This is a genomic window from Anaerobiospirillum thomasii, from assembly GCF_900445255.1.
GTDB classification, from domain to species: Bacteria; Pseudomonadota; Gammaproteobacteria; order Enterobacterales; family Succinivibrionaceae; genus Anaerobiospirillum_A; species Anaerobiospirillum_A thomasii.
Map to the genome: position 1 here is coordinate 135,001 of NZ_UAPU01000005.1, position 115,343 is coordinate 250,343.

At 40.1% G+C, this 115,343-nt stretch carries 87 protein-coding genes, 1 tRNA gene and 2 rRNA genes (1 of these 90 running past the window's edge); 47 read left to right on the forward strand and 43 right to left on the reverse strand.

The window, feature by feature from the left end; all coding sequences use genetic code 11:
• From DRZ93_RS01005 to DRZ93_RS01020, 4 genes are all read left to right on the forward strand, one after another.
• Positions 1 to 1,373, forward strand: a 23S ribosomal RNA gene (locus DRZ93_RS01005); it begins 1,508 nt to the left of the window's first position.
• An 84-nt stretch (positions 1,374 to 1,457) separates the two neighbouring features.
• Positions 1,458 to 1,573, forward strand: a 5S ribosomal RNA gene (gene rrf / locus DRZ93_RS01010).
• 143 nt (positions 1,574 to 1,716) lie between these two features.
• The gene (locus tag DRZ93_RS01015) at positions 1,717 to 2,775 is read left to right on the forward strand and encodes an ATP-binding protein (RefSeq protein ID WP_113745546.1); all 1,059 of its coding nucleotides are present in this window, start codon (positions 1,717 to 1,719) and stop codon (positions 2,773 to 2,775) included.
• The gene (locus tag DRZ93_RS01020) at positions 2,768 to 5,035 is read left to right on the forward strand and encodes a S8 family peptidase (RefSeq protein ID WP_113745547.1); all 2,268 of its coding nucleotides are present in this window, start codon (positions 2,768 to 2,770) and stop codon (positions 5,033 to 5,035) included. Before DRZ93_RS01015 ends, DRZ93_RS01020 begins: the two co-directional genes overlap by 8 nt.
• A gap of 266 nt (positions 5,036 to 5,301) precedes the next feature.
• Here the strand turns inward: DRZ93_RS01020 and DRZ93_RS01025 are convergent, their stop codons facing one another.
• The gene (locus tag DRZ93_RS01025) at positions 5,302 to 6,810 is read right to left on the reverse strand and encodes an ISAs1 family transposase (RefSeq protein ID WP_113745529.1); all 1,509 of its coding nucleotides are present in this window, start codon (positions 6,808 to 6,810) and stop codon (positions 5,302 to 5,304) included.
• Between the two features lie 698 nt (positions 6,811 to 7,508).
• On the opposite strand from DRZ93_RS01025, the gene DRZ93_RS01030 reads away from it, so the two are divergent.
• From DRZ93_RS01030 to DRZ93_RS01055, 6 genes are all read left to right on the forward strand, one after another.
• Complete coding sequence (locus DRZ93_RS01030; RefSeq protein ID WP_113745548.1) at positions 7,509 to 7,847, forward strand: hypothetical protein; 339 nt, start codon at positions 7,509 to 7,511, stop codon at positions 7,845 to 7,847.
• 191 nt (positions 7,848 to 8,038) lie between these two features.
• Positions 8,039 to 10,012: a DUF4268 domain-containing protein gene (locus DRZ93_RS01035; protein ID WP_113745549.1), complete on the forward strand. Its 1,974-nt coding sequence runs from the start codon at positions 8,039 to 8,041 to the stop codon at positions 10,010 to 10,012.
• A 442-nt stretch (positions 10,013 to 10,454) separates the two neighbouring features.
• The gene (gene rlmKL, locus DRZ93_RS01040; RefSeq protein WP_113745550.1) at positions 10,455 to 12,923 is read left to right on the forward strand and encodes a bifunctional 23S rRNA (guanine(2069)-N(7))-methyltransferase RlmK/23S rRNA (guanine(2445)-N(2))-methyltransferase RlmL; all 2,469 of its coding nucleotides are present in this window, start codon (positions 10,455 to 10,457) and stop codon (positions 12,921 to 12,923) included.
• 9 nt (positions 12,924 to 12,932) lie between these two features.
• Positions 12,933 to 14,813, forward strand: a complete 1,881-nt coding sequence (locus DRZ93_RS01045; protein WP_113745551.1) for an ATP-binding cassette domain-containing protein — start codon at positions 12,933 to 12,935, stop codon at positions 14,811 to 14,813.
• 8 nt (positions 14,814 to 14,821) lie between these two features.
• The gene (locus DRZ93_RS01050) at positions 14,822 to 15,673 is read left to right on the forward strand and encodes a PHP domain-containing protein (protein ID WP_113744307.1); all 852 of its coding nucleotides are present in this window, start codon (positions 14,822 to 14,824) and stop codon (positions 15,671 to 15,673) included.
• A gap of 18 nt (positions 15,674 to 15,691) precedes the next feature.
• Positions 15,692 to 16,462, forward strand: a complete 771-nt coding sequence (locus DRZ93_RS01055; RefSeq protein ID WP_113745552.1) for an SDR family NAD(P)-dependent oxidoreductase — start codon at positions 15,692 to 15,694, stop codon at positions 16,460 to 16,462.
• Between the two features lie 50 nt (positions 16,463 to 16,512).
• Here DRZ93_RS01055 and DRZ93_RS01060 read toward each other — a convergent pair whose 3' ends face one another.
• From DRZ93_RS01060 to DRZ93_RS01075, 4 genes are all read right to left on the reverse strand, one after another.
• Positions 16,513 to 17,139, reverse strand: coding sequence for an L-threonylcarbamoyladenylate synthase (locus tag DRZ93_RS01060; RefSeq protein WP_113744309.1), 627 nt, complete (start codon positions 17,137 to 17,139; stop codon positions 16,513 to 16,515).
• 96 nt (positions 17,140 to 17,235) lie between these two features.
• The gene (locus DRZ93_RS01065; RefSeq protein WP_218564232.1) at positions 17,236 to 18,489 is read right to left on the reverse strand and encodes a U32 family peptidase C-terminal domain-containing protein; all 1,254 of its coding nucleotides are present in this window, start codon (positions 18,487 to 18,489) and stop codon (positions 17,236 to 17,238) included.
• Entirely contained in the window at positions 18,476 to 19,399 is a 924-nt protein-coding gene (locus DRZ93_RS01070) for a recombination-associated protein RdgC (protein ID WP_113744311.1), read from the reverse strand. The genes DRZ93_RS01065 and DRZ93_RS01070 overlap by 14 nt, the downstream gene beginning before the upstream one ends.
• A gap of 229 nt (positions 19,400 to 19,628) precedes the next feature.
• Positions 19,629 to 20,792: a sugar transporter gene (locus DRZ93_RS01075; RefSeq protein ID WP_113745554.1), complete on the reverse strand. Its 1,164-nt coding sequence runs from the start codon at positions 20,790 to 20,792 to the stop codon at positions 19,629 to 19,631.
• A 541-nt stretch (positions 20,793 to 21,333) separates the two neighbouring features.
• Here DRZ93_RS01075 and gyrA point away from each other — a divergent pair.
• From gyrA to DRZ93_RS01095, 4 genes are read left to right on the forward strand one after another with little or no spacing between them, the layout of a single operon-like run.
• On the forward strand, positions 21,334 to 24,402 hold the full coding sequence (gene gyrA, locus DRZ93_RS01080; protein WP_113744313.1) for a DNA gyrase subunit A: 3,069 nt from the start codon (positions 21,334 to 21,336) through the stop codon (positions 24,400 to 24,402).
• A gap of 16 nt (positions 24,403 to 24,418) precedes the next feature.
• A complete protein-coding gene (gene serC / locus DRZ93_RS01085; protein ID WP_113744314.1) occupies positions 24,419 to 25,507 on the forward strand; it encodes a 3-phosphoserine/phosphohydroxythreonine transaminase in 1,089 nt (362 codons plus the stop codon).
• Positions 25,508 to 25,516: 9 nt separating this feature from the next.
• Positions 25,517 to 27,214, forward strand: a complete 1,698-nt coding sequence (locus DRZ93_RS01090) for an AMP-binding protein (protein WP_113744315.1) — start codon at positions 25,517 to 25,519, stop codon at positions 27,212 to 27,214.
• A complete protein-coding gene (locus DRZ93_RS01095) occupies positions 27,198 to 28,337 on the forward strand; it encodes a ribonuclease D (protein WP_113745555.1) in 1,140 nt (379 codons plus the stop codon). The genes DRZ93_RS01090 and DRZ93_RS01095 overlap by 17 nt, the downstream gene beginning before the upstream one ends.
• Before the next feature lie 63 nt (positions 28,338 to 28,400).
• On the opposite strand, the gene DRZ93_RS01100 is transcribed toward DRZ93_RS01095, so the two are convergent.
• The 4 genes from DRZ93_RS01100 to DRZ93_RS01115 all read right to left on the reverse strand — a co-directional run bounded on the left by DRZ93_RS01100 (position 28,401) and on the right by DRZ93_RS01115 (position 36,304).
• Entirely contained in the window at positions 28,401 to 30,221 is a 1,821-nt protein-coding gene (locus tag DRZ93_RS01100) for an AAA family ATPase (RefSeq protein ID WP_113745556.1), read from the reverse strand.
• Between the two features lie 208 nt (positions 30,222 to 30,429).
• Positions 30,430 to 32,259 (reverse strand): AAA family ATPase, encoded by a 1,830-nt coding sequence (locus DRZ93_RS01105; protein ID WP_172457981.1) that lies wholly within the window; start codon positions 32,257 to 32,259, stop codon positions 30,430 to 30,432.
• A gap of 288 nt (positions 32,260 to 32,547) precedes the next feature.
• The gene (locus DRZ93_RS01110; RefSeq protein ID WP_113745558.1) at positions 32,548 to 34,170 is read right to left on the reverse strand and encodes a sodium/sugar symporter; all 1,623 of its coding nucleotides are present in this window, start codon (positions 34,168 to 34,170) and stop codon (positions 32,548 to 32,550) included.
• A gap of 346 nt (positions 34,171 to 34,516) precedes the next feature.
• Positions 34,517 to 36,304 (reverse strand): IS1634 family transposase, encoded by a 1,788-nt coding sequence (locus DRZ93_RS01115; protein WP_113745559.1) that lies wholly within the window; start codon positions 36,302 to 36,304, stop codon positions 34,517 to 34,519.
• A gap of 309 nt (positions 36,305 to 36,613) precedes the next feature.
• Here DRZ93_RS01115 and DRZ93_RS01120 point away from each other — a divergent pair, with 309 nt between their 5' ends.
• Complete coding sequence (locus tag DRZ93_RS01120; protein ID WP_113745560.1) at positions 36,614 to 37,597, forward strand: HNH endonuclease; 984 nt, start codon at positions 36,614 to 36,616, stop codon at positions 37,595 to 37,597.
• On the opposite strand, the gene DRZ93_RS01125 is transcribed toward DRZ93_RS01120, so the two are convergent.
• Positions 37,539 to 37,820 (reverse strand): DNA glycosylase family protein, encoded by a 282-nt coding sequence (locus DRZ93_RS01125; protein ID WP_146741077.1) that lies wholly within the window; start codon positions 37,818 to 37,820, stop codon positions 37,539 to 37,541. The genes DRZ93_RS01120 and DRZ93_RS01125 overlap by 59 nt on opposite strands.
• Positions 37,821 to 38,184: 364 nt before the next feature.
• On the opposite strand from DRZ93_RS01125, the gene DRZ93_RS01130 reads away from it, so the two are divergent.
• From DRZ93_RS01130 to DRZ93_RS01140, 3 genes are read left to right on the forward strand one after another with little or no spacing between them, the layout of a single operon-like run.
• Positions 38,185 to 38,979: a hypothetical protein gene (locus DRZ93_RS01130; protein WP_113742927.1), complete on the forward strand. Its 795-nt coding sequence runs from the start codon at positions 38,185 to 38,187 to the stop codon at positions 38,977 to 38,979.
• A gap of 27 nt (positions 38,980 to 39,006) precedes the next feature.
• On the forward strand, positions 39,007 to 40,560 hold the full coding sequence (locus DRZ93_RS01135) for a DDE-type integrase/transposase/recombinase (RefSeq protein ID WP_113745562.1): 1,554 nt from the start codon (positions 39,007 to 39,009) through the stop codon (positions 40,558 to 40,560).
• Positions 40,561 to 40,562: 2 nt separating this feature from the next.
• Complete coding sequence (locus DRZ93_RS01140; RefSeq protein ID WP_113742925.1) at positions 40,563 to 41,417, forward strand: ExeA family protein; 855 nt, start codon at positions 40,563 to 40,565, stop codon at positions 41,415 to 41,417.
• Between the two features lie 429 nt (positions 41,418 to 41,846).
• Here DRZ93_RS01140 and DRZ93_RS01145 read toward each other — a convergent pair whose 3' ends face one another.
• A complete protein-coding gene (locus tag DRZ93_RS01145; protein ID WP_113745563.1) occupies positions 41,847 to 42,212 on the reverse strand; it encodes a hypothetical protein in 366 nt (121 codons plus the stop codon).
• A 312-nt stretch (positions 42,213 to 42,524) separates the two neighbouring features.
• Here DRZ93_RS01145 and DRZ93_RS01150 point away from each other — a divergent pair, with 312 nt between their 5' ends.
• Complete coding sequence (locus DRZ93_RS01150) at positions 42,525 to 43,160, forward strand: Rossmann-fold NAD(P)-binding domain-containing protein (RefSeq protein WP_113744322.1); 636 nt, start codon at positions 42,525 to 42,527, stop codon at positions 43,158 to 43,160.
• Positions 43,161 to 43,209: 49 nt separating this feature from the next.
• Here the strand turns inward: DRZ93_RS01150 and DRZ93_RS01155 are convergent, their stop codons facing one another.
• The 6 genes from DRZ93_RS01155 to DRZ93_RS01180 form a co-directional block, all read right to left on the reverse strand.
• Positions 43,210 to 44,760 (reverse strand): Na+/H+ antiporter NhaC family protein, encoded by a 1,551-nt coding sequence (locus DRZ93_RS01155; RefSeq protein WP_113744323.1) that lies wholly within the window; start codon positions 44,758 to 44,760, stop codon positions 43,210 to 43,212.
• Between the two features lie 149 nt (positions 44,761 to 44,909).
• Positions 44,910 to 45,785, reverse strand: a complete 876-nt coding sequence (locus DRZ93_RS01160; RefSeq protein ID WP_113745564.1) for a putative metalloprotease CJM1_0395 family protein — start codon at positions 45,783 to 45,785, stop codon at positions 44,910 to 44,912.
• A gap of 385 nt (positions 45,786 to 46,170) precedes the next feature.
• Positions 46,171 to 47,043 carry an ABC transporter permease subunit gene (locus DRZ93_RS01165; protein WP_172457982.1) on the reverse strand — a complete coding sequence of 291 codons (873 nt, stop codon included), beginning with the start codon at positions 47,041 to 47,043 and terminating at the stop codon, positions 46,171 to 46,173.
• Positions 47,033 to 48,010: an ABC transporter permease subunit gene (locus DRZ93_RS01170; RefSeq protein WP_342767045.1), complete on the reverse strand. Its 978-nt coding sequence runs from the start codon at positions 48,008 to 48,010 to the stop codon at positions 47,033 to 47,035. Before DRZ93_RS01170 ends, DRZ93_RS01165 begins: the two co-directional genes overlap by 11 nt.
• Positions 48,011 to 48,019: 9 nt before the next feature.
• On the reverse strand, positions 48,020 to 49,219 hold the full coding sequence (potA, locus tag DRZ93_RS01175) for a polyamine ABC transporter ATP-binding protein (protein ID WP_245933758.1): 1,200 nt from the start codon (positions 49,217 to 49,219) through the stop codon (positions 48,020 to 48,022).
• Positions 49,220 to 49,579: 360 nt separating this feature from the next.
• A complete protein-coding gene (locus tag DRZ93_RS01180; RefSeq protein ID WP_113745565.1) occupies positions 49,580 to 50,218 on the reverse strand; it encodes a DUF805 domain-containing protein in 639 nt (212 codons plus the stop codon).
• Positions 50,219 to 50,494: 276 nt separating this feature from the next.
• On the opposite strand from DRZ93_RS01180, the gene DRZ93_RS01185 reads away from it, so the two are divergent.
• Positions 50,495 to 50,830 (forward strand): hypothetical protein, encoded by a 336-nt coding sequence (locus tag DRZ93_RS01185; protein WP_172457983.1) that lies wholly within the window; start codon positions 50,495 to 50,497, stop codon positions 50,828 to 50,830.
• A gap of 285 nt (positions 50,831 to 51,115) precedes the next feature.
• Here DRZ93_RS01185 and DRZ93_RS01190 read toward each other — a convergent pair whose 3' ends face one another.
• A complete protein-coding gene (locus DRZ93_RS01190) occupies positions 51,116 to 51,676 on the reverse strand; it encodes a DUF805 domain-containing protein (RefSeq protein ID WP_113745567.1) in 561 nt (186 codons plus the stop codon).
• A gap of 32 nt (positions 51,677 to 51,708) precedes the next feature.
• Positions 51,709 to 52,146 carry a DUF805 domain-containing protein gene (locus DRZ93_RS01195; protein ID WP_113745568.1) on the reverse strand — a complete coding sequence of 146 codons (438 nt, stop codon included), beginning with the start codon at positions 52,144 to 52,146 and terminating at the stop codon, positions 51,709 to 51,711.
• Positions 52,147 to 52,263: 117 nt separating this feature from the next.
• On the opposite strand from DRZ93_RS01195, the gene DRZ93_RS01200 reads away from it, so the two are divergent.
• Positions 52,264 to 53,454, forward strand: coding sequence for an iron-containing alcohol dehydrogenase (locus DRZ93_RS01200; protein ID WP_113745569.1), 1,191 nt, complete (start codon positions 52,264 to 52,266; stop codon positions 53,452 to 53,454).
• A 55-nt stretch (positions 53,455 to 53,509) separates the two neighbouring features.
• Here the strand turns inward: DRZ93_RS01200 and DRZ93_RS01205 are convergent, their stop codons facing one another.
• The 3 genes from DRZ93_RS01205 to DRZ93_RS01215 form a co-directional block, all read right to left on the reverse strand.
• Positions 53,510 to 55,849 (reverse strand): hypothetical protein, encoded by a 2,340-nt coding sequence (locus tag DRZ93_RS01205; RefSeq protein ID WP_113745570.1) that lies wholly within the window; start codon positions 55,847 to 55,849, stop codon positions 53,510 to 53,512.
• Between the two features lie 14 nt (positions 55,850 to 55,863).
• Positions 55,864 to 57,558: a peptidoglycan DD-metalloendopeptidase family protein gene (locus tag DRZ93_RS01210; protein WP_113745571.1), complete on the reverse strand. Its 1,695-nt coding sequence runs from the start codon at positions 57,556 to 57,558 to the stop codon at positions 55,864 to 55,866.
• 362 nt (positions 57,559 to 57,920) lie between these two features.
• Positions 57,921 to 59,753: an AAA family ATPase gene (locus DRZ93_RS01215; RefSeq protein WP_113745572.1), complete on the reverse strand. Its 1,833-nt coding sequence runs from the start codon at positions 59,751 to 59,753 to the stop codon at positions 57,921 to 57,923.
• Between the two features lie 788 nt (positions 59,754 to 60,541).
• Between DRZ93_RS01215 and DRZ93_RS01220 the strand changes: the two genes are divergently transcribed.
• On the forward strand, positions 60,542 to 60,871 hold the full coding sequence (locus DRZ93_RS01220; protein ID WP_113744335.1) for a hypothetical protein: 330 nt from the start codon (positions 60,542 to 60,544) through the stop codon (positions 60,869 to 60,871).
• Positions 60,872 to 60,890: 19 nt separating this feature from the next.
• On the forward strand, positions 60,891 to 61,652 hold the full coding sequence (locus DRZ93_RS01225) for a Fic family protein (protein WP_113745573.1): 762 nt from the start codon (positions 60,891 to 60,893) through the stop codon (positions 61,650 to 61,652).
• Between the two features lie 82 nt (positions 61,653 to 61,734).
• Here the strand turns inward: DRZ93_RS01225 and DRZ93_RS01230 are convergent, their stop codons facing one another.
• On the reverse strand, positions 61,735 to 61,998 hold the full coding sequence (locus tag DRZ93_RS01230; RefSeq protein ID WP_113745574.1) for a hypothetical protein: 264 nt from the start codon (positions 61,996 to 61,998) through the stop codon (positions 61,735 to 61,737).
• Between the two features lie 169 nt (positions 61,999 to 62,167).
• Between DRZ93_RS01230 and DRZ93_RS01235 the strand changes: the two genes are divergently transcribed.
• From DRZ93_RS01235 to DRZ93_RS01250, 4 genes are all read left to right on the forward strand, one after another.
• A complete protein-coding gene (locus tag DRZ93_RS01235; protein WP_113744338.1) occupies positions 62,168 to 63,436 on the forward strand; it encodes an SLC13 family permease in 1,269 nt (422 codons plus the stop codon).
• A 195-nt stretch (positions 63,437 to 63,631) separates the two neighbouring features.
• Positions 63,632 to 64,963: a hypothetical protein gene (locus tag DRZ93_RS01240; protein WP_113744339.1), complete on the forward strand. Its 1,332-nt coding sequence runs from the start codon at positions 63,632 to 63,634 to the stop codon at positions 64,961 to 64,963.
• Positions 64,964 to 64,968: 5 nt separating this feature from the next.
• Entirely contained in the window at positions 64,969 to 65,955 is a 987-nt protein-coding gene (gene dusA, locus DRZ93_RS01245) for a tRNA dihydrouridine(20/20a) synthase DusA (RefSeq protein ID WP_113745575.1), read from the forward strand.
• Positions 65,956 to 65,979: 24 nt separating this feature from the next.
• The gene (locus tag DRZ93_RS01250; protein ID WP_113744341.1) at positions 65,980 to 66,849 is read left to right on the forward strand and encodes an aldo/keto reductase; all 870 of its coding nucleotides are present in this window, start codon (positions 65,980 to 65,982) and stop codon (positions 66,847 to 66,849) included.
• Between the two features lie 121 nt (positions 66,850 to 66,970).
• Here the strand turns inward: DRZ93_RS01250 and DRZ93_RS01255 are convergent, their stop codons facing one another.
• Positions 66,971 to 67,597, reverse strand: a complete 627-nt coding sequence (locus DRZ93_RS01255) for an HAD family hydrolase (protein ID WP_113745576.1) — start codon at positions 67,595 to 67,597, stop codon at positions 66,971 to 66,973.
• Between the two features lie 19 nt (positions 67,598 to 67,616).
• Positions 67,617 to 68,135 (reverse strand): deoxycytidylate deaminase, encoded by a 519-nt coding sequence (locus tag DRZ93_RS01260; RefSeq protein ID WP_113745577.1) that lies wholly within the window; start codon positions 68,133 to 68,135, stop codon positions 67,617 to 67,619.
• A 339-nt stretch (positions 68,136 to 68,474) separates the two neighbouring features.
• Here DRZ93_RS01260 and rplY point away from each other — a divergent pair, with 339 nt between their 5' ends.
• The 8 genes from rplY to dcd all read left to right on the forward strand — a co-directional run bounded on the left by rplY (position 68,475) and on the right by dcd (position 78,244).
• Positions 68,475 to 68,762, forward strand: coding sequence for a 50S ribosomal protein L25 (gene rplY, locus DRZ93_RS01265; protein WP_113745578.1), 288 nt, complete (start codon positions 68,475 to 68,477; stop codon positions 68,760 to 68,762).
• 193 nt (positions 68,763 to 68,955) lie between these two features.
• Positions 68,956 to 70,086: a transposase gene (locus tag DRZ93_RS01270; RefSeq protein WP_113745579.1), complete on the forward strand. Its 1,131-nt coding sequence runs from the start codon at positions 68,956 to 68,958 to the stop codon at positions 70,084 to 70,086.
• Between the two features lie 536 nt (positions 70,087 to 70,622).
• Positions 70,623 to 71,741, forward strand: coding sequence for a DUF6402 family protein (locus DRZ93_RS01275; RefSeq protein ID WP_113745580.1), 1,119 nt, complete (start codon positions 70,623 to 70,625; stop codon positions 71,739 to 71,741).
• A gap of 422 nt (positions 71,742 to 72,163) precedes the next feature.
• Positions 72,164 to 72,409: a hypothetical protein gene (locus tag DRZ93_RS01285; RefSeq protein ID WP_113745582.1), complete on the forward strand. Its 246-nt coding sequence runs from the start codon at positions 72,164 to 72,166 to the stop codon at positions 72,407 to 72,409.
• 520 nt (positions 72,410 to 72,929) lie between these two features.
• Positions 72,930 to 73,811, forward strand: a complete 882-nt coding sequence (locus DRZ93_RS01290; RefSeq protein WP_113745583.1) for a CvfB family protein — start codon at positions 72,930 to 72,932, stop codon at positions 73,809 to 73,811.
• 19 nt (positions 73,812 to 73,830) lie between these two features.
• Entirely contained in the window at positions 73,831 to 74,982 is a 1,152-nt protein-coding gene (sohB, locus tag DRZ93_RS01295) for a protease SohB (RefSeq protein ID WP_113745584.1), read from the forward strand.
• A 20-nt stretch (positions 74,983 to 75,002) separates the two neighbouring features.
• Positions 75,003 to 77,645 carry a type I DNA topoisomerase gene (topA, locus tag DRZ93_RS01300; RefSeq protein WP_113744347.1) on the forward strand — a complete coding sequence of 881 codons (2,643 nt, stop codon included), beginning with the start codon at positions 75,003 to 75,005 and terminating at the stop codon, positions 77,643 to 77,645.
• 5 nt (positions 77,646 to 77,650) lie between these two features.
• Positions 77,651 to 78,244: a dCTP deaminase gene (dcd, locus tag DRZ93_RS01305; protein ID WP_113744348.1), complete on the forward strand. Its 594-nt coding sequence runs from the start codon at positions 77,651 to 77,653 to the stop codon at positions 78,242 to 78,244.
• Between the two features lie 146 nt (positions 78,245 to 78,390).
• On the opposite strand, the gene DRZ93_RS01310 is transcribed toward dcd, so the two are convergent.
• Genes DRZ93_RS01310 through kdpA form a run of 5 tightly spaced genes read right to left on the reverse strand, consistent with a single transcriptional unit; the run spans position 78,391 to position 86,223 of the window.
• Positions 78,391 to 79,080, reverse strand: coding sequence for a response regulator (locus DRZ93_RS01310; RefSeq protein WP_172457984.1), 690 nt, complete (start codon positions 79,078 to 79,080; stop codon positions 78,391 to 78,393).
• Positions 79,081 to 79,087: 7 nt separating this feature from the next.
• On the reverse strand, positions 79,088 to 81,715 hold the full coding sequence (locus DRZ93_RS01315) for a sensor histidine kinase (protein WP_113745586.1): 2,628 nt from the start codon (positions 81,713 to 81,715) through the stop codon (positions 79,088 to 79,090).
• 46 nt (positions 81,716 to 81,761) lie between these two features.
• Positions 81,762 to 82,388 (reverse strand): potassium-transporting ATPase subunit C, encoded by a 627-nt coding sequence (locus DRZ93_RS01320; protein WP_113745587.1) that lies wholly within the window; start codon positions 82,386 to 82,388, stop codon positions 81,762 to 81,764.
• A 23-nt stretch (positions 82,389 to 82,411) separates the two neighbouring features.
• Positions 82,412 to 84,487, reverse strand: coding sequence for a potassium-transporting ATPase subunit KdpB (gene kdpB, locus DRZ93_RS01325; protein WP_113744352.1), 2,076 nt, complete (start codon positions 84,485 to 84,487; stop codon positions 82,412 to 82,414).
• A gap of 50 nt (positions 84,488 to 84,537) precedes the next feature.
• Positions 84,538 to 86,223: a potassium-transporting ATPase subunit KdpA gene (gene kdpA / locus DRZ93_RS01330; protein WP_218564233.1), complete on the reverse strand. Its 1,686-nt coding sequence runs from the start codon at positions 86,221 to 86,223 to the stop codon at positions 84,538 to 84,540.
• Positions 86,224 to 86,833: 610 nt separating this feature from the next.
• On the opposite strand from kdpA, the gene DRZ93_RS01340 reads away from it, so the two are divergent.
• From DRZ93_RS01340 to DRZ93_RS01360, 5 genes are all read left to right on the forward strand, one after another.
• Positions 86,834 to 88,219, forward strand: a complete 1,386-nt coding sequence (locus DRZ93_RS01340; protein WP_172457985.1) for an IS1634 family transposase — start codon at positions 86,834 to 86,836, stop codon at positions 88,217 to 88,219.
• Positions 88,220 to 88,222: 3 nt separating this feature from the next.
• Positions 88,223 to 88,561: a hypothetical protein gene (locus tag DRZ93_RS01345; protein WP_113745591.1), complete on the forward strand. Its 339-nt coding sequence runs from the start codon at positions 88,223 to 88,225 to the stop codon at positions 88,559 to 88,561.
• Between the two features lie 274 nt (positions 88,562 to 88,835).
• Positions 88,836 to 90,599 carry an AAA family ATPase gene (locus tag DRZ93_RS01350; protein WP_113745592.1) on the forward strand — a complete coding sequence of 588 codons (1,764 nt, stop codon included), beginning with the start codon at positions 88,836 to 88,838 and terminating at the stop codon, positions 90,597 to 90,599.
• A 108-nt stretch (positions 90,600 to 90,707) separates the two neighbouring features.
• Positions 90,708 to 92,480 (forward strand): AAA family ATPase, encoded by a 1,773-nt coding sequence (locus DRZ93_RS01355; protein ID WP_113745593.1) that lies wholly within the window; start codon positions 90,708 to 90,710, stop codon positions 92,478 to 92,480.
• 107 nt (positions 92,481 to 92,587) lie between these two features.
• Positions 92,588 to 94,360, forward strand: a complete 1,773-nt coding sequence (locus DRZ93_RS01360; protein ID WP_172457986.1) for an AAA family ATPase — start codon at positions 92,588 to 92,590, stop codon at positions 94,358 to 94,360.
• A gap of 74 nt (positions 94,361 to 94,434) precedes the next feature.
• Here DRZ93_RS01360 and DRZ93_RS01365 read toward each other — a convergent pair whose 3' ends face one another.
• The 3 genes from DRZ93_RS01365 to purT are packed head-to-tail and all read right to left on the reverse strand — an operon-like array spanning position 94,435 to position 97,062.
• A complete protein-coding gene (locus tag DRZ93_RS01365; protein ID WP_113745595.1) occupies positions 94,435 to 95,673 on the reverse strand; it encodes a hypothetical protein in 1,239 nt (412 codons plus the stop codon).
• Positions 95,673 to 95,867 carry a DUF4250 domain-containing protein gene (locus DRZ93_RS01370; protein ID WP_113744361.1) on the reverse strand — a complete coding sequence of 65 codons (195 nt, stop codon included), beginning with the start codon at positions 95,865 to 95,867 and terminating at the stop codon, positions 95,673 to 95,675. Before DRZ93_RS01370 ends, DRZ93_RS01365 begins: the two co-directional genes overlap by 1 nt.
• Position 95,868: 1 nt before the next feature.
• Positions 95,869 to 97,062 (reverse strand): formate-dependent phosphoribosylglycinamide formyltransferase, encoded by a 1,194-nt coding sequence (purT, locus tag DRZ93_RS01375; RefSeq protein WP_113745596.1) that lies wholly within the window; start codon positions 97,060 to 97,062, stop codon positions 95,869 to 95,871.
• 139 nt (positions 97,063 to 97,201) lie between these two features.
• Between purT and DRZ93_RS01380 the strand changes: the two genes are divergently transcribed.
• From DRZ93_RS01380 to aroA, 3 genes are all read left to right on the forward strand, one after another.
• Positions 97,202 to 98,335: a 4-phosphoerythronate dehydrogenase gene (locus DRZ93_RS01380; protein WP_113744363.1), complete on the forward strand. Its 1,134-nt coding sequence runs from the start codon at positions 97,202 to 97,204 to the stop codon at positions 98,333 to 98,335.
• A gap of 125 nt (positions 98,336 to 98,460) precedes the next feature.
• The gene (gene hisC, locus DRZ93_RS01385) at positions 98,461 to 99,561 is read left to right on the forward strand and encodes a histidinol-phosphate transaminase (protein WP_172457987.1); all 1,101 of its coding nucleotides are present in this window, start codon (positions 98,461 to 98,463) and stop codon (positions 99,559 to 99,561) included.
• Positions 99,558 to 100,826, forward strand: a complete 1,269-nt coding sequence (aroA, locus tag DRZ93_RS01390; protein ID WP_113745597.1) for a 3-phosphoshikimate 1-carboxyvinyltransferase — start codon at positions 99,558 to 99,560, stop codon at positions 100,824 to 100,826. Before hisC ends, aroA begins: the two co-directional genes overlap by 4 nt.
• A 152-nt stretch (positions 100,827 to 100,978) precedes the next feature.
• Here aroA and DRZ93_RS01395 read toward each other — a convergent pair whose 3' ends face one another.
• From DRZ93_RS01395 to DRZ93_RS01430, 8 genes are all read right to left on the reverse strand, one after another.
• Entirely contained in the window at positions 100,979 to 102,418 is a 1,440-nt protein-coding gene (locus DRZ93_RS01395; RefSeq protein ID WP_113745598.1) for an MFS transporter, read from the reverse strand.
• A gap of 270 nt (positions 102,419 to 102,688) precedes the next feature.
• Positions 102,689 to 104,176, reverse strand: coding sequence for a sodium/pantothenate symporter (panF, locus tag DRZ93_RS01400; RefSeq protein ID WP_113745599.1), 1,488 nt, complete (start codon positions 104,174 to 104,176; stop codon positions 102,689 to 102,691).
• Positions 104,169 to 104,435 (reverse strand): DUF997 family protein, encoded by a 267-nt coding sequence (locus DRZ93_RS01405; protein ID WP_113744368.1) that lies wholly within the window; start codon positions 104,433 to 104,435, stop codon positions 104,169 to 104,171. Before DRZ93_RS01405 ends, panF begins: the two co-directional genes overlap by 8 nt.
• 57 nt (positions 104,436 to 104,492) lie before the next feature.
• On the reverse strand, positions 104,493 to 105,401 hold the full coding sequence (gene galU, locus DRZ93_RS01410; RefSeq protein WP_113745600.1) for a UTP--glucose-1-phosphate uridylyltransferase GalU: 909 nt from the start codon (positions 105,399 to 105,401) through the stop codon (positions 104,493 to 104,495).
• A 12-nt stretch (positions 105,402 to 105,413) separates the two neighbouring features.
• Complete coding sequence (locus DRZ93_RS01415; RefSeq protein WP_113745601.1) at positions 105,414 to 106,010, reverse strand: septation protein IspZ; 597 nt, start codon at positions 106,008 to 106,010, stop codon at positions 105,414 to 105,416.
• Positions 106,011 to 106,090: 80 nt separating this feature from the next.
• Complete coding sequence (locus DRZ93_RS01420) at positions 106,091 to 106,297, reverse strand: SlyX family protein (RefSeq protein ID WP_113745602.1); 207 nt, start codon at positions 106,295 to 106,297, stop codon at positions 106,091 to 106,093.
• 1 nt (position 106,298) lies between these two features.
• Positions 106,299 to 106,973, reverse strand: coding sequence for a hypothetical protein (locus tag DRZ93_RS01425; RefSeq protein WP_113744372.1), 675 nt, complete (start codon positions 106,971 to 106,973; stop codon positions 106,299 to 106,301).
• Between the two features lie 329 nt (positions 106,974 to 107,302).
• Positions 107,303 to 108,208 (reverse strand): DMT family transporter, encoded by a 906-nt coding sequence (locus DRZ93_RS01430; protein ID WP_113744373.1) that lies wholly within the window; start codon positions 108,206 to 108,208, stop codon positions 107,303 to 107,305.
• 388 nt (positions 108,209 to 108,596) lie between these two features.
• Here DRZ93_RS01430 and DRZ93_RS01435 point away from each other — a divergent pair, with 388 nt between their 5' ends.
• Positions 108,597 to 110,666, forward strand: a complete 2,070-nt coding sequence (locus DRZ93_RS01435; protein WP_113745603.1) for an IS1634 family transposase — start codon at positions 108,597 to 108,599, stop codon at positions 110,664 to 110,666.
• Positions 110,667 to 110,829: 163 nt separating this feature from the next.
• On the opposite strand, the gene DRZ93_RS01440 is transcribed toward DRZ93_RS01435, so the two are convergent.
• Positions 110,830 to 110,906 (reverse strand) — tRNA-Pro (locus DRZ93_RS01440).
• Between the two features lie 455 nt (positions 110,907 to 111,361).
• On the opposite strand from DRZ93_RS01440, the gene rbr reads away from it, so the two are divergent.
• Positions 111,362 to 111,937: a rubrerythrin gene (gene rbr, locus DRZ93_RS01445; protein WP_113745604.1), complete on the forward strand. Its 576-nt coding sequence runs from the start codon at positions 111,362 to 111,364 to the stop codon at positions 111,935 to 111,937.
• Positions 111,938 to 112,186: 249 nt separating this feature from the next.
• Here rbr and DRZ93_RS01450 read toward each other — a convergent pair whose 3' ends face one another.
• On the reverse strand, positions 112,187 to 112,504 hold the full coding sequence (locus DRZ93_RS01450; RefSeq protein ID WP_218564234.1) for a DUF6429 family protein: 318 nt from the start codon (positions 112,502 to 112,504) through the stop codon (positions 112,187 to 112,189).
• 357 nt (positions 112,505 to 112,861) lie between these two features.
• On the opposite strand from DRZ93_RS01450, the gene DRZ93_RS01455 reads away from it, so the two are divergent.
• Positions 112,862 to 113,638 (forward strand): BON domain-containing protein, encoded by a 777-nt coding sequence (locus DRZ93_RS01455; protein ID WP_113744379.1) that lies wholly within the window; start codon positions 112,862 to 112,864, stop codon positions 113,636 to 113,638.
• A gap of 14 nt (positions 113,639 to 113,652) precedes the next feature.
• Entirely contained in the window at positions 113,653 to 115,248 is a 1,596-nt protein-coding gene (locus DRZ93_RS01460; protein ID WP_113744380.1) for a hypothetical protein, read from the forward strand.
• Positions 115,249 to 115,343: the final 95 nt, after the last annotated feature.

The window sequence follows — 115,343 nt, forward strand, 5'->3', positions numbered from 1 at the left end:
CGAAGTATCTACGGATATGAAGCAACTGATACCAGGCTTCCAGGAAAAGCCTCTAAGCTTCAGGTTATATGTGGCCGTACCCCAAACCGACACAGGTGGTCGGGTAGAGGATACCAAGGCGCTTGGGAGAACCCGGGTGAAGGAACTAGGCAAAAATGTACCGTAACTTCGGGAGAAGGTACGCTGTGAGCGGTGCAATCTGCACAGATGAAGCTGCACACAGCCGCAGATAAATGGTGGCTGGGACTGTTTAACAAAAACACAGCACTCTGCGAACCTGAAAGGGGAAGTATAGGGTGTGACACCTGCCCGGTGCCGGAAGGTTAAATGATGGGGTCAGACGCAAGTTGAAGCCCTTGAGTGAAGCCCCGGTAAACGGCGGCCGTAACTATAACGGTCCTAAGGTAGCGAAATTCCTTGTCGGGCAAGTTCCGACCTGCACGAATGGTGTAACCATGGCCACGCTGTCTCCACCCGGGACCCAGTGAAACCGAAATCGCTGTGAAGATGCAGTGTACCCGCGGCTAGACGGAAAGACCCCGTGAACCTTTACTGCAGCTTGACACTGAACCTTGAACCTGTTTGTGCAGGATAGGCGGGAGACATTGAAGTAGAAGCGCCAGCTTTTATGGAGTCAACCTTGAAATACCGCCCTGACATGTTTGAGGTTCTAACTAAGTACAACACATACGAGGACAGTGTCTGGTAGGCAGTTTGACTGGGGCGGTCTCCTCCCAAAGGGTAACGGAGGAGCACGAAGGTCAGCTGATCACGGTCGGACATCGTGAGGTCAGTGCAATGGCATAAGCTGGCTTGACTGCGAGAGGCACATCTCGAGCAGGTGCGAAAGCAGGTCATAGTGATCCGGTGGTTCCACATGGACGGGCCATCGCTCAACGGATAAAAGGTACTCTGGGGATAACAGGCTGATACCGCCCAAGAGTTCATATCGACGGCGGTGTTTGGCACCTCGATGTCGGCTCATCACATCCTGGGGCTGAAGTTGGTCCCAAGGGTATGGCTGTTCGCCATTTAAAGTGGTACGCGAGCTGGGTTCAAAACGTCGTGAGACAGTTTGGTCCCTATCTACCGCGGGCGTTGGATGATTGAGGGGGATTGCTCCTAGTACGAGAGGACCGGAGTGAACGCGCCTCTGGTTTACGGGTTGTCATGCCAATGGCACGGCCCGGCAGCCAAGCGCGGAACTGATAACCGCTGAAAGCATCTAAGCGGGAAGCAGGCCCCAAGATGAGTCATCCCTGAGCTTTTAGCTCCTAAAGGTTCGTTGCAGACTACGACGTTGATAGGCTGGATGTGGAAGCGCAGTGATGTGTGAAGCTTGCCAGTACTAATTAACCGTGAGGCTTGGCCATACAACCCCGGAGGGCATGGACATTTAAAGACCTCTTTATACTCAAGAGTTAAATCAGTTTGTTATAAGTTTTTTACAGAATTTGTCTGGCGACCATAGTGCTGTAGAACCACCTGTTCCCTTTCCGAACACAGAAGTGAAATGCAGTTACGCCGATGGTAGTGCAACGTACGATTGTGCGAGAGTAGGTCATCGCCAGGCTAACCTTTTAAAAGAAGCCATCTCATCTGAGGTGGCTTTTTTGTTTTCTGCAACATTACTTTTTAAAGTATTAATTTTTAATTTTGTCCCATTATTGATTTTTATGTCCCAATAATTTATTATCTGATAAAAGAGGGGATATCATGAAAAAGCAGTCTATCTTAAATCTCATTCGTTATTACAGTGATAATAATGACATAGGTTTTAAAAAACAAGCTTATGCAATTGCAGATGAGTTTTCAAAAAATGGTGATGTAGAACTTGCCCAATATATCATGACATTACTCTCTACAACAGGTGTTTTAGTACCTCAATCAACCGATGAGGAGATTGTATTATCATCTTTTTTTGAAAAGATTAAACCATCATCTGACTCTCTTTTTTTTCCAGATAGCTTAATTCAGGATTTACTGGGAGTTGTAAATGCTGTTAAAAGAAATATTGGCATACATAAGTTTCTTTTTCACGGAGCCCCTGGTACAGGTAAGACTCAAGGTGTCCAACATTTAGCAAAACTCTTGCGGCGTGAAACTTACACTATAAATTTCACTAATATTTTAGATTGTAAACTAGGGCAGACTCAAAAAAATATTCAAACTGTATTTAAAGAGATCAATTGCTTCCCTCAACCTAATAAAATAGTTGTTCTTTTTGATGAAATTGATGCCCTTGCTATGGATAGAATAAATGCAAATGATTTACGTGAAATGGGTAGGGTTACCTCCACTTTATTAAAAAATTTTGATACTTTAAATGAGGACATTGTATTAATCGCAACAACTAATTTATTTTCTAATCTAGATAAAGCTTTGATTCGTCGTTTCGACTCTACAATTGATTTTAATAGTTACACAAAAGAAGACTTAATAGAAATTGCACAGAGGTTTTTAGATTTTTATTTATCAAAAATAAAGGTATCTAATAAGAATATTAGAGTCTTTCGAAAAATTTTGAACTTGTATAGCAAGATACCATATCCAGGTGAGTTAAAAAATGTTATTAAAACAGCAATTGCATTTAGTGATCCTGATGATGGATATGACTACCTTCGTCGTCTTTATTATGCGGTATGTAATGAAAAGCCAGATAATATAAAAAAATTACAGGAACAATGTTTTACTGTAAGAGAAATTGAAATTCTAAGCACCAAATCAAAAAGTTCAGTTTCTAGAGAATTAAGGAGTATGCTAGCAAATGCATAATATATTGCAGTTAAAAGGTGATCTATCAGCAAAGCCAAACGCATCAAAGCCAGGACCTTTGACCATGAAAAAAGGTCAAACTGTATGTGCTTCGCATTTAGACAAGCTCTCAGCTGACATTGCTGGCGTTATATCTTATTGGAACACCAAGCAGTCTGTGCTACGAGACGTGTTCATAACTGCTTACCACAACCGAATTGTTCCTAAAAGTAGTAGATTAAGATGTCTTTTCTCTAGTAATTCAGCGGACAACCCATCTAATTATATGTGTGGAGCCAAGTTTAAGAAGATTGGGGATAAAATGTGTCACGTTTTTACATATTATGTTCCTATAAATATTCTAACCAAGGCTCAGAACCTACTTCTTAGAGTAGCACAGATTATAAGAGAAAATTTTGATAGTGGAGTTATAACTTCTGATGAGTTTAACTCTATAAGTAATAATAGTTTAAAAATTGATATGCAGGATATCTCAAAAAGTACATTTTTAAAAGTACTGCTTGATGTAACCTGTATAGATATTTTTACAGTAGAAGAAGGCTCTATGCTTACTGCTGAGGATGTACTAGTTACCATTTATAAAACAGAAGTAGGAATTAAAGAACTTCTATCCAATTTAAAAATAAATATTTTAGATGATAAAATTTTTAACGATACAACTTGTAAGTTATCTCAGAGAGAATACTCCAAACTTGTAGAAAGTGCACCATATTTAATTGCAATGAGTATATCTGATTTCGTCAGATTGACAGATGACTATCTGGCAGATCAATCAAATGAAGATCAGATTCAACAAATCCCGTCACCGACAAATGAGCCTATAATAGGAGTGATTGATACACAATTTAATAAAGAAGTATATTTTAGTGAATGGGTAGAGTATATAAACTTGCTTGATCCAAATGTAGCATTATCCGAGAAAGATTATATTCACGGTACAGCAGTCTCTTCTATAATTGTAGATGGTCCAAAAGGAAATAAAGACTATGAAGATAATTGCGGTAGGTTTAGAGTAAAGCACTTTGGTGTTGCGGTTTCAAATGGATTTAGTTCCTTTTCTGTGTTAAAGCATATTCGCAAGATAGTAGAAGAAAATAGTCATATTAAGGTTTGGAATTTGTCATTAGGATCAGTTGATGAAATACATGAAAATTATATTTCTCCAGAGGGGGCAGAGTTAGATAAAATACAAAATGAATTTGATGTTATTTTCATTGTAGCTGGAACAAATCAAACAGATGCTATGCAAAAGAGAATTGGAGCTCCAGCTGATTCTTTAAACTCTATAGTTGTCAATTCTGTAAACTCTAAGGGACAGTGTGCATCATACACAAGGACAGGACCTGTTCTTTCTTTTTTTTATAAGCCTGATGTAAGTTATTATGGAGGAGAAAGTGTTTCAGAACGAAAACCAATGGTTGTTTGCTACAATAATTTGGGAGCTGTAACAAGAGTTGGAACTTCATTTGCTGCACCATGGATAGCAAGAAAAGTAGCATTCTTGATTTATAAAATGGGTTTATCTCGCGAGTTAGCTAAAGCACTTATTATTGATTCTGCTGCACAATGGAGCAGGAAAGATGATATAAGCTTTAGTAAAGGCTATGGAGTTGTTCCTAAAAAAATTGAAGAAATTGTTCAAACAAGAAACGATGAGATACGATTTCTTATTTCAGGAAGAGCTGAGGAGTATACAACATATAACTATAATTTGCCTGTACCTTTTGAAGGAAATGGTCACCCATTTTATTCAAGATTAACATTAGTATATTTTCCTGAGTGTAATAGAAATCAAGGAGTAGACTATACCACTACAGAACTTGATATTAATTTTGGAAGGGTAAAGCATAATGTTTATAATGGTTCAATGAAAGTCGATATTGTATCAATAAATGGAAATCCTCAAAATGGTGATGGGGCTGAAAAATTATATGAAGAGGAAGCTAGAACTCTTTATAGAAAATGGGATAATGTAAAATTTATCTGTGAAGAGATAAAAAAAATAAAAAAACCAAAGAAAAAATATACTGAACATGGATCTTGGGGTATTAAAATCACATCTAAAGAGCGAAATTCTAGCAAGGAAAAGCATCCATTAAATTTTGGGCTTGTTATAACTTTAAGAGAAATGAATGGTAAGGACAGATATCATGATTTTATTCAGCTCTGTCAGTCACGAGGATGGCTTGTTAATGAACTCAACATTGATAATCAACTTAATATTTACGCTCAATCTCAAATTGAAATTGACTTGGAATAGATTTGTCTTTTTACAAGTTTTTCATGGTTAAATTAAATGATACACTGATATCAATTATGGCGAAATTATAAGAATGTGTCACATCACATTTAATTTCAGCCGATTATTAAAAATATGAGTCTACCTCATATGTAGTTCTTTAAAAATTTATCAAACCACTATTTTTTGTCCAATAGATGTCCAAAAGCCGACTTTATTGGTGATTGGGATATATTTAGGGATATGGCTTTACCACTGAGCAGCAGTGGTTGATGTTGTGTATGGACTTATTCAGAGTGTCCAAAGAACTCAATCAGACGATGCAGAGTATAATCAAGAGGTCTGCTTCTGAATTTTTCAGCAATACTCTTAAAGGTAGGTGGGCGTCCTGAGTTATCGGTATTAGCGCTATTCCTTATAAAGGAGTGGATGTTGTGCACTATTTTATTTATGCCCACATGGTTGGCAATTAAATTATCGTTGCATGACTGTAGGTCGTCCTGGGCTAAAGAGCCACAGTCAAGGTGTCCATGATGGTAAGTCTCAATTGCCCAGTACTCATCAATACTCCGCGCAATCTGATGTAGTGTTGATTCTTCACCATACTGCAGAGAGCTTATATAGTATCGGGTGTTAGATGTGCTGCTAACCTCTTTACCATTAATGATTTTTGATGTCGCCTTGGTATACATCACGATAGTGTTGATATTAGCGTATAAGCCTCTGACCTCATCGCTAAGAAGAGAGCCGTCCAATATGGATATCTCAATCTTTTCTTTGCGAGAGTGCCCTGTTTCTTGCCTACTTACAGTTAAAGCATCCTTAGCCAGCGATGAGGAAAATATCTCAGATAACGCCGCATTTAGCTTTTTCCTGATATTCTTTTTGATTGGCAGAAGATAATCGCAACCTTTCTGAGTTATAAGCTTTGCAATATATGGCGTGCTGTTAAGAGCATCAGCCATAATTACCGCATCTTTTATTTCAGTGGTCGAGAACATCTGAATAAAGGCAAGGCCTTCGTTATTTTTCTTGTTCGTCAGATAGTAGTCTAAGGCCAGCTTTTCAGTGCAGTTATATAGAGTAACAGCAATCTTCTTTTTCCTGCGACTCTGCTCTCCTTTAACAAACGTGCTTATCAGCTCCTGTCCATCAAAGGCTAGAGTATTTTTTATTGGAAGTACAATTCTTTCACTGTTTTTAGCCTCTTCTGGCGTATTCATGGCTTTTGTTACAGCGCGAGGTATTACACCAAAGAACTCAGTAAAAAACTTACTCATTTGCTCCTGATCAACCATACGTAAAACTCTGTTTACACTGGCAGGAGACAAAGAATGTTCAGGATCAGGCATACCATCGATTAGTGCGTGTAGCTGAAGATAATTTTGATTATAAAATTCAGCAATCTCATTTGCATCGGTTCGCCCCTGCAATTTTGCAAACAGTATGACACACAACACAACGTCCAAGGTATAGACCAGAGAGTTTTCACTTCGTGTATCTATAAAGAGCCTTCTGATTTTTTGCTGAAAATTAAGAATTTGATCGAGCTTTGATGATTTAAGTCTCTTAAGCATTTTTTGCAAGGACAAAAATTCAATCTCAATGTCATCTTCAAGCTTCTCTATTTCATAATCAATATCAAATTGATTTTTAGAGAATTTATTAAGAGTCTGATTAATACGCCTATTTCTGTATTTTTCTTCAAAGGACAATGATGCCTTAGGTATAGCAGATCTGGAACGCGATCTCGCTACAACATCTTGTAATCCCTGTGAAACCTGAAATACAGTCATAAAAACCAAAACGAAAGTTAAACTTTCATTATTTGATCAGAATCACGAAAATAGCACAAGCTATTTTATTGAAGTTTGATCCTTAGCTCACAAAAATATTTAAAATGAGATTTATAGCAAAAAACCAATAGTGGTTAGATAGATTTTTAAAGAGCTACATAATCAGGGTAGACCTGATTAAATTTTAACTATGGCCTTATTATAAAATGTGATGTGACACATTCCCGTAATTTCGCCATAGATATCAGTTTCACTGGATATTTAGTCGTATTTATATCATCGCAAGTTTTTTGTGTTATAAACATAAAGATATTATTTAGTAAAGCAACGCTTATAAATGTATTTTTGAACTACATTAAGTTAAATATATTATTACAACTGACAATACTAAAGGCTTTATACACCTTTATTATGACTCTCTTAAGTATCCTGAAGCACTTGCCACCTTGCAACTGGCTGTAAAACATGAAAAAGAACTGATAGATAAGGCCAAAACTAGTGGCATACATCTTAGTAAGGCGCAGGTTGCTAAAATGACAAAGTTTCATGATGCTCAAATAGATGCACAGAAGGCTATAGGCTAGACATTTACCTATAATCCTGATAAGTTTTCAAGGGCTAAAAGTCTTATAGGCTGGTTTGTTCTGTTTACTTGTAATGAAGATATAGATAGCGAGCAGGCATTGAAGATATATAGCATGAAGGACTCTGTAGAAAAGATATTTGATGCTTTAAAACATGATCTTGACTGTAAGCGACTTAAGACCCATAGATCAGACACATCTAACGGTAAGCTCTTTGTTATATTTATAGCTCTTATTTTGCACACATGTGCAAGTAAGGCATTGAGAGCTCTTAAAAATGATGAACCTAATCGCTTTAGAAAATTGACTTACAAAGGTCTTATAGATGAACTTGATGATATTACCATTGAGAAAAAAGGTGATAAGTTTACCCTGTCCAAGGCTTTAACTTTTACACAAAAAGAGATCCTGAAGGCTTTAGACGTTGATCTGTCACAATTTGAATTGGTATAGGGCTGTATACAGCACTATATATTGAATTTAGGTTAAAAGCCAGATACATTAATCAATTTCTATCACACAATCAGAATAATTTCCTTACCTATTTTAAAGTATAAGCCTATGATAATGAAGATTGGAGTGATCCACTCAGGCCGTTGTTTCGTATTTTTAATCATAAGAATAAAAAATAGTTAAGGAGATATATGTCAGATCACAACTCAAATCTCATCGATCGTCCAAAATCTGGCGATGAGGCAGATCTATTAGGTGTTAATCGCTATATAAAAGCACTTTCCAATTTTTTAAGTCATGCCAGCATGCCTACTACTATAGCCATTCAAGGTGAATGGGGCAGTGGTAAGACCTCAGTAATTAATTCTCTTCTCTACGAACTTTGTGATACTGCAAAAGCTCCGGATAAAAACAAGGTATTTCATGGAATATTCCTTAATATGTGGGAGTATTCACTACTGCGCACCCCTGAGGAGTCAATTGAGTCAATTATTCGCGGTTTGCTAAAACAGGTATCGCTTTTTATCGAGTTACACGATCGCTCCAATCCTGCCGTTGATGCCCTTAAGAAAATCTCCAAGTCACGTCTGTTTAAAGCTGCTCTGACCGGTGGTAAGGTAGCAACCTCACTAGCAGGGGCTAGTGCTGTTAATTTTGCAGTCGATAAGATAGGTGAAATGTTAAATGGAGAAAGTGAGGAAGAAGAATTTAATCCGGCCGAATTTCGTGAGCAGGTTGCAAGATCTATAGATGAGTGTCTGCGTTTAGATCGCGAGGATGGAGATCAAAATAAGCGTGGTTTTATGATCTTTGTTGATGATCTTGATCGCATCAATCCAGAGTCAGCAGTTCAGATCCTTGAGATGCTTAAGAACTTCTTTGAGGTTAACTGCTGTATTTTTGTTCTGGCCATTGACTATAATGTTGTTGTTAAGGGACTTAAGGCAAAGCTTGGTAATAAAGATGAAAATGATGAGCGTGCATATCGTTCATTCTTTGACAAGATTATTCAGATGCCTTTTACAATGCCTACAGAGCGCTACAAAGTTGGCGATTACATTGGTGCATCACTCAAAAAGATTGGCTATTGCTCTGAGGAAGATCTGCATGTTAAGGTAATTGACAAGGAAGGTGAGGAAAATGATCGCACCTACATACAGGCAGTAGCTGAAATTACAGCTAATAGTACAGGTAGTAATCCTCGCTCAATCAAACGCCTGCTTAATACTCTTTCCTTGCTGCAATATATGTATGAGCAGGATAGTGCTGACAGTGAAAATTTCAATTCATCAGCCAAGACTTATGTAGAGCAAGTCATCAATTATGCATTTGTCTGCATACAGATTGCATATCCAGAGGTATACAGACTTCTTGCTAAAGAGCCAGTTTATACAAGATGGGATCGCGATACGGCTGATGAATTTAAGATAAATAGCTTTGATACTTTCTACACATCCTGGTGCAAGAGTAATGATCATGAAGAAGATGCTCCAAATGAAAAGCTCTATCAGGCCATTATAACTGCCTATTGCAGGCAGGGCTCTACCTGGCTGCAAAATAGAGTAAGCTCCATCATTAATATCCTAGTTATGATAGAGGAACTCTGTTCTCTAAATAAAAAAGATTTTGATCTAATCATTCCTGCAATTATTGATATGTCATCTGTTACAGCTGTCAACACAGAGGATGATAAGAAGGTTAAAGTCACACTTACCAAGGGTCGTCAGACCTTGCTAGACTTCTGGGTCAAGTTCCAGGATACTGCGTTTGAAAATGAAGAGTTTGCTCAGCTGTTTAGAAGACGTAAGCCACCAACCGATTACTGGCTGAACTTCTTTACAGGTAATGGCAGCTGTAAGATCAGCGTGTCTAACTCACTGCAAAAGGGTGAGGTATGTATATACGTAAGTATTTCAAGCCGTGAGATTTTCAATCTTACCTTAGAGCACAAGGATGAGATTCTAGCTCAGGTTGGCGAGCCATTTCAGTGGGTATCATTTGATGATGTTTCAGCCTCTGGCGGAAAGGGAAAGACTGCCTTTATTCGCATTTATGTGAAAAAAGATCTTAATAATCGTGATGCCTGGTATGAGGCCTCACAATGGATTGCAGCCACCATGGTTTCAATGCGCAAGGCTCTTTCTCCATACATTGACAAGAAATAGTTAAGAAAATAAAGCTGCACATCTACAAATTGGCAGCTAATTGACTGCTATTTACACTGACAAAATGCAGGGCCTGGCTCTGCATTTTTCAACTGCGCCTGTCAGTTTTCTTTTATATTAGGTAAAACTGCTATACATCAAAGTTAAAGTCTTTAGAGAGCTTATTGTGTCAGCACTATATCAAGTATGTACAAGGCACAAGGTAAAACCTGCACACAAAAACTGCTTGCAGTGATGATATTTATGATCCTTTACATTTAAACAACTATTTTTAGATACATCAATTTTCTCATGTCTTAATAAATACAGATTTTTCATGAGTTTTCAAAGCTGTATACAGAGTGATAAAGATTGATGCTATCTGTCATCTGCTTGCATATTTATCACTATCAGAGGCTGTAGCTTTGCTATAATAGGTGCAGTTATTATCAGAGGTTTTAAGATGTTAAAGTTTTTTGCGTCATGTCCTTTAGGCCTTGAGGGGCTGTTATTTAATGAAATTGTAAGTCTTAATATAGCCAAGGCCAAAGAGACAACAGCAGGTGTCTCATTTGAAGGCACTATGGAAGATGGCATGAGATTATGCCTGTACTCCCATTTTGCCTCACGTATTTTACTTACCTTATCCACCTTTAACTGTGAGGATGATACCGATCTGTATCTTGGCGCCAACGGTATTGCCTGGGAAAATTACTTTACATCAGATAAAACTATCTCTGTTGAGTTTTCAGGTACCAATGACAAACTGCGCAATACACAGTACTCAGCTTTAAAGATTAAAGATGCCATCTGTGACAGACTGGTCAAAGCCTATGGCAGCCGTCCTGATGTAGATAAGCACAACTCTGATGTACGTATTTATGCCCACCTTCTAAAATACGGTGAGGCCACCATTACTTTAGATTTAAGCGGCTCTCCTTTACATCAAAGAGAGTATCACCGCGGTACAGGTATTGCTCCTTTAAAGGAAAATCTGGCAGCTGCCATGGTGGTAAGAGCAGGTTATGACAATTTTAACTTTATAGATCCAATGTGCGGCTCAGGTACACTGCTTTTAGAGGCCGCTCTGTATGCTACAGATACAGCCCCGGGCCTTAAACGCAGTCGCTTTGGCTTTTTACATCTTAAAGATTTTGATGAGAACAAATGGCAGGAAATGCTCTTTGAGGCCAAGGTCAGATCAAACAGAGGCCTTAAAAGCGCTCTTGAGAAAAATATCTGCATACATGGCTTTGATGCTGACTCAAATATGGTATCAATTGCGCAGCAGAATGCTAAAAAGGCAGGCTTTGGTGATCTTATAAAAGTTTCAGCCTGCTCAGTTGCAAAGATGTACAATCCTTTTGACAATGATCTGCATGTCACCTTAGTTACCAATCCGCCATATGGTCAGAGAATGGGTAACTTCAATGAGCTTATTGCTCTTTACAGCGATCTTGGTCTTAAGATCAAGCAGAATTTCAAAGGCTCAAGAGCTGCCATTATCTCAACCTCAACAGACTTGCTCTCATGTCTGCGTCTGTCATATGACAAGAGCTACAAGCTCTATAACGGCTCGCTTTTATGTCAGTTAAGAGTATTTGAAATTGATGACAGCCGCGATATGGCAGGATCAGAGGGTTCAGCAAAAGATGAAATTGCTGTAGATTTTGCCAACCGTCTTGTCAAAAATCTAAAGACACTGAACAAGTGGGCTGAGGGTGTCAATACTGATGCCTATCGTGTCTATGATGCCGATCTGCCAGATTATCAGGCCTGTATTGATAAATACGGTCCATACTATGTAATTCAGGAGTATGCAGCTCCATCATCTGTCTCTGCCAATATTGCAAGACGCCGTGTGCTTGATATGATTGCCGCCACCATAAGAGTGACAGGCTCTGATGGTGAACATGTGGTGCTAAAAGAGCGTGAAAGACAAAGAGGTAGCAGTCAGTATGAAAAATCTCAACAGCAAAAGCATGACTTTTTTAGTGTGCATGAGGGCAGCATCAACTACAGAGTCAATGTACATGACTACCTTGATACAGGACTGTTTTTAGATGCAAGGCCTATACGTGAAAAAATCAAGGCCTTAGCCTCTGGCAAGGATTTTTTAAATCTCTTTGCCTATACAGCATCTGCCTCTGTGGCTGCCGCCATGGGCGGTGCTTTGAGCACTGTATCTGTTGATATGAGCCGCACCTATCTTGAGTGGGGTATGGAGAACTTCAGGCAGAACAATATTGATCTTGCCTCCCATGATTTTGTGCAGGCTGACTGTCTTGCCTATATTTCAAATCCTACAGATAAGAAGTACGATTTAATCTATATAGATCCGCCAACCTTCTCAAACTCCAAGCGTATGGAGTCAACCTTTGAGGTGCAGCGTGATCATGTGGCTCTTTTATCCAACCTTACAGGTCATCTAAAAGATGGCGGCAGTATTATTTTCTGCACCAACAAGCGCAATTTCAATATTGACGGTAAGAAGCTTGCCCTCTATGGCCTTGAGTTTGAGGATATTTCAAAGGCTACCATTCCACGAGATTTTATGCGCAGACAGCAGATTCACTCCTGCTATATTCTTGCCTTTGATGAGTCTAAAAAGCAGCTTGATCCTGTGCCTATTGTTGAGCAGAAGGCTGTTCCTAAGTGGTCTGGATCTGTTAAAAAGAGCAGTTATAGCAGCTCATCTTTTGACAGAAACTCAGATAGAGGCTCTGACCGAGGCTTTAACAGAGATAACAAAGATAGAGACTTTAACTCACGCAGCAGCGCCTATGGCGGCAGACAGAACAGATCAAAGGGCTTTAAGGTAGGCTCCATGACCTTTAATAAAGATGGCAGAATCAATTCTGATTCACGCTCTGACAGATCTGAGCGTCGTCCTGCCCGCAAGGCACGCGTCTGGGGCCCTGTTGACAGTTAGGATAGACAGATGGCTTTAATTACTTTAAATGAGGCAAGCCTGGCCTTTGGCGATGAGGCCTTGCTTGACAAGGCTGATTTTGCCCTTGAGGAAAATGAGCGCGTCTGCCTTGTAGGACGCAATGGTACAGGCAAATCATCACTTTTAAAACTCTTATGCGGCATCAATACCTTAGATGACGGGCGCATGATTGTAAGACAGGGGCTTAATATTGCCCGTCTTGAGCAGGATCCGCCTGATCTAAAGCAGGGCTGTGCCTACAATATGGTAGCCATGGCCTTAGGTGAGTGCGGAGAGCATTTAAATAATGTCTTTAACGGCACAGATACAAACGGTGAGTCAGCAGCCTATCTTGAAAAGCATGATATGTGGTACAAGGATGGAGTTATAAGAAAGGTTTTAAATAAACTCTCCATAGATGTTGCCACACCACTTGAGTCCTTATCCGGCGGCTGGATGAGAAAGGCGGCTTTAGCCCGTGCCTTGTCATTGGAGCCTGAGGTTTTGCTTTTAGATGAGCCTACCAACCATCTTGATATTGAGACTATTGCCTTTTTGGAGCAGTATTTAAAAGGCTTTAACGGAGCTATTGTCTTTATCTCCCATGACCGAGCCTTTACGGACTCTCTTGCCACACGCATTGTCGAGCTTGACCGAGGCAAGCTTTATTCATACCCAGGCCGCTTTGATAAATATATTGAGCTTAGGGATGAAAGACTGCGCAAAGAGGAGCTCTATCGCAAGGAGTTTGACCGTGTGCTTGCTGAGGAGGAGGCCTGGATCAGACGAGGCGTTAAAGCCCGTCTTGCGCGCAATGAAGGTCGTGTGCGCGATTTAAAGCAGCTGCGTGAGGAGCGTGCCGCCCGTCGTGACAGACAAGGTCGCGTCAAGATGCAGGTAAGTGAGGCTGAAAAGTCTGGCAATATAGTCTTTGAGCTTAGCGGCATCAGTGTTGACTATGAAGGCACAAGAATTATTGATAATTTTGCAGCTACTGTCATGCGCTCTGACAGAATTGGTATTGTAGGTCCAAATGGTGCTGGCAAAACCACATTGATTAAGGTGCTTTTAGGGCAGCTAAAGCCTGATGAGGGCAAGGTTAAAGTAGGCTCAAATGTTATCTATCAGTATTTTGATCAGTATCATGAGACACTAGAGCTTGATAAGAGTGTAGCTGACAATGTGGCCGAGGGCCGTCAGGATATTACCCTTGGTAACAAGACTTTACATGTTATATCCTATCTTAAGGACTTTTTATTTACAGCCCGCCGTGCGCTCTCTCCTGCCTCTGTTCTCTCAGGCGGTGAGAAAAACCGTCTGATGCTGGCGCGCATGTTCTGCAGACCATGCAATGTGCTTATTTTAGATGAGCCTACCAACGATCTTGATCTTGAGACTTTAGAGCTTTTAGAGGATCTTATTGCCTCATTTAAAGGCACAGTTATAGTCATAAGTCATGACAGACGCTTTATTGACAAGGTGGCCACCGAGACCTGGGTCTTTGATGGTAAAGGGCATATTGAAACTATTGTTGGCGGCTGGTCTGATGTGCTTGCCTACTACAGACGTGTCGAGCTTGAAAATGCCTCAAAAAATACTGCTGTAACTAAAACTTCTGTCAAAGAGGGTAAAGAGGGCAAACGTGCAGCTCCTGCTGTAAATGATAAAAAAGGCTTATCTTTTACACAAAAACATGAATTAGAGCAGCTTCCTGATAAAATTGATGAGCTTGAGCAGGCTCTTTCGCAGCTTGATGAGAAGATTGCCGATCCTGCCTTGTATCAGGATGGCAGCGACAAGGTTAAGGAAGTTATGCAAAAGCGTGATGAGCTGCAGTCTGCGCTTGATGATCTGTATAGTAAATGGGAGGAGCTTAGTGCTCTTGAGTAGAGATAAATATGCGCGAGAAAATTGATCTGCATTGTCATACCAATATATCAGATGGTGCTCTAAGTCCTGAGCAGATAGTCTCAAGAGCCATAGGTTATGGTTTAAGTCATCTGGCTATAACCGATCATGATACAGTAGGAGCCTATGACAGAGCCTGCGTGCAGGCACAGGGCAGCGACCTTACTGTAATACCTGGTATTGAGATTTCAACAACTTTTAACAGCGTGCAGATTCATATTGTAGGTCTGTTTTTAGATACAAAAAATCAAAAGCTTTTAGATCTAATTAAAAGGCAGCGTGTACAGCGTGAAGAGAGGGCTGCGCTTATAGGGCACAAGCTTGAGAAGCTGGGCTTTAAGGATGCTCTTTTAAAAACTCAGGCCATGGCCGGAGATAACGCTGTTATCACCCGTGGCAATTATGCAAGATATCTCTTTTCAACTGGACTTTTTGCTACGCAGGATGAGGCTTTTAACAAATACCTTAAAAAGGGTGGCAGAGCCTATGTCAACACACAGTGGATAAGTGTGGAGGAGGCCTGCTCAATTATTGTTCACTCAGGCGGTGTGGCTGTGCTTGCCCATCCTAAGCGCTATACTATGACTAACAGCAAACTGCGTCTTTTAATTGAGCATTTTAAAGAGGCAGGAGGTATGGCCCTTGAAGTGTCATCCTCACAGCAAAGTCCTGCTGACAGAGACTATTTGGCCTCATTGTGTGAGCGCTATGAGATGTATGGCAGCGTAGGCTCTGACTTTCACAGTGAAGGGCCATGGCGCGATCTTGGACTTAATTTAAAACTGCCTGAGAAGGTAAAGCCCGTATGGACACTGCCACAGGCACAGGCCTTTGGCTTTTAAAATATAAAAGAGGTTTTTATGTTATATTCAACAGCTTTGGTAACAGGAGCATCTGCAGGTTTTGGCAGAGCTATATGTAAGTCACTTGTCAAAGATGGTTTAAAGGTCATAGCCTGTGCCCGTCGCGAGGATAAACTGCAGTCCCTGCGCGATGAGCTTGGTGAGGCTCTTTTACCTGTGGTGCTTGATGTAACAGATAATGAGGCCATTGACAGGGTACTGTCCTCACTGCCTGATGGCTTTAAAGATATTGATGTGCTTGTCAACAATGCTGGTCTGGCTCTTGGTCTTAACAAGATACAGGATAGCACCATGTCTGATATGCAGATTATGCTTGATACCAATATCAAGGGTCTGGTGGCTATGACAGCTGCTGTAAGTAAATCAATGATGGCAAGAAACAAGGGCTTTATTATCAATCTGGGCTCCATTGCAGGAGACTGGCCATATACAGGCGGCAATATCTATGGTGCCAGCAAGGCCTTTGTAGCTCAGTTTAGCCGCAATCTAAGAACAGATTTTCACGGCAGCGCCATAAAGGTCTGCTGCATCAAGCCAGGTCTGTGCTCTGATACTGAATTTTCCTATGTTCGCTTTGCAGGTGATGAGGGTAGAGTCAAGGCTACCTATGACAATGTTGAGGCTATAACTCCTGAGGATATTGCCTCATTAGTCTCCTACCTTGTGTCACTGCCACGTCATGTCAATATCAATGATATTGAGATGATGCCTGTAGCTCAGTGCTATGCAGGACCTGCTGTAGTCAAGGGCGATATATTTACTAAATAAAGGATAGTTATAAAGACTCAAGGCCACTTAAGTGGCCTTGAGAGTAAGAGCTATTCTTCAAATGGGGCAGGATCACCACCACCTACACGACGGATAAGAGGCACACCATCCTCAAAGCGTATAACAGTGGTAGGCTCTGTGGTAAGCACTCCGCCATCGACAATGACATCAACAAGCGATCCTATCTTGTCATTGATCTCCACAGGATCATTCTCAGCCTCTTCACAGTCTGGCATAATAAGAGAGCAGCTCATCAAAGGCTCTCCAACCTCCTCCATTAAAGCCTCAATAATGGCACCTCTAGGTACGCGTATACCAATAGTTTTTCTTTTTTCATTCATTAAACGGCGCGGTACTTCCTTGGTGGCCGGCAGAATAAAGGTATAGGCACCTGGTGTATTGTGCTTTAACAGACGAAATTCATTGTTGCCGATTTTTGCAAATGTTGATAATTCAGACAGATCGCGGCAAAGCAGGGTAAAGTTGTGATTTTTTGAAATCTTTCTTATGGCAATAATACGCTCCATGGCGCTTTTATCGCCTAGTGTGCAGCACAGAGCATAGGCTGAATCTGTTGGAATCACAGCTACACCGCCGTTTAGAATAATCTCGCTGGCCTGTTTTATAAAACGGCTCTGCGGATTGTCAGGATGTATACTGATAAATTTAGCACTCATATAAATTCCATGTTTTAAAAGTATGCCAGCATCTAGCTATGGCACATAAAAATAGAGCCGGAATTACAGCTTCCGGCCCTTTATTATAGTATAAACTTACTGTTTGTGCTCGTATTCTCTGTCAACACGCAGCAGTGTGCAAGTCTGCAGATTTAGCTTTTTATCACACTCAAGACTTACATAATAGCCATCACCAGGAGCCACCTCCATTGGATTGCCATTCTTGTCGCACAAGGTAGCTGCATTGACATCAATTCTGCCCTGTGGAGTATAGATTATAAGTTTTGATTTTGACTCAAAACGGTTTTTAACCTTGATAAAGATCCTGCCGTTCTCCTGTTTGTCAACCTCACCTACAATCTGCCAGGCACCAGGATTTGGAGAGTTGGTCTCATACTCCTGGGTCTCATCAGGACGATGCGGCTCTAAAAGACCTGTGGTGTAGGAGCGGGCAGGGATTGAGTTTACAATCTCATAAGACTCATGAGGGATCTCACCGCCATCTGCAATTGAGTCAATGGCAATTCTGTAGGCACGTGACATGGCGCCTGCGTAAAATGGCGATCTGGAGCGGCCCTCAATCTTTAGAGAGTCAACACCTATTTCCATAAGGCGTTTGATAAGAGGCAGGGCGCACAGATCCTTTGAGTTTAAAAGATATGAGCCATGCTCATCCTCCTCAATTGGCATCCACTCGCCTTTTCTTTGTGAAGTCTCTTCAATCTCGGCAGTTATGGAGCGTACATTAAAGCCCCAGCGGCAGGCATTGTTGCAGGTGCCGACATTGGCATCGCGGCGCGAGAGCATGCCAGAGATTAAACAGCGTCCTGATACGGCTATACATAAGGCGCCGTGCACAAAGACCTCAAGCTCCATGTCAGGACACTCATTGCGTATCATCTCAATTTCATTTAAAGACAGCTCACGGGCTAAAATTACACGCTCAACACCGATTTTCTGCCAGAATTTGACAGTGCCTGAGTTTACGCAGTTGGCCTGTACTGACAGGTGCACAGGAATTTCAGGATGTCTTTCACGGGCCTCCATTATAAGACCAGGATCGGCCATAATAAAGGCATCAGGCTTTAGTGTCGCCACCTTGTCAAGATCAGGGGTAAAGGCCTTGGTTCTGCGTACATGAGGAATAACATTAAGAACAGCAAAGAATTTCTTGCCATGCTCATGGACAAGATTAATGCCTCTTTGAAAATCCTCTCTTTCAAAACCGTTGCCGCGTACGCGCAGTGACCAGCGGGGAATACCGGCATAGATGGCATCAGCACCATAGGCAAGTGCCATCTGTAGATGTTTGTAGCTACCTGCCGGTGCTAATAGTTCAGGCTTTTTCACAATCAAAAATCTCTACAATTGAATCAATAAGTGAAGTTAAAATGTCAGATTGCAGAATAAGGTGCGACTGCATGTCAGCAATGGCATCCTCACTCTTTTCAGGCAGATTCTTTTCAAGATACTGATCTTCAGGGCGCATACGCTTGAATGAAAGATCGGATCCTAAAACAAAACTGATGCTGTCCTCAAAGGTCAGCTGAATATCGGTTATAACCTTGCCAGCTTCAATATGATTTAATACCTCATCAGAGGTTAAAAGCTCACGGCTGACTTTAACCACGCCGCCTTCATCATCACCGCTCTTTAAGGTGGCATCGCCGCCTAAAACAAAGATCTGAGGCAGAGCTGCATCCTTGACCCAGGATGTCATTCTGTCTTCAATTACACAGCGTGGCTGAAAGGAGCGGGCCGGGAAGGTTCCAGCAAAGGCCTCGCGCAGCATGGCTATGGCCTTTTCACTTCTTTTTGCTGATGAGGCTGCTACTGCCACATAGCCTTTATCTGAGTTGACATAGACTAAAAGATCGCGTCTTGTGGCAAAGGCTACAGCTAAAAGTCTATTGACAAGAGCTGTCTTAATAGTTGAAATTTCATTTTTTCTAAGTTCACGACCAAGGCTTGCCTCTTTCTCCTCAATCTCATTTTCAAGCTCATTTTTAATCACAGAGCTTGGCAGCAGTTTGCTCTCTTCTGTAATATTAAAGAAATGGTGATTGCCATAGGAGTAGGTATAGACATCAGCATAGCGGCCGAAAATAGGAGAAAAGCCTAGGGTGGCAAGCTCCTGTGCCTGACATGGCTTGAAGGCCTTTTGTGCAATGGTCTGTTCTAAAAGCTCATCGTTTCTTAAAATCTTTTTATGTTCATCACTTAGCTCAACGGTGTAAATACGAGCATTTTTAAACCACATAATCTCACCTAATCATTTAAAAATAAACGCGTGTATTTTATCAAATATTCTAAGATCTTAATGTTTATGATTAAGAATAATTATTAATGCAGGCACAATCTTTTAAAAAAGGGCATGACCACAGAGCAAAAAGGGTGGCTGCTTTTATAAAAAAAGATAATAAAGATCTGTTATTAAAGATAAAAGGTGTCAAAGACAATATCATGCCTGACATGAGGCATGATATGGCTCAGATAATTCTGCCAAGTTTCAGGGCAGCGTAGAGTGTGGCTGCAAGGGCAATGATACCGCCTACATAGCCTATATAGTCAATGGCCATATAGGTACTTACAGCACCGCCAAATAATGTGCCGCAGCCAATACCTAAATTGAAGATGCCAGAGAACACTGACATGGCAATAGCTGTGCTCTCCTGTGAGGACTGTTTTATAATCTCAGCCTGCAGTGCCACATTAAAGGCTGTAGCACTCATACCCCATATGGCAGCTATGACAATAACACCTGCAAAGCTTATGGTGGAGGCATGTAATAAGATAAGTGATATGGCAATAAGTGCTGTTGAGCCTGTAATAAAAGCCTGAGGCTTTTTATCATACAGGCGCGTGAAGAGCATACTGCCGACAATACCAAAGACACCAAAGATAATAAGACTTGAGGTTACAGCATCATCAGATAATAAAGCCACCTGCTTTAAATAAGGCTCAATATAGCTGTAGCTTGTAAAGTATGAGGTCGATACAGCCAGAGTTAAGATATAAATGCCAATAAGAGCTCTGCTCTTTAAAAGCTCTGGCAGTTTCTTTAAAGAGAAGGTACTTCTGTTCTCAAGCTTTGGAAAGACAAAGGACAGATAGACAATAATAAGAAAAGACAGTATTCCCACGCAGATAAAGGTCATTCTCCAGCCAAGTGACAGACCAATGATACGACCTAAAGGCAGACCGAAAATCACGGCCACACTTGAGCCTGTAACTATCATACTAAGGGCAAAGGCCTTGTGTTCAGGGGCTATGGCGCGCACAGCCATAGGGGCTGCAATGGACCAGAAGATGGCATGCGAGCAGGCTACACCTATACGCGAGAGCAAAAGCACCATAAATGATGGGGCCATGGCTGAGGCAATCTGACTTGCACAAAAAACGCCTATGACTATAAGCAGGAGCTTTTTAAACTCCATTTTGCACACAAGCAACATCAGTGGCAGTGACATAAGTGTCACCACCCAGGCATAGATAGAGATCATACTGCCGGCTAATGCCTCTGACATGGTAAAGTCTCTGGCAATATCTGTCAAAAGGGCTACAGGCATGAACTCTGAGGTATTGAAGATAAAGGCAGAGCAGGTCATGCCAAGTACTGGCAGCCATTCTTTTAAGGTTATTTTTGCACTCATTTTTGTTTTCTAGCTGTAATTGATTGCTAAAGTGGTGTACAGGATCTGTTGTGGCCAAGGTTAGCTGTGTCTGTGTTTTCAAGGCTTACAGGCTGCATCATAGCCTCCGTACAGCGCCCGTGAATTTTATCAATAAATGTTGATCTGTATCATAAAAAGCAGATTAACAAAATTTAAGATGTTGATATTAAGAGTAAAAAATTTTTTCATGTAATGTGCACAAAAATTGTTCTGTAATGTGCACAAAAACAGATCTGAGTGTGCAAAAAATCAAAGGTAGTTTTTGGAGCTTTAAATCATACCTTGAGCTTGGAGCTTTTAATACAGGGTATAAACCATGCTGTGCAGATACAACATTGTCGTACAGTCTCAAGGTCCTAGGCCTCTTTTGGAAGAATTTTTAAACCAAGAGGCTCAATAATGGTAAAACTTTAAAAAAAGGGCCTTAAATGATATAATTATACAATTGTGTCAGGTATTTATAGCATTAGGTTCTGACGCCTTTTTTATAACGAATAATATTGTTACAAGGTAGATTTTAATGGTTGACAAGACCAATGATGATTCTTTAGACAACAAGGATCTTAATACAGCTTCAACACAAGAGAGCATTGATAATAAAAACGCCGAAGATAGCATGGCATCTGATACTGAGGTTGTGGCAGAGGTACTGACAGATGGTGATGATACCATTGCAGATCAAAACAGCTCTGTTAACAGCAAGATGCCTACAGTAAAGCTTGAAGATGAGATAAAAAAATCGTTTATTGATTACGCCATGAGCGTAATTGTCGACAGAGCTCTGCCAGATGTACGTGACGGTTTGAAACCTGTACACCGCCGTGTGCTTTATGATATGTACGATCTTAAGATCTGGTACAGCGGTCAGACTAAAAAATCAGCCCGTGTTGTAGGTGACGTAATAGGTAGATTCCACCCGCACGGTGATGCTGCCGTATATGAAACCATTGTGCGTATGACACAGTGGTTCTCCATGCGCGCTCCTTTGATTTTCGGTCAGGGTAATTTTGGCAATATCGATGGTGACGGTGCCGCCGCCATGCGTTATACCGAAATCAAGATGACCAAGATTGCAGAGATGATGCTGCAGGATATTGACAAGGAAACTGTTGATTCATATCCAAACTATGACGGCAATGAACAGATACCAGAAGTGCTGCCGACCCGTTTTCCAAATCTTTTAGTCAACGGCGCCTCAGGTATTGCCGTGGGTATGGCCACCAATATTCCTCCGCACAATCTGTCCGAGGTTATTGACGGCTCTATTGCGCTTTTGGACAATCCTGATTTAAGCCTTGATGAGATCATGCGCTATATTCCAGGCCCTGATTTCCCAACAGGCGGCTTTATTGTCGGCAATTCAGGCATTAAAGAGGCCTATGCCACAGGCCGTGGCCGCTGCATTATGCGTGCCCGCACTCATGTGGAGGAGGACAAGTCAGGTCGCAAGACCATCTACGTCGATGAAATTCCATTTGTGGTCAACAAGAGCGCCATTGTCAAGCAGATAGCCGATCTGGTACATGAAAAGAAGATTGAAGGTATTGCCGAGGTCAATGATCTCTCTGACAAGGACAATCTTGTAAGAATAGCCATAGATCTAAAACGTGATGCCTATGCCGAGGCTGTGCTTAACAATCTTTTTGACAAGACACAGCTGCAGACTTCATTTGCCATGAATATGATTGCACTTGTGGGCAATCATCCAAAGCTTCTGTCATTAAAGGAAATTTTATCTGAATTTGTCTCCTTCAGACGCGAGGTGGTAACACGCAGAACTGTGTACATGCTCCGTCAGGACAGACGCAAGGCCTTTTTAAATGAGGGTCTTATCGTTGCCAAGGCCAATATCAACAAGATTGTGGATATGATTACATCATCAGCCAACGCTGAGGATGCAAGACACAAACTTATGTCAGAGCCATGGGATGGTGCCCTGATAGGTTCATTGATAGTAAGAGCAGCCGATGGTTCAAATATCTGTATGCCATCTGGTATTGAGGTCACAGCAGGACTGCATGATGGCAAATACTATCTGTCAGAAGAGCAGGCCCGTGCTATTTTAGCCATGCAGCTGCAAAGACTTACCCATCTGGCATCTGATGAAATTCAGGCTGATTACAAGGCTTTAATTGAAAATATCAAGGGCTATCTTGAGATTTTAAATAATCCTGTACGCATGAATGAAGTTATACGCGATGAGCTTATTGAGGTTAAGAATACCTATGGCGACAAGCGCCGCTCTGACTTTATTGAAGATTATGGCAAGAGATCAAAGGGCGATTTTATTGCCAAGCAGGATGTGGTGATTACACTCTCAGGCGAGGGTTATATCAAATATCAGGATATCTCATCCTATGAGGCGGCAAGAAACAGAGGTGGCAAGGGCCGTGCTGCAGCCAAGCTCAAAGATGAGGATTACATCAGCAATATTGTAGTTGCCAATACCCATGATCATTTAATCTGCTTCACCTCTCACGGCAGAGCCTTCTCCACACTGGTCTTTGATCTGCCAACCTCAGAGAACAGAACCTGGAGAGGTCGTCCTATACAGAATCTCTTTGAGATTGAAGAGGGCGAGAAGATTACAGCACTGCTGCCAATCTCAGAGTTTGATGAAAGCCGCTTTATCTTTATGGCCACACAAAACGGTATGGTCAAAAAGACAAGACTTAGCGAGTATAGAAACTTTATAAAACGCTCCAACGGTCAGGCCATCAAGGCTATAAATCTTGCACAGGGCGATGAGCTTATTGGTGCACAGATCTCAACTGGCGATGATGACATCTTCCTCTTTACCACTCACAACAGAGCCATTCACTTTATTGAGCTGTACAAAGGCTCAGCTGCAAGCGAGGATGAGACCGAAAGTGAAGAGATGGAGACAGATGCATCTGATAATGTAATTGAAAGCGAGGCTGAGAGCAGCGAGAGCGAGAGCTCAGAGGGCGATAATGGCGATGATATTGAAGCAGAGCTTGTCTCATCTCCGCGTGTAGGCTCAGGTGTAAGACCATCTGGCCGAGCATCAGGCGGTATACGTGGTATAAGACTGCGCGATGGTGCCAAGGTTGTAGCTCTTATCGTGGTCAACCGCTTTGAAAATCCTGATCCAAAGGTCATTATTGCCACAGCCAACGGATATGCCAAGCGCATGCACTTAAATGCCATTACCATCAAGAACCGTGCCGGTATAGGTATTAAGAGTATGGGGCAGTTTGAGCGTAACGGCCTGTGCATAGGTGCAGTTCTTGCCCATGACAATGGCGAGTTTATGCTCATTACCGATCAGGGACAGCTGTTACGTGTGGGCATTGACAGCATACCTTTAGCCTCAAAAGCTGCAGGTGGTGTTATTGCCATGCGTCCTTATGAGGGCGAGAGCGTCATTGCGCTGCAGTCCATTGATGAGGATGTGGTAGCTGCATCAAATAAAGTCAGTGAAGGTCGTGCCAAAGACAAACAGGATCTTGATGATCTAGAGGCTGTTTTTAACAATTTAGCGCAGGATGATGCCCTTAATGCTACTTTGAGCACAGAAAATGACGATAAAGTAAATAATAATGATGGCATGAACGATGCCGAGTAATTTAGGAGATATTAAAATGGCTAAGGCATGGAACTATAATGCAGGTCCTTCAATGATTCCTGTCAGTGTCATGGAAAAGGCACAAAAGGAATTTACCGACTATAACGGCCTGGGACTTGGTATTGTGGAAATGTCACATCGTTCTGCTGAATATGATGCTGTGGCAAAAAATGCAGAAAAACTGCTGCGTGAGCTTTTAAACATACCTGATAACTACAAGGTGCTCTTTGAGCAGGGCGGCGGTCGTGGTCAGTTTGCAGCCATCTGTTTAAATCTGCTGCCAGAGGGTGGCAAGGCTGATTACTTTGTAACAGGCCACTGGTCAAGATGTGCCTATAAAGAGTGTGCAGAAAAATACGGCGAGGCCATACTGCACGAGTGCACCGAGGTTGATGACAATGGTCAGTATTTTATCAACTACGATAAAATGCAGGTTACAGAGGGTTCAAGCTATGCCTATCTGTGCTATAACGAGACTGTAAACGGTCTTGAGCTCAACCGTCTGCCAGATACAGGTGATGTACCGCTTGTTATTGATATGTCATCCAACATCCTGACCCGCAGCATTGATGTTTCAAAGTTTGGCGTCATTATGTTCGGCGCTCAGAAAAACGTAGGTCCATCTGGTCTTACTGTCACCATTGTGCGTGAGGATTTACTTGGCTCTGCCAGAAAGTACTGCCCTTCAGTCTTTGACTGGAGTGTGCTGGCTAAATTTGACTCAATGTACAACACTCCTACCACCTTCTCATGGTATATGGCAGGTCTTGCATTTGAGTGGATTAAAGAGCAGGGCGGTGTGGCTGAGCTTGAAAGACGCAATATTGAAAAGTCCAATCTGCTTTATGACTATGTTGACAATCAGGATTTCTACTCATGTCCTATAAGACGTGAGGACAGATCACGTGTCAACTGTGTCTTTACTTTAAAGGATGAGTCTTTAAATCAGGAATTTTTAGCCAGAGCTAAGGAGCTTAACCTCATTGGTCTTAAAGGCCACAAGGTTTTAGGCGGTATGCGCGCTAGCATCTACAATGCCATGCCGCTTGAGGGCGTTGAGGTTTTAGTCTCGTTCCTGAAGTCTTTTGCCAAAGAGCACAGCTAAGGGGATTTTATGAGTAAAAAAGACAGGCCATGGCATGCAAGTTATCCTTCTGATGTACCTACGCAGGTGGACTGTCATCCTTTTGAAAATTTAACCGATCTCTTTGATTATGCGGTGCGCAAATATGCACACCGCAAGGCATATATGAACATGAATGAGAGCCTGACCTATGAGGAGCTCTCAAATGATGTCGAGCATTTTGCCTCCTTCTTGCAGCATTACTGGCATATGAAAAAAGGCGATAAGCTTGCCATAATGCTGCCAAATCTCATGCAGTATCCTATAGTGGTCTTTGGTGCTTTAAAAGCAGGTCTTAGTGTGGTCAATGTCAATCCACTCTATACCCCGCGTGAGCTGCAGACTATTTTGGTTGACTCCGGGGCTACTGCCATTGTGGTTATTTCAAACTATGCTTTTAATCTGCAGAGCATAATTGCCAAAACTCAGATAAAATATGTACTTGTCACCAATGTGGGCGATGCCTTTGGCTTTATCAAAGGTCATATTGTCAACTTTGTGGTGCGTTTTATCAAAAAAATGGTGCCAAGCTATGGCTTTGGTGATATTGTCACCTTTAAACATGCTTTGCATATAGGCTCACTAAAAGAGCCTGAGCCTGTCTTTGTCAAATACAATGACATTGCCTTTTTACAGTATACAGGCGGCACTACTGGCAAGCCTAAGGGAGCTATGCTCTCCCATGGCAATCTTATTTCCAATATTGCGCAGGCCTATGGTATGTACGGACCTGTGCTCAGGCAGGGTGAGGAGACTATTGTTACAGCCATTCCTCTGTATCATGTCTTTGCCCTTACTATAAACTGCCTGTTATTTACCTATATAGGCGCCACCAATATACTTATCACCGATCCGCGCGATACACGCTCCTTTATAAAAGATCTGGCGCGCAATGCCGACAGGATAAGCTGTATTACAGGCGTCAATACTCTGTTTAATCTACTTATAAATAATAAGGAATTTACCTCATTAAAGTTTTCACAGCTGCGTCTGGTGGTAGGCGGCGGTGCTCAGGTGCAGTCGGGAGTGGCACAGCGCTTTTATGATCTTACAGGACATCATATATTAGAAGGCTATGGCCTTACCGAGTGTTCACCTCTGGTGGCCGTGTGTCCGTACACTACCGATCACTACACAGGATCTATAGGTCTTCCTATACCATCTACAGATGTGCGTATTGTTGATGCTGACGGTAATGACATCTGGGAGATAAATAAATCAGGAGAGCTTTTAATCAAAGGCCCGCAGGTTATGCAGGGCTATTACAATAATCAAAGTGCCACAGATAATGTCATGGATAACGGCTATGTTAGAACAGGCGATATTGCTGTATGGCTTGAAGGTGGCTATATCAGGATTATTGACAGAATCAAGGATATGATTTTAGTCTCTGGCTTTAATGTTTTTCCATCAGAGATTGAAGATGTGGTAAGTAAAAATCCTAAAGTCCTTGAATGTGCCGCCATAGGTATAGCCTCTGAAACTACAGGTGAGGCTGTAAGACTGGTGGTGGTAAGAAAAGATCCAAAACTTACGGCACAGGAGATTATTGATTACTGCCGTGAGTATCTGACTCCTTATAAAATCCCTCACAGCATCATCTTTACAGATACTTTGCCAAAATCTGCCATAGGCAAGGTACTGCGACGTAAACTGCGCGAGAATTTTGCTAATGCAAGGACAAATTGATTACACCTTTATAGATGAAGAACAAGCTCTGCACAATCTTGTAACTGTAATAAAATCTTTAACTGCCGACGATTACATTGCTATAGATACTGAATTTATACGTGTCAGAACCTATTATCCTGTTTTTGCTCTGCTGCAGCTAAAGTGCAGGGATAGGATTTATATTGTTGATCCAAAGGCTTTGTGTATAAAACAGCTGCTTGAGGCAATAAATAATACTAAAGCCTATATTCTTATGTTCTCATGCGATGAGGATCTGGAGATCTTATATCAGGCAAGCGCTGACTTTAATCTTGAAAAATGCCTGCCTGAGAGAATATATGATGTTCAGCTGCTGTGTGCTTTTGAGAGCACCTACTACAAGCCAGGTCTGTTTAAACTTATCAATGAGGTTTTAAATATAGATACGGCAGGTGACTGCTCACTGACCAACTGGGAGCTGCGCCCGCTTAGCGATTCACAGCTTTGCTATGCTGCCTGTGATGTGGCCTATTTATATGAGCTTTTTACCATCTTAAAGGAGAGGGTAGGGGCTAGAAAATTTGCCTGGTTTGAAAGTGAGATGGCTCATGTCATAAGTGATAATACACAGAAAATTGAGCCTGATATGCTCTACAGAGCAATAGCCGGAGCCGGAGCTTTGAGCAAAGATAGTCTTTTGCGCCTGCAGTATCTGTGCAAAAAGCGCTATGAGATTGCCATAGAGCACAATATAGCGCTCAATCAGCTTATAACCTCAAAAGCCCTGTGCACAATAGCTCAGAGTCTGCCACGCAATAATAAGGATCTGCTAAAGGCAGGAGTTAAATACGGCTGTCTTAAAGAGCATGGCGCTGTTATTTTAAAGCTTGTGGATGAGGCTATGTCTTTAAAAACCAAGGCAGATCTAATCCCGCCTTTTGACAGTTTTATGCACAATGGCGCGCATAAGGTCTATATAAAAAGACTTAAGGATTATCTAAAAACTGTGGCTGTAAAAGAGGGGATAGCAGGAGAGCTTTTGTACTCAAAACGCTATATTCAGGATTTCTTTTTACCAAGAAATGATGGGCAGGCCATGCTTGAGAGTTCATGGCGTGCTCTGTGCTGTAAAAAGCTCGATGGCTTTAAATTCAAATCATAAGTAAAAGGCCTGATCCTCTTTAAATACATTGACCTTAAATCAGTTCAAATTCTGATTTAAAGGTCATTGCCCTTTGGCCATATTGCCAAGAGATGCTATCTCACAGTATTTTCTACAAAAGCCAATGCCTATGCCGTATACCTGTGTATACTGTGTATCAAAAAGATCGGCATATCTTTTTTTAATAATCTGCTCTGTGGCCTCATTAGCTGTCCTAAGGCATAGATCTTCATCGCCAGCGCGCTTAAACTCCAGGATTACAGCTCTTTTATGCATAAAATCTTTAAGTATAATATCGCTATAGCCAAGACCACTTTCACTCTCATCTAACATAGTAATACCACAATCGGTTACAGCCTCTATCAAAAGACCCTGCATAAAACCATGATAGTATTGCTCATGACCTGAGTGCCTAATACTTATATAGGTTTTTAATACTGTATTGATAATATCCTGAGCCTTGGCAATATCATTACACAGTAATGCATCTAAAAGATTATAACCCTGTGCACTCCAGGTTGCATCGTCCTCTGAATATAAAACACCAAGCCTGTTTTCAAAGGCCTTTCTTACCTCATAATTTGGTATTTTAACTCTGACATTGCCTCTTAGTGCTGAGTCATCAGCTAAGGTAACATAACCTGTCTGCAGCAGCATAGTGCTAAAGGCATTAAATTTCAGACCACTTTTAATATCAGGATAAACAGTAAATTCAGATAGCTCTATGTCAATAGATTTGCCATCCATTAAGTCCTGTAATTTATCAATATTACCTTGCTTTTTAGCCTCAATTGAGTTTTTAGTATACAGAGTAATAATGTCATTGCCTGAGGTGTTGACCCAGAAGGCCTCAGGTTCATTGCTGCCATTTTGTTTTAATGCGGCACAATACTTCATTAAAGACCATGGGCAGTAGATATTATCATTGCCAAATCTATAGCCGTTATACCACTTTTTAATCTCGTCTCTTTTAGACTCTTCTCCAAAGTCGCAAAGGATTTTATCAGTCTCCTCCTGCGTAAAGCCAAAGAAGGATGAGTAAAGCTCATCGGTTACATTAAAGGTGGTAAAGTTATTAGCATCAGTAAAGACACTTTGATGAGCTATCCTTAGACATCCTGTGACAATGCCCTTGTACAGCCAGGGATCAGGATCCTGTTTAAAGGTATTAACACTTATATCACGGATAATGCCAAGCATTTCATCATAGTAAGGCTCTTTGGCTACAACTGCCTTTTGCAATGGCACATCATACTCATCTATAAGGATTAAAACTTGTCTGTCATACTCTGTATAGAGCATATCAGCTAGTGTTGGTATGAAGGTTCCACAATAAGATATTGCTGTATCAAGCAAAGCATCATTTTGTAATTTACCCTTGTTATTAAAACAAAAATTGTAAATGCTTAAAAAAAGATCCTTTTGCGCCTGAGGTATTTTTTTACTATCAGCAAGAAAGAGAAAATATTTATACAGCAGTGCTATCTTAGTAAGAATTTTATCAACGGCATGATGAAAACATAGGCCCTCAACACCTCTAAAAGAGACATAGATAACAGGCAACTGTCCCATAACCTTATCGCGCAGCTCTTTATACTCATCCTGAGCTACAGCAAGATTACGGCCATTGTCTATAAAGAGCTTTTGCTGATAGGTAATATCCCCTGGATTTTTATAGTCAAGCTCACAAAAGGCCTTTATCATGGACATATTTAAGGTTTTTCCAAAGCGGCGAGGTCTTGTGAATAAAGTGTTTTTATCACCTCTGTTTATAAAGAGATCATTAAGATAATATGTCTTATCAACATAATAGCCATTATTTAAAATATGACTGGCAAAGTCCTCTTCACCAGATAAGACAACTGTGCCATTGTTTTTAATCATAATACATCCCTTTATCCTGATTCTTTATAGCAGCTCTTGTATAAAGATGCGTACTTTATCCAATCTTACTTTACAATCAATATGACACATGATCATACATACATAAAAAAGCTAATTGTCTATGTGAGCAAATATATAGTTTGCATCACTGTATAAGGTTTTATGAGTTTGACAGCCAGATGAAATCTTCATCTTTCAACATTGCTCACTAAATTGTATCCTGCTTTGCAATATTGCCAAGTGATGCTATCTCACAGTATTTTCTACAAAAGCCAATACCTATGCCGTATACCTGTGTATACTGTGTATCAAAAAGATCGGCATATCTTTTTTTAATAATCTGCTCTGAGGCCTCATTAGCTGTCCTAAGGCATAGATCTTCATCGCCAGCGCGCTTAAACTCCAGGATTACAGCTCTTTTATGCATAAAATCTTTAAGTATAATATCGCTATAGCCAAGACCACTTTCACTCTCATCTAACATAGTAATACCACAATCGGTTACAGCCTCTATCAAAAGACCCTGCATAAAACCATGATAGTATTGCTCATGACCTGAATGTCTAATGCTTATATAGGTTTTTAATACTGTATTGATAATATCCTGAGCCTTGGCAATATCATTACACAGTAATGCATCTAAAAGATTATAACCCTGTGCACTCCAGGTTGCATCGTCCTCTGAATATAAAACACCAAGCCTGTTTTCAAAGGCCTTTCTTACCTCATAATTTGGTATTTTAACTCTGACATTGCCTCTTAGTGCTGAGTCATCAGCTAAGGTAACATAACCTGTCTGCAGCAGCATAGTGCTAAAGGCATTAAATTTCAGACCACTTTTAATATCAGGATAAACAGTAAATTCAGATAGCTCTATGTCAATAGATTTGCCATCCATTAAGTCCTGTAATTTATCAATATTACCTTGCTTTTTAGCCTCAATTGAGTTTTTAGTATACAGAGTAATAATGTCATTGCCTGAGGTGTTGACCCAGAAGGCCTCAGGTTCATTGCTGCCATTTTGTTTTAATGCGGCACAATACTTCATTAAAGACCATGGGCAGTAGATATTATCATTGCCAAATCTATAGCCGTTATACCACTTTTTAATCTCGTCTCTTTTAGACTCTTCTCCAAAGTCGCAAAGGATTTTATCAGTCTCCTCCTGCGTAAAGCCAAAGAAGGATGAGTAAAGCTCATCGGTTACATTAAAGGTGGTAGAGTTATTAGCATCAGTAAAGACACTTTGATGAGCTATCCTTAGACATCCTGTGACAATGCCCTTATACAGCCATGGATTACCCTGCTGTTTAAAGACAGATATGCTTATACTTCTTATGATGGAGAGCATTTCATCATAGTAAGGCTCTTTAGCCACAACAGCCTTTTGCAGGGGTACGTCATACTCATCTATAAGAATTAATACCTGTCTTTTAAATTCTTTATGTAAAAGAAAAGCAAGAAAGCTTATAAAAGATTTACAGCTAGAAACAGCTTTATTTAAACTTTTACTCTCATCAAGATTATCTACTTCATCTGTACAAACGTTATAAATCTTTCTAAAACGTTTTTTATCGTTATCCGAGAGTATGCTACTTTCTTCTAAAAATAAGAAGTTATCATAAACCTCGTATATTATATTCAAAAACTCCTCTATGGCCTCTTTAAAACAAAGACCTTCAATACCTTTAAAAGAGACATAGATAACAGGCAGCTGCCCCATAACTTTATCGCGCAGCTCTTTGTACTCATCCAGTGCCACTGCAAAGTTACGGCCATTATCTATAAAGAGTTTTTGCTGATAGGTTGTATCCCCTGGGTTTTGATAGTCAAGCTCACAAAAGGCCTTAATCATGGACATATTTAAGGTTTTTCCAAAGCGACGAGGTCTTGTGAATAAAGTGTTTTTATCACCTCTGTTCATAAAGAGATCATTAAGATAATATGTCTTATCAACATAATAGCCATTGTTTAAAATATGATTGGCAAAGTCCTCTTCACCAGATAAGACAACTGTGCCATTGTTTTTAATCATCATACATCCCTTTATCATGATTATTTATAGCAGTTTTTGTGACTTTTTGTTCTTTGTCTAATCTTACTCTAAAATCATCAGGATACAAAGGCAGTAAGCTGCAAAAGATGGATAGAGATCAATAGCTTTATAAACTAAAAGCTCTTAAAAATTATGTGAAATGTCAGGGTTTATAGACACAGACGTCATTATATAAGAGGCTTAGCTGAATCTGTAAATTTATATATTACTAAAAAATGAAAAGGGGAATTGAATTATTCAATTCCCCTTGATAACTATATTAAATTTTTCTTACCAGAACAGAGCATAAAGAGCTGCTGTAATGAGGAAGACAATGTAAGAACCAATCTTAAATGAGGTTGAGGTTGCAAATACTTCCTTGGTAAGTGGAATACCCTTTGGATCATCGTCAGTCTCTGATGTAGCCAGTGATACGAAGATGATGATGGCACAGGTTAGGATGAAGGTGTACATCATCTGATCAAGGAATGGCATTGAGATTGGCAGGAACTTGAGCATCAGGGCTACTGGAATTGAGGCCAGAACACCGATGGTTGCACCCTTGGTGGAGGTCTTCTTCCAGAACAGACCTAACATAAATACAGCCAGAATACCTGGAGATACTAAGCCTGTGTACTCCTGAATGAACTGGAAGGCCTGCTCGATGGCACCTAATAAAGGAGCTACGAAAATAGCTATACCTAAAGCAACGATAGCTGTTAAACGGCCGATGTTTACAAGTTTGCTGTCCGAGGCGCCTTTATTGATGTACTCTTTGTAGATATCAAGAGTAAAGATGGTGGCAGTTGAGTTAAGCATTGAGGCTAATGATGACACAATAGCTGCGGCCAGAGCTGCAAATACAAGACCCTTGACTCCGGCTGGCAGGAACTGTGTCAGCCATGGATAGGCTCTGTCAGCTGTAGCTGAGGTTGGCAGGAAGTTCTGAGCCTGCTCACCAAGCTGAGCCATAAGTGCCGGATCATTGGTGATAACGAAGGCTGCAATACCTGGAATTACCACAATAAATGGAATGATAAGCTTTAAGTAGCCTGCAAAAACAAGACCTTTTTGAGCCTCGTCAACTGACTTTGAGGCAAAGGTTCTTTGAATGATGTACTGATTAAAGCCCCAGTAGTAGAGGTTGGCAACCCACAGACCACCGATAAGTACGGCAATACCAGGCAGATTTATAAACTGTGGATTTGACTGATCTAAAATCATGTCAAAGTGGTCAGGTGATCTTTCAAATAAGGTGTTAAGACCTGCAAAGAAGCCTGCATCCTGTCCTACAAATGAGACTGCAAGATAGGTAGTGGCAAAACCGCCTACAACAAGTACGGCAACCTGAATAACGTCAGTCCATACTACAGCAGACAGACCACCGTATACAGAGTAGACCAGGGCAAAGAGAGCAAGACCAATGATTGAGTAGAGCATTGGAATACCAAGAATGGTCTCAAGTGCCAGACCGCCTAAGTATAATACTGAGGCCAGGTTTACAAAGATGTACAGACAGATCCAGAATACGGCAAGAATTGTCTTTAAAGTCTTGTTATAACGCTTTTCAACGAATTCTGGGATAGTATAGATGCCCTTTTCAATAAAGATAGGGAGGAAATATTTACCGACCAGGATCAGGGTAATGGCTGCCATCCACTCATAGGATGCAATACCAAGACCGATTGAGTAGCCAGAGCCTGACATACCAATGAACTGCTCGGCTGAAATGTTAGCGGCAATAAGTGAGGCACCAACAGCCCACCATGGCAGTGACTTGCCTGCGAGTAAGTAGCCTTCGGTACTCTGTTTGTTTTTACGTGAAACTGCAAGTCCAACGCCGATAATGATTAATACATATAAAGCAAAAATCATATAATCGATGGTTGACAGGCCGTGAGTCATCGTCTCCATCTAATACACCTCATAAATTACTTGTTTTTTTAATGTTAAGACTGGTAAAAACTTTGCAAAATTCTCACAAAGTTTTTATATTTTAACAGATTGAATTTAAAAATGTAAACGCTTACATGGTATTTGTAATAATTATGATATATATCACATTTTTTGTAAAGGTATGGCTTATATATCAGCTTTGCAAACAGTATAACAGATCGTGGAAACAGGTGTTTTGACCACGCTCATGTCTTTGAAAATGAAACTTTTTTATTAATAATCTAACAATTAGAGCATTAAATTAGTTCGTGTTTTAGCTTTTTTTAAACCTAAAGTCCCATGATTTGTGTTACAACTAAATTTGTTATTTTTTCACTCTAACTTTTGTTTTTTTTCTTTTGACCTTTAGATTTAAGTATGATTTTTTTACTATAAGCCCATCCGGATCTACTATTGCTGCCAGCAAAGATTTTGCAAACTTGGTTGGAGCATTAACCTGATGTAAGTAATCAAGATTTTTCTCAACCTGACCTGATTCAAGTATTGCGATCTCGCTTTCTCTAAACTCAACTTTAATATTGTTCAAAGTCTCAACGGCATATTTATAAGATTTATTATTAGAGCGCAGAAAGCCTCTAATGCGTTGCATAATGGTTCTTTTTATAACCAAAGCTATGAAGAGAATAAAGAATTTGCCGTCTAAGGAGCTCTGGTTGTGAATGCCCAACGGCAGGCCGTTAAGGTCATTTTTTAAAATATCAAAGTTAGCCTCATCAATTTCACGCCTTCTATAATATTCCAAAGCATTCTGTGCTGTATAGTTAGCTTCAGGCTCTGAAAATAAGGCAAAAGTACCAAGACGATTAACATATTTTTGAGCTATAGCTTCATCAAGAACTAATTTTCTACCTCGGCCTTTTCCTTGATACACAAAGCAGTTTTTTACATCTGCCATTATACAGGCTCCTGATGGAAGCTCTTTGGTATCGGCAATAGCTCTCTTACACTCCTCAAGGGATGAAAAGAAATCTGCCATCTTATTGGCACGCCTTTGAACGCTTTGGTATAAATGCAGTTTGAGTTTTACATCGTTCCAGATAAAGTCCTCAGTGTAGCAATATAAGGTCTCGCACTCACCACTGCGCGTCTTTAAAGTTATGGTATTGGTTATAGATTGCTCTTTAGTAGCAATAGAGCTCAGATATTCGTCAACAGCCTTTATAGTTCCAGGAACACCTACAATAAATTTTAATTTAAGCTCTTTAAGGTGTCTGAGATTATCAAGCGTTGTCATACCTCTGTCCATAACGAGAGTAATATTCTCTGGGAGGTTGCGATCTAGCGCTGTATCAATAATATTCTTGAGATTGGCTTTGTCGGTAAGACTTCCTGAATAATGATCAAAAAAGACAGGTATGCCAGTACGCTCATTGCTAAATAAGGCATAGTTTACAAGTGGCAGATTTTCTACAGTTCCATGTGTGTAGCCATACTCTGCCTCTCTCATAAGTTTTGCTTTTGAAGTAAAGGCAGTTACATCATAAGCCAGACAGTCGCTTCCTGATGCATAAGGGATCCATAACTTGAAGAAATCACGCAGTTTTTTGGTATCAAGATTGCGCATTAGGTAAGATGCAGCCTGCGATGTTACTCCTTGTGCATCATTGAAAGCGTTAAAGGTAGTAGACAGCTCTTCAAGTGCTTCAAGCGATGTTCTGCCAGATGCGTATACTGTTGCTATAAAGCACATAGAGTCAACAAGTCTTGAATCTTTAAAGGCTTCTATGAGTTTATCGTATAACCCTGACTGAAGGAGTGCTATATAGGCAATGGCCGGAAACGCTGGATATATTACAGCACCTGGTGCGTATTCAAAAGATGTGTGCTTCCCTGGCAGACCAACTTTAGCGTAATTAGCCTCAGGTAGTGCAAGATTTCTTAGTTTGTAATAGTTTTCATTTGGGTGCATTTGTGTGTCAGTACGCTCGCCATTTACAGGTACCCCGATGATGCGACGCTTGCGATTGCTCTTTCTTGAGCCATCATCATCTTTCCAAGGCTCTATAAATTCACAAATGTATAAATCAGGGCCTCTTTGGCGAAAGTATACATTAGATACTGGAATATCAACCGTTTTGTCTAAATAAATCATTTTTACACCGCCCAGTTGTAACACAGTAAGCACACAATTTATATAAGAATAATAGAACAATAGCCTTAAAAAATCAAGGTTAAATTGATAAAAATAAGCTTTAATTACAATGGGATATGAACAGATGCGAGGGTGTTAGAAGTAGAAGTGCTATAAGTTGTAACACAAATCATTGGATTTTAGGTTTAAATAAAGTGGTTTACATTGGACTATATTTTGGCTATTTTTTGAAATAGGGACATGTTTTTTGAGCACAGAGTGCATGTATACATACCCTCTTAAACAGTTTAATAAGTAAGGATTTGCTATATGCCACTTGAGTTAAAACAGATAGTAATTTGTAAGGTAAGTTTAAGATGGTATGAGATCTTAAACAGGCAGTATGAAATACTTGGATCTACAGTGGTCAACTGCTGGAGAGCCACCAATGATGCCATAAGTGATGCTCTTTTGCATTTAGAGCCAGGCTCTATGGTCATGTTTATGACAGAGAACATGCACACTGACTTTAAATACAAGATAGTAGGCGGTGGCTTTTTTACAGGTTTTAGAAATTTAAAGCCAGATGATGCCTGGGATGTATACGGCACCAGAAACGGCTGTCTTGATTATGAGCAGTTTTTAGACGCTGTAAAAGAAGAGTCAGGTTCAGCAGATGCCAATATCAATTCTCTGATTTTAAGCAATATATTCTTCTTTGATCCAAGAAAGTGTGTGCATGTGCCAGAGGAGCTGGTCACAGACTTTGATAAAGACTCACGCTTTGTCTTTAATATGACCGATCCTATAGCACAGTATCTGCACTCGCTGGTCATGGTGGCAAGAAAACCTCTTGTAAATCAGGAAGGCCGTAATTTCCAGGGCATGTACTTTATGGCAGCCCACGCCAACTCAAGAGATCATCAGGCCGTTTTTGATGCCAAGGTCAATGCCGCCTATAATTTCTGCTGTGCAGTCACAGGCACCAGGGTCTCACCTGTGCTTGAGGTGGCCCATATCAAGCCATTTTTTGATACCAAGTTCCAGACAATACAGAATGGCATACTTTTAAGAAGTGATCTGCACAAACTCTTTTCAGCAGGTTTTATTACCTTAGATTACAGAAGCATATCTGATATTAGAGTAAAAACCTCAAAACAGTATCAGTCAATCTTTGGCAATGAATATCAGTGCTTTGACGGAAAAAATATCAATCTGCCAGAGGATGTAAATTTAAGACCGCTGCATGAGTATATTACCTGGCACAATGAAAATCGCTTTGAGCACTGGAGACAGACCAGACATCTGTGCTAGAGGACAGTTCCCATAAATAAAAACAGGCTATGGTGGCACACTCCCCAAGTGACTCACCATAGGCCTTAAGCTGTGCATCTTTTACTGCCTTAATATCAAGATTTTTTAAAATGGCAAAGCCGCGTCTTATGCCAAAATCACTTTTTGCAAAAATACTTCTGTCCTGCAGATAAAACATAAAGATTATATCCACACTCCAGGGGCCTATGCCTTTATATGCCAAAAGTCTTTCTTTTAGCATATCTCTATTGATAAGATGCGGCATCTGCTCATTTGTCAGTGCTCTATTAATCTGTCATTAATTTAGCTCATATCTTTGTCGAGTTTTCTGCCTATCTTTTATTGATTCCTCTTGCTCTTCTTTAAAGTCACCACATTCTGCTCACTTTTTGTCAAAACCCAGTCTGGGCCTATTTTTTGTTAAAAATTTGGAAATAGAGGTTACCTTACGTTGAAAAATGCAGAAAAAGGTACAGATGCTTTGCTATGATTTAGGAAAAGACAGTTTTAGAAATGCCACGGGACACTACCCTTTAGATTAGAGCCCTAAAAATAGTGTCCCGCCCAAAAACGCACAAGGCGTCTTCATGGCAATAATTGTAGCAGAAGAAGATACTCTTGTTAAAGAGGTATACAGAAAATCAAATAAAACCGGGAAGCGTGAGCTAGTACCAGTGCTTACGCTAAAGCCGGGCGTTGTGGTCAAATGCCGGTATTGCGGTCAGCCTATGATACGTTATGGTATAACCGGTTATAAAAAGCATATTGAAGACATTCGCCACGGAACTCCTACAAAGATCTTTCACCTGCAGATTCTAACCTGTCCCAATAAAGAAAAATGCCGTGACATAACATCAGGCAAAGATCCTCAAGGCAACAGCAATAAAGCAACCCATGTTCTGCTGCCTGATTATGCCTGCCCAGGTTTAAGAGTACAGTCAGACACAGCAGAAGATCTTGCCAAGGCCAATAAAGAGATACAGCATTTAAAGGGACAGTTTAATCACACTAACCTGTCATGGCCCAGAATAGAGCTATATATCTCTCAGAGTAAGCTTTTACACAAGCTCAAAGAAGAGTACGTTAATTTTAGATATTTTGTCATAAAAGCTCTTGGTCCCTTAGGAAAACACCTATCAATGCCCGTTGAAACGGTGCTATCTCATGCTCAAAATGTTTTTGAAACTTATAGTTTAAATTTTAACAGGGCACCTGTTAAAACCAGAGGCAAAGCTTTTGATATACAAGGAAAAAACAAATTTAGAATTTTTGGTGTCTACTGTTGCTCGCAGTTTGTCAACGACCCACCCATACACCTAAAACATAATTGGGTGATCTCCTGCAATAACATGATAATCAAAGAGCCAGATGACAGCTCTTAGTCATTTGTTTTATAGGAGATTCTATAAATGACCAATATTAAACAAAGAATTAAAGATTTAAATGATGATCCAAAGAGTTACAGAATGAGGGTTATTGCGCCCATTGTGTCACTTAAGAAAGATGCCAATGGGAAAAATTCGAAGAAGCGTGTGGCTATGATAAAACAGGTTGCAGCAGAGCAGTGCTTATCTGTGAGAACTATTGAGCGCTGGGTTGACCAATATGAACAATTTGGTCTGCAAGGACTTGAGCCAAAGTATAAGAAGTTTCGCTCAGATATAAGGAGGTTCATCAGTTTTGAGAGTCTACTAGATGAAGCAATAGTCTTGCGCAGGCAATGTCCTACCATTTCAGTAGTTGAGATCATTAAATGTCTGGAAGAAAAACACCAAAACATAAAGGGCATTATAAAGCGCTCTACTTTACAGAGGCATTTACAGCAGAAAGGTTTTTCTCGTGGGGAGCTTTTAAGAGAGCGTGAAAAAGGAGGAACAGCATTTTTCGGAGCCTATCGTAAAAAGCTCCCTATGGAGCAGGTTCAGGCAGATATTAAAATAGCTGGAAAATCATTTTGTGTTAATGAGCAGGGCATGCCAGTAACCCCATATATCCATCTATGGATGGACAATGCCTCACGCATGATCCTCGTGGCAACCATATCTGACACCCAGGATAACAGCCTGGTTCTGTCATCTTTTAGAGAGCTTGTTACAGGCTATGGTATTCCAATGAGCATTCTTACAGATCAGGGCTCTGTATATAAGAGCGCTGCAATGGAGCATTGCACCAGCACTTTAGGAGTTCCTCATAAGCGCTCAAAACCATATAAACCTCAGAGCAAAGGGGCAATTGAACGTTTAAATGGTACTTTAGATAAAGTATTAAAGCAGCTTGAAGGTATGAATAATGTAAAGCTGAGTATGGTTGAATTACTTGTAAAACAGTGGGTTGCAGAGTACAACGAAACACCACATTCAGCTCTAACCGAAAATATGGGAACAGATGCAGAGGTAACACTATCCCCTAAAGAATATTTTTACAAATATATAGAGCCTGTAGCAAGACCTGTAGATGATATTGTGAATCTGGCCTTTACTATGGAGTACTCTCGTAAGGTCCTCAAGGATGGCGTCATACACATAAAAGGCCGTTATTACAAGTTGCCTGCAAATAGCGCCAAAAGTGGAGAGTATGTGGTCGTGCACTGCTCTTTAGTGGGCAATTCAGTGGAGCTTGTACAGGAGCTTACTGAGGAAGAAAAAAAAGAAAGCCTCTCACAGAGCATGTATAAATTTATACCGCTGTATGAGCGTGAAATCAAAGAGAATATTGACTTTACCGAACGTGCATCTGATAGATCAGAAGACATGCCTCAGTCTTTGCCTGATGAAATAAAGCCAACTATACAAAGGCTCGCCCGCAGGTTGTATAAGGATAGAGATCTTTATACCACAGAGAAGGATTTTGAAGAGCAACTAAGGAAAGAGCTATTCCACCAAGGCTCGGCCTCCTATAGCACAGAGCCAGGAAATAGCTCTTTATACAACAAAAGCTCAATCAAGACAGATGAGGATAAATAATTATGATAAGCACTGATTTGCTAGACTACTTTAAGATGGAATATACCCCTTTTACAAATAATATTGACACTGGCTTTCTCTATCAGACAGACATTTTTAGAGGAGCATGCCTGAAGTTAAAAATGGCCATTGAGAACAACTCATTTGCATTGCTGACCGGAGTCCCTGGTACAGGTAAAAGCACACTGCTGCGCTACTTTACATCTCAGCTTAATGAAGAAAAACATACAGTGATGTATGTATCACTGTCTAATGCCACACCCAGGTGGATGTATATTGCTCCATTAAATCAGATGGGTGTAAAGTCAAAGTATTATGTCAATGATGCGCGTCTGCAGCTGCACAGAGAGATTGAGACATTAAGAAAGACCCACGGTAAAAAGGTAATTCTGATATTTGATGAGGCCCACCTGCTGGCTAATAAGTACAGTAAATTCAGCCTGCTTGAGGAGATTAGATTTTTACTCAACGGTAACAGCTATGACAGCGGATCACCGCTTACACTGATACTCTCAGGCCAAAAAGAAATTCTGTCTGTGCTCAAGACAGATAAGTGCAAGGCTATAACTCAAAGGATTATGTATTTTAGTTCTACGCAGAATCTGACAAATGAGCAGGTTGGCAGTTATATAGGATCTCATTTAAAGTGGTCAAGATGTCAAGATAATCCGTTTGAATATAGGGCCGTGGAAAAGATAGGCGATCTCTCAGGAGGAAATCCACGACTTATTAATAAGATCTGTATGCACGCTTTAAGCTATACATGCTTAAAGCGTGAAGAGAAGGTAACCGAAGCTACCGTAACTGAGGTTGCCAATAACGAGGTTATTGACCTAATTTTAAAGAATTTAAACTAGTGTTAAATTGAGCTTATCCTGTGAAGCTTCCAGGATAAGCTGTGCCTACAATCATAAGCCACCTCTCCCAATAATACAAGCCAATTGTCATCATTTTAATGAATATTAAGAAAATTTTTATAGTATTACGTCAGACTAATTGGCAGGTGGTAAAAACATTATTGCAATCATATGGTTATGACAAAAAAGAGCAGTTATAGACAACATATTTGAGCAGGTGGTGACACTATTATTGTAGGCACAAACAAGACAAGATTACGACATAATTGTAAGCAATTAGTGGCAACATACTTTAAACAGATATTGCCGACAAACTCGAGCAAATGGAGACAACAATTTGAGGTCAAAAAGGCGACAGAAATAAAGCAGTTAGTGTCAACAATAAAATAGCAGAAAAGCCATTAAATAAGGACATAATTATGAGCAATTTTAATGACAAACTAGCAGAGCATTGACATCATTTAGATTATTATTTAAAAAATCATGACATATATGCTCAATACACTCTCTTTTGACAAGGCTTAGTTTCAATGTGCCATTCTCTAAGGATTTGAGCATAAGTGTAGGATCTGACAGGGCCTTTTTATCAATTCTGCCAAGAAGAGTTTTTAAAGCGGCATTTGATAGCTGCTGTGATATTACAGTCTTAACCAGAGCCTCAAAAAAAGTATGATAGCACTGCCTGTCAGGTATAGAAAATCTCTCATAGAGCTGTTTATAATCCTGATCTTTCTCAATAAGCTTTAATACATCATCTTTATTTATTATAAAGAGATTTTCTAAGCTACCTTTCATTGCTAAACCTTAATATTTAAAAGATTGAAGTGTTCTACCTCATTTTAGATAAAATCTCAAAGATGTACACGCCAATCTGTTACTTTAAACATAAGCATACTTATCCTTATATAAAACACTCTTAGAGATCAAAAAATCTCATGTCTTTATGCAAGTATGATTTTTTTACAATATAGCCTTAAAGGTATTGAAGCCTTTGTATTTTAATTGCGTGTCTTAAAATCTGTGATCTTGGGCAGATGCTGCTAGGCTGTTGCCATTGCATTTGCTGTGAGAATATTCTACAGTCAGAGAGGATAAGGAGTTTTTATTATGAAGATTGCAGTAATAGGGGCCAATACCAGACTTGGGCGGCTTATTGTCATTGAGGCAGAGCGCAGCGGTATTCAGGTTACCTCAATTGTCAATGATTATAAGGATTTAGTAGGCAACGGTCCGGTAAAGCTCTGCTCATATACCGATCTTGTCTACAGCGATATAAATAAATTCTATGCTCTTATCGATGCCACTTCATTTTTAGATATAGCCTCATTCAGCCTTGAGCGTCTGCCATGTCTGCATGTGTGCCATCTGCTGCAAAAGGAGAATATAAAGCTTTTGTGTGTAGGCTCGCCTGCACTCTTATATACAGATAAAAGCAAAACAGAGCTCTTTGGAGATAATGAGGATATTCAAAACTCCATCAGGGGCAGTGATGCTACGCGTCAGATCTTAACCTTAAAGCGCATGCGTGATTATAACAATGTTAACTGGTCTTTGTTATGTCCACCTATGCATCTTGATGAAAAGGGCTATGGCAAGGGGCGTTATGAGTTTAGTGATGATGTGCTGCCTCTTGATGTGACAGGGCGCAGTTCCATCTCGTATAAGGATCTGTCTTTGGCCTGTATAGACTATTTAAAGCGCGGACCTAAAAGTCAAAGTGTCATCTCCGTGCGCTCTTTATGAAAAAAGCCCTTAAGTCTGACTTAAGGGCTTTTTAAACTGTTATGCCTGATTAGGCACTTGCCAGCTTTTCTTTTTTAACATTTCTCAAATGCAGAGCTGATATAGTGGCAACCATAATCACAAATACAGTGATAAGTGAGATGGAAAGATTGCCGGTAAAGCCTGCAACTATGTAGCCAATAAAGGCTGACAGGGCACAGATACTTGCATATGGTAGCTGTGTAGCTACGTGTTCAATGTGAACACAGCCGGCACCTGCTGATGAAAGAATAGTGGTATCTGAAATTGGTGAGGTGTGATCGCCAAAGACAGAGCCAGCAAGGGTAGCTGACAGAGTAATGATGGTCAGAGAACCTGTAGGGTCAATAGCCTCGGCTACAGTTACCACGATAGGGATTAAGATACCAAAAGTACCCCAGGCTGTACCTGTTGAGAAGCTTAAGAAGCCTGCAATTACGAAAATAATAGCTGGCAGGAAGTTGCCTACTAAACCTGCATCATTTTCAACTAAGGTTGAAATAAAGACAGGGGTCTGAAGCAGATCACGGCATACACCTGATATAGCCCAGGCCAGAACCAGAATCATATTGGCAGGGATCATAGCCTGTACGCCCTTTAAAACGCCCTGCATAAACTGCTTGAGGGTTAAAAGACGTCTGCCTACGAAAAGTACAAAGGCTACACCTAAGGCTGCAAAAGAGCCTAAAACTAAAGCAGGGCCTGCTGAGGTATTACCAAAGGCGGCACCTAATGTGTGATAGGCAGGATCATCACCAAAATAACCGCCTACATATAAAAGTGAGAGGGTGGCACAGATCATAAGAGCAACAATAGGCACTATCATATCAAGCACAGTACCTTTGGCTACAACATCAAAGTCCTCTTCAGATGTATCCTGCACACCGTTGAGATCACCCTTGGCGGCAGCCTGCTCTGCCTTGCGCATAGGGCCAAAATCAAAGTTACCAAGAGCTACTAAAATAACCATGGCTAAAGAGACCAGGGCATAAAAGTTCCAAGGCACGGTTGAGATAAAGGCCTCAATTTCACTTTCAAAGGCACCTGTATCCTTTAGGTTTGAGCCTACTGCTGCAGCCCATGAGGAGATAGGGGCGATAATACAGATAGGAGCAGCTGTGGCATCGATAATATAGGCAAGCTTGGCTCTTGAGATCTTATATTTATCAGTTACAGGGCGCATAACTGTGCCTACTGTCAGACAGTTAAAGTAGTCATCAATAAAGATGAAGGCACCAAGAGCTGAGGTTGAAACCAAAGCTGTCTTTTTATTCTTGATCTTGGTGGCAGCCCAGTCACCGTAGGCTCTTGATCCGCCGGCCATAGATATTACATAAACCAGGGCGCCGAGTAATGAGCAGAAGATAATAATATTAAAATCTACTTTGTTAACCATTACAGAAAAGGCATTTTCAATGGTTTTAACAGCAACAAAGTCACCGCCTATACCTATACTGTAGATTAATGTACCGGTCAGAATACCGATAATCAGAGATGAGAACACCTCTTTGGTAATTAAAGCCAGTCCTACCGCAATTACAGGAGGTAGAATAGACAGAATGCCTGCGTAATATGGCTCCATAGAAACTCCAGAATCTTTTATTGGGCACCAAATTGGTGCAAATGCATTTAAAATTGATTGGATTATAGCATATAAATAGGAGGATCGGGCAAAATAAGCGATGCTTTATCAAAATAAAGCATCGTTTTAGTGCGGAAAATCAATGAAAGTTAAACGCCCATATAACCTTCAAGCTTTTTGCTTATGACAGCAGGGGCAGCTGGCTGATTGTCATTATTCTTTGGCTCATCAGTTGTGCTGCGCTTATTGGTGTGTTCATTGCCTTTTATGGTGTTATCAGTGTCTGCAGATGAGGATCTGTCAGAATCAGAAGATCCCTCCATAGCCTTTTGAGCTTCTTCCTGTGCCTGCTCACGCATCTGAGCGCGGGCTGCATTTTCCTTTTGCTGAGCTGAAGCTGCAACTGAGCGATCGGCAGATGATGGCTGAGCAGGGGCGAGGGCTGCTGCTCTTACCTTCTGCATCTTTTCAATGGTGGCCTTTGGATCTTTTTCCTCAGAGACATCGATATTTACATGACCGCCTGTAATATATCTTTTGCCGTCAGGTCCTGTTTCATACTCATATGATGGAGCAGAGGCAAGATGACCTCCTACAGACTTATGGGTATTTTCATGCAAACGCACTTCAGCCTCGCGCTGTTTCATGCCCTCAATCTGCTTGCGCTCTTCCTCTGTCAGCTCTTTAGTCTCACCAGGCTTTTTTTCACCTTCCTTGACATCCTTGGTAGTGGCAGTTTTATCATCAGTGCTTTCATTGCCGTTTGCAGCATCTTTTGCCACAGGTGTGGCAGGTGCTGCCTCTTTGGAGTTAAGACCTAAGTAGGCTTTCAGAGCAGTGTGGCGGTTGTGTGAGAAGTGACTGTTATCCTTGTCAGAAGGTCTGTCCTTTTGCAGATCTACATTATCATTTTGCAGCTGCAGTGGCTTGGCGCTGACCTGCTGGGCAACAGCATTAAGATTCTGATACTGTTCCTGCGGCGCTATGCCATTATGTATCTGTGTTGGGCTGTTTACATTTATCATAAGCAAGATCTCCTGTTAACTGATATTAACGGCAGATGAAGTCTAATCTTTACCCACAAAAGCATTTTTTATACCACTTTTTTTATAAGTTCTTTGTTTTTTAATCTTATTTTTTACAAAGTCTAAAATTAAGTTAAAAACACTGTAAAAAGTAAGAAGCCAGGCTGTATGTAAAACAGTTATGCAAGAGCAGATGGCAGGAGAAAAATCATAGCAAAAGTGTATTTGCTCACGATTTAAAAGGTAAAGGCTCTTTTAAGATGAAGAGTGCGTGTGTGTTTAAGATGCAGCTTTGATGTAATCAAGGAAGGCAGTGGTCTTAAAGATGGCAGTAAAAAGGGCATGCTGTGCATGCCCTTAAAACCTTGCTGCTTACTGATAAAGTCTAGCCGTTAAAGTCCATAGCATTTTGCTCTGCTATAGTTTCTTTTTTGGCCTTGGCCGCATCTGCAGCCATTCTCTTTTGCTTTCTGACCATAGAGAGCCAGGCCAATGTTGTGGCAAGAGATACAATAAGCACAATAATAGTGGCCAGAGCATTAATCTCAGGTGACAGACCACGTCTTACGCTTGAGAAAATAAGCATAGGCAGTGTGGTTGAGTCAGGACCTGCAATAAAGCTTGTAATTACCAGATCGTCCATGGACATACTAAAGGAGAGCAGGAAGGCTGCCACTTCTGCTGGCATGATGGCAGGCAGAATAATAGCAAAGAATACCTTGATAGGACCTGCGCCCAGATCCATGGCGGCCTCTTCTATAGAGATATCAAGCTCTCTAAAGCGTGATCTTATAACCACTGTGGTATAGGCAGAACAGAAGGTTACATGGGCAATCCATATGGCAAAAATGCCTCTGTCTGAAAACCATGGAATAACCTCGCCTAATGTTACAAAAAGCAGCAGCAGAGCAAGACCTGTAATGACCTCAGGCAGTACCATAGGAGCTGTCATAAAGAGCACAAAGGCTGACTCGCCTTTAAACTTTCTGACACGCACGAGCACAAAGGCTGCCAGTGTGCCTATAATCACCGAGGCTGCAGCTGTCATTAAAGCTACAGTAATGGAGATTAAAACGGCCTGTCCAATCTGTGCATTGCTAAAGAGGGCTCTGTACCATTTTAAAGAAAACTCTGTCCACACTGTTACCATCTTTGACTCATTGAATGAGTAGATAATAAGCGTAAAGATTGGCAGATATAAAAATGACAGAGCTACAAACAAAACGCCAAAGCGCAGCAGTGATGATCTATTTCCCATAATTCTTCTCCTGCTCCTTACGCTCAAGCTTGTAGAACCAGACAATAGGTATTACAAGAATAATGAGCATGGTTATAGCAACAGCTGAGGCCAGTGGCCAGTCTCTGTTGTTAAAGAACTCCTGCCACAGAATACGGCCTATTAAAATAGAGCCCTTGCCTCCTAACAGCTCAGGGATTACATACTCGCCAAGAGCCGGGATGAAGACCAGGGTGGAGCCTGCCACAATACCTGATTTGGTCTGCGGCACCAGAGTTGAGAAAAAGGTCTTAAACGGTTTTGAGCCAAGATCGTAGGCTGCCTCGATAAGTGAGTAGTCAACCTTCATCAGGGCAGAGAACAGCGGTAGCACCATATATGGCAGATAGCAGTAGACAATACCGACATAGACAGCAAAGTCAGTCTGCAGCATGGCAATAGGACTGTCTATAATACCAAGGGCCATGAGCGTATCATTGATGATACCGTCCTTTTTCATAATGGTCATCCAGGCATAGATTCTCACTACAAATGAGGTCCAGCTTGGCATGATGACCAGCATAAACAGAACATTGCGCATGGCAGGTTTGCTAGTGGCTAAAGCCCAGGCTAAAGGGTAACCTATAATAAGACATAAAAGGGTTGAGAAACCTGCCACCTCAACTGATTTTAGATATGAGCGCCAGTAGGTACCCTCAGGATCGGTGAAGATGGATGTATAGTTTTCAAGATGCAGAATAATCTGCATGGCACCTTCTTCAAAGGTCACAATAGGAGAGTATGGCGGAATGGCAATTTCCGTTACTGACAGCGATATCTTGAAGATAATCAGAAAAGGCAGTAGAAAGAAAAGTATCATCCACAGATATGGCACAAAAATAAGCGCGTAGTCACGCCAGGTATTGGCATGTGTAGGATTTGACATAACTTTACTCTTCTGCTGAAAAGCACGTCTTATAAAGGTCATATTAACAACATTAAAAGACATAACAAAACCTTAAATGGTAAGAGCAATACAGGATTCAAAATCCCAGCTTAGATACACATGATCATCCCAGGTAGGCAGACCTTCTTTAAATCTGTCCACATTTGGCAGTGTGGCTGCCACAATACGGCCACTTAGGAGCTTGACATAGTAGATGGAAATATCACCAAGATAGGCAATATTCTCTACAGTGCCTTCACACCAGTTGGTAAGCTCGGCAGGCTTTTTGTGGGAGATATAGATTTTCTCAGGACGAATGGCAATGGTAAGTGGCATGCCGTCGGCCAGATCTATATCGTGTGAGAGTTCAATTGAGTGTACAAAGTCATTGGTCTTGATTAAAGACTGCTGGGCATTTGAGGTTAAAAGCACGCAGTCAAAGATATTTACAGAGCCGATAAATTCAGCGCAGAAACGGCAGTTTGGGTTTTCATAGATCTCACGTGGACCGCCTATCTGAACAAATTCACCTCTGTCCATAATGGCAATTCTGTCAGCCATGGTCATGGCTTCTTCCTGATCATGGGTTACCATAAGGCAGGTTACACCTACAGAATTGATAATATCCACAAGCTCAAGGCGCATCTGTTCACGCAGCTTTTTATCAAGCGCACCCATAGGCTCATCTAGCAGCAGGACCTTTGGCTCTTTGGCAAGAGAGCGGGCCAGGGCCACACGCTGTCTTTGTCCGCCTGAGAGCTGATGGGGTTTTCTGTCCACATAATCTTCCATGTGCACAAGTGACAGCATTTTTTCAACACGGGCATCAATTTCCTTTTTAGGCATCTTGTCCTGTTTGAGGCCAAAGGCAATATTCTGTCTTACAGTCATATATGGGAAAAGAGCATATGACTGAAACATCATATTTACAGGTCTTTTATAAGGCGGAACCTTGGTAATTTCCTGACCGTCTAGCAGTATCTGACCGGAAGTTGGGGTTTCAAAACCGGCAAGCATACGTAAAAGCGTGGATTTACCGCAGCCTGATGAGCCAAGCAGTGCAAAGATCTCACCTTCATACAAGGTCAGATCCACATCATTAACTGCAGTGAAGGCTTCAAATGACTTGGTAATGGATTTAATCTGAAGAACAGGTTTTTTATTTCTTTGCTCAGGTGTTAATTTCTGACCTGGCAGTTCACCTGCCCTGTGATTTTGATTTTTTGAACATGCAGTCTGTGCAACTGCCATGCACTCAGAAGTCTGTTCCACTGGTGCCTTATCTCCAAAAACGCTGTATTAAATACAATGTGAAAAAGGGATTCCCATAAATATGAGAGTTATTTATATTTTTTGCGTATATTAAATGATTTGACAGAAAATAAAAGTCTTTTTTGTTAAATTTAGACCTAATCTTCTTGATATATTTAAAAGATCTTATAAATCAGTATGTTGTGTGCTGAGTTTTTACAGGCAAACGTTTGTTTTTATGGAGATGCAGGGAGCTTTAAGACAGGCTTTTAGCTTTATAAAAGATGATTTTTTGTCACAGGCCTGTAAAGAGGTGCTCTAAAAAGGGCATATATAAAAATATGCCCATAAATAGCATATTCTAAAGGGTGCAGAGTGTGGCTATTTGCCAAGAGAGCTGTAGTCTTTAACCTCAGATGCACTATAGTCTGTTGTCTTTCCATCTCCTGTAAAAGAGCTCATAGAGCTCTGATCTGTAAAATCATTACTCTGATTTGTGTCGTTCTTATTTATAGGCTCATCAGGCACAGTATTATTATAAGAGTTTGATTTAGCGTCCAAATCCTCATTGACACTCTCATCTGCATCTCTTTGGGTCCTGCCTGTCTGTTGTGTGTAGCAGCCGTGATTAAAATCATCATCCTGCAGTGCAAATGGATGGGGGCCAAAACGATTGGCATATGGGCTTGAGCGGCGTGCGCATAAAACTAAAAGCGCCAGGGCACCAAGGCTTGAGAGCAGCAGCAAAAACAGCCACAGACCAGAGAGGTTGCTGTCATGCAGACGTCTTGATGTAACAGCCATCAGTGGAATAAATAAAAAGATGACTATGCCCACTATCACGTTATTTACGATATTGCCTGAAAAAAAGTTGGAGGCATAGATGCTAAAGATGGACATGCCAATAAAGGAGAGTACATAAAAGAGAAAAAAGAACCAGAACTCTTTGCGGCAGGCTCTGCCTTTAAAGTTAAAATATTTTTTGCTAAGACATATCTCAATTGCTTCTATAAATGTCATAAACCCTCAGGCTCCTTTAGGGTGCTTTTGTTGTTTATAAGTTATCTTTAAGTAAAGTAGCAGATAAAGCTGCCATTAGTTTAAAGCATACTCTTATCCTAGAGTGTGAATAAAGACAGGCATTAAGACATAGCTTGGCTCACTATTTAATTTAGAGCCATAACTTTGTGCACAGCCTTTTAGTATAGGCAGCCTTTTAATATAAATTTAACAATAACTATAGATAATTTTAAATAAATTGGCAATAAAAGGCCTGTGAGTACATGCTGTAAAATTATGTTATATATAATAAAGATTATTACAATGATGTGTTTTTTAAGCTATCGCAAGGATATTGTAGTGCATGATGTCTACCGTGGCTTTGATAATGGCATCTATATGCTTATCAATACTGACAGGCAGAATATGCTAGGCAAAAGTAAGGAGGTGCAGGGCACCAAACTGGTAAAACTGCCCGATCCTGCAAAACTTGAGGCTGGCAGGATAAATACAGGTGTGACCCTCCTTGATGAGTTTTTTAATAACAAAGCAGTAAGAGAAGATTTTTATCCAAAGCTATATTCAATGTTAAATGAGCATTTTGATGGAGTGCCGTTTGACTTTAGCTTGTAGATTAATAAGCGGCCTTTTTGTGTATAAGTGTTGTTGTTCTCCATACTCTTGCAATACTATATAGAAAAAGGCTTACACCAAGCTGCATATTTTAATATTAGTCTATTAACGTGTGCAGCTTTTTTATTTATAAAAAGCCAGGATTATATAACATATGAACTGATTAAAGATGGGTGATAGGAGCGCTTGATATTAAGAGTACAGATTTTTTTAAGTGACTTAGCCATCATCTCCATTTATAAAAGTCATGGGGATTGTGGCTAAATCACTATGCAATAAAAGCTTTTATCTTGGAAGGTTGTCTACAGTGCCATTATCAAGTCTGTCCTGAGAGGCTCCATCTAGTCTTGCAGCACCAGCACTGGCAGTATTCTCATCATGATTTTGTGATCTGTCATATTTAAAATCACGGTAGGTATTGTATTCATTTTCATGAACATCCTCACCATAGCGGTTTGGACCCCTGGTGCCTGGCAGGGCGGCTATGATTAAAATGGCAATAATACCAAAGGTTGGCAGTAGCAGGAGTAAAAGCCACCAGGCTGACATATCTCTGTCATGCAGACGTCTTGATAGTACGGCAAACTCTGGGATGATAAGCAAAAATACTGTCAGAGCACAGAGAATTACAAAAATTATGCCAAAGACAAAGCCTGCAGCCGGCAACCCCATGGCGGTAAACAGAGCCAGAAACGATAGATATACAATAGTTAAAATGCCGCCCAGGACAAAATCGAGTATGACAAGAAAGAGCTGGAACCACCAGAATTCAGAGCGGGTGGCACGGCCTTTCAAGGTTGCAAATTTTGAAAAAAGACAGGTTCTGACAGCCTGAGTAAATTCCATAATTTATGTTCCCATTCAATAATGTTGAAAAATCAAAGTTCTGTGATATTTTCAGTATCACCAAAGCGATTGGCGCCGTATGTGCCCTCAAAAATACAAATTATAAAGAGTGCCAGTACTCCAAATGATGGTATGAGCATAAGCAGCAGCCACCAGGCAGACATATCTCTGTCATGCAGGCGCCTTGCGGTTACAGCAAGAAAAGGAATAAAAAGGGCAAAGAGTGCCAGTACAGCAACAAGCATTAAAATACCGCCGACAATAAGACCTGCAGCTGGCAGTATGACTGCTATAGACATGGAGAAAAGGTAGATAAGAGATATAAACACTCCGGCTGCCAGGTTTACCAGCAGCAAAAATAAAATAAACAGCCAGAACTCCTTAGGATCGGCTCTGCCCTGGAACGAAGCATATTTGTGCCACAGACAGGTGTGTATAACCTGTTCAAACTCTTTTAGAAACTGCACCATGTACTCCTTTTGTTTTTATAATGGCACATGTGAATATTATAATACAAAAATGCTACAGCTGGATTTGCACCTTAAAGTGAATTACAATTTTACAATCTATTTCTTAGGAAACCTGACATGGAAAGCTTTGATTTGTGTAATACCACCCGTCTTATCTATGGACGCGGCAGGGAAAACGACGTAGGACAGATTGTAAAAAATCATGGTGGCCGCAAGGTGCTTATACATTATGGCCGTCACAATGCACAAAAATCAGGACTGCTTGAGCGTATCAAACGCTCCTTTGACCGTGTAGGTATTGAGTTTTATGAGCTTGGCAATGTCGTGGTCAATCCCCGTGCCATGAAAGTCTATGAAGGTATTGAGCTGTGTCGTGAGCGCGAGATTGATTTTATCCTGGCAATTGGCGGCAGCTCTGTAATTGACAGTGCCAAAGCCATAGCCGGCGGTGTCTTTTATGATGGTGATTTTTGGGATATTTTCACAAAGAAAAAACATATATACAGATCGCTGCCAATAGGTGCCGTACTGACCATGCCGGCAGCAGGCTCTGAGTGCAGTGTACATACAATTATAACTAAAGATATAGATGGCACCTTAGTCAAGCAGCATGCCAAATCTGAGGCCTTTGTGCCTGTCTTTGCCATTTTAAATCCTGAGCTGACACGCTCTTTAGCTCCAATTGATATGGGCTATGTATGCGTGGATATGTTCTGTCATGTACTCTCGCGCTACTTTTCAAATACACAGGATGCGCCTTTGACAGATATGATCTGTGAGTCCATATTAAAGACTATTGTGGATAATATGCTTATTGTCTTTGAAGATCCTGACAATTATGAGGCAAGAGCCAATCTGATGTGGGCCGGTACCATTGCCCACAGTGATCTCTATGGAGCAGGACGGCAGCAGGACTGGTCTACACATATTATAGAAAGAGCCATATCCACGCTTTTTGACACAGTGCATGGCGCAGGGCTTGCTGTGGTACTGCCAGCCTATCTTGAATTTGTTAAAAATCATGATCTGACGCGTATGGCACAGTTTGCAAGCCGCGTATTCAATGTTTCATGCAATTTTGAAAATCTGGCTCAGACTGCAGGCGAGGGAATAAGTCGCCTGAGAGATTTTCTGCACTCATGCTCTATGCCGCAGTCACTTGGTGATCTTAATATAGACAGTGTGCATATAAGTGAAATTGTTAAAAATATTGATTTTGAGGGCAATGAGACTATAGGCACCTACAGAGAGCTAAATCGTATAGACTGCTCTGCCATTTTAACTTTAGCCAATAATTTTGGCAGATAATTTATAAAAAGGCTTATCCTGCCCAATACAGATAAGGGCAGGTATTAATCAGATCTTATTCTTTATTGGCCATATCATAAAGATTGCCAACAGCAGCTGAGCTGTTTTTACTCTCAGATGCTATCTCATCTTTTTTAACACTATCTGTACCATCTTTATCAGGGCTTAGCGTGTCACTGTCTGACAGGTCTGTACTCTTTGCTGTATCTTTAACTGCATCTTTAGTATCTGCAGTCTCATCATGGCTAGTGCTGTCATTGCTCTGATCCAGATCTTTTGAGTCTGCAACACTGTCAGTTATAGACAGATCATGGCTTTTTGCATCATGAATATTATCTGTAATCTGTACAGCTTTTAAAGATGTGTCATTTTCATCAGCATTTGTCTTATTATCAAATCCACTGTTGTCACAATCTTTAGAGTCTGTACTGCCACTGCCATGTAAGCTTGCAGGTTCATTATCAGTCTCTTGTGAGCCATCAGTACTCTTATCTTTTGTATCAGACTTAAGATCAGAGGTCTGACTATCTTCAGGCTGTCTATTGTCTGTCTTGTCTAAAGAGTCAGTGTTAGTTTCATCTTTTTGGTGTGCTGCATCTGCAGTTACATCTTTAGCTGCAGCTGATGGCATGGATTTACTGTTTTGATCAGAGACAACAGTATCCTTTGTAGTCACAGCAGTGTCCTCAACAGCAGCTTTCTTTCTAAAGAGCTTTTTAACAGGGGAGAGCAGGCTTTCAGTGAGCGCGCTTATACCTGATATGGATGATTTTTTAGAGGCAACTGTCTCTGAGCTTATTTTGCTGTCAAAGACAATTGAGCTTATAAAATCAACAATATACATACCCATGGAGCTGTGCACACGCTCTGTAGGATAGGAGCAGTCATTGCCTTTTAAGGCCAGGGTAATGGATGGTATGTTGAAAAAGTAATAGTTTTCAATAGATAAAGGTGAAATTGGTTTTATTTGCTGCAGAGAGCGATCAAGGGCAATAGGATGCAGGAAATTGGCATCGGTGTGGGTAAAGGTGCTCTCTGAAAGGCAGATGCCTGGATATCTGTCTTTGAGGGAATTTACAACCTTATCTAAAATCAGCATAGTGTCTCTGTCTTTTTGAGAGTAGTTTTGTATATTCTGCTGCGGGATAAAGTCATTGTGGACATAAATAATAATTGATGGTTGTGGCAGGCGGGCCAGATCATTTAATCTGTCAATAATGGCATGATTAATCTGCTCGCTGCCAAGTCCGTCACGGCGGCACTTTTCAGACAGGGCATCAATAGCCGAATGCAGATCTCCTTTATAAACCTTGGAGGCTCTTTTAAACAGATCCTCAAAAGTTATAACTTCAGCATCTAAAACCTCAGGTATAAATTCCTTTTTCTCAATGGAGCTTAAAAGATTCTGTCTGTCATCTAAAAGATCAGAGCACTCTTCAATAGAGCGGGCGCAGATTTCTTTAAACTCATCAATGGCATCATTGAAGTCAAGATTGAAAAACGGCAGGGAAAAGCTTATCTGAATGGAATCAGGAGAGCTTAAGGATGCACATTGTCTGTAATTTATGTTATTGAAAATAGGCAGCTGCACTTTTGATGATATATGCTGCAACACGCGCGGATTTAACTCAATATTCTTGCACAGTATGGAAGTTAAAAGCGAGGAGCTAAAGCCTGAGAACGGGGAGTTTGGAGAGGAGCCGCGTCCTAGAATATAAAAGCCTATGGTTAAAAGACCGCTGTTGCTTGTATAGATCTCAAGTCTGTCATTATGCTCAAGTCTGTCATCGCAGGGCCTGGTGCTAAGTGATAAAAGAGGATTTAAATTTCTTCTTTTAATTAAAAGATCAAGGTATTCAAGTGAACTTTTAATGCCTCTGTTGTCAATAAGTGAATTTGACAGGCATAAAAAGATGATATTGACGTTAAGCTCATCCTGTATTTCAGAGAGTTCCTTAACCATGGCTATCATGGTGGCCAGGCTGTATTTGCACTGCAGTACACCAAGGCCGAACATATAATCATGTGGATTGTATTTAAGGCCGGCGCTTAACTCAATTATTCTCTCTTTTAAATCATCGGCCTTAAAGGCATAGGGTTTGTACTGTGCAAAGCGCTCAGCTGAGAGGGTGTCGACATTGGCCACAAGAATAATAGTGTCATTGACAGGCTTTTTCTTATTCTCCACAAAGGCCAGAATAGAATTGTTTTTCTGATCGTCGTGGGGAATATATAAAAGATCCTTGCTATAGCGCTTAAAGTATGAAAAATCGCTAAGGCCATCATAGATAGCCTTTATAATTACGCTCTCACCCTTTGAGTTGCTGATACTTGGTATGGATACCAGCCAGTTGGTAAGCAGATCTATTTCTTCTTTGATATTGCCTTTTATCACTTGATATCTATCTTTTAGTTGGTGCTTTTGGCAAGTGAGTCCTTATAGAGATCGCTCTTAAAGGCCTGCACATTGTTATTAAACTTTTCCTTTTGACGCAATGCCAGCTGTGGATGATTTGATTTTGGCAGATCAATCTTCAACGGATTAACAGCCCTGTCATTGATACGTATCTCATAGTGCAGATGCGGACCTGAGGTACGGCCTGTATTGCCTGTTTTGGCAATGACCTGACCTACAGTAACTTTCTGACCGCGTCTGGCCTCCATTTTGGATAAATGCATATAAACGGTTGAATAATCACCCTGATGACGGATAATCATATAATAGCCTGCCGCTCTCTGATAGCCTGCAAAGGTGACTACACCATCAGCAGGAGCATAGACAGGAGTGCCGATGCTGGCCTTAAAGTCAACACCCTTGTGCGGTGCTATGCGTCTTGTCACAGGGTGACGGCGCTGTGGATTGAAATGTGAGGTGATTTCAATCTTGCCGGCAAGAGGGAAGCGTCTGAAGACACCAATAGATGGTGTATAGCCTTTTTCCTCATACAGTATGCCATCAGAAGGATTGCGATAGAGCACAGTGGTGCCCTGCTTTTGGGATTTTATCTCAAAGGCATTGATTAAAGCCTGTGTGCCTATACCGTTGAACAGCACTCTAAAGCTGTCGCCTGTATTGACTTTGGCAAGATTAAGCTTGCCCTTTGAGTATTTTTCGATAGTTTCAATCTCTGTAGGAGTAAGCCCAGCTCTGTGGGCGGCCTTTTTAAAGCTCTCACCTTTTTGCACAGAGGCTATGACCAGGCGCGGACGCTTTGGATTGTGATTGAGGTTTTTAAGTCGTTCCTGCTCTTTTTTAATGGCAAGCTGTCTTTGCTCTTCACGCAGCTCACGCTCTTTTTGTGCAGCTACGGCAAGAGGCATGGTATCAGCGTTTTTAAAGGTCTTTATCAGATCTTTACTGTCCACATGTGTATTTAATGCCTCGTAGACAACGCTAAATCCGTCATTGGCGTGCATACGGGTAAAGCGCACCTGAGTGTTATCATCAAGAGGCTTGACCACTTCCATTACAATATTTTTATTATCAACTAAAAAGTGTATGCTCTCACCTATTCTAAGCTGCAGATCGTTTTTCTTGGCCACAGCTGTAAGCTTGTTTAAAGTGGCATAAGGCAGACTTAAATAGCTAAAAATTTGAGAGAGGGTATCGCCAGACTGCACAGTTTGTGTATACCACATGCCTTTAGGACGTGGCAGTGCATTTTTCTTGGCATCGCCTGGCTTTTTATCAGATACGGCAGCAACAACCTGGGCAGGCTGTGACACTTCCTTTACAGGCTCATCAATCTGTGGAGCTGTAGCAGGGGCTGTGGCTGTAACTATAGGATCCTTACTGTCAAAGAGGGCAGATGGCAGATCGTAATCTTCATAGTTTTCCTTGGAGTTATCTGCAGTTTTGGCAGATGAGATATCAGCTATGATTTTATTGTCATCTGATTCAAGATATTCCTGACTGGCAAGATTAATGGTCCCAGACAGATCTGGGCTGAATAGGTGCATAGGCAGCACCAGAGCTACTGACACTATAATTGTTGTACTTATTGCAAAGATATGTTTGGGAGATACTATAAACTTGCTTTGTGTATCGGCAGCGCAAACAAAATCTTCCTGTCTAATCTGACGTGAATATCTAACCTTGACCATAATGGCTTAAAATTTTAACACAATAGGGATCTATTATTAACCCAAAATTAAAAATAAAGAAAAATCATGCATTAGACACCTATATGATACTTTTGTTCACTTTTTTACAAAATTTTTTAAAAGACGAGTTTTATGATTACGAGATGCGCCATGGATTTTGGGAAGTGGTTATAAGGCAGATGCGCTCAGTATTATACATACGCTGATTGATTTTAGCTTCTCCTATAGATGCCTCCTATGGTGGCATCTAAAATATGTGTATAAGCATGTCTGCCTTGTATCTCTATAGATTGTAAGTAAAATCACTTGATCATGGATTATAGTATTGTTTCACCTCATATCTGTCACTAATACAACACTTCTTATTCAGATCCGCTCTTCTTTGCAATATTGCCAAGGGATTCAATCTTACATGTTTTCTTGAAAAAGCCAATGCCAATGCCATATACCTGTGTATATTGTTCACTAAAAAGGCAGGCATATTTCTTTTCTATGATTTGCTCTGTGGCCTCTTTTGCTGCTTTTAGACAGTTATCTGCATTTACTCTAGCTCGTTTAAACTCTAAAATAACAGCTTTATCATTAACAGAATCTTTAAAGATTAAATCACTATAACCAAGACCGCTTTCATTCTCATCTAGGACAGTGATATTTTTACTTCTGGCAGCACTAATTAAAAGCCCCTGCATCAAGCCATGATAGTATTGCTCAGAGCCTGAGTGTCTTATACTTATATAGGTTCCAAGGACTGAGTTTATAATGGCCTGAGCTTTGTCAATATCATTGCCCATCAGTGCATCTAAAAGCTTAAAGCCCTCATCTTTCCAGCTATCATTGTCATTAGAATAAAAGAAAGATAATTTGGTCTCAAAGGCTTGCCTTACCTCATAGTTTGGTATTTTAACGCTAACCATTCCTTTGAGTTTTGAATTTTCATCAAAGGTGACATAGCCTGTTTGCAGCATCATGGTACAAAAGGTATCAAAGCTCATACCTTGTTTAATATCAGGATAAACACTAAATTCAGAGAGTTTTATTAAAACCAAATTACCATCCATTAAATCCTGTAGCTTTTGTGTAGTGTCTGCATCATTGGCCTCAATTGAGTTTTTAGTGTACAGAGTGATAATGTCATTGCCAGAGGTGTTGACCCAATAGGCCTCAGGCTCCTCGCTACCATCAGTTACTGATAAACAGTACTCCATTAAAGACCATGGGCAGTAGACATAATCATGGCCAAATCTATAGCCGTTATACCACTTTTTAATCTCATCTCTTTTAGACTCTACCCCAAAGTCACATAGAATTTTATCAGTCTGCTCCTGCGTAAAGCCAAAGAACGAGGAATAGAGCTTAGAGTTAACATTAAAGGTGGTAAAGTTATTAGCATCAGTAAAGACACTTTGATGGGCAATTTTTAAGCAGCCTGTAATAATACCCTTATACAGCCAGGCATCAGGATCTTGTTTAAAGGTATTAACACTTATATCACGGATAATGCCAAGCATTTTCTCATAGTAAGGCTCTTGGGCCACAACAGCCTTTTGTAATGGGACATCATACTCATCTATAAGGATTAAAACCTGTCTGCCAAACTCTGTATAGAGCATATCAGCTAGTGTTGGTATGAAGGTTCCACAATAGGATATTGCCTTATCAAGCAAAGCGTCATTTTTTAATTCACCTTTGTGTTTGAAACAAAAATTGTAAATGCTTAAAAAAAGATCCTTTTGCGCCTGAGGTATTTTTTTACTATCAGCAAGAAACAGAAAATATTTATACAGCAGTGCTATCTTAGTAATAATTTTATCAACGGCATGATGAAAACATAGGCCCTCAACACCTCTAAAGGAGACATAGATAACAGGCACCTGTCCCATAACCTTATCACGCAGCTCTTTATACTCATCCTGAGAGACTGCAAGATTACGGCCATTGTCTATAAAGAGTTTTTGCTGATAGGTTGTATCCCCAGGATTTTTATAGTCAAGCTCACAAAAGGCCTTTATCATGGACATATTTAAAGTTTTTCCAAAGCGACGGGGTCTTGTGAATAAGGCATTTTCAACCTCATCAGAGCTTTCAAGGAGATTTTTTAAGTATGAGGTTTTATCTACATAATATGCATTGGTAGTAATAATTTTTTCAAAGCTCTCACATCCTGGTAATACTTTTGGCTTTGCGTGTGTGTTCATAATAAAATCCCATTGGTTCCAAGATTTATATGTAATACCTTTGTATGCAATTTCATGACTTTAGTGCATCCATGTGAGCACTTTAACCTTATAATACTAGCATTATTTATAAATTAGAATACATACTGTCAATGCTTGTAAATGTAACTCACAAGAGTCTATCACCCACAAAATAAATTTTAATTTTGCCTCAGTTACAAAAGTCATTACATATTAGCCTGACTGACAGGTCAGTTGACAAAAGGCTAAGTTGTCAGTGGGCGTTTAGATCCTGCACATATGAATATTTAATTAAAAGTTTCCCAAAAATCTGTACTATTAAGTAGATTCAACATCTTACCCTGACATGAATAAAGATTGTTTCTTAATACTAAGCCGTGTAAATAATAACATATTTGAGCGCCTGTAAACTCTTTCTTGGCCTTTCTATTTGGTTTGGACTCAGGCGCAATCTCTTGTGATGTCTCTTCTGTTGTCTCTTTAGAAGTTCTGCCAGCTTTTGCTTTTCTAAGCTTTTCAGAGGCCTGTTTGTTTGTGCAAAGACCTAGTTTTATTAAAGCCTCAAAGCTTGATTTAATACCAACTTCCCAGTACCCATCGTCAAGATCAGGTATAACTTCAGCAGGTGCATCAGCTCTTCTTCATACAGCATTGAGATCTTCCATAAGATCTCCGTATATTTTACCATTGAGTACATCATGTTCCTCAAGCTTGTTTATAATCCTTTTGAAGATCCTGCAGAAGCAATTGATTTGATCTCAACGATATTTGATGCTGAAGTTTAGCAGATGCTCGATAACTTACGATTGTCAAACGCTGCAAAGCTGAAAGATCAGCTTTCTGCCAACGATGAAAAGTTTCAGACTGACATGCTAGAAGTTGCAAGCCGTAAGGTTGCAGCAGAAGAGTGTATCAAAGAAGCTGCAGGGAAAACTTTAAGTCTCGCAGAACAGTTTGGTTTGAAGATGCACAGATTGCGCTTGTCAATGCACGAGTCAGAAACGTTGAAGAAGCTACTGAAAATGATAAGCAACGATTGCTTTTCAGGTATGAGAGTGATTTGTCTGCTGCGAATGACAAAATTAAGAAACTTGAAACGATCTAAAGTGCGAGAATGAAAAACAAACTCAAGAAGAAATGTCTAACGCATTAAATGGTGTTTTTTGGGATAGGGAAGCGTTGCAATTGAACATCCCGTTTCAGAAAACGGTAGATGAAGCGCTTCGGGTATTCGATAAGAATCTTCCTTTGATTGCGTGTCATACTATATCAACGCTTGAACATATTCCTTTGACTTTTGCTCAATCAGTGACGATTTCACACGGTTATTCTGTAAGTGATCTTTCAATACGAGATTTAAATCGTGTTGACAATTATTTCTCCGGGATGAGGACTCTGACTGAAATGATCAGAGTTGGTCAATTTGGTCTTAATAAATATACTGCCTGCGTCTTGCACGGACTCACTGGCAAGGGCGAGGCTAAAAATTATGGTCAGTTTCGGAATGGCTCTGTAGGCTTGTATAAAGTCATGTATTCCCCTCCAGAAGCTTTGCATTTGCCGGAAATTGCACAGAGGGGGGGGGCTTATCTTAGCAATGAAATTGCAGACCCGAAAGAAAGGGCGATTGGTGTTTTTCTTTTCATGGCAAGAAATCAGTTCTTCTTTGATGTGAATAGGCGAACAGCATCTTTGATGATGAATGGCGTTTTGCTATCTCATGGTTATGCGCCTTTAAGCTTCCTAGCAAACTCATCTGAGAATTTTGATAAGGTTTTGACTGATTTCTACGAATCAGGTGATGCAAATCCAATGATGAGATATTTTGAAAATCAAATTTCTCAGTTGTTTGAAGAACCTAAGACAAGCATCCCAGAATCGAAGAAGCTGGAGCTTTAATCAGATACGCAAGGCGGAGAATTACTCCTCGCGTATCTTTATTAAGTACACCCTAAACCTATATGTTGCATAAAAATTTAGGCTATAGGGATAGCACTATTATGGTTTCAGCGGCAAGAATGACAATAAGCTGCACATAAAGCTTAAGACCTGTCATATCCACAGGTGTGCCTATAGCCAGATAGTCTGCAAAAACGCTTTTTCTGCTTAGAAAAAGTCGGGCCTGTGATCTTTTAAAATGCATATCTCGTCTGTTTCCAAGCCACAGTCTAAAGGCAATAGTTGAACACAGCCACAAAACCAGAATAAAAACAAACTTATACAGGGTAAAAGATAAATTAAACATGGTAAAAGTGTTATATTGTCATTGATATACAAGAGATCTTTTAATCTCCTGTCTATCCTAAGCCTTCATAAATCAGGGCTTGATAATAGCAAAAACCATAGCCTGTGCTGTGGCCAGTATGTCAGTGCTGTTTATATTAGCACACTTTGCTTTAGATTAAGGATGCTGTATGGATAATGCAACGATAACCCTAATTGTGTTAGGAGTAGTGGCCTTTTTGTTCATCACCGAGCTCATTCCGCTGGCAGTGACATCTATAGGTGCTACAGTGACTTTAGGCTTTCTTGGAATCTTGGCACCAAATCAGGTGTTTTCAGGTCTGTCCAATTCAACAGTGGTTCTCTTTGCAGGTATGTTCGTAGTAGGCGCGGCCATGCTTGAATCGGGCCTGGCGCAGGCTATTGGCAACTGGGTGGTCAACAAGGTAGGTACCAATGAAGTGCCACTTTTAGCTGCCATGATGCTTGTCACTATTATTATGTCGGCCTTTGCCTCAAATACAGGTACTGTGGCCTGTCTTATGCCTGTTATTATAGGTATCTGTGCCGCAGGTAGAATTCCGGCCTCGCCTTTGCTCATGGGTCTTGCTGTTGCTGCCAATGCCGGCGGTACCATAACCATGGTAGGCACTCCACCTAATATTATTGCAGCAGGTGCGCTTGAGAGTGCCAATATTGAGCCTTTTGGCTTTTTTGAATTTGGTCTTATAGGTATTCCTGTATCTATTGTAGCTGTTGTATATATGCTGCTGTTAGGCCGCAAGCTTATTCCTGCCCATAATGCAGATGTCGGCTCAATTGATGCAACAGCAGGCATGTCAGGCAGCCCTAAAGCCAGACTTATCTGTGTTGGAATTTTAAGCTATGTAATTTTAGGTATCTGTTTTGGTATACCTGGTCTTACCACAGAAATGGTGGCTATATCTGGTGCTCTTTTATGTGTGCTCTTTGGCTGTCTTACCGAAAGACAGGCCTACAACAGTATTGACTGGGTCACCATATTCCTCTTTGCAGGTATGCTGCCACTTGCCAAGGCCCTCGAGACTACAGGCGCAGGGGCCCTTATTGCCCATAAGGTTGTGTCACTGATGGGATCAGAACCATCTCCATATCTGTTTATGACTGTGCTCTTCTGTCTCTCCTGCGGTCTGACTCAGTTTATGTCAAATACAGCCGCTGCCGCTCTTTTATGTCCAATTGGTATCTCAATTGCAAATGAAATGGGTGCATCTCCATATCCTGTGCTTATGGCCATTGCCATTGCCGCCTCCTGTGCCTATACCACACCTGTGGCCACACCGCCAAACACCCTGGTTATGGGTCCTGGTAAATTCAAGTTTAAAGACTATATAGTAGTGGGTACTCCTCTTGTGGTTTTATCCATGATTGTATGTATAGCCATCATTCCTCTGTTCTGGCCATTCTTCCCAGAGGTCTGATAAGCATTTTTACTTACAAAAAGCGCCACCTTTAAGGTGGCGTTTTTTCTGCATTTGTATACATATGTATATATTTAAAATCAAAGTTTTATTAAAACTGTGTGGCAGTGCATATTTGCCTTACTGTGTCTTTTAAACTTAACTAAGGCTTTGTTATAATGAAAAAAGTTAGTTTATTTGATAGGGAGAAATGCTATGAATCCGCTCAATGTCATAAGAGGTTTTGATCCTGACTTATATACTTATTTTGAAAACGAGCTGGAGCATCAGCGCCTGTCTTTATCATTTATCCCGGATGAGAACAGCACCTCACCTTTGTGTGCGGCCATTATGGGTAGTGTGCTTGTCAACTCAAGCCGCAATATTTCCGCCTCTCGTCTTGTAGGACTTGAGTCTTTGACAGCCAACCGTCTGTGCAATCTTTTTGGTGCCGAGCATGCCAATGTCAGAACCATTACCATTGAAGCAGCCTCACGTGTAGTCTTTCAGGCTTTAACCAAGCGTGGCGATGTGGTCATGTCACTTGATCTGCGCAAAAAAGAGCACTGCAATTCAGAGAACCTTGCCTACAGATTTGTAAACTTTGGTGTTGATCCTGCCACAGGACGTATCAATTATGACAAGCTTTTAAAGCAGGCCAAAGAGTGCAAGCCGCAGCTTATTATCATCTCACCAATCAATTATCCTTTATCCATTGACTATAAGCGCTGTGCTGTTATTGCCAAAGAATGCGGTGCAATTTTATGGTGTGATATTTCACAGACAGCAGGCCTGATTGCAGGCGGTGAAATGCCATCTCCTGTACCATATGCCGATGTGGTGACATTTACAGCCCACGGCGGTATGCAGGGTCCACAGTCATCTGTAATTTTATGTACCAATGAGCTGGCCTCTGCCATTGACAGAGTGGTTTTAACCTCAGGTCACAATGGTCTGCAGACAGCTCAGCTTGCAGCTCTTTCAGCCCGTGTGCATGAAATGCAGGATAGTGTATTTAGTGAATATTCAAAGGCTGTTGTTGAAAATGCAAAGGCTCTAGCTGAGGGTTTAAAGGCAGGAGGCATGCGTCTTTTATGTGACGGTACTGACAGCCATCTTGTTATTGTCAATGCCAAGAGCTGTGCCATATCCTCACGCGGTGCACAGGAGCTTTTAGCTGATATTGGCATCAATGTGCGCATCTGTCAGATGTTAACAGATGATCCTAATGTCAAATATGATGCCATACGCTTCTCAACTCTGCCATCAACCACACGCGGTATACATAAAGATCAGTTAAAGGCCCTGGGCGAGGAGATAGGTAAATTCCTGTATCATCCTGATGATAACAATACACGTATACTGCATGAGAAGGTAAGCAAGATAACTGTAGGTCTGCCGGTATTTTTCAAAGGCTGGCTTACAGATACAGTCAAAGAGAATCTTATAAGAATGTCCTATATGGGCTCTGACAGTACACAGGTCTGTGATTCTATTCACCCAAGCCGTCTGTCCATGCTTACTAAAAAGCTCTCCAAGAAAAAGTAAGATTTATGGGGGATATTAATTATTTTTCAGGTGCTGACAGATTTTCTGTGGCACCTATGATTGATGTTACAGATTCAACTTTCAGACGTATGGCGCGCGCTCTGTGCAAAGAGTGTATGCTCTATACAGAGATGATAGCCGCCGATGCTCTTTACCATGGCCGCGATTTTTTAATTGATTATAAGGATGAGGAGCTGCCATGCACACTGCAGCTTGGCGGATCTGATCCTAAAAAGCTAGCTGTTGCTGCCAAAATGGGGTTTGAGCGTGGCTACAGTGCCATCAATTTAAATGCAGGCTGCCCCTCTGATAAAGTGCAGAGCGGCAACTTTGGTGCTGTGCTTATGAAAACACCAGAGGTTATAGCCTCATGTTTTAAAGCCATGCAGGAGAGTGTAAGCATTCCTGTGACGGTTAAAACACGCATAGGTGTTGATGATGAGGACAGCTTTGAGTTTACCTGCAGACTTATAGATACTATATATGAGGCAGGGTGCAGACATATTATTGTGCATGCCAGAAAGGCCTGGCTTAATGGTCTGTCACCAAAGGAGAACAGAAGTATTCCACCTCTTGATTATGGCAGAGTCTATGCCATGAAACAAAGGCATAGCGATCTTAGAATAACCATCAACGGCGGTATTTTAACTCTTGATGAGTGTCAGGAGCATTTAAAGTATGTTGACGGTGTCATGCTGGGCAGGGCCATTATTGATAATCCATACCTTTTGTGCAGCGTTGACAGCACACTGTATGGACACAAAGATGAGATTAAAAGCCGTGAGCAGGTGCTCTATGAAATGGCTGATATGGCAGATGCACTAGTGTCTGAAGGTATAGCACTGCATCATTTTGCCCGTCATCTTTTAGGACTGTTCAACGGTATCAATGGAGCTAGGGCCTACAGACGTTATCTTTCAGAGCATATAACCAAAAAGGGTGCAGATGGCAATGTACTGCGCGAGGCCTTTTTAAAGATTAATAATGTGTAAAAGTTTAGGCACTAAGGAATAAATATGGATATTACATCAAAGTTTGCACTAAACAATGGCGTCAAGATGCCACTTTTAGGTCTTGGAGTATTTAGATCGCCTATGGGTGAGACTACAAGAGCTGCTGTCAGAACTGCCCTTGAGTACTGCTACAGACATATAGATACAGCCCGTGTCTACTGCAATGAAAAAAGTGTAGGCAGGGCCATAGCCGAGTATAAGTCTGTTATAAGCCGTGATGAGCTTTTTGTTACCACCAAGCTGTGGAAGGATGATTTTAAAAATCCGCGTCAGGGGCTTATAGATTCGCTGACCCGTCTTAATCTTGACTATGTTGATCTGTATCTTCTGCACTGGCCATTTGAGGGTTACGAGCAGGCCTGGCTTGAGCTTGAGAAACTGCAAAAAGAGGGGCTGTGTCGTGCCATTGGCGTCTCTAATTTTAAGATTCACCATTTAGAGCGTTTAAAGGAATGCTCTGCAAGTGTGGTGCCGCAGGTCAATCAGGTTGAATGTCATCCTGCAAATGCTGAAAATGAGCTTTTATCCTACTGCAAGAAAAATCAGATCTGCCTTGAGGCATACTCTCCTTTAGGCGGTGAGGGCCGTACTTTGGTCAATGATCCGCGCATTATGGGGCTTGCCGATTACTACAAGGTAACACCTGCGCAGATTATATTGCGCTGGAATATACAAAGAGGCGTACCTGTTATTCCAAAATCAATAAAGCCACAGCGCATTCTTGAAAACTCAAAGCTCTTTGACTTTGAAATCAAGGTTGATGATATGGCCACTATTGATGAGATGAATATGAATGCAAGACGAGCCTTTGACTCTGACAGAATCAATCAAAGACCGCTTGAGTCCTTCCCAACCCTGGTTGAAGAGCCTTAAGATGGGCTGTGCTTTTTATAAAAGCCTAAGATAGATAAGCTTGATAATCCTGCATAGGTTTTTATATAGATAATAGTGAAAAAGGCGCCATCTGGCGCCTTTTAAATAAATAAGCTTCTATTTATTCAGGTTTGATTGGGCCTTTGACAATATTGCCCTCACTGACTAGTATGCAATCAATTCTGGCAGCACTGACGCCTTGCAGACCAATTTGTGTATCCTCAAAGACCAAGGCCTCAGATGGGCTTGCATCAATGGCCTTAAGGGCATTTAGATAAATATCAGGATGTGGTTTTGGACGTGGCAGATTGTCTGATGTTATAACTGCATTAAAGTATTTATTTAAATCAAATTTATTTAAAAGTATCTGCACTTCGTTACGATAGGAGCCAGTGGCCAGGGCTGTTTTTATACCAAGGTCGTGGGCTTTGTATAGAATAGATGCAATATTTTCAAAAATAGTAGCATCTGGCAGATAAATATCACGATAGGCCTCAGTCTTTTTATCGCAGATCTCCTGTGGACTGACATCAAGATTATTCTCTTTAATAACCATAGCGGCAATGCCAAGAGTAGGTATACCACCTATAGTTTTGATATAGTCATAATCAAATTCCTTAAAGCCGTATTCTTTGGCTATATGATTCCAGGCTCTGACATGTAAAGGCTCGGTATTAAGCAAGGTGCCGTCCATATCAAAAATAATGGCTTTTCTGGAAAAAATATACTGCTCAAGTTGTAAATCCATTTTAGCTCCAAAGCAAGGGTTATAGTTTTTTAGTAATTCTTTTAATGGCACTGGGGTTGACTATGGCATCATCCTCAAAGCTCAAAGGGTCAATAGATATAAGCTCACCATGTTCATTGCGCATTACAACACGGGCAATCTGTGCATTTAAAATAAGTCTTTCGCACATGGCGCAGGGGCGCATATGAGCTGTTGGCTTATTGGTTTTAACATCGGTGCCGCATAAATACAGTGTGCCACCTACAATATCCAAAGGATTGCCGTTGATGATGGCATTGGCCTCGGCATGTACAGCACGGCACAGCTCATAGTGGGTGCCTGGTTTTATGTTTTTAATCTCCCTGAGGCATACTTTAAGATCGGTGCAGTTGGCTCTGTGTCGCGGGGCGCCGTTATAACCTGTTGAGACAATACGTCCATCCTTTGAGACAATGACAGCTCCATAGCGGCGACGCAGGCAGGTTGAGCGCATGGATACAGCCTGTGCTATATCAATAAAGGAGAGATCTTTTGACGGTCTTGTATAATCATCACTCATAGCATACACTCACTTGCAAGGCTCATGGCGCAAAGCATTTAAAATAAAAAGACAGACAATATGCGCATCACAATGGCGCACATAATATAGTACACCAAGGGTATAAAAGGTTTATAAATCCCAGGCTGGTACCAATAAATCTTAATATAATTATACATCAAAATGCGCCTTATCATGGTATCTGTGTCTCATATGTGCATTTTTCAAGATAAAAGAGGCAGTACGAAGCCAAAAATCATCTTGCATTTTTATGTAAATTTATTGTAAGATATTGCGCGCTGTATTCCGGTCGCAGAATACAGTTTTGTTTTAATATTTATTTTAAAAAGGATTACCAAAATGGCAATTACTTTAGATGCTAAGGCACGTACTGACCTGGGGAGAGGTGCGAGCCGCCGCCTTCGTCGTAGTGCACAGATTCCAGCTATCATCATCGGCGCTGGTGTAGACACTCTTTCAATCACCTTAGATGAGAAGAAGTTAATTCTTGCCTCAATCAAGGATGAGTTCTACAGTGAAGTTTCAACCATCAATTTAGATGGCCAGGCTATTGCTGTCAAGCCAGTTGCTATGCAGCGCCACCCTGTATCTTCACGCATTATCCACGTTGACTTCATGCGTGTATAATTTCAAATAGATTTTTCTATTAAATAAATGGCCACTGTCAGGTTTCTGCAGTGGCTGTTTTATTTTCTGCCGCAAAAAAAACGCAGACTTTGCATACCTAGGATCTTAGTAGCTCTTGATTTTTAAGCATTTATTAAAATCCATAAGTTTTTTGCTTAAAATAATTTTGCGTTCAGAGTGATTGCTTGAAGTTATGAAGAATACTATAGAAAACCTCTCTATGCTTGTTAAAGACGATACTAATGAAACTGGTCTGAAACTGCTTGAGGCTTACAGGCAGAGTGTCGGTGTTAATGATATTATCATGGTGGACGGCTCTGAAATCTCCCTTAGATACTCAGCCTATGACAACTTTAGCTGCAAGGCTAAAACACGTAATCCTGACAAGACCAACCCTGATAAAAAATCTGCCGCTATTAAACTGCATACGGGGTTTTCTATTGTAAACAATATGCCTACACATATTGATATTACGGAGGCTGTAGCCAATGAAAGAGAGCACCTGTCACCAGATATCTATGAGCAGGTGTTATATCTGTGCGACAGGGGATATGTATCTGAAGCTTTATATTTGCTACTTATATCCAAGGGGCATTATTTTATATTCAGAGGCAAGGAGAATTGCGCCTATAAGATTATTCATGCAATGGATGGCAACGGAGCCACGTTACATGAATTTGAAGGATGCAAACCATGTCAGCACTTAAATGGCAGCAAATATCCTCTGGTTGATATGGCTGTGCAGGTTAACGATGATACCGTTTTAAGGATGATTCGTATCTATAATCCTGTTGATGATAAATTTAATTATTTCATCACCAACATAGATGCAAGCCGTGTAGCAGCATCAGTTATAGCTGATACTTACAGGACGCGCTGGTCCTGCGAGATCATGTTTAAAGCACTTAAAAGTAGCAACAGCCTCTGCTCTATCAATTCGTCCATCAAAGAAATTATCCTGCTCTTTATTTATGCAAGTATTGGCTCATACCTCATCAAAAAGCTTATAGCAAAACAGCTTCAGAAAAAGAAAAGAGATGACCAACGTAAAAAACGGGAAATATCTCTGTTAAAGATGGCTTCCTCTATCAGAGATATAGGACCATTGTTAAAAGCCATGGTCAAAGGCGCTAAGTCTACAATATACAATGAGATCAGCAAGTTTGAAGGTCTTTTAGATTCTATGATGCGAACTAAGCCATCACAAAGGGATATAGATCTTAAAAAGGACGTAAGCCTCCTGGTCGATAAAATTTACAATACACACCATATGACGAAAGACTTTTTAATACCGCACAAAATTGATGTTACAATCAAGGCTTAAGTTCATTTGTACACAAAAAATCTAGGATATATGTTGTAACTGCTGTTTCAGTCATATATTCTGATAAAAGATTATACGAATAGATATGAAACTAATGAAAGTCTTGCAATTATCAAATTATATTAACTATGATATTTAGCATCAAAAATGATTAGGGGGTTGATGTTACAAAAAAATTATTCTTTTGTCAGATAAGCGCATATAAAAATTAAGATGATAGGGTTATTACTGACCAAGGTTTTTAAAGTGTGACTGTTTGGTTAATTGTGTAGAGAGGTATATGTTGAGTATTGCTTGTATGGCAGTAAGCCAATCAAAGGTAAAGCTAAAGCATAAAACCTTACCGTGCTAGGTTACATTCAAGACACTATAGGCAAGTACTACAACAAAGAGCAATGAGATTTAATTTATTATAGCCACTTCCAGAGTGGAGCATAGGTAAGAGCATATAAAACAGGATTAAAAAATAAAATTACTTGATGAATATATTAAACAGGATGGCATCAATGAAACACAACAGATAGTAGGAGAACTTTATGCCAGCAATAACAAGACAAGGCGACACTTGCACAGGGCACGATGACTGCCCTCCTTCATCGCTTGTAGGCTGTGAAAGCAATGTACTGATAGACGGCAAACCTGTAGGCGTAGTTGGCAGTACCTATGCACCACATGGCTGTGTCGTGCATGATCCGCATTCTGATGTAATTGCATCAGGCAGTCCTACAGTTTTTGTAAATGGCAAGCCCGTAGGTCGTGTAGGTGATGCTGTCTCAATTGGCGGCTCTGTAGCATCAGGAAGTCCTACAGTGACAGTTGACTCTTTAGGTCCTGATGATATAGTCAATTTTGTAAAGTGCACTAATAACTACATTGATAATGTAAATAATTTGTCAGATGTAGATGAGGTTATATTTGCATTGCCTCAGATCGCAAAAATGGAAGCATTAAGAGATTGCGACAATGAAAATGACAAAATAGGCTGGCTAGAACTATCTAAGATGCTTGCAAAATGGCTCGGCAACTTAGGATACTCTCTTAAACCGTCTGATATAGATTCTGGCAATGCACCTATTTTTACTCTTTCAATGGAGCTTGATTGGTTTATGTCATTTCCCGAATTTTCAATAAGCTACCATACATTTAAACTGGACGCTCTGTCTTATAATGGCCAACAGGAACTTATTAAAAATTTACAAAAGTTAAAAGAATGGGATACTGGAGGCAATTTTGATTTTACAGTACATGAGCCTAAAGATTGGGAAAAGTATTATTTTAACTTTATATCTGTAAATCTTGTACCTATACCGCCTGTAAATGGAATGATCGCCTGCCTTGCAAATCATACTATAAGAGCTCTAGTCAAAGGAACAATAAAAATATGTGATAATGGCGTTAGAGAAATAACTGTCAATGAGTTATATTTTTATGTGCATGATCTTTTCCAATTTGAAGATGATGCTGATTTGAGGTATTGGAGTAAAAAACAATTAGATTATACAACAGCAACACTTAGCAAAGATTATATAAATTTACAAAATACACATATGAGAAAATTTAGAGATAAATTCAATATAGGTCATGATTTTTTAGTGCTATCCAAACTATTTAGGTGTAAAGAGTATGTGCCAGAAGTTTTTAAATTTCATCAATAAAATTGATGAATTTTTTGATGGTGTTTTTCTGCTTAGAAACGTATTTGCCTTTTTGTTGTTATGGATAAGCCCTTTTGTTACTAGCATTATAATGTGTCAATTTATAGATTCTAAATTTTTTGAATGGATGGGCAGTATATTTGTATGGTTAATTTGTAGTAGTTATTTGTCATGGTATCTTATTATAGAATATACTTCACATATCCACATATACTTAACTTACTTTGTCATAGGTACATCAGCAATATCGTATGTTTGCTATGTGTTTAAATCTAAAATAATTTTTCTTTTAATACCACTAGTACAAAATTTTATATTTTTTATTTCCGTTCTTATTGCCTTAGCATAAAAATTGCTAATTTTATAATTTAGCCCCTCTACGAGACAACTCCTAGAGGTTTTTTTATTTTGTTAGGTTTAATATGGGCTTATGCCTATTAGGCTACTTTGGCAATGGCCTTAAGGCTTTCTTATTCACATGCTCAAGTGCGCAGGTACTGACAGTCAAAGATATGAAGGTCAATCGCTCTGCCAGGTACGCACTGAATGATGTAATTGGAGCTATGCCGATAAATGAATATGTAGGCAAATCCTTATCCACAGTGTCCTTTACTATTACACTATCGCAGGATCTCATGCAGTGCCTATGCTTTATTTTGATGTCTTAAAAAACATCTTAGAGAGTGGTAAAGGGCAGAAACTTATCCTTGGTCCTAACTATAAGGGAGAGTATGTTCTTGAGAGCTATGACGAGAGCAGAAAGCATTTATATGCACCATTGCTAAGATCACACAGCCCTTAAGCGTGGTGAGATTGGCAATAACATACCTATGGGCAAGATAAATTTGCTGCTAAATCTTCTGCCTTCAATTGCCAAAGTTGAGCCAATAAGTTTAATCTGCTATATAAAGATATATTGCAAACTATACCATCATAAATAGATGCAGAACGGTACAATGACATAGGCCTCCATGTTGATAAAATTTATGACGACCACCAGGAGACCTAGCAATTTTAAAACCAAACAAAGCTAATGTTACAATGAGGGTTTAAGTTCCTAGGTATGCATACTTTGCACAAAATTTGAAAATATTTTATTAAAATTGTTGATCTTATATACTTATTTGTAGCATTTTATATAAAGGACAAAAGAAGTATCTCAATTTTATATTATTTTAAGGCCTTGCAATGACAGAAAATGTACGTCTTGGACACATGACTGAGATTACTGTAGTGGATATAACCGATCAGGGTGCTTTTGTTGATGCTCTTGAGTTTGGAGAGCTGTTTGTACCAAGAAGTCAGTTGCCGCACAATTTAATGGAAGGCGACACTCTGCGTGTCTTTCTTTATGTGGATGGCAAAAGGGTGCTAGCTACTGCCAAAAGACCATATCTTGAGCTTGGCATGACAGGCAAGCTTAGAATTACCTCAGTTGAGTGCGGTACAGTCTATCTTGATATGGGAATTCCAAAAGAGCTCGTTATGCCGGTCTCAGAGCAGCGTGGCAGTTTTGAGGTGGGTCGTGATGCGCTAGTGCTCATAGCCATTGATGACAAGGGCCGACTCTTTGGCACACAGAAGTTTAATAAATATATAGAAGACAGACTGCCATATGAGCTTAGCTACAAAAAGGGACAGAAGGTAAAGATTGTTGCAGTATCGCACACTCCTCTTGGCTTTAGAGTTATTGTAGATGACAGTTTTTATGGTCTTTTATATCGTGACAGCGTCTATGGTCAGATAAATATAGGCAAAAGATATGATGGCTATATTGCCAATATAAGAGAAGACAGACGTGTTGATATATCCATGTCACAGCCTGGAGTTGAGGGTATTGAAAGAGCTTCTCTGGACATTCTTTGTCTTATCTACAATCAGGGTGGAACTCTTGATATAACAGATAAATCCTCACCAGATGAGATTGAAGATTATCTGCACATGTCAAAGGGCAAATTTAAAAAGGCCATTGGTTCACTCTATAAGAACAGACTTATTGTAATCGGCGATGAAAATCTGTCTATAACAGATGAAGGCCGCGCCTATATGGAAGAGAAAAAGGGCCGTTAGTATAAGGTAGAAACAGGGTATGGAATTTTTTCTTGATCTTTTAAGTTTCTTTTTAAAGACATTGTCAATTGTAGGCCTTATTGTTTTGGGTCTGTCTCTTTTGATAATGATTTTAAAGTCCTTAAAGGATGATGTAAAAAAAGGTGTAAAAGAGACACAGATAAGACTTGAGGCTGTAGATCTGCGCCGTCTGTATAAAAAGCGCAGAAAGTTTATGCAAAAATCTCTAAAGGATACAGCACCTTTTGCCAAGGCCCTTGAGGGTGAGAGCAAAAAGAAAAAGCTAAGTGAGAAAAAGAAAAAGGAGCTTAGGCTGCAAAATACTAAGGAGCAGCATAAAGAGCATCTTGATAAGCTCAAAGCTCTTGAGGAGCAGGGTGTTTTCTGCCCGCACAATCTTTTTGTAATCAATTTTAACGGCTCGGTCAAAGGCTCTGAGGTTAAAAGTCTTAGAGAGAAAATTGATGCTATTTTAGATGTGGCAACTGATAAAGATGAGGTTATTGTCAATCTGACCTCACCTGGCGGCATGGTTAACAGCTACGGTCTGTGCTCATCACAGCTGTGCCGTATCAGAGACAGGGGTATTAATCTTGTGTGCACTGTTGACAGTGTGGCAGCCTCTGGAGGCTATCTTATGGCCTGTGTGGCCAATAAAATTGTAGCTGCACCTTTTGCCTATATAGGATCGGTAGGTGTCGTTGCAGGTGTGCCTAATTTCAAACGTGCCATCAACAAGCTAAACGTCGATTATGAGCAAATTACAGCCGGCAAATACAAGCGTACCCTTACCATGTTTGGCGAGAATACAGATGAGGGCAGGCAGAAGTTTAAAGAGGAGCTTGAGGTTATACACAAGCGCTTTAAAGAGCAGATTGTAAGATTCAGACCTCAGGTTGATCTTGACAAAGTGGCAACAGGCGAGCACTGGCTGGCCCTCGATGCCAAAGAGCTATCTTTGATTGATGAGATAGCCACCTCAGATGAGTTTATACAAAGACGTGTGGCTCAGACCTACAACTGTGCTATTAAGCTTATTGTAGCTAAAAAGAGCAAGAAGAATTTTATCTCCAGGGTCAAAGATCTTGTAAGTTTAAAAAGTCCAGAGACTTATCTTAAAGAGCAGATGGCGTCATCTCTGCACGATGAGCCTTATGAACATATAAGATAATACAGGCATAAGGAATTTATATGGGAAAGTCGTTAGTTATCGTTGAGTCTCCTTCCAAGGCAAAAATCATTAATAATTATCTGGGCAAGGATTATATCGTCAAGGCCAGTGTGGGTCATATACGCGATTTGCCTGTAACAGGACAAAGTGCTGATAAAAAAAGCAAAACCAAGAAGGATAACAGTGCCATAGCCCGTATGGGTGTGGATCCTGAGAACAACTGGCAGGCTGTATATGAGATTATGCCTGGCAAGGAAAAGGTGGTCTCAGAGCTCAAAAAACTTGCAGCCGATGCTGACAAAATCTATTTGGCAACCGACTTGGACCGCGAGGGAGAGGCCATTGCCTGGCATTTAAAGGAAGTTTTAGGCGGTGACAGTTCACGCTACTGGCGTGTCAAATATCCTGAGATTACCAAGGCTGCCATTAAAAAGGCCTTTGAGCACCCAGAGCAGATTAATATGCATCTTGTCAATGCACAGCAGACAAGACGCTTTTTAGACCGTGTCGTGGGCTTTATGGTTTCACCTCTTCTGTGGACCAAGGTAGGCCGTGGCCTGTCAGCAGGTCGTGTACAGTCTGTGGCTGTGGAGCTTATTGTTGACAGAGAGCGTGAGATAAGGGAGTTCAAGCCTCAGGAGTACTGGAATATTGATGTAAATACCAGCACCAAAGAGGGTAGAGCACTGAATCTGTCTTTAACCCATAAAAACGGCAAAAAGATTGAGATTGGCAATAAAGAGCAGGCTGATGCCATACAGAATGACTTAAAGGGCAATGACAATATTGTCTCAAAGGTTGAGCAGAAGGCCGGATCTAACAGTGCTCCGCCGCCATTTACCACCTCAACACTGCAGCAAAGTGCCAATCAGAAGCTAGGCTTTAGTGTTAAAAAGACTATGACTGTGGCTCAAAAGCTCTATGAGAGCGGCTATATTACCTATATGCGTACTGACAGTGTCAATCTGTCACAGGAGGCTATAGCCAACGCCAGAGACATAATTGAGAGAAATTATGGCAAGAACTATCTGCCATCCAAACCAAATTACTTTAAGGCCAAGCAGTCAGCACAGGAGGCCCACGAGGCCATACGTCCGTCACATGCAGATCTGCTCTCAGAGCATATTGACGGCGACAGGGATGCCAAAAGACTTTATGATCTTATCTATGCCCGTTATTTAGCCTGTCAGATGGCCCCGCAGAAATATCTTACCACCACTATAAGTGTGGACAATGGTGAGTACACTCTAAAGGCCTCAGGCCGCGTCATAGAATTTGACGGCTATCGTCGTGTATGGAAGAGCTCAGTTAAAGATGAGGTTATCCTGCCAAAGGTGGCACAGGGTGATGTGTTAACTCTTAACAGCATTATTCCATCACAGCACTTTACCAAGCCGCCGGCACGTTTTTCAGAGGCCACACTTGTAAAAGAGCTTGAAAAGGATGGTATAGGCCGTCCTTCAACCTATGCTGCCATTATTGCCACTATTCAGGATCGCGGTTATGTCAAGGTAGAGCGTGGTCGTTTCTACGCTGAGAAAATGGGTGAAATTGTAACTGACAGATTACGTTTCTCCTTTGCCAACCTTATGGACAAGACCTTTACTGCCTCTATGGAGGATCAGCTTGATCATATTGCTCAGGGTCTTGAGGACTGGCAGAAGAGCCTTAATGATTTTTACAGGGATTTCTCACTCAATCTTACCAAGGCTGCATTGCCGCAGGATAAGGGCGGCATGCCTGAGAACAAGATTATACAGATTGATTTAAAGTGCCCTGAGTGTCATAAGTACAATATGGCCTTCCACTCTGGCAAGACAGGTAATTTCCTGGCCTGTCTTGGCTATTATGACAAGAGCGTCAAAGCCAAGGACAGATGTAAAAAGACTTTAAATCTTACTGAAATTGATTTAAACGACTTTAATGACAAGTCACTTACAGAGGATCAGGAAGCTGATCTTTTAAGACAGAGAAAGCGCTGTCCTATCTGTCAGGCTGCTATGGACAGTTTTTTAATCAATGACAGGCAGAAACTGCATATCTGCGGCAATGCCCCGCAGTGTCAGGGCTATGTGCTTGAGGATGGTGATTTTGCCTCAGAGATTGATACAGGTCCTACCATTGAGTGCGACAAGTGCCATGGCACCATGGTGCTCAAAGAGGGTCGTTTTGGCAAGTATATGGCCTGTACCACAGAAGGCTGTGGCAATACACGTAAAATTCTTAAAAATGGTGAGGTGGCACCTCCAAAAGAGGCTGCTGTTGATCTGCCAGAGCTTGAGTGCAAGACTCCTGGCTCTCACTTTGTGCTGCGTGACGGTGCTGCAGGTATTTTCCTGGCTGCCCACAATTTCCCAAAGGTCAGGGAGACCAGAGCTCCTCTTGTAAGTGAGCTGCTGCCATACAGAGACAGAATATCTCCAAAATTCCATTATCTTTTAGATGCTCCTGCCTATGATTCTCAGGGTATACCTACAGAGATAAGATTTTCACGTAAGACCAAGCAGCAGTATGTTATGAGCTCTGTAGATGGCAAGGCCACAGGCTTTACAGCCTTCTACAATGAAAAGACCAGGCAGTGGGATATTACTGACAAGTCTAAAAAAAGTGAGGTGAAAAAAGCTTCACCGCGTAAAAGAGCTACCACCAAGAAAACAGGATAAAGATTATGCGCCTTAATGACAGACAGATTTTACAGGCTCTTGATGACAAGAGGATCATAATTGAGCCGCGTCCTGACAATGAAAAGGTCAGTGGTATTAGCATCGATCTTACTCTTGGCAATGAGTTTCGCGTCTTTAAAACACATAAGGCCCGTAATGCCCTAGATCTTGGCAACAGCTCAGCTGTTATTGCCAGCACTATTGATGAGATAACCACATCTCCTATTGTGCTTGATAAAGATGATGAGGGCTTTACTCTGCCGCCTGGCGGTTTTGCTCTGGGTGTTACCTATGAGTGTGTAACACTGCCATCTGATATTGTAGGCTGGCTTGATGGCAGATCTTCTCTGGCCCGTCTTGGTCTTATGGTACATGCTACAGCTCATCGTATCGATCCGGGCTGGTCTGGCAATATTGTGCTTGAGTTTTGCAATGCAGGCCCGCTGACACTGGTGTTAAGACCGCATATGTCAATAGGAGCACTAAACTTTGAACAGCTTGAGAGTGAGTGTTTAAGGCCATATAACAAGAGAGCCAACGCCAAATATAAAGATCAGCGTGGCGCTGTGGCATCTAAAATAGCTGCAGATAAGAGCTAAATGCACTTTTACCCAGGCTTTTCATCACTAATAGACAAAAGGCTGTCTAATAAAGATGCTCCTTTTAGACAGCCTTTTGTGTTACAGATACAATTTAACAGATAAAACGCTCTTAAAAAAAGAGCGGTAAAGGGCTTTAGTGTAGTTTAAATAACAAGACGATAGCCTATACCTGTCTCTGTTATTAAAAAATCAGGATCGGCTGGGTTATCCTCAAGTTTTACTCTAAGGTGATTCATATAAATACGCAGATAATGCTGATGCTCTACATAGGCAGCTCCCCATACATTTAGCATAAGATGTCTTTGCGTCAGTACTTTGTTGGGATCTTTTAGCATAACCTGTAAGAGTTTATACTCAAGCTTGGTAAGATGCACAATCTCATCATTCTTATATATACAATGTGTACTCAAATCAACTTTTACATTCTTACCGAGATTTATAATATTAGAGGTAATTCTGTCACCATTTGAACAAAGGCGGCGCAACTGGGCCCGGATTCTGGCTTTTAGCTCATTAGAGCCAAATGGTTTTATAAGATAGTCATCGGCTCCAAGATCAAGAGCTCCCACCTTAGACAGCTCACTGTCACGTGCAGAGAGCACAATAATAGGAATTGCAGAGTATGCTCTTACATCTGATATAAGATTAAGGCCATCACCATCAGGCAGACCAAGATCAAGAATAATTATATCTGGATTGCGACATGCGCATTCAATCTGCCCCTCCTTTAAGTCTGAGGCTTCAAAGACCTCATAGCCCTCATCTGTAAGCATAACTCTTACAGCACGTCTTATCTGATCTTCATCTTCAATTACAACAATTTTAAAAGCCATAATTATCCTACATAAAAATATCTTCTGTATAAGGCATAGTCACAAGAGGCATAACAAGCACAAATGCTGCACCGCCCTCAGGAGCATTGAATGCCAATAGTTCTGAGTCATGAGCTCTGGCTATGGTCTTGCAGATGGCAAGGCCAAGACCTATTCCTGAAATTTTAGATTCGCGTCCTCCACGCCTGAAAGGATCAAAAAGTTTTTGTGTATTATTGTCGGCAAAGCCAGGGCCGTTATCAGTTACAGACAAAGTAAGCTTATCTCCTCGTTCTTTTGCCTCTACATTAATACAGCTGCCTTTATTAGTGTATTTAAAAGCATTATCAAGAAGATTTGATAAAAGTCTGTCTATTAAAATAGGGTCGGCGTAGAAAAAAGGGCAATCAGGCTCTATGTCAATATTAACTGTATAGTCGCAGGCTATATCCTTAAAGTTCTTAAGAGCTGAGCCAATTATCTCCTGAGCAGGAAGCCACTGTTTGTTTAACACCACCTGACCTGACTGTAGTTTAGCCATATCAAGCAGATTGCTCATAAGTCTAACCATACGCTTTGAGTCGTCTACAACTGACTTAGAGATCTCGTAGGCCTCCTTGATATCATTTACTGACAGCTTGTTGCTAAGCAGTTCAGCACTGGCCATAAGAGCACTAAGAGGGGTTTTAAGATCGTGCGAGAGCGACTGAATTAGAGTATGACGCATGCGTTCAGCTTCTATATTCATAAGCAAGGTTTTAGATTCTTCTTCTGACACAATTTTTTCAAGACACTGTTTTAAAAGAGTAAGCAGAGCTTGCAGCAGTCGCGAGTTTACAGGATCGGACCATTGCTGAGCAAATTGCAGTTCAAGTACTGCTATAGCATAAAGCCTATTTGAGATCATAATAGGCAGATAAAGATAGCGTGACTGACTTAGGGTGTAGGTGCCAAACCCAGCCTCTTTTTTATGGGTCTGAACATAGTTTATAAGCCCCTTATCGACATTTTTAAGCTCTGTCATAAGTCTTATGCACTGACCGTCAGAGCTCGATTTCCAAAACTCGCTTACAATATTCAGATGCTCTTTTAGAATGTTCTGTATCTGTCTAAATGCTTCTATATCATCCATAGCTTTTGAGAGGTTTTTAGAGGCTGTATACAGGATACGTGTCTGTTTCTCTCGCATACGCGCATTGTTTGACAGATAGCGGCTGTGTGTTACAAGCCGTGCCGATACTATTCCTACAACTAAAATTGTGGCAAAGGTGATTAAATATTCAATATCGGCAATGGCAAAGGACAGGCGCGGATTGACTATAAACAGATCAAAGCACGCCACAGAGAGCACTGAGGTGAAAATAGAAACAATCATTCCGTATTTTACAGCAACAAACAAAGTCAGAAGCAGATAGAACATTATAAGATTGGCTTCTTTTATGTAGTCACTTAAATACACAAGCAGCAGTGTGATAAGTCCTGTCAGGATAAAGCTAAAAACAAAGTCATTTACACCATTGACCGTGTGTTTAAATGTGGCGATTAATTTTTGCACAATGCTTACTTTTTTTACGCTGTAGGGCAGAGTAATTATGCTCATATTCGGCATGTGTGTATTTATAAGACGGCGCTTTTTTACAAGATCTCTTTGTGACTGAGGGATTAAAAGTATCACGTTTATATTGTTGGCATTGGCATAGTCTTTTATGCAGTATGGAAAATCTCCTGTAAGTGCATCTGTTTTGGCACCAAGCGAGGAGGCAAAGGCCATGATCTCACTTAGCTCCTGTTTATCATCTAAAAGCGCAGCGCTGTCTATGCACACGCAGTGTAGCCTTGAGCTCATGGCTCTTGCCATGCGCAAAGCCTCACGTATAGCCTCCTGTGAAGTAATAGAATCAATTAAAAGCATGAGGCCGTAGCCAGTAGATGAGGTTTTACCTATGGCTCCGTTTCTTTTAACCTGCAAATCGACACGGCCGACCATTGAGCGCAGGGTAAGCTCTCGAAGCGCCATAAGATTTGATTTTTTAAAGTAGTTGTCAGAGGCATGACGAATAACCTCATTTAAGTAGATCTTGCCTTCATTTAGTCTTTCTATAAGATCATCTGGGGGCAGATCAACAAGTCTTACCTCAGAGGCCCTGTCAAAGACATTGTCAGGAATAGTTTCGCTGACCTTGACGCCTGTAACACGTGAGACAATATCATTAAGACTTTCTAAATGCTGAATATTAAGAGCTGTATAAACATTTATCCCTTCATTTAAAAGCTCTTCAATATCCTGCCAGCGTTTTTTATGTACCGATCCTGGCACATTGGAGTGCGCCATTTCATCTACAATGACAATAGCAGGGTGTCTTTGAATAATAGCTTTTACATCAAGCTCTTCAAAGCAGTGACCTTCATATATTATTTTTTTGCGGGAAATGAGCTCAAGTCCTTCAACTAAGGCTGCAGTATCAGCTCTGCCGTGTGTGTCGACAAGACCTATAACAACATCAAGACCTTTGTCTCTTAATTCATGCGCCTCTGTTAGCATGGCAAAGGTCTTGCCTACACCAGGTGCCATGCCTAAAAATATTTTAAGATGGCCTCTTTTGTGCAGAGCCTGCTTTTCAAGCAGGGCTCTGGCGTTTGCTTTTGTATCTGACACTTTTATCTCTTATCAGTTATTGTATAAACAATGGTACTTAATATACCTATTTTACACTCTTCATGTCAGAAGACGACAAAGAGTATAAAGCCATATTAAGAGTAGTTACATTTACAATACCTGCAGGTGAGAGAAACTGTTGTTCTGTGTGTTTTTCTATAAGATCATGAATTCTCTTAACAGCTATATTGCGTACCTTTGCAACATATGGGGCCTGTAAAAGTGCACTTTTATAGCTTATATGGTAGTCAAGACCTGAGGCCGAGGCTGTAAGCATGTCAGTTGGTATATTGCCTGTTACTGCATACTTTTCTTTTATATCAAGCGCTCTATTTTGTATAAGCTTTGAGAGTTGTTGCGAGGTAGATGCTAAATTGTAACCTCCTGAGGCCATACCGTTATAATCTGAGGCTGACGGTCTTGAGATAAAAAAGCCATTCTGAGCCTTAAATGACTGTCCTATAAGAGATGATCCTCTCACCTCTCCTTTGTCGTCATATATAAGTGAGCCATGAGCCTTATCATAAAAGAATGTATCAGACAGGTAACTTGTGGCCACAGGGTAGGCCAGACCAAGAATAACTGTAAGCGCTCCATAGCATATAACAGTAGAGAACAGGGCCTGTTTAAGATTAAGTCTTGTATCTTTATTTTTATTAAATGCGTAACTCATATTTGTATCCTTGGACTATATTTTTAAAAAATACCTATAAAACAAAGGACCATATCAATTAACTTGATACCGATAAAAGGCACTATTAGACCGCCTATACCATAGATCATAATGTTAGAAAACAGAAGTTTTTTGGTACTTGCAGACTTGAAATTTACACCATGCAGAGCAAGAGGTATAAGAGCGATAATAATAAGAGCATTGAAGATTACAGCAGAGAGCAGAGCTGACGGGGCTGAACTTAAATGCATTATATTTAACATTTCAAGCTGCGGGTAGGTTGTGACAAAGGCTGCAGGAATTACGGCAAAGAACTTGGCCAGATCGTTGGCAATGGAGAAAGTGGTAAGAGCTCCTCTTGTAATTAACATCTGCTTGCCTATTTTGACTACATCAAGAAGTTTGGTTGGTGATGAATCAAGGTCTACCATGTTGGCGGCCTCTCTGGCACTTTGTGTTCCTGCATTCATGGCTACAGCCACATCAGCTTGGGCCAGAGCCGGGGCATCATTGGTACCATCGCCTGTCATTGCTACAAGATGGCCTTTTTTTTGATAATTTCTTATTGTCTCAAGCTTTAACTCAGGGGTAGCAGCTGCAATAAAGTCATCAACTCCGGCCTCAGCAGCTATTGCAGCGGCTGTAAGCTCATTGTCACCTGTAACCATAACAGTTTTAATACCCATTTTGCGCAGCTGTAAAAATCTTTCTTTAAGACCGCTTTTAACTATGTCCTTAAGTTCAATAACACCTAATATGGTTTCATTTCGACATACCACAAGAGGTGTAGATCCAAGTGAGGCTATAGTGTTGACAATGCATTCAATCTTATCATCAACTCTGCCTCCTAAATTTTTGACGTGGTTGAATACAGCTTTAGGCGAACCTTTTTTAATATTGACACCATCAATATTTACCCCTGACATACAGCTTGTGGCAGAAAATGGAACAAAGGCTGCATTTTCTGGCAGTTTGTCATTAAAACCTTCCTTTTTTGCCAGGGTGACAATTGATCTGCCCTCAGGAGTTGTATCAGACAGTGAGGCTAAGAGGGAGCATCTAATCATATCACTGCGCATGATGCCATCGGCTGCAAAAAACTTGTTGGCCTGTCTGTTGCCATAGGTTATGGTGCCCGTTTTATCTAAAAGCAGAACGTCAACATCTCCTGCAGCCTCAACTGCATGACCTGATTTGGCAATGACATTGCACATAAGCAGTCTGCTCATTCCTGCAATGCCTATGGCACTAAGAAGCGATCCTATAGTTGTAGGGATAAGACATACTAAAAGAACAATGATTACGCTATAGCCTATAAAAGAGCCATAAGAGAGCTGCTCTCTTGCAAAATCGCTAAAAGGCAGCAATGTCAGAGTTACAAGAGTGAAGATTATGGTCAGACATAAAAGTACAATGGATAAAGCTACCTCATTTGGTGTTTTCTTTCTTACAGCACCTTCAACCATACCTATCATCTTATCAAGGAATGATGAGCCGACTTCATTTACTACTCTGATGACTATGATGTCAGATAAAACTGTAGTACCTCCAGTCACACTGTCTGTATCGCACCCGGCGCCTCTTATAACCGGAGCTGACTCTCCTGTGATGGCAGACTCGTTGACAGATGCCAGTCCTGCTACAACCTGACCGTCACAAGGAATCATTTCGCCAGCTTTAACCAATACCATATCATCTTTTTTAAGGTTTATTGCATCTAAAGACTCGGTTTTAAGATTTTCAAGATCTGTAAGTTGCTGTCCTGCAACCAGTCTGTGAGCAACAGTTTTTTTCTTAATACTCCTTAATGATTGGGCCTGTGCTTTAGCTTTGCTCTGTGCAATAGCCTCGGCAAAGTTGGCAAAAAGTACTGTAAACCATAAAACCACAGCACTAATAGAACAAAAAAGAGGATCTTCACTGTACAGATCAAATACAGACAGGATACTCAGAATCGTAATGAATATAGCACCTACATACACAAGGAACATAACCTTGTTTTTGATCTGCTCTTTAGGAGAGAGTTTTTTAAAACTATCTTTAAAGGCTGTATTAAACAGCTCTTTGTCTATTGCAAAATTAACTGTATGTTTTGACATTTTTGTACCTGAAATATACTCTAATTCGCTTTAAAAACTATATTTTGTAACTATCTTGAAAAAGTAGAGAGATGCTCTGCAACCGGACCCAAGGACAAAGATGGAATATAGGTTAATGCGCCCATAAGAATAATTACGGAAAATAAAAGCAGTGTAAAAAAAATACCTTTGGTATCAATGGTTGCAACACTCTTGGCGGCAAAGGACTGATGGGCAAAGCTTCCTGCTAGAGCAAGAATACAGACAATAGGAATAAAGCGCCCAAAGAACATACACAAAGCTGTCATGATATTAAAAAATGGAGTATTGGCATAAAGGCCTGCAAAGGCTGAGCCGTTGTTATTAGCTGCAGAACTAAAAGCGTAGAGATATTCACTAAAGCCATGGGGGCCGGTATTATTGAGTGACATGGTGTTTATATCGAAAATACAGGCCAGAGCTGTTGAGAGCAGAACCAGAAAAGGACTGCAAAGCATAGCCAGACATACAAGCTTCATCTGTACTGTACTTATCTTTTTGCCAAGATATAAAGGTGTGTGACCTACCATAAGACCACAGATAAATACTGTTACAAGGACCATAACAATAATGCCGTAGAATCCTGATCCCACACCGCCAAAAACAATCTCACCCAGTTGCATTAACAGCATTGTGACAAGTCCTGATATTGGATTAAGACTGTCGTGCATATTGTTTACAGCTCCGCAGGATGCAGCGGTGGTCACAGTGCTAAAGAGAGATGAGTGACCTAAATCAAATCTAAGCTCTTTGCCCTCTGTGTTGAAAAATTCACTGTCAGAACCTGAGGCTAAAAGTGCAGGTGACTGCATAGCTTCAAAAACAATTATGGTTGATAAGCAGATGACAAAAATGAGGGTCATGGTGGCAAGAAGCGTGTACCCTTGGCCTTTATCTTTTATCATGGCACCAAACGTGTAGCATAAAGCCGCTGGAATTAAAAAGATGGCCAGACATTGTGTAAAATTACTCAAGGCAGTTGGATTTTCAAAAGGGTGGGCAGAGTTTGCATTGAAAAATCCTCCTCCATTGGTTCCAAGAAGCTTAATGGCCTCCTGCGAGGCTACAGGACCCATGGCAATATTCTGAGTATCGCCTGCAATACTTTGTACACTAAGATAGCTGTCAAAATTCTGTATAACACCCTGACTTACTAAAAACAAAGCATAGATTAAGGACAGAGGCAGCAGAATATAAAGACAGATACGCGTTATATCAGCAAAGAAATTGCCAATATAATCATCCTTGCTAAGCACAAATGATCTCATAAGAACAAAAGCTACGGCAATTCCAGAGCCTGCAGATAGAAAGTTTTGCACAGCTAGTCCTGTCATCTGAACTGTATAGCTCATGGTACTCTCGCCTGCATAAGCCTGCCAGTTGGTATTTGTAACAAAAGATACAGCTGTATTGAAAGCCAACAGAGGCTCTATGGAGCCAAGATCCTGATAATTCAAAGGCAGATATAGCTGCACTCTTTGCAGAACATATAGAGCTATAATCCCAAGAAGATTAAATAGAATAAGGCATAAGGCATATTCCTTCCATGTTTGAGATGAACCCTGAAGACCTGGAAATTTAAAGATAAAACTGTCAATTCTATTAAAAAATGAAGGAGCTCTGCCTTCACATACTGGTAACATGTAAAGACCTAAAGGCTTTACTGTTATAAAGAGCACAGATAGAAAAACTGCACTTAGAATAAAAGCACTGTACATGATTTATGCCTTCCATAAAGCAATAAATAACCAGATTATGGTGATAAGACCTATAATAAGAAAAAGAGACTGCATCATAATTATTCAGCCTTCATCAATCTGGCAATAAGCCTTATCAATATGAAAATTGAAAAAGAAAATGTAAAAAATATAAGTAAAACAAGAATGTCTGACATGATTGTCCCCTTAAAAAAAGTGATCTTAAGTTTAAAGGGATGGGTGTAAAGATATGGTTAAAAGATATATAAGGTGTATAAAAATTTTGTAAAAATTTATATAGGTGAAGTTTTTTGTATGTTAATTAAAGGCAGATCCCTCTGTACTATAATAGTTGCGCCTCAGGACTTTGGGCTTAAAATCAAGGAGCACCTTAGTGAGTGTGAAACAAACGGATTTCTTGAGGACTCTATATTACGTAGAAATGATGAGGCTATTCGATATAAACCTAAACTCTTAAATAGTACTGTCTACATTTAAAAATTACCTACCTAAATTCATACTAACGATCTATTATTAAAAGATTTTTTACAAAGGTTTTGCAATAATGCTATAGTGATGTATACCTTATTTAATGTTGTTTTACCAAATTTATGCACTATACAGGGGTGACATGAATTATAAGAGCATAACCTACGCAATACCTTCTGGATGCTATTTAAAGCCAACTAGAAAAAAAGATGCATATTACGTTTATAAATACACCAGGTTCTACAGAAACGAGAATGGTGTCCCCCGTAATGAGTCAACCATCATTGGTGTAACTGTTGGGCTTGACAAGTTAATGTTTCATCCAAATGACAAATTCTTCGCTCTTACAGGTACACCTATTCCTGCTGAAATTGTAAACAAACACAAAAATATAAATAACGCTAAATCCAATGAGAAAAACTCTTATGAGGCCAACAAATCTGATACACAGGCTAAAAAGCAGGTGCGTGGCAGTACCGTGGTATTTAACAAGATCTTCTGTGAGCAGGGTATACAAAAATGCCTCAGAGGAGCATTTGATGATGAGTCTGTAAATCTCATAAATCTTGCATCCATCATGATTGCCACAGAAAACTCATCTATGATGCACATTAAAGATTTTTATAAGACATCTCCTTTTGTTGATGACAGATCTCTTGCCTCCATAGATGACTTTGCTATGTCAAAGTTATTTACCCATATTGCACAAACAGGTGCTGATAACTTTTTTAAAAGCTGGATAAAACACAACAACGATAAAGATGACACCATCTGCTATGACGTGACCTCAATATCAACCCATGCTCAGAAGATACAGCAGGCAGAATTTGGATATAACAGAGATGGTGAAGGTTTGCCTCAGATTAACCTTGGCATGTTCTCAGGTCATAAATCACTTCTGCCTTTAATGTATGTCAATTACAATGGATCGCTTAATGATGCAACGCAGCTACCATATGTAATAACTAAGGCCAAAGAGACAGGCATTAGTGTTGACAAGCTCTTCACTATGGACAGAGGCTTTTTTGATAAGGCCCGTATAGATTATTTAAAACAGGCCGGTCTTGATGTGCTCGTTGGGGTAAGTATAAACAAATACAAAGCCATTGCTGAGTATATCTATGCTCTAGTTAAACATGACAGGCACACAGTCTATACAAATCTCCTCTCCTCCACTCCTGGAGTATATGCCTTTAAGGAAAAGCATACCGTTAGCAATACCCCAGGCTTTATACATTTTTACTATGACTCGCTTAAGTATTACGACGGCCTTATTGCCCTGCAGGAGTCTGTAAAGTACGAAGTAGAGCTTATCAAAATAGCAAAGGATGCGGCAGTTGCCCTGAGTAAATCCCAGATTGCTAAAATGTCAAAGTTTCATAATGCCAAACCAGATGACAGTGATCCTACAGGATATACATTTAGCTACGATGAAGATAAGTTTTCAAAGGCTAAAAGCCTTATAGGCTGGTTTGCTCTGTTTACTTGTAATGAAGATATAGACAGCGAGCAGGCATTGAAGATATAACGCATGAAGGACTCTGTAGAAAAGGTATTTGATGCTTTAAAACATGACCTTGACTGTAAGCGACTTAAGACCCATAGATCAGACACAACCAACGGTAAGCTCTTTGTTATATTTATAGCTCTTATTTTGCACACATGTGCAAGTAAGGCATTGAGAGCTCTTAAAAATGATGAACCTAATCGCTTTAGAAAATTGACTTACAAAGGTCTTATAGATGAACTTGATGATATTACCATTGAGAAAAAAGGTGATAAGTTTACCCTGTCCAAGGCTTTAACTTTTACACAAAAAGAGATCCTAAAGGCTTTAGACGTTGATCTGTCACAATTTGAATTGGTATAGGGCTGTATACAGTACTATATATTGAATTTAGGTTAAAGAAGATCAAGAGGAATCAATAAAAGATAGGCAGAGAGTTCGATAAATATATGAGCTAAATTAATGATAGATTAATAGAGCACTGACAACTGCGACTTTAGTATTATAAAATACGGCATAGTATTTTTGGGTAAAGCCTGCTATATAGTTAAAGGCTAATCTTTTTTATGATATAGGCAAAGGACTGTATTAGTTATGAGCATTAAATCTTAGGATATTGATACAAAAAGAGTCTAATATGATGTTTAAAGCTAATAGAGGCATTGAGAGCTTTAAAAAACTGATAGAGCGTAAATGCACATACGTTGATAAAAGCATTTTCTTAAAAGACATCTTTGGAGAGGCTATTTATAGTTCACGTTGCTCATCTGATATATCTGTATTTTTATTTTTAAGACCGCGCCGTTTTGGCAAGACTCTTACTTTATCAATGATAGAGCATTTTTGTAAGCTTGATTATGAGAATGTAGGCAATCAGGATAAGGCCAGAGCCTTATTTGAAAATCTTGAGATATACAAGGATAAAGAGTTCTGCAATAAACATATGGCTCAATATCCTGTTATATCTATAAGTCTCAAAGATGTTGATCGTTATGATTTTTATGAATCTTTGCTGGTGCTTGGTTATAAAATTTCAAAATTATTTTTTAATATACAACAGCATGAAGAATTTAATTCTCTGCCAGAAAGATTAAAATACACTGTAGAGTATTTTAATCATATCGATAAAGTAGATATTTTTACTGAAAAGGGGTTATTTGATCTTAAAAAATATATAAACAAATCATTAAAAGATTTATCACAGATTTTATATCTTCTTTACAAAAGAAAAGTTATTGTACTTATAGATGAGTATGACACACCACTGCTAAGAGCCACTGAGTATGGCTACTATGACAGGATGGCTGAGGTTATAGGTGGCATGTACTCAGCTGCTTTAAAAGGTAATGGGGAATATCTTGAAAAGGCAGTGCTTTGTGGCTGCATGAGAGTATTTAAGCCAAGTATCAATTCTGGTCTTAATAATCTGTGTTATTTTGAGATACATGATGAGTCATTTAATACATTTATAGGATTTACTAAAGATGAGGTCAGAACATTAATACAGGGTACAGCTATTGAGTCTTATGAGGATAAGATCCTTGACTACTATGCTGCCTATAGTTTTAGAGGTGCTCAAATGCTCTGCCCATTTAGTGTGTTAAATGCTATGGACGATGCATTTTTCTCATCTGATGTAAATAATTTTAAGTGTAAAAACTTCTGGGCCAATACCTCAGGCAATGAGATTATAGACAGATTTTTTACTCTGAATGATGCAGAGGGGTCGGAACAATTACAGCAGCTCGTTGATGGTCAATCAATAACTATAAAGTCATATAAGGGAATAACTTATGATGATATTTATCCTATAGACAGTTTTGAGGATCTTATGGTATTGCTCATGTACACAGGCTATGTAACAGCTCTGGCCAAGGAGCATAATTGCTATAGAGTAGCTATACCAAATAAAGAGGCTCTGTACTGTTTTAAACAAAGAGCTGATATTTATTTTAATGCTGATAATACAAGTTGGTATGACAAGGGTTTAGAGCTTAAAAATGCTCTTTTTGATGGCGACACAGTTAAAGCTCAAAATATTATTTACAGCATGTTTGCAAACTATATATCTCCAGATGGTAAAAATGCTGATGGTAGCTTTTTATTATCTGTGCTCTCCATGTTTTCAACATCTAATTTTCTGGTTTTGTCAGGCAAAGAGACAGGAAAAGATTATTCTGATTTATCCTTACTGGACAGGCAGTTAGCAAGCTGCGTTATTATACAGACAAGAAAGGTGCTATCTGATGCTAAGGATAATGAAATAGAAGAAATAAGCCAGCAGGCTTTAGCGCAGATTGTGGAGAATGACTATATATCAGGTGCTAGAGACTGTGGCTTTAGTATTATAAAATACGGCATAGTCTTTTTTGGTAAAGCCTGCTATATAGCCAAAGGCTGATCGTAAATAAGTTAGGCATAATGCTGTACATTAATCTTTGCCTTTACATACATAAAAGTATTGCTATGAAAGATTAATTATAGATATGGATGCAAAAAAGAGGCTATTATGAAATTTCAGGCCAATTGCGGTGTAGAAGACTTTAAAACACTGATAGAGACACAATGCACTTATGTTGATAAGACAGTATTCTTAAAAGATCTGTTTTGGGGGACTGATTATGGTTCTCATCGTTCTTCTAATACCCCTGTATCTGTCTTTTTAAGACCGCGCCGTTTTGGCAAGACTCTTACTTTATCAATGATAGAGCATTTTTGTAAGCTTGATTATGAGAATGTAGGCAATCAGGATAAGGCCAGAGCCTTATTTGAAAATCTTGAGATATACAAGGATAAAGAGTTCTGCAATAAACATATGGCTCAATATCCTGTTATATCTATAAGTCTTAAAGGTGTAGATAAGTCTGAGTTTACAGATTCTCTAAATAATCTAGCAGAGATAATATCGCCACTTTTTGATAATATACAACAGCATGAAGAATTTAATTCTCTGCCAGAAAGATTAAAATACACTGTAGAGTATTTTAATCATATCGATAAAGTAGATATTTTCACTGAAAAGGGATTGTTTGATCTTAAAAAATATATAAACAAATCATTAAAAGATTTATCACAGATTTTATATCTTCTTTACAAAAGAAAAGTTATTGTGCTTATAGATGAGTATGACGTACCATTGCAAAAAGCCGCCGTGCATGGTTACTATGAAGAAATGATTGAAGTGATACGAGGCATATTCTCATCTGTTTTAAAAACAAATGAACAATATCTTGAAAGAGCAGTGCTCTCAGGCTGCATGAGAGTATCAAAAGAAAGTATTTTTACAGGTCTAAACAATCTTAGTGTTTTTGGTATAAATGATGAACGTTTTAATTCATTTATTGGATTTACAAAAGAAGAAGCCAGAAAGTTAATACGAGATACAGCACTTGAGACACGTGAGAGCGAAATCTTTGACTGGTATGATGGCTACAATTTTGCCGGTGCCGAAATGATTTGTCCATTTAGTTTATTAAATTTTATGGACAGTGCTTTAGCTTCATCAGATGTAAATAATTTTGCGTGTAAAAACTATTGGGTTAATACCTCAGGCAATGAGATTATAGACAGATTTTTTACTCTTAATGATGCTCAGGCTTCTGCACGACTGCAAAATCTAATAGATGGTCATGATGTCACTATAAAGGCAGATGAGTATGTAACATATAATGAAATATTGCAAAATAGCTGTTTTGATGATCTTATGATATTAATGATGCATACTGGCTATGTAACAGCAGTAAGAAATGAAAAGGATAGTTTTACAGTGAAAATACCTAATAGAGAGGTGTTTTATTGCTTTAAAAATCGTGTTGAACAAGTATTTAATAAAAAGAATTTAAAATGGGTTGAAGAAGGACTTAAACTTAAAGAAGCTCTGTTTGCTGGTGATACCGCTAAAGTTCAAAATATTATAAACAGCATGCTTATAAACTTCATATCGGTCAGAGACTTTGGAGTGGAGGGCAACTATCATATGCTTTTATTAGCTGTACTCTCTATGTTTACTGGGGATTTTTTTAAGATTGACTCTAATCAGGAGTCAGGCAAAGGTTATTATGATTTATCCTTGCGGGACAGGCAGTTAAAAACCTGCGTTATTATAGAGACCAAAAAACTGCCATCAGAGGCTAAGGATAATGAAATAGAAGGAATGAGCCGGCAGGCTCTGGCTCAGATAGAAAATAAAGACTATGCAACAGATGCCAGAGAGGATGGCTATAATATTATAAAATATGGCATAGTCTTTTTTGGTAAAGCCTGCTATATAGCCAAAGGCTGATTGTAAATAAGATAGGCATAATGCTGTACATTAATCTTTGCCTTTACATATATAAAAATATTGCTATGAAAGATTAATTATAGATATGGATGCAAAAAGAGGCTATTATGAAATTTCAGGCCAATTGCGGTGTAGAAGACTTTAAAACACTGATAGAGACACAATGCACTTATGTTGATAAGACTGTATTTTTAAAAGATCTGTTTTGGGGGGATGATTATGGTTCACATCGTTCATCTAATACCTCTGTATTTTTATTTTTAAGACCGCGCCGTTTTGGCAAGACTCTTACTTTATCAATGATAGAGCATTTTTGTAAGCTTGACTATGAGAATGTGGCCAATCAGGATAAGGCCAGAGCTTTATTTGAAAATCTTGAGATATACAAGGATAAAGAGTTCTGCAAAAATCATATGGCTCAATATCCTGTAATATTTATAAGTCTTAAGGATGTATGCATATCTGATTATAAACAATCATTAAAAATTCTTGGAACAGAAATAGCAGGTCAGTTTGCCCATATAGCAGAACATAAAGACTATCAATTACTGCATCAAATGCTAAAAGATACAGTGGAATTTTTTACTCATATTGCAAAAATTAAAATAAATGATGAGGATAGTATTTCAGATCTTGAATATTATATTGGAGTATCACTTAAAAACCTCAGTGAAATACTTTATGTTCTTTATAAAAGAAAAGTGATTGTACTTATAGATGAGTATGACGTACCATTGCAAAAAGCCGCCGTGCATGGTTACTATGAAGAAATGATTGAAGTTATACGAGTCATGTTCTCAAAGGTTTTAAAAACAAATGGACAATATCTTGAAAGAGCAGTGCTCTCAGGCTGCATGAGAGTATCAAAAGAAAGTATTTTTACAGGTCTAAACAATCTTAGTGTTTTTGGTATAAATGATGAACGCTTTAATTCATTTATTGGATTTACAAGAGAAGAAGCCAGAAAGCTAATAGGAGGTACCGCACTTAAGTCACGTGAGAGTGAAATCTTTGACTGGTATGATGGCTACAATTTTGCCGGTGCCGAAATGATTTGTCCATTTAGTTTATTAAATTTTATGGACAGTGCTTTAGCTTCATCAGATGTAAATAATTTTGCGTGTGAAAACTATTGGGCCAATACCTCAGGCAATGAGATTATAGACAGATTTTTTACTTTGAATAATGAAAATGCATCACAAAAATTACAGCAGCTTGTTGATGGTCAGTCAATAACCATAAAGTCATATGAGACAGTAACTTATAATGATATTTTCAAAATAAACAGTTTTGATATGCTTATGGTATTGCTCATGCACACTGGTTATGTAACAACTATTGCTAAGGAGCATGATAGCTATAGAGTAGCTATACCAAATAAAGAGGTTCTAACCTGTTTTAAAGAAAGAGTTGATAATTATTTTAATGCTGATAACACAAGTTGGTATGACAAGGGTTTAGAGCTTAAAAATGCTCTTTTTGATGGCGACACAGTTAAAGCTCAAGAAATAATTTCTAGTATGCTGATAAACTTTATATCTGTAAGAGATACAGCAAGTGAGGGTAATTACCACATCTTTTTATTAACCGTGCTTTCCATGTTTTCAGGAACTAATTTTCAGGTTGAGTCAAACCAAGAATCAGGAAAAGGTTATTATGACTTATCTCTTAGCGACAGAATTTTAAATACCTGCGTTATTATAGAGACAAAAAAGATGGCATCTAATAGTAAACCAATTGAAATTAAGGATAAAGGTTTGCAGGCTCTGGCACAGATTGAGGATAAAGACTATATATCAAATGCCAGAGAGGATGGCTATAACATCATAAAATACGGCATAGTCTTTTTTGGTAAATCCTGCTATATAGCCAAAGGCTGATAAAGAGAGTAAGTCAGTGCAGTCAGGCTTAGGATTAGAGGCAGAGAGTTGCCTTAATTTCCAAGCCTGAATGTTTACAGCGTGGATGGGTAGTGCATTATAGCTTCAATGAGCTTTGCTCCATCTTCATCCTTCTCATCAAGACCCTGAGCTATCATGCGACACTCTTTGTAGTAGCGTCCTATATTTTTCTCAAGAGTCTCGCGGGCATATCTGTAGTACAGATTAAGCTCCTGATCTAAAAGTGTTCCTAAAAAGTTTTCTGCTCTGAACAGGAATACGGCCTGTCTAAGATGTGCATCAATGTGCGCTGGCGACTGTGTCAGCGACTGTGGATTGACTGAGCCAATTTCTTTTATATAAGCTCTGTCTGTACTTGACAGACTGTTTATATACTCAATATATTCAGGAGCTTTGTAGGCATTTACAGCACTGTCTTTATCAGCATGCACAAGATCATTGTGAGCTTTTTGCAAATCAAAGTTTAAAAGCTCCAGCCTTTCCTTGGTTAAAATACCAACGGGGGCAATAAGCTCAAAGAGATTTAAATTGACTGCCTTTATAAGACCGGCACCATCTTTATAGCACATAACTTCAAGCAGACTGTCATGAATGGCCAGAGGCTTTATAAGCTCAAGAGATTTGTGTGCATTATCTATATGCACCAGGATCTTATTGTTATTAATGGCATTTATAAGTGATGTTCTAACAGACAGGCGACCTTGCATCAGATAGTTTACAAGCCTTGGATTGCATCTTATCAGCGTTTTAAAGCAGTAGAGCAGCATATCAAGACGTGCAGTTATATCATGACTGTCTGTATTTTCATTAAAGCCGAGCATCAAAGCTCTGCTTTTTAAATTATCCTTGGCTTTTAAAAGCTTGAGATCATCTACCAGAGCATGAGTATTAAATGCTGTTTTTATATCTAATACACAAAAACATTTTGAGAGCAGATCGGAGCTTTCAAAGACACGGTTGCAGATGGTATAGATATACTCAAGATAATTGGCACCGTAGGTGACAATGTACAGATTGCTCTGATTAAAGAGCTCTTTGATTCTCTGCAGGAATTTATACTCAGATACAGCAGCTGTACAGCTGTTAGGCACAAGTCCCTGTGAAAACAGATAGGCAGGACTTGCAAGCTGATGCACAGGCATCTTACAGGCTAAAAATTCTTTTTTGCCTATGATATTGAAGGCAGCATCAGTACGTACAAAAACAATGCCACCTAAACGTGCATCATGAGAAGGTGGCGTAACAGGAATAGGCAGTACAAAAAGGTACTGCCTTTTAGCTAAATCAGACATTATTTAAACTGATTCTGCTCTTGATTGTAGGTAAAACCACTCTTTTTAAGTCTCTCTACAAGCTTTTTCTCATCAATTTCCTGAGATTTGCACAGATCCTCTAAAGTGGCGTAGTGAGAACGCAGCTGCAGATTGACAGCTGATAACAGGATATATGGATCCATGGTCTCATATCTTTGCAGTGGTATAGGCATTTTATTTAATCTCCACACTTATAGTATCACGAACTTTAATGGCACCCTCAAGGGCCTCTTTGACGCTAGGGGCACGGCACAGAGCAACACCCATACGTCTTTCACCGACAACCTCAGGTTTGCCAAAAATTCTTAACTGAGTGCTGTGCTCACTTGCAAGGGCATCCTTGATATTATCAAAGCACAGATCATGACCATTGCCCTCAACGAGCAGAGCTGCAGAGGCCGATGGTCCCATAAAGGTGATTTTACCTACAGGCAGACCTAAAAGGGCACGCACATGCAGGGCAAACTCTGAGAGATCCTGTGAGATCATGGTAACCATGCCAGTATCATGCGGACGAGGGGAGAGCTCTGAGAAGACAACCTTATCGCCGCAGATAAAGAGCTCAACGCCAAACAGACCGTAACCGCCTAAGGCTTTAACTACACTTGAGGCAATTCTCTTGCACTCAAGCAGGATTTCATCATGTAATACCTCAGGCTGCCATGACTCACGATAGTCGCCTTTTTCCTGTCTGTGGCCAATAGCCTCGCAAAAATGAATGCCATCTACAGCTGATACAGTAAGCAGTGTGATTTCACGATCAAATTTGACCATGCCCTCAACAATAACTCGGTTGATGCCGCCGCGTCCTGCGCTGCAGGCATACTCCCAGGCTTTTTCAATGTCATCTTCATGCTTTACAGTGCTCTGTCCTTTGCCAGATGAGCTCATAACAGGCTTTATAATGCAAGGCAGACCAACATTGTGTATATTCTCTTTAATCTCGTCAAGAGTTGAGGCAAAGAAATAAGGTGAGGTCGGCAGTGACAGCTCTTCTGCTGCTAAAGTTCTTATTGACTCACGGTTCATGGTGATGTCAGCAGCTTTAGCTGAAGGAACTACATGTACGCCATGAGATTCAAGTTTGATAAGAGTTTTGGTTGAGATAGCCTCAATCTCTGGTATGACATAGTCAGGTTTTACTTTATTTATAAGGGCAGTAAGCTGCTCTTCATCGCGCATATCGATTACAGCCTTGTCATTGGCCACAAGCATGGCAGGGGCATTGTCATATCTGTCACAGGCTATGACATAGACACCAAGACGCATAAGCTCAATGGTCACCTCTTTGCCAAGCTCACCAGAGCCTAAAAGTAAAGCTTTAGTCTGTTTGTTTGATGGAGATGTATAAATTGCTGTAGCTGACATATACTTACCTTATGTTCAAAATAAATACAGATGCGCCTATTATAATGGATAAAGAGTAAAATGGCTTAACAGTGCAGGCGCTATTTTATTTCACCTTCATAAGGTTATAAAAAGACTTTGTTTTTAGCAGGATTTTTTTATGAATATATTAATTGACAGTGCCATGATAGACGGTCACAGACTTTTTTCACCATTTGGCAGTGTAAAGAGCAAAGAGGGGCGCATGATAAATGCAGATGATCTTAAAGACATTGATGCGCTTTTTATACGCTCTGTAACAAAAGTTGATGCCGCTCTTTTAGAAAAGGCCTCACAGCTTAAATTTATAGGTACAGCCACAGCAGGTTTTGATCATGTGGATACTGATGAGCTTAAAAAGCGCAATATTGCATTTGTAAGTGCTCCAGGATCTAACAAAGAGAGTGTCGGCGATTATATTTTAAGTGTGCTTTTAACCTTTGCAAGAAGATACTGTCTTGATCTATCATCCATGCGCATTGGCATTGTAGGCTGCGGCAATACAGGATCGCAGGTTATAAAAAAGGCCAGGGCTCTTGGTCTTAACCTGTGTCTTTGTGATACTCCAAGGGCAGATAATGGACAGAGTGAGTACAGCGCCTCATTAGATGAGATTTTATCTTGTGATATTGTAACTTTACATGTGCCTTTGATTAAGGACGGGCCTTATAAAACAGCGCATTTAATTGATGCTGCGGCTTTATCAAAGCTAAAGGACGGGGCCTTTTTAATCAATGCCTCACGCGGCGGTGTTGTGGATAACAGGGCATTGCTGCAGTGCTTTAAAGAGGGGCGTGATGTACATGTCTGGCTTGATGTTTTTGAAGGTGAGCCAGAGATTGATGTAAAAGAGCTTTTGCCATATCTTGATGGTGCCAGCGCGCATATTGCAGGTTACTCCTATGAGTCAAAAAGACGTGCCACCTTTATGCTGCAGCAAAGCTTTTTAAAGTTTCTTGGCATGGAATGTAATGGAGTCTTTGAGCCTAATAAAGGTGAGATAGTAAAGATGGTTATTGATAAGGATGCCATTTTTGATCTTAATTTAATCTCACGTCTTGTCTTTGCCATATATGATGTAAGCTATGACAGCTTTTTATTTAAACACAGCTTTAATGGTAAAAAGAGTTTTGATCTTATGCGTAAAAACTACAGAGAGAGGCATGAGCTTGGCTTTGTGACCATAGCAGGTGAGGGAGCTTTGGCGCATAAGGAACTACTTGAGGGTCTTGGTTTTAAAGTCAGTGAGCATTAATTGTGCTTATAGATCATTTGTGCCTTTAAAGTGCACTAAATTTGATCATATTTGTTAAAAGCCTATTGTTTTGTACAAAAGGCATTACAATGCATTAGATATAGTGAAATTTAAAGGCAATGATTATGAATAAATATGATAGTTACGCCAATGGTGGTATTAGTAAAATCAAACCCTATCAGGCAGGCAAGCCAATTGAGGAGGTACAAAGGGAGCTTGGGCTTAAAAGTGTAGTCAAGCTTGCCTCCAATGAAAATCCTTATGGCATGAGTAAAAAGGCTATCAAGGCCTGCACCAGAGAGCTTAAAAAAGTTCACTATTATCCAGATTCACATGGTTACTATCTAAAAAACAAGCTTAGTGAAAAGTTTGGCTACAAAGATGAGTGCATCACCTTAGGTGATGGCTCAAATGAGCTTATCAATCTTCTGTTTCAGACCTTTATCTCTGATAAGTGCAATGTGGTTATCCCAAAGTATTCATTTATTGTCTATGACATGGAGGCTACCATTGCCAATGCCAGCGTCAAGAGCACAGAGCTTAAGGACTATGTGGTAGATACTGAAAAAATGTTATCTGCCATTGATAAAAACACACGTATGGTGGTTTTAGCTAATCCTGCCAACCCAACTGGAACTGCCATAGATTCAGATACTCTCAAGGCCTTTATTGAAGCTGTACCTAAGGATGTGCTTATTGTCATTGATGAGGCCTACAATGAATTTCAGGTAGATGACAGCTATGTTGACAGTGCTCTGTTTATGGCCGAGCATGAAAATCTTATTATCTGCCGCACCTTTTCAAAAGCCTATGGCCTTGCAGGTTTAAGAATTGGCTATATGCTCTCAAACAGGGAAATTGCCTCACTTGTCAATCGTGTCAGAGCACCTTTTAATGTCAACTCCTTAGCTCAGGTTGCAGCTATTGCCGCCCTTGATGATACAGAGCATTTGGCCTATGTGGTAAAGCAGAACAACAAAGAGCGCAGACGCTATGAAAAATACTGCAGCAAGCGTGGTCTTTACATGATCCCATCACAGGCCAACTTTGTAAGTATTGATTTTAAGCGCGATGCCATGCCTATTTTTGAAGAGCTTTTGCGCATGGGAGTTATTGTAAGACCTCTCTCAGGCTACGGTCTGCCAACCATTTTACGTGTCTCAATTGGCACCCATAAGGAAAATTCAAAATTCTTTAAAGCTTTAGATGAGATTTTGCAGATATGACAGAGCAGCTTAAAATAAATAAAATTGATAAGGTTTGTGGCACAGTTACCATGCCAGGCTCAAAAAGCTTGTCTAACCGAGCTTTGCTTTTATCGGCTCTGTGCTCTGGGACTACTGTACTTAAAAATGTGCTGCGATCAGATGATACAGACAGAATGCTTGATGCTCTAAAAGCTCTTGGCGTTAAATATGAAGATAAAGGTCAGTGCATAAGTGTACAGGGTTTGGGTCATGCCTTTGATTGTTCTGGTGAGATTACACTTGATCTTGGCAATGCAGGTACTGCCATGCGCCCTTTGTGCGCAGCTTTGTCTTTATCAAAGGGCAGCTTTGTCCTTACAGGACAGGTGCGCATGATGGAGCGTCCTATAGGACCTCTGACCGAGGCTTTAAAGTCATTAGGTCTTGATATTGAATATCTTAACAATGATGGCTATCCACCACTTAAGATTAAAGGCTCTGAGGTTCACTCTCACAGTGTAGCTATCTCAGGTTCAACCTCAAGCCAGTTTATCTCGGCTTTGTTAATGGTAGCTCCATTATGTCAGGGCCTTGAGATTAAGGTTGTAGGCGATCTTATCTCAAAGCCATATGTTGATCTGACAATAGCACTGCTGCACAGCTTTGGTATTAAAGTTGAGCGTCAGGGCTACAATCATTTTACTTTAGGCTCTGCTTATTATAAGAGCCCTGGCAGCTATTTAGTTGAGGGTGACGCCACCTCTGCAACTTACTTTATGGCCGCAGCTGCCATAAATGGAGAGGTGGAGATCAAAGGTCTTGGTAAAAACTCATGTCAGGGAGATATAAAGTTTTTAGATGTGCTATCTCAGATGGGAGCTAAAGTTACACTCTCTGATGAGTCTGTAAAGGTAGTAAAGGGCACACTTAGCGGCATTGATATTGATATGAATGATATGCCAGATGCTGCTATGACTCTGGTGCCTATGGCTCTTTTTACCAATGGTCCTGTGCGTATTACCAATATAGCCAGCTGGAGAGTAAAAGAGACTGACAGAATATCTGCCATGGTGACAGAGATGTCAAAGCTTGGCGTCAAGGTTACATCTGGCAGGGATTATATCTATATTGACGGCTCGGTTAAAAATTCACTGCCTGTGGTCTTTGATACCTATGATGATCATCGTATGGCCATGAGCATGTCTCTTGTTGCATTTGACAGGGATATTATTATCAATGATCCAAAGTGTACAGCAAAAACCTTTCCTAACTACTTTGAGCTTTTAGAATCTATAAGAGCTTAAAATTTAAAAGCCGTCTGTTGTAAAACAGCGGCTTTTTTACATATCTAACATTATAATGGCTCTTAACTCTAGAGGATCTTTTATAAGCCTTTATTAAAAGCACAGCAGATCCTTAAAAATTCAAAAAGTGCACTATAAAAGCTTTATAAATTTTAGCTTTTGCTATCATTTTGTATCTTTTGAGCATCCTGCGCATCAGCTTTTAGAGACTGCTCTAGAGCGGCAGAAGACTCTGTTATGACCTTATCAGATGATATCTTATCCTTAGTCTCAAGCTCGCGGTTTATCTCCTCTAGGATCTGCTCTTTGACCTTTTCCACATAGGCATTAGGATCGTTCTTGCGATACTCATCATGCTGATCTTTGTTTTTAGCAAGTATGGATGGATCAATATCCTCAACCTTGTTGTAGCGCAATGTGACAGGGGCGCTTAGCATAAAGTTAAAACCAATGGTTGCAAGAATAAGACCTGAGATTAAAAAGATATAGTTAAGCTCCATAAAGGTGGCAATGACACCGCCTATTAATGGACCTACGGCACCGCCTACCTGCTGTGCTGCAAATAAAAGACCAAAGGCCGTACCGCGCATATTGCCCGGGGTATGATTGACAAGCATGGCATTGGCTGACGGGAAGATTCCTGAAAAGCCAAGGCCGGCTGCAAACTGCAATATGGCAAAAGGCAGCAGCGTCTGCGGCAGCGATTGCAGTCCTATAATGACACCGGCGCAGATAAAGGATATGACAATGGTTTTATAAAAGCCAATGGCCTGACCGCGCCTGCCCCAGATAGGAGCGGCAATGGCTCCTGCAATACCAGAGAGGGAAAAGACCAGACCTGAGAATAAAAGAATGTTCTCAGAATTATGGCTTAAAGTTCCTATATATAAAGTCATAATTGGCTGTAACAGCAAAATGACCATCTGTGTCAGGCCACAGGAGATTAGAATCAGGCGTATGCCTTTGTTTTTAAGCATAGCCATGGAGCCTGATTTTTCTGTAGAGCTGCTTTTACTCTCACTCTCACGAGGTGGCTCTTTGATAAAGAGCAGGGTTATTAAAGTTATAAAAAAGATAGTGGATGAGGCAATGACAAAGGTTGAGCGCATGCCAAAGTACTGCGCTAAAAGTCCGCCAAAAAGAGGGCCTACAATACCGCCACAGATATTGGCCGACTGCATAACACCCATGGACATGCCAATCTTTGAAGATGGGGTATAGGCAGACATAAGGGCTAATGAGGCTGGCCACATGCCTGCAGCAAAGCCCTGTAGTACGCGTACTAAAAAAAGTTGCAGAGGAGTGGTGACAATGGCGCCTAGGGCATAGGTAAGACCAATTAAAAAACCAGATCTTAACACCATAAGCTTGCGGCCTTTTTTGTCAGCAAGACGGCCCCACAGCGGAGACATAACGGCAGAGACGGCAAAGGTAATGGCAAAAATAGCGCCGCTCCAGAGATTTAAACTTTCATCCGGGGTTTTAAGCTCGTTTTGCAGATATACAGGCAAAAAGGGTATAAGCATAGTATAGCTTGCTGACATCAGCACAACATTACAGGTAAGAATACTAAGTACTACTTTCCAGCTCAAAACCTTTATCTCCTTTTTTATGTGCAGTCTTTAAAAGTATAGGAATTTTAAATTATTTATACAAGATAGCACTATTGTTGCAAATCAAAAAAGTCTTTTGTTTACAGAGGTTTATAAAAAGAAAGAGTCTTTTTGTGAGGGTAGATGATAAATACTGTCTAAAAAGTGCAGTAAATTTTTTAAAGTTGGATAATTTAACTGCACTTTACATTTAAAAAATGAAAATTTAATAGTAAATGACGCTTAGAGTCTGTCCCATAAGTTTAAACCTTAGGCTTTAACCTTGTGTGGGAAGAAAATCTCCATGGTCTTATTATCAATTTTCTGTCCAAAGAAGGAGCCAGCCACTGTGGCTATAAAGGATACAGCTGTACCTACGACAATGGCATGGGCACCCATTAGATTGACTTTAAACACAGTACAGAGTGTATAGACACTAAGACCTATAATAATACCAGAGAGCACACCAGTCTTATTGATAAATGGAAAGAACAGACCTAGGGCAATTGGCCAGAGGAAGGTAGTCTCAAGACCGCCAAAGGCAAACATATTAATCCAGACGATAATATCAAGTGGGAAGGTGGCAAGTACAATTGATATCACACCTAAAAATAAGGTGAAGATTATAGACAGATGCTTTTTTTGTGCTATGGCTTCATATCTGTCAGGAAAGAGCTGATAGTTAAGATCGCGCATTACAGCAGATGAGGCGGCAATTAACAGTGAGCTTACTGTAGACATGGTGGCAGCCAGCGGTCCTATAATGGTAACGCCTGCTAAAATTGGATCCATCCTGGTGACAATAAGTGTAGGGATAATACTGTCAGTGCCTTTTTCAGGCATATCTAAAATTACACCGCGTGAGAGTACACCAAGCAAAGTTACACCAATCATGAGGGCACCGCAGATAATGGTGGCTACAATCATAGCCTTGTGCAGCTCCTGTGTCTTTTTATAGCTCATGCAGCGCACCAATGACTGTGGCAGACCAATGGTGCAGAAACCTACAAGCAGCCAGGCTGAGAATAAAAGGGTGAAAGGCAGAGCACCTCCTGCATTGACACTAAAGTTTGTAGAGACACCATCTTTGACATTGGTGGCAGCTAGCGTGGCATTGATATTATCTATGCCGCCGCCGGCGTCTAAAATGGTATAGGCCAGGGTAAACATACCAATTAACATAAGTATGGCGCAGATGGCATCAGTTATAACCACAGCCTTGAAACCACCAGAGGTATAAAGCACAGTAACCGAGGCAAACAGCAGCAGACCTAATTTATAATCAAGGCCGGTAATAGCTGAGAAAATCTGAGCACCGCCTATAAACTGACCTACAATCATGGCAGTAAAGAATACCAGCAGCACAATTGAGAGAATAACTGTTAAAAGCTTTGAGTCAAAGCGTCTGTAGAGCAGATCGGTTACAGTAAAGGCTCCTGTTTTAAAAGAGAGCATGGCCATCTTTTTGCCGACAAAGCCTAAAAGTAAAAAGCCTGTAATAATCTGTGGTGCGGCAAAAACCACCCAGCCGTAGCCTAGATTCCAGGCCACACCAGGACCTGAGACAAAGGAGCTTACAGAGCCGTAGGTTGCCACAAAGGTCATGGCCAGCACCAGACCGCCTAAATTCTGTGAGCCTAAAAAGTATTCTTTTTGTACGCCACCTGAGGCTTTCTGTTTTTTACTTGCGTAAAAACCAATAATTATCATTACGGCAAGAAATATAAATACGGGGATTAGGGTCTGTATATTATTCATCGTCAGTGTCCAGTGCAAAGTTTTTAAAGAAGAATTTTACAAGTACTATTACTGTTACAACAGAGAGCAGATATCCCCCTATACATGAAAGTACAAACCACAGTGGCATATTAAACATAAAGCTTTGTGTATCATCTTTGAAGATGAAGATACACAGCCAGAACACTGCTGTTACAAAAACGGCAGCGCATAATGTATAAATAGCCTCTTTATCGACCTGCTCAAATTTCTGAGCATAGGATAAGTGTGTTTTTTTCATATGAAAATAAAGATCCAATTTCTTGGATCTTTCTCCTGAAGTTAATTAAAAAATAAATTAGGAAATCAGTGTTTTGACGTGATCGGTTATAGCCTGTCCATAGGCAGGATGGCGCATGGCGTATTCAATAAAGGTCTTGATATAGCCTTCTTTATTGCCGCAGTCATGAGATCTTCCGATTATGTTGTAGGCATGTACATCATCAAATGACATAAGCAGATCAATGGTGTCAGTCAGCTGGAATTCCCCGCCGGCACCTAATGGGGTTTTCTTGAATAAAGGCCAGATCTCAGCTGGCAGCACATAGCGGCCCACCACAGCCAAATTCGAGGGAGCCTCTTCAATGCTTGGCTTTTCAACAATGTTACGTATAGGACAGTCATCGCCAGGATTTAGCTCCACACCGCCTACATCAACAATACCATAGGAGATTACCTCATGATGTGGCACAGTCTGCACCATAATCTGTGAGGCGCCGCTCTCTTCAAAGTTTTTTATCATGGCGGCAAGATTATGCTTTTTAGGATTGGACTGCATGTCATCGATAATGACATCTGGCAGCAAGATGGCAAAAGGGTTTTTGCCTATAATTGGGTAGGCACACATAATGGCATGGGCAAGACCCTTGGCCTCTCCCTGACGCACGTGCATTATGGTGACATCTTTTGGAATTATATTCTGCACTTCCTCTAAAAGCTGTCTTTTAACACGCTTTTCAAGTGTGGCCTCAAGCTCAAAGGAGGTATCAAAATGATTTTCGATGGCGTTTTTTGATGAGTGGGTAACAAGAACAATGTTTTTAATGCCAGCCTCTACAGCCTCAGTTACCACATATTGAATCAGAGGTTTGTCCACAATGGGCATCATCTCTTTAGGAATAGCCTTGGTAGCAGGCAGCAGACGTGTACCAAGACCTGCCACCGGAATAATGGCGTATTTTATATTTCCATAGTTCATATCAGGCATAGTGTACCTCGCTTACTGTTCTTTTTTAAGACTGGCCATAGCCTCTGGGTGCTTTTTCATAAGATAGCCTATGGAGCCTATTGCAAATATGAAATTTAAAATGGCATTGCCAAAGGTTTTATAGTCTACCCATAAAGCTTCGGCGCTTTTTATATCTATACCAAATAATGTCGGCAGATAGAAGGCAATGACTACATTGAGCATACCTGCAAACACAAAGAAAATCATCCACCACAGACCCAATTTGTGCCAGATAAAATCAGGCAGTGGTACCTCACGGCCAAACAGATAGGCAAAAGGGTTTTTCTTAAAGCCATACTGACAGATGCCAATGGCCAGGGCTAAAATGCCATTGACGCAGGTTACCTTCCATTTGATAATTTCAGGGTCATTTAGTAAAACTGTAGGCAGACCAAAGAGAATGACAGCTGCTGTTACAAAAATCTGCATTCTTGAAATTTCACGGGTCAGAATATACTGCAACAGGGCAGCTGCCAGGCAGGAGGCTACAATAACAGCTGTAGCCATAATTAAATCAGATGTCAGTTTGTATGAAACAAAAAAAGCGACGGCAGGTGCTAGCTCCAGTAATTTGGCAAAGGTTTTCATTTTATTGTTTTTCTACAATCAGTTTTTGAATTTATGTAAGTATAACAACAAAACACTAAAAAGCAAAATGCGACTGATCCTTAGTAGTGCGGTGGTGGGGTTTCCTCAGACAAAGGTCTGACGGCACTCTCTCCTGATGATTTAGAGGAGAGAATCTGAATTTTGCGCTCGAGCGTATCTATATGGTCATAGAGCATGCCCACACGATTTACAAGATTATCGTTGGCAGCCTCCAGCCAGGCTATACGCTCCTGCATGGCAATTAAATCTTTTTCTATAGAAGTCATATTATTTTTGTTTGTCGCCTACACTGCCAAGTCTTATATAGTGAAGACCAGTATTGTCAGCCTTGATTATTTCAAAAAGCTCGTCAAGCATTCTTATAGTGGTGCCATACCTTAAATCATAGGAGAGCTCGGCATTGGCATTTTTATCATCAGCCTTGCAGCTTTGATACTTAAAACGCAGAGTACTGTCATTTACCCCAAGATAGATAAGGCTTTTTACACATATATCAGAGGTTACTTTAGTACTTTTGCCAAAAGTATAGACAATGGATTTTTCCGCGGCACAGGATTTGATGCCAAGGACAGTGTTTACACACATTACAGAAGGATTGTCAGCCTCAAAGATGACATCAACAAGAGGATCACAGATAAGACAGGAATCAATTTTCTGACCAGAGTCTGTTATAGTTTTAAATCTGACGCTTTTTTCATCACGATAGATGGCCTCATACTCACCCTGCTGCAGAGTCACGGCCTGCGACTTTTGTGTATAGGGGATAATAAGAGTATCGTTGATGCAGATTTTCTCACCATCAATTAAAGCCGTACCTACAGCTGCAAAGTGTTTCTGTCCTACCTCAGGTTTATAGTTGACAGAGCACTGCACAGACTCAGCTGCACAGACAGCTGATGACATAAAAAGCAGTAAAGCAATTACAAATGTGCCCTTTGACATATAATATCCTGAATCAACAATATGATAATTATAGCAATTGTAGCTGCGATCTACTACCAGATAATGAGAAAAGAAACATGTTGTTAAGCACAAATCTAACATTTTCATGTTATTTTTCATGCAGTTTTTTGTATTTTATACAAATGAATACATTATTGAAGTGCTTTAGTCAAAGCAATTTAGTGTTTATGTGCAGGAGAGAAAAAAGATTTTTGACACAAAAAGATCTTAATTGAGTGTTTTATCTTAAGTGGCTGCTTGTGTTTAAGCAGCCATTATTGAAAATTTTGCCATCTTAGGAGAGAGCTTTTGCAGATGGACCTAAGAGATTATGAGAGTTTTTGCTTAAGATAAAGTTTTATGCCCTCATAGGACTCAGAAATAATAAGACCTGCAAGGGTCAGGACAATACCTACAAAAGAGAGCAGGGTTATTTTCTCATCTAAAATTAAAATAGCGGTAATAACTGTAACTACAGGTATGCCGTAGATATAGGCAGAGGTTTTGACCACACCTAAGGTCTTTACAGCCACATTCCAGCTAAAAAAGCATAAAGCCGAGGCAATAAGGCCTAAAAAGAGCAGATTGAAAATAACTGTGCCTTTGAAGTAGCGCTCTGTATCAAAGGAGGCATCCATCATATACAGAGCAGGTACAATAAAGACAAGACCATAGCAGAAGACCTTTCTTGTCACTAAAAGATTGTTGTAGCCATAGGAGCTGGCTTTTTTAATAAAAATAGAATAGACAGACCAGGAAATAGCGGCAAGAAGTGCTAAAAAATCACCCTTTGGATTAAAGGAGATATCCTCAGAGTTGACTGACATCATATAAATGCCGGCAATGGCAATTAAAAAGCCTATAAAAAAGTGCAGCTGCAGCTTTTCATCACGGATAAAGATGGCATTTATAAGAGCTGTAAAAAATGGTGAGACAGCAATAATCACGCCTACATTTGAAGTCAGAGTAAAGGTCAGAGCAATATTTTCTAAAAGAAAATATAAAGAAACGCCAAACAGACCTGCTATGGCAAAGGTCAGCTCTCTTTTAAAACCAGCAAAGCCCATAAGCTTTGGATAGATGACAAACATGGCTATGGCGCCTAATAAAAATCTTGAAAAAAGAATTTCCACGGGCAGCAGATCATCTAGTATGACTTTAGTTGAGGTAAAGGTTATACCCCATACCACGATGGTAAAGACAGCAATTAAATGGCCATAGGTGGTTTTGTTCATAAAATGCCTTATTAAATTAAACAAATGTATGGCAGGGATTGTACAGCAAAGAAAAAAATATGCATTAATTTTGGCATGAAAAATCTAATGTGCACTTTTATAAGGAAAAAGACACGTCAAGGCGGTGAGGTGGACAGGGCCTTAAACAAAAGTGTCAAAACAAAACTGTGTCTGTAGATTAAGCTACATTGTGCAGGGACGTTTAAAAGGAAGATTTTTACATGGCTCAGATACCCTGAGATCGCAGGGTAAAAATACCTAGTTTTTTTATTTTTCTTTATCCTACCAAAAATTCCTTGTTATCAATCAAATTTTTTTTAAATTATTTTTCTAAATGCCTTGACTTTTTTCTTGTTTTATGGTACGATTTATCCAATAGGAGGACATCATGGCCCGCAAAGATAATAATCAAGATCACCCAGTTTTTAAGAATGTTGTTGCCAGCAAGAGAACCTATGCATATGCTCTGCTGCAGGGTAAGTCTGTATGGAATGCAGAAAAAGGCTACTCAACCCGTGTGGCACCAACTCAGATTGGATCTATCAAAAGCAAAGATGGTATTGGTGAGTGTGTTTTTAATATTAACTTTCTCTCTGAAAATCCTGAGTTTATTCCATGGAAGGTTATACGTGTGGGGCAGGGAAAGTTTGAGTACGAAAGACGCTCAGAAGCTGAAATCAAGGAAATAAAACAAAAACTAGCCGACTCTCAGGATATTTTGGATGATATTAAAGCAAATCCATCTAAACCCGGCATACGCACCAAGGCCTCTGTTGCTAGAAATTCTGGCTCTGCCACCCCCAAGACCTGCGGCACTGCTCGTAAGTTTGGCGATTATTATCTGCTCAAATCCTTTATGGATAAGATGCCATCATTTAATATCCTTAAAAAGATTATGCCTGATGACAAATACATCCTGCTGGTATACATGATAATGACCTGTCTGTCCAAGGGTATTAAATCTATATCTTATGAGATTGAGGCTTTTGTCAGAGAGCACGCTCTTGATTTAGATATAAACTCTTATAAAGATCATATACAGAGACTGTATAAATACATAGATGAAAACGGCGTTATAAACGAGTTTGCCAAATTTAAAACTCAGTATCATAAAAAGAAAAATAGCAATAAGCACATGCAGTTTCTTGCTCTTGATGGTACTAACGTAGATAATGCCTGCAACTGCCTGACTAAGGCACAGTACGGCAAATCTAAAAGCGGTACAGACAACAAGGTTATTAATTTTATAACACTGGTTGACCAGAGCACACATGAGCTGTTTTCCACTGTTACATATGCAGGCAATATTACAGATGTGCTGACTGTGGAGTCAGTATGCAGGCAACTTGTGGACAGAGGCGCCGGCGACAATATATCTTTAGTCTGTGACAGGGGATTCTGGTCTATCAACAATATCTCGGCCATGCTTGAGCATAATATATCCTTTGTGTGCAACTGTAATATAGCCAAGAGCAAACTTATCAAAGAGCAGGTAGATGTCATATCACGCGATCTGCTAAGAGACAGGGGTCTGGTTTTTAGCAGTAGCGCAGATATTACAGACACTGCGCCTAAACTGCTTGCAGGAAAGACTATACAGCTCCCATGGTCTTATACACAGAAGATTCTAAGTAAAATGGCAAGAGAAAATAATGAGTCTTACAAGCCTGTAAGGCAAAAAGAGAAAAATCTGTATGTACACTTTATTTTCTCCAGCGAGATATATGAAGAGAGCATGAATAAATATCGGGTTTTAATCAAAGAGCTCAATGATGCCTATGATATAGCCAGCAACTGGCAGGAGGTTATTGCAAGTAAGGAGCCATCTGAGCTTACTGCCGCTCATACCAATCTTTTAAAAGACAAGCTCGTTGATTTATTTCAATATAGTGATAAGGTTGCAGACACTGACTCCTCTTTTGACAAAAAGGAGCAGCCTCAACAACGCTATTACCCAAGATACTATGCCATATCAAGGCTATGCAGACAAATAGCCACCAGAGTTCTGGTTTCTGACTGTGTGGATAATGTTATTGAGGCAAATGAAATATATGCTCAGAGAAATAATGTAGAGGTGGGCTATAGTATCATTAAAGGTGAGCTTGGAGGCTCTACACTCAATGCCTCCACCGATAAGACAGTAAATGCCAAAGTATTCATACTATCTCTTGCATCAGAGGTTCAAAGACAAATGCTCGAGGCTAATAAAGCCTTTAATAAAGAGCAGATTAAAAACAATCTGCCTCCTGTAAAGCTATGTCATAACTCATTTAGAGGCACACTGCGCTCTCTGGAGGCTATAGAGGCCACTATTGATAAAGAAAATGGATCTATAATATTCTCTGGAGGAATATTAAAAAGGCAGTCTGAGTTAATACGCTCATTTGGAATTGAGCCATTAGATACGCTGACACGTGCAGCATATGCCAAAGAAGAGGGTTTTAGCTTTAAACGATAGTTAAAAAAAGAAGATCTGGTCGCGTCCGGCGGCCGGCTTCTGATCATGAAATTAAGATTGATTCTCGGTATGTTTAGTGTGCGATCTTAGGGGTGCAGGGACGTTTAAAAGGAAGATTTTTACATGGCTCAGATATGAAAAAAGTCTCGTTAAAGAGACTTAGTGGTCGGTGATGTAGGATTTGAACCCACGACCCACTGGTCCCAAACCAGTTGCGCTACCAGACTGCGCTAATCACCGATGGGCAGTATTATAGGTAAAGGGAAAATGGATGTCAACAATTTTTTTAACTTTAATTTAAAAAAGTTCAGATCTTTGATGAATAGAGACTAAGTCGGCCTTCAATTATGGGATAGAAGGGAAAAGGGGACTAAGATCTTTATATATCTTTGCTGCTATAGTGAAGACTATACATAGCATTGTGTTTTTTAAGCTGCATCATCTTAATAGATGAACCATGTCTTATTGCTATAAAATTCATGTCAGAAATCTATATTTAAAGAGCTTTTTCAAAAGCTTAAGGATTAGGGCATTGAGCTGTATTTAATTACCCCTTGCTAACTTTTAAATTATTTAAAATCAATAATTTAATATGGGTAAAAAATTTTTATAAATTTCTAAAAAAGTATCAAAATAAAGATGTATAAAGTATTATCATAAATGAAAGATTTTAAATTAGATATAGGAGAGCAATTATGCCAAGTTTAAAGGGTACACAGACAGAAAAGAATATTCTTACAGCCTTTGCCGGTGAGTCACAGGCCCGTAACAAATATACTTATTTTGCCTCTGTTGCCAAAAAAGAAGGTTATGTTCTGATTGCTGATATTTTCATGGAGACAGCAGATCAGGAAAAAGAGCATGCTAAAAGATTGTTTAAGTTTTTAGAAGGCGGTGATGCTCAGATTACTGCAACCTTCCCAACAGGTGTCATTGGTGACACAGCAGCCAACCTAGAGGCAGCAGCTGCAGGTGAGAATGAAGAGTGGAGCGATATGTATCCAAAATTTGCTGCCATTGCCCGTGAAGAGGGTTTTCCTCAGATTGCAGCTGTTATGGAGAATATTGCAGTTGCTGAAAAGCAGCATGAGAAGCAGTATCGCGATCTGTGGAAGCATGTAACTGAAGGCACAATGTTCAAGCGCGGCGAGATTGTAATCTGGCGCTGCCGTAACTGTGGCTTTATCTGTGAGGGCACTCAGGCACCTATGGCCTGCCCAGCCTGTAACCATCCTCAGGCTCATTTTGAAGTTCTTCAGGCAAATTATTAAAAAAAATCACACAAACATAAATTTTGTGATATAATGCACATACTCCTTATGTTTGTTTGATTTTACCCTCAGAGTTCTGCTTTGAGGGTTTTTTCTTTGCGCTAAATGATTTTTAAAGACACTGATGCCATCTAAGATACTGATAAATAGTACTTTATTTATAAAACATGAAGATTCTTATAATAAAATGACTAAAAGATAGGTCGAGGGAAGATTTTTAGCTTTTATAGTATTTGTTGTCTTTTGTGTTTAGCTTTGAGTTTTCTCTTCAATTCCATATTTGGCTAAAAGCTCTCTGGCCTTTTCCACACCACTGTCTGTAAGAGTTACAGACTTTACCTTGTATGAGCGTCTTGACTGTATAATAAAGTCTGCATCATCAAGCTTATTTAAAGTATCAAAGTCATACCTCTTCCATGATGGGAAGATATTTTCCTTTTTACAGTAATTATCAAAGTAAAACCTTGTCAGATATAAGAGCATCAGAGTCAGCTCCTCAAGAGCATCTTTAGCATCTATCTTAGCGTTGCTTATCTGAACAGAATCTTTATCTTTAATTTTGTCCAAGATCATCTCCTTTAACTTTTTATATACAACCAGGATAAAGCATAAAAAGTATAGAACAAAGGCAATAGAGCCTTTAATGATACTGTATTTAAATCAGGATATGGCTGATAAGATTTAACTACATAGAGAAAAAATAGATAAAAAACAGATCCTGTCACTGTTCTTTTGAGCTAATACAGCTGTCTTAAGATATAGTATAAAAGCGGATATTTTTCTTTAAAACCCAAAGCTTTAGATAAAAATTTTTGTCTTTAAGTAACTATGGGACAGCTTAAAACTGTATAATTTCTATTTATTTTTTCTTATAATTTATAAGATAGTGCCTTTGGCATATTTAAAATAGGGGTTGTAGCTGTTATGAGTATTGTAAAGAATTTAAAAAAGCCTGTATTAATTGGCGTTGCCCTGACTGCGCCTCTTTTCTTTTCAGGTTGTGCCGCACTTATAGTCGGCGCTGGAGCCGGAGCTGCAGGTGCCATTATAGGATCAGATAGCAGAACAGTTTCTACCATGGCCTATGATCAGCAGATTGAAGGCAAGGCACAGGATATTTTAAATAACAATCAGGAGCTGGCCAATTCAGATGATTTTGCCATTGATGTCTACTCAATGTCAGGTAATGTGCTTGTTGTAGGTCAGACTGTAAACAAGCCTTATCTTGACTGGTGTCTGCGTGAGATTGCCAAGCTTGATTATGTAAGGCATGTCTATAATTATGCCACTATTGGCAAACCAATCAGTGCCACAGATACAGCCAATGACTCTTATATAACCTCAAAGGTTAAAGGACTGCTACTTATCTCTAAAGATATAAGCTCAGGACGTTTTAAGGTTGTAACAGAAAATGCCAATGTCTATCTTATGGGCTATGTTACAGAGGATGAGGCCAAGCGCGCTGTAAATCAGACTTTAACCGTGCCAGGTGTGCGCAAGATCTATACAATCTTTGATTATATGAATCAGACATCTCTTTCAAAATCAGGACAAAGACCAATTGAAGTTGTGCCAACCAGAGTTGAAAACAAATCATATGTGGGCAATTCAACCTATGTGCCTCCTGTAAGCTCTGATGATAATGGCGGGGCCATGATTGTTGATGATATGTCATCAACTCCTGCTCTTGATCAGTATTAATTTTTGGTTTTGACATGCCACAAAGCAGATATTTTATAGATATATTAATACCTAATGAAGGTGAGGTGGATTCAGCCCTTGAGATTGGCGTACTGCGCTATGTTAAGGGAGAGAACAGACCTGTTGTCTATATGCACTCATATATCAAGCCGCTAAGCCCACAGCGTATACGCTGGGTCAATGCCATTGAGCATGGTATAAGCCGTGACAAGGTCAGCAGGGAAAAGTTTCCAACTTTAAAGGAGCTTATTGCCGTCAACTTCTTTACCAATAAAAATGTGGTATGTCTCAATCCTAATATTGAACCTTTTGCCTCATTTGTCAAAGACTCAACCTCGGTGCAGAGTATACAGTCACTCTGGCATGATGTCTTTGAAGGTGATGAGGAGGCAGTGCAGCTTACCAAGATTGAGCAGATGCTTGAGTATCTTGATATGCCTGTAAAGGATGATTCTGGCAGCAAATTCACGCCGTTGCTCTCGCGTCTGCATGCCATGGTGGCCATATGGGATCTGCTTACAGAGCATAAAAATAAAAAGCTTGATTTAAAGGGATCTTTAAATCTCTCCACCATCTGGCCTATCAAAAGCCCAGATAAAAATATAATTCATAATTTTGCAGATTTTGGCTCTATGCCATCATCTGCTATCAATACACTGTTTTCAGAGGATCTGTCTGATTACCTTAACTGGTATGAGATGCAGATCTTTTCATTTGACTGGGTCTTGAATCGCAAGGCTCCGCCATCTACAAAGCACCTTAAAAACAAGGTGGCTATGGCTGAGTACATCTACTTAAAGGTACTTTCAGATCAGATGAAGCTCTGGGTGCTTATTTTTTATTCCATCTATAATAAAAAAACCTCCTTTGCCAAGGAGATTGCCCTAAAGCGCGGTGATTTAAAGCATCTGCCAGTGTCAATACGAGATGATTTTTCATCATTTTTAATTACTCATCTTGATGAGTTTTTAACCACACAGCAGCAGAGCAAACTTATTGAGTCAATGATCTATCATTCCATGGCCGACAGAGCCATACAGAATTTTGAGTCATTTGACTTTGATACTATGTTTGCCGACTTTAAAAAGAATAAGAAGTCAGCTTTATCCTTTAAAACCGTAAGTATCAAGAGCAATACCTCCATAAAGTGCTTTAAAGAGATATCAAATGCCAACAGCATACTCTACAGACGCTATGAAATTACAGGCGATGAGGCTGAGCGCTATGAATGTCTTGTAAAGGTAAATGAACTCTTTTTAGAGTTTAAAAGGGAGATTAAAAAGCCTTTGAGTCTGTTCTGGTTTAACCATGAACTGCAAGGCTGGATACAGTATATTACAGGAATTCCATTTAAGGCCTTATCATCAGATCCAAGCCGCAGTGATGATGAAAAGCTTATTGAGTATCGCAATATGCTCTTGCAGATCACTATGAAATACGGTGACAGATGGGCCAAAGATCTGCACTCACGCCTAAGCCATATACTAGAGGAGCTTAAAGTGTGCAAGGAATTTGAAAAGAGCTGGTCCTTTGTCTTTCAGGGGATTTCAGTTGAAGTCGTCTTTAAGGTAACAAAGGTACCATTGTATAAAAGACTGCTGCGTTTTTAATTTTACCTTTTGCACAGGCCCTGTATGAAGCTTTTAAAGCTGTAACGACAGGGCTTTTTTATAGTAGCTGACTATAGATATATAGCAGAATTAGT

Coding starts and splice junctions, on each gene's coding strand:
- purT (WP_113745596.1), bottom strand. CDS start 97,062: ATGTCAGCTACAGCAATTTATACATCTCCATCAAACAAACAGACTAAA.
- DRZ93_RS01435 (WP_113745603.1), top strand. CDS start 108,597: ATGGCCCGCAAAGATAATAATCAAGATCACCCAGTTTTTAAGAATGTT.
- aroA (WP_113745597.1), top strand. CDS start 99,558: ATGACAGAGCAGCTTAAAATAAATAAAATTGATAAGGTTTGTGGCACA.
- DRZ93_RS01320 (WP_113745587.1), bottom strand. CDS start 82,388: ATGAGTTACGCATTTAATAAAAATAAAGATACAAGACTTAATCTTAAA.
- DRZ93_RS01345 (WP_113745591.1), top strand. CDS start 88,223: ATGAAGGACTCTGTAGAAAAGGTATTTGATGCTTTAAAACATGACCTT.
- DRZ93_RS01170 (WP_342767045.1), bottom strand. CDS start 48,010: ATGTCTTTTAATGTTGTTAATATGACCTTTATAAGACGTGCTTTTCAG.
- DRZ93_RS01340 (WP_172457985.1), top strand. CDS start 86,834: ATGAATTATAAGAGCATAACCTACGCAATACCTTCTGGATGCTATTTA.
- DRZ93_RS01355 (WP_113745593.1), top strand. CDS start 90,708: ATGAAATTTCAGGCCAATTGCGGTGTAGAAGACTTTAAAACACTGATA.
- dusA (WP_113745575.1), top strand. CDS start 64,969: ATGGGGGATATTAATTATTTTTCAGGTGCTGACAGATTTTCTGTGGCA.
- DRZ93_RS01455 (WP_113744379.1), top strand. CDS start 112,862: ATGAGTATTGTAAAGAATTTAAAAAAGCCTGTATTAATTGGCGTTGCC.
- rplY (WP_113745578.1), top strand. CDS start 68,475: ATGGCAATTACTTTAGATGCTAAGGCACGTACTGACCTGGGGAGAGGT.
- serC (WP_113744314.1), top strand. CDS start 24,419: ATGGCTAAGGCATGGAACTATAATGCAGGTCCTTCAATGATTCCTGTC.
- DRZ93_RS01150 (WP_113744322.1), top strand. CDS start 42,525: ATGAAGATTGCAGTAATAGGGGCCAATACCAGACTTGGGCGGCTTATT.
- DRZ93_RS01415 (WP_113745601.1), bottom strand. CDS start 106,010: ATGAAAACCTTTGCCAAATTACTGGAGCTAGCACCTGCCGTCGCTTTT.
- rbr (WP_113745604.1), top strand. CDS start 111,362: ATGCCAAGTTTAAAGGGTACACAGACAGAAAAGAATATTCTTACAGCC.
- DRZ93_RS01015 (WP_113745546.1), top strand. CDS start 1,717: ATGAAAAAGCAGTCTATCTTAAATCTCATTCGTTATTACAGTGATAAT.
- hisC (WP_172457987.1), top strand. CDS start 98,461: ATGAATAAATATGATAGTTACGCCAATGGTGGTATTAGTAAAATCAAA.
- DRZ93_RS01145 (WP_113745563.1), bottom strand. CDS start 42,212: ATGAAAGGTAGCTTAGAAAATCTCTTTATAATAAATAAAGATGATGTA.
- DRZ93_RS01425 (WP_113744372.1), bottom strand. CDS start 106,973: ATGTCAAAGGGCACATTTGTAATTGCTTTACTGCTTTTTATGTCATCA.
- DRZ93_RS01140 (WP_113742925.1), top strand. CDS start 40,563: ATGATAAGCACTGATTTGCTAGACTACTTTAAGATGGAATATACCCCT.
- kdpA (WP_218564233.1), bottom strand. CDS start 86,223: ATGTACAGTGCTTTTATTCTAAGTGCAGTTTTTCTATCTGTGCTCTTT.
- DRZ93_RS01270 (WP_113745579.1), top strand. CDS start 68,956: ATGAAGAATACTATAGAAAACCTCTCTATGCTTGTTAAAGACGATACT.
- DRZ93_RS01310 (WP_172457984.1), bottom strand. CDS start 79,080: ATGGCTTTTAAAATTGTTGTAATTGAAGATGAAGATCAGATAAGACGT.
- DRZ93_RS01095 (WP_113745555.1), top strand. CDS start 27,198: ATGCAAGGACAAATTGATTACACCTTTATAGATGAAGAACAAGCTCTG.
- DRZ93_RS01180 (WP_113745565.1), bottom strand. CDS start 50,218: ATGACATTTATAGAAGCAATTGAGATATGTCTTAGCAAAAAATATTTT.
- DRZ93_RS01020 (WP_113745547.1), top strand. CDS start 2,768: ATGCATAATATATTGCAGTTAAAAGGTGATCTATCAGCAAAGCCAAAC.
- galU (WP_113745600.1), bottom strand. CDS start 105,401: ATGCCTGATATGAACTATGGAAATATAAAATACGCCATTATTCCGGTG.
- DRZ93_RS01155 (WP_113744323.1), bottom strand. CDS start 44,760: ATGGAGCCATATTACGCAGGCATTCTGTCTATTCTACCTCCTGTAATT.
- DRZ93_RS01115 (WP_113745559.1), bottom strand. CDS start 36,304: ATGATTTATTTAGACAAAACGGTTGATATTCCAGTATCTAATGTATAC.
- DRZ93_RS01350 (WP_113745592.1), top strand. CDS start 88,836: ATGATGTTTAAAGCTAATAGAGGCATTGAGAGCTTTAAAAAACTGATA.
- sohB (WP_113745584.1), top strand. CDS start 73,831: ATGGAATTTTTTCTTGATCTTTTAAGTTTCTTTTTAAAGACATTGTCA.
- DRZ93_RS01070 (WP_113744311.1), bottom strand. CDS start 19,399: ATGTGGTTTAAAAATGCTCGTATTTACACCGTTGAGCTAAGTGATGAA.
- rlmKL (WP_113745550.1), top strand. CDS start 10,455: ATGTTAAAGTTTTTTGCGTCATGTCCTTTAGGCCTTGAGGGGCTGTTA.
- DRZ93_RS01430 (WP_113744373.1), bottom strand. CDS start 108,208: ATGAACAAAACCACCTATGGCCATTTAATTGCTGTCTTTACCATCGTG.
- DRZ93_RS01035 (WP_113745549.1), top strand. CDS start 8,039: ATGTCAGATCACAACTCAAATCTCATCGATCGTCCAAAATCTGGCGAT.
- DRZ93_RS01210 (WP_113745571.1), bottom strand. CDS start 57,558: ATGGTCAAGGTTAGATATTCACGTCAGATTAGACAGGAAGATTTTGTT.
- DRZ93_RS01160 (WP_113745564.1), bottom strand. CDS start 45,785: ATGATAAATGTAAACAGCCCAACACAGATACATAATGGCATAGCGCCG.
- DRZ93_RS01370 (WP_113744361.1), bottom strand. CDS start 95,867: ATGCCTATACCACTGCAAAGATATGAGACCATGGATCCATATATCCTG.
- DRZ93_RS01130 (WP_113742927.1), top strand. CDS start 38,185: ATGGCAATAATTGTAGCAGAAGAAGATACTCTTGTTAAAGAGGTATAC.
- DRZ93_RS01220 (WP_113744335.1), top strand. CDS start 60,542: ATGCTCGATAACTTACGATTGTCAAACGCTGCAAAGCTGAAAGATCAG.
- DRZ93_RS01285 (WP_113745582.1), top strand. CDS start 72,164: ATGGGCTTATGCCTATTAGGCTACTTTGGCAATGGCCTTAAGGCTTTC.
- DRZ93_RS01120 (WP_113745560.1), top strand. CDS start 36,614: ATGCCACTTGAGTTAAAACAGATAGTAATTTGTAAGGTAAGTTTAAGA.
- DRZ93_RS01405 (WP_113744368.1), bottom strand. CDS start 104,435: ATGAAAAAAACACACTTATCCTATGCTCAGAAATTTGAGCAGGTCGAT.
- DRZ93_RS01025 (WP_113745529.1), bottom strand. CDS start 6,810: ATGACTGTATTTCAGGTTTCACAGGGATTACAAGATGTTGTAGCGAGA.
- DRZ93_RS01185 (WP_172457983.1), top strand. CDS start 50,495: ATGTTATATATAATAAAGATTATTACAATGATGTGTTTTTTAAGCTAT.
- panF (WP_113745599.1), bottom strand. CDS start 104,176: ATGAATAATATACAGACCCTAATCCCCGTATTTATATTTCTTGCCGTA.
- DRZ93_RS01200 (WP_113745569.1), top strand. CDS start 52,264: ATGGAAAGCTTTGATTTGTGTAATACCACCCGTCTTATCTATGGACGC.
- topA (WP_113744347.1), top strand. CDS start 75,003: ATGGGAAAGTCGTTAGTTATCGTTGAGTCTCCTTCCAAGGCAAAAATC.
- DRZ93_RS01240 (WP_113744339.1), top strand. CDS start 63,632: ATGAATCCGCTCAATGTCATAAGAGGTTTTGATCCTGACTTATATACT.
- DRZ93_RS01235 (WP_113744338.1), top strand. CDS start 62,168: ATGGATAATGCAACGATAACCCTAATTGTGTTAGGAGTAGTGGCCTTT.
- DRZ93_RS01060 (WP_113744309.1), bottom strand. CDS start 17,139: ATGAGTGCTAAATTTATCAGTATACATCCTGACAATCCGCAGAGCCGT.
- DRZ93_RS01105 (WP_172457981.1), bottom strand. CDS start 32,259: ATGATGATTAAAAACAATGGCACAGTTGTCTTATCTGGTGAAGAGGAC.
- DRZ93_RS01215 (WP_113745572.1), bottom strand. CDS start 59,753: ATGAACACACACGCAAAGCCAAAAGTATTACCAGGATGTGAGAGCTTT.
- DRZ93_RS01250 (WP_113744341.1), top strand. CDS start 65,980: ATGGATATTACATCAAAGTTTGCACTAAACAATGGCGTCAAGATGCCA.
- DRZ93_RS01380 (WP_113744363.1), top strand. CDS start 97,202: ATGAATATATTAATTGACAGTGCCATGATAGACGGTCACAGACTTTTT.
- DRZ93_RS01045 (WP_113745551.1), top strand. CDS start 12,933: ATGGCTTTAATTACTTTAAATGAGGCAAGCCTGGCCTTTGGCGATGAG.
- DRZ93_RS01100 (WP_113745556.1), bottom strand. CDS start 30,221: ATGATTAAAAACAATGGCACAGTTGTCTTATCTGGTGAAGAGGACTTT.
- DRZ93_RS01420 (WP_113745602.1), bottom strand. CDS start 106,297: ATGACTTCTATAGAAAAAGATTTAATTGCCATGCAGGAGCGTATAGCC.
- DRZ93_RS01195 (WP_113745568.1), bottom strand. CDS start 52,146: ATGGTGCAGTTTCTAAAAGAGTTTGAACAGGTTATACACACCTGTCTG.
- DRZ93_RS01050 (WP_113744307.1), top strand. CDS start 14,822: ATGCGCGAGAAAATTGATCTGCATTGTCATACCAATATATCAGATGGT.
- DRZ93_RS01165 (WP_172457982.1), bottom strand. CDS start 47,043: ATGGGAAATAGATCATCACTGCTGCGCTTTGGCGTTTTGTTTGTAGCT.
- DRZ93_RS01225 (WP_113745573.1), top strand. CDS start 60,891: ATGTCTAACGCATTAAATGGTGTTTTTTGGGATAGGGAAGCGTTGCAA.
- DRZ93_RS01460 (WP_113744380.1), top strand. CDS start 113,653: ATGCCACAAAGCAGATATTTTATAGATATATTAATACCTAATGAAGGT.
- DRZ93_RS01055 (WP_113745552.1), top strand. CDS start 15,692: ATGTTATATTCAACAGCTTTGGTAACAGGAGCATCTGCAGGTTTTGGC.
- gyrA (WP_113744313.1), top strand. CDS start 21,334: ATGGTTGACAAGACCAATGATGATTCTTTAGACAACAAGGATCTTAAT.
- DRZ93_RS01360 (WP_172457986.1), top strand. CDS start 92,588: ATGAAATTTCAGGCCAATTGCGGTGTAGAAGACTTTAAAACACTGATA.
- DRZ93_RS01075 (WP_113745554.1), bottom strand. CDS start 20,792: ATGAGTGCAAAAATAACCTTAAAAGAATGGCTGCCAGTACTTGGCATG.
- DRZ93_RS01255 (WP_113745576.1), bottom strand. CDS start 67,597: ATGGATTTACAACTTGAGCAGTATATTTTTTCCAGAAAAGCCATTATT.
- kdpB (WP_113744352.1), bottom strand. CDS start 84,487: ATGTCAAAACATACAGTTAATTTTGCAATAGACAAAGAGCTGTTTAAT.
- DRZ93_RS01230 (WP_113745574.1), bottom strand. CDS start 61,998: ATGTTTAATTTATCTTTTACCCTGTATAAGTTTGTTTTTATTCTGGTT.
- DRZ93_RS01275 (WP_113745580.1), top strand. CDS start 70,623: ATGCCAGCAATAACAAGACAAGGCGACACTTGCACAGGGCACGATGAC.
- DRZ93_RS01090 (WP_113744315.1), top strand. CDS start 25,517: ATGAGTAAAAAAGACAGGCCATGGCATGCAAGTTATCCTTCTGATGTA.
- DRZ93_RS01110 (WP_113745558.1), bottom strand. CDS start 34,170: ATGGAGACGATGACTCACGGCCTGTCAACCATCGATTATATGATTTTT.
- DRZ93_RS01030 (WP_113745548.1), top strand. CDS start 7,509: ATGAAGGACTCTGTAGAAAAGATATTTGATGCTTTAAAACATGATCTT.
- DRZ93_RS01260 (WP_113745577.1), bottom strand. CDS start 68,135: ATGAGTGATGATTATACAAGACCGTCAAAAGATCTCTCCTTTATTGAT.
- DRZ93_RS01190 (WP_113745567.1), bottom strand. CDS start 51,676: ATGGAATTTACTCAGGCTGTCAGAACCTGTCTTTTTTCAAAATTTGCA.
- DRZ93_RS01290 (WP_113745583.1), top strand. CDS start 72,930: ATGACAGAAAATGTACGTCTTGGACACATGACTGAGATTACTGTAGTG.
- DRZ93_RS01135 (WP_113745562.1), top strand. CDS start 39,007: ATGACCAATATTAAACAAAGAATTAAAGATTTAAATGATGATCCAAAG.
- dcd (WP_113744348.1), top strand. CDS start 77,651: ATGCGCCTTAATGACAGACAGATTTTACAGGCTCTTGATGACAAGAGG.
- DRZ93_RS01365 (WP_113745595.1), bottom strand. CDS start 95,673: ATGTCTGATTTAGCTAAAAGGCAGTACCTTTTTGTACTGCCTATTCCT.